The sequence below is a fragment of the Pseudomonas sp. TWP3-2 genome (assembly GCF_049897765.1).
Classification (GTDB): domain Bacteria; phylum Pseudomonadota; class Gammaproteobacteria; order Pseudomonadales; family Pseudomonadaceae; genus Aquipseudomonas.
Genome location: NZ_JAFCWW010000007.1, coordinates 173,015 through 285,733, shown reverse-complemented (window position 1 = coordinate 285,733; position 112,719 = coordinate 173,015). Strand labels below are relative to the sequence as shown.

Here is a 112,719-nt window from a genome sequence, read left to right as displayed (position 1 = left end):
TTTGCGGCGTTGCTGGCGGTGATCGAGCAGCAGCAAAGCGTGGCTTTGATCATCGTGCCGCTGATCGGGCGCGCAGCGTTGCTCGGATTATTCCTGACCACGCCGTACGTGCGCGCCGGTGGATTGGGGCAGGCGCTGGCGGATCATCTGCCGCGCAAGGCGGGTTGGCGGGTGCTTGCGGCAAGTGCGTTGGGTTGCGTGTTGCTGGCTGGATTCAGCGGATTTATTGCGTTGCTGGTGGCGCTCGCAGGGTTTGTCTGGTTGCGGCACCTGATGGTGCGGCGCTTGGGCGGAACCACCGGTGATACCGCTGGCGCTCTGTTGGAATTGCTCGAGATGGCAGTCCTCGTCGGACTGGCATTATTTTGATGTGTAACTTGATTTAACAGACTCGCGGGTATATACACGCATCATGCTTCCTTCTCAGTGTTTGTGCACTAACCTGCGTCGCGCCGCTCGTGGCGTCAGCAGGCATTACGACGGCGCCCTCGACGGCTTCGGGATCAACGTTGCCCAGTATTCTCTGTTGTGCAACTTGCAGCGGCTGGACCAACCGAGCATCTCCGAGCTGGCCGAAGCGATGGGCCTGGATCGCAGCACCCTCGGGCGCAATCTGCGGGTGCTGGAAGGCGAGGGCCTGGTAGCGCTGGCCGAGGGCGAAGACATGCGTAACCGCATCGTCAAGCTCACCGAAATCGGTGCACATCGCTTGGCAGCGGCCCTGCCGGCCTGGGAAGCGGCGCAGCAGCGATTGATCGATAAACTGGGCGCCGAGAAGCGTGAAACCTTGCTGAGACTGCTGGACGAACTGGCGTAACGCCGGTTTTGCCGACCTAAGCGGGTATATACCTGTGACTGGAGAATAATAATGAGTTCAATGTGGCGTACGTGCGGTTGGGTGTTGCTCGGGAGTGCGCTGATTCTGGCGTTGTCATTGGGCGTGCGCCATGGTTTCGGTCTGTTTCTGTCGCCGATGAGCGCCGAGTTCGGCTAGGGGCGCGGTGTGTTTGCCTTCGCCATCGCCCTGCAGAATTTGATTTGGGGTCTGGCGCAGCCGTTCACCGGGGCACTCGCCGACCGTTTTGGCGCGGCAAAAGTGGTGCTGGTCGGCGGCGTGCTCTACGCCCTCGGACTGGTCTTCATGGGCTTGTCTGATTCGGCGGTGACGCTGTCGCTGAGTGCCGGATTGTTGATCGGCCTCGGCCTGTCCGGGACTTCGTTCTCGGTGATTCTTGGTGTAGTTGGTCGCGCCGTGCCGCCAGAGAAACGCAGCATGGGCATGGGTATCGCCAGTGCCGCCGGCTCCTTCGGCCAGTTCGCCATGCTCCCCGGCACGCTCGGGCTGATCAGCTGGCTCGGCTGGTCGGCGGCATTGCTGGTGCTGGGTTTGCTAGTGGCGCTGATCGTGCCGTTGGTGAGCATGCTCAAGGACAAGCCGCTGCCGGTGCTCGGCCACGAACAAACCCTGTCCGAAGCGTTGCGCGAAGCCTGCTCGCACTCCGGTTTCTGGCTGCTGGCGTTCGGTTTTTTTGTCTGCGGTTTTCAAGTGGTGTTCATTGGTGTGCATCTGCCGGCATATCTGGTCGATCAGCATTTGCCGGCGACGGTTGGCACCACGGTGCTGGCGTTGATCGGGCTGTTCAACATCTTCGGCACCTACACCGCCGGCTGGCTCGGCGGGCGTATGTCCAAGCCGCGTCTGCTCACCGGGTTGTACTTGCTGCGGGCGGTGGTGATCGGCTTGTTCCTTTGGTTGCCGGTGACGACGATCACGGCGTATGCGTTCGGCATGGCTATGGGCTTCCTCTGGCTGTCGACCGTGCCGCTGACCAACGGCACCGTGGCGACCTTGTTTGGCGTGCGCAACCTGTCCATGCTCGGTGGCATCGTGTTCCTGTTCCATCAGCTCGGCTCGTTCCTCGGCGGCTGGCTGGGCGGGGTGGTGTATGACCGAACCGGGAGTTATGACTTGATCTGGCAAGTGGCGATTCTCTTGAGCCTGTTGGCGGCCGCGCTGAACTGGCCGGTGCGCGAGCGTCCGGTGGCGCGCCTGCAAACCCGGGCGAACGCTGCATGAATCGTTACTGGCCGCAGATCCTCGTTACTGCACTCGGCGCCGCATTGCTCGCGCTGGTGTGGTGGGGCTGGCATCAGGGGGGACTGGCGCTGATGCAACTGGGCATGAGCATTTGCTAGAAAGCCGCTTGCTAGCAGGCGGCGAGCGCGAGTAACGTCGAAGCCTGACGACTTAGAAGGATGCCCGACATGCTCAAGCGCTGGTGTGCTGTTCCTGCGTTGCTGATAGCGTTGACCGGACTGGCCCAGGCGGCGGACTGCCCGGAGGTGTTACAGGGTTCGCTGCCCAAGTTGCGCGCCAAGGAATCGATTGATCTGTGCCGACAATACGCCGACAAGCCGCTGGTGGTGATCAACACTGCCAGCTTCTGCGGTTTCGCCCCGCAGTTCGAAGGTCTGGAGGCGCTGAATCAGCGCTACAAGGCGCAAGGTCTGGAAATGCTCGGCGTCCCCTCGAATGACTTCAAGCAAGAGTCCAAGGACAGCGCAGAGACCGCCAAGGTTTGTTACGCCAACTATGGCGTAACGTTCAACATGACCGAGCCGCAGAAAGTCCGTGGTGACGACGCCACGCATATGTTCCAGGTGCTGGCCGCGCAGAGCAGCGCGCCGAAGTGGAATTTCTACAAGTACGTGATTGATCGTCAGGGCAAGGTCATTGCCAACTTCTCCAGCCTGACCAAACCGGATGATCCGGAATTCATCGCCGCCATCGAGAAAGCCATCGCCTCGAAACCGTTGAAACCCTGATCGACGCCCACGAAAAAGCCCCGCCTCTGTAAGGAGCGCGGGGCTTTTTGGTGGGCGAGGGGTCAGCCTCGCCGTACAGCATCAGAAGCGGTAAGTTGCGCCGACACCGAAGCCGTTTGCCGAGTTTTCATACTGGGAATTGTAAGTCTGGCCGCGTGCGTTCTCGTTGCGGATGTTGACCTTCTCTTCCTTCAGGTACGAATACGCGACGTCGATGGTCAGGTCTTCGGTCGGGCTCCAGCCGGCACCGAGGCTGAAAATCGTGCGGTCGCCGGTAGGAATACGCGGCGAACGGTCGACGTTGTTGGTCGGCGACTGGTCGAAGGTCAGACCGGTACGCAGTACCCATTCCTTGTTCAACTGATACGAAGTACCGATGGCGTAAGCCCAGGAGTCGTGCCAGTTCTGGTCTTCGGTGATTTCGCCGAACTGGCCAGCCAGTGCAGGTTGTACGCCGGAGTTCTTGACGGTGATTTCCTTCAGCTGGCTCCAGCGGGTGAAAGTCGTACCGGCGTAAACGTTCCACTGATCGTTGATCGCCTGGGTAACCGACAGATCCACCGATTCAGGCGTGGTGATCTTCAGCGAAGCGTCGTATTTCTGGCTGGAGCTGAGTCCGGCCAAGGCCAAGGCACCGTAGTTGACCTTGGTGTTGCCTTCGAGTTTGTAGTCGACTTTCGAATGGTAAGTCAGACCCACGCGAGTGCTGTCGGTAGCTTGTACCAGCACGCCGATGTTGTAGCCCAGAGCGGTGTCGTCACCCTTGATCTTGACTTTGCCGTCCGGCAGGGCCTGGGTGATCGAGAGGTTGGATTCCAGCGCACCATCGATGCGGTTGATGGTCGGACCGAAACCGATCGACACCTTGTCGTTAAAGGCGTAGCTGATCGTCGGCTGCATGGTGATGACTTGTACTTCGGACTTGCTGCCGAAGTAGCGGCCGGCGAAGCCGTTTTCGTAATCGGTAATCAGACCAAACGGGACGTATACGCCAAAACCGAATGCCCAGTGATCATCGATCGGCTTGACGTAGTAGCCCATAGGTACGGAGGTGAAGGGCACCATATCGCCTTTGTTGCTCCCGCCATTCGGGCTGGAGCTACCGTCGCTGATATCGGTCGAAGCGTCGAGGAACGCAACACCGCCAGTCACTTGTTCGCGCTTGATGCGCGACATGCCGGCAGGGTTGCCATAAACAGTACTTGCGTCGTCGGCAGAAGAAGATCGCCCGGCGTACCCAGTCCCCATCCCGCTGATGCTGTGTTCGTTGATGGCAAAGCCAGCGGCGAAAATCTGCGTGGATGCCACGGTAACGGCAAGGCTAAGGGTGGTTTTGAGCATTACTTTTTTCATTATTAGAACTCCTGGTGATCACCGGGGCGGAAATTACCAAGATTTTCGCCTCAGCGCTATAGTCCGTATGGCTTGAGTTAGAGCGGTTTTGTAGGACAATCCGACCAAATTCGCGACCTGTTGCAGGATCTTGCGAAACTGGTGGGTCAGCAAGCGACCTGATTCATGGATGAAACACAGGTTTGCCAGGCAGAGGTGAAATCGCGCAGGCGACCTTGCGGCTGAAAAGTCTGGCGCCAGATGCGCGCCATGCCCAGCAGATCGTCGGAGTCGGGGAGGATGGGGTTCTGTTCTTCTACCAGCAGCCAGGCAATGGCAGTGGCGTAACGCAGATTGACGGTCAGTTCCAGATGCGGGCCGCTGAGAAACGCATGCTGGCTGGCGAGGCCGCGCACCATGCTGGCGCGCTCCGGATCCAGCGCCAGGTAGTGATCCCACAGCGCCTGATGCCGGTGTTCGGCAATTCGGTACAGGCCGTGGCCACGGCGGTCATGCAGTGCGGAACCAAGGGCAGACTGACTGGCAGCGATACCCAGCAGCAGGGCTTCGGCAGTTGCGCAGTGGCGTCCCAGATAAATCAGCGTAGGACGAATCACATAACGGCACAGTTCGCTGGCAGCGATACCCATAAAACCCTCGAAACACGAAGTGGGCGGCGATGCCTGAGGTGGGGCTTGGCAGCGGTGGATCGAGTCAGGCTCGCCGGAAGCGGATTACGCCGCTTGAGTTGAAGTGTAGTGTCATATTCGCGACGTAAAGGTCTGTTTTTACAATATTTCCAGCGAGCAGTTATAACCGTTATATCGGTTGGTGCTTAGCCGGAAACCGGGAAAAGTGAAATATCAGGCAATAAAAAGCCCCGCGTTTTAAGCGAGGCTTTGCTTTTTCAGCCGTTTCGTCGTCTCAGGCAACCAGTGCCTGGCGAGTACGGTCAATGATAGCCTGCAGCGGTTCGGCGCTGGAGTACTGGTCGGGATACAGACGCTCGCTGTGGCGGGCGATCCCGTGTTCATTGACCAGGGTGAAGCTGAAGCAGCCTTTGCGAGCGGCCATGATCAGGCAGTTCATTGGAGCAAAAGCGTTGGTTAGGGTGCGAATGGCATCCTGAGTATGGATTTGAGTCGACATAGTTATTAGGTGTTCCTACAAATGACACGGATAAGAACCGTGCAGCGTTAAAACGTTCCAGTGACGTTGACCACCATTGGTCGAACGAAGAACCCGACTGGAACAAAGCAGCCAGTTTGAAGCGCTGATAAATTGGCGCGCTTGGGCTGGCAGGTAGGTACTTAGGAGGGCAGGCAACACATCAAGGGCAAAGGTTCTGGGCCCGGGGTGAAGATCCTGATCAATTTGCAGGTTGGTTCGGTCAGAGTAAATGTTCTTCGCAACACCCTTTGCATTCATTTCAAAGGCTGTGTCGGCGCAAGATTTACCTGGAAACCATCGAGGGGTCGATCCTGTTTTGTCGGTGAAGGCTTCTGTTGAGAAGGTTGACCGCGAGGAGTTGTTCGACCGGAATTGACTTTCAGCTTGGTACTAACGCCGCGGATAGTAATGGAACCCTTCGAAGAGAGCAACCCACAATATGAAAATAGATTGACTGAGTTGGCGTGCGTTGCTAGTGAATGCCCAAAAACGTGCATCCATATAGCCGCGAAACAGGTACTTGTGCACATTAGTTGCGCACGCGGTAACGGCGCTGTCATATCAATCCTGACTCAGGTAGCTGCCTGCACCGAAAGTTTAAGTCAATGAAAAACATCGGTTTTTTTAACTGGTGAAAAAATCGTCAGTTTGACTGCGAGGCCCATTCCACAAGGCTTTGCGAGAGTTCAAAGCGGGTTGTCCACTGACTTATCCACAGCTTCTGTGGATTGTCCCGAGCGCTTGCTCTAGCACGGGCGTGCCGGGTTTTTTCGACTTTACCTGTGCGAAAAAAAGAGTAGAGTGGCGCGCCTTCCGATCTGCCCTACAGTGCTTTATGAAGTTTCGCTCAACGCCAGAAGCTGTTACCTCACAGACCCCGCGTGTTACCGCTCCCAAGCGATTTTCCGTTCGCGTGGCCGAATGGCTGCTGGACAGCCCGTGCCTGAGTGACAATCAGAATGCCAAGCACCTCGCCGGCCGCCTGCTCAAACAGCCTGCGCGCGACGGCGTGGTGGTTGCGCAAAGCCGTCTGGGTCAATTGATGTGCCGTGAGTGCGGCAACGCCCGCGATCGCCGGATTGGCCAGGACCTGCTGCGCCAGGCCGCCCGCGCTGGTGACCGTCGCGCACAACAGGAACTCGGTCTGATCGCAGACTGAGCTGTCCAAGACCTGACGCTTTGGTTAACCTTCAGGCTTTATTTGATCGGCGAGAATGACTATGGCGATGGACTTGACCAGCATCCTGCTCGGTCTGGCGGGCGCAGCGCTGCCGCTACTTGCGCTAGCCTGGCAACTGCAACGCCGCGCCAGCACCAGTCAGGCTGATGTCGCGCTGCTCGAAGAGCGACTGGCCATGGCGCAAATGGCTCAGGACGGACTCAACGCGCAGCTTGAAGCCAGTCGCGATGAAATCGCCGACCTCGCTCAGGCCAACGCCGCCAAACAAGCTGATCTCGCCGCGGTGCGCCGCGAAGTCGAGTTGCTGCAAATCGAACGCGACGACGCCCGTGATGCGTCCCACGCGTGGAATCTGGAGCGCGCCAACAAAGAAGCCGAGCTGCGCCGTCTCGACGCCCAGGCCGCTTCGCTGAACGCCGAGTTGCGCGAGCAGCAGGAAAGCCACCAGCAACGCCTCGACGACCTGCAAGGCTCGCGTGATGAACTGCGCGCACAGTTCGCAGAACTGGCCGGCAAGATCTTCGATGAGCGCGAACAGCGGTTCGCCGAAACCAGCCAGAAGAGCCTCGGCCAGTTGCTCGATCCGCTCAAAGAACGCATCCAGTCCTTCGAGAAACGCGTCGAAGAAAGTTATCAGGCAGAAGCTCGCGAGCGTTTCTCGCTGGCCAAGGAGCTTGAGCGTCTGCAACAGCTCAACCTACGCCTGAGCGACGAAGCCACCAACCTGACCCGCGCCCTCAAAGGCCAGAAAACCCAAGGCAATTGGGGCGAGCTGATTCTCGAGCGCGTGCTCGAACACGCTGGCCTGGAGAAGGGCCGCGAGTATCAGACGCAGGTCAATCTCAAAGGTCCGGACGGCGAGCGCTTTCAGCCGGACGTGATTATCTATCTGCCGGGCGACAAGCAAGTGGTGGTCGACTCCAAGGTCAGCCTCACCGCGTATCAGCAATACGTCGCAGCGGACGACGACGCCATCGGCCAGATCGCCATCAAGCAGCACGTCGTGTCGCTGCGCAATCACGTCAAAGGCCTGGCCGGCAAGGATTACAAACGTCTCGACGGGTTGCACAGTCTCGATTTCGTCTTGCTGTTCGTACCGATCGAAGCGGCGTTTTCTGCCGCGTTGCAGGCTGAGCCGACGCTGTTTCAGGAAGCCTTTGATCGCAATATCGTGATCGTCAGCCCGACCACATTGCTCGCAACCTTGCGCGTGATCGACAGCCTGTGGAAACAGGAACGCCAGAGCCAGAACGCCCGCGAAATTGCCGAGCGCGCCGGTTGGCTGTACGACAAGTTCGTGTTGTTTATCCAGGATCTGGACGAGGTCGGCAATCGCTTGCAGCAACTCGATAAAGCCTACAGTTCGGCGCGCAACAAGCTGACCGAAGGGCGCGGCAATCTGGTCAGTCGCAGCGAACAGCTGAAATTGTTGGGCGCGCGGGCGAGTAAAAGTCTGCCGGCGGAGCTGCTGGAGCGGGCGATGACTGATGTTGATGGGTTGGTCGAGTTGCCTGAATAAATTCAAAAGCATCGCTGGCAAGCCAGCTCCCACAGGTTATCTGTCGGTCACAAAATCTGTGATCACTGAAAACCCTGTGGGAGCGGGCTTGCCCGCGATGGCGTCACTAGCCTCACTGCGAGGCTTAGCCAATTCTCTCTATAGCGGTAAATACCGGCTCAACAACGCCCGCAACGCCGCCGGTTTCACCGGTTTGGGCAAATAATCCAGCCCCGCCGCATGCACCCGCGCCACGGTTTCCGGATGGCCGTCAGCACTGATTACCACCCCCGGCACCGGCTCACCGAGAGTAGTGCGCAGCCACGCCATCAGCTCAGTGCCGGTCTCCCCGTGATCAAGGTGATAGTCCACCAGCGCCAGTTGCGGGCGCACCCCATCGGCCAGCAGCGCCGCGCATTCTTCGCGATTGCGCGCCGTCCACACCTGACAGCCCCAGCGCGTCAGCAGGCTGTTCATACCGATCAGAATGCTGTCTTCATTGTCGATGCACAGCACCCGCGCGCCGCTGTGCAACTTGCCGTTGATCTCGAGCGCAACGCTCGGCTGCGCAATCTGCGTGCGGGCCAGCGGCACGCGCACGCTGAACACGCTGCCGCGCCCCGGCCATGAGCGCACGCGCAATGTATGGCCGAGCACCCGGCACAAGCCGTCGGCAATCGCCAAGCCCAGTCCCAAGCCTTTCTCGGCGCGAGTCTGATGGCTGTCGAGACGTTTGAACTCTTCGAAGATCACTTGCTGTTTATCTTCCGGAATCCCCGGCCCGCGGTCCCATACTTCCAGACAGATTTCACCGTTGCGCCGGCGCACACCCAGCAAAATCGGGCCTTTGGCGTAGCGGAAAGCATTGGTCAGGAAGTTCTGCAAGATGCGCCGCAGCAGCTTGATATCGCTGTCGATGCGCAACTGGCTGCCGCGTACGCGGAAGCTCAAGCCCTGTTCCTGCGCCAGCGCCTTGAATTCGGCACCGAGAATGTCGAACAACTCGTTGATCGCGAACGGCTTGCGATCCGGGTTGATCCTGCCGTTTTCCAGGCGCGAAATATCCAGCAGATCGCTGATCAGATCCTCCGCCGAACGCAGCGAGCTATCCAGATGGCGCACCAGTTTCTGCGCCTCGCTGCTCAAGTCGTCGTCCTGATGCGAAAGGGCGGCTGAGAACAATCGCGCGGCATTCAGCGGCTGCATCAAGTCATGGCTGACCGCCGCCAGAAACCGGGTTTTCGATTGGTTGGCCGCTTCGGCGGTGCCCTTGGCTTCGGTCAACGCGACGTTGAGTTGCGACAGCTCCTGCGTGCGTTCGCTCACCCGTTGTTCAAGCCCTTCATTGGCCTCGGTCAGCGCCTGTTCGGCTTCGCGGAACGCGGTGATGTCGGTGAAACTCATGACGAAACCGCCGCCGGGCATCGGGTTACCGATCAGCTCGATCACCCGGCCGTTGGGGAACAAACGTTCCGAGGTGTGCGCACGGCCCTGACGCATCCAGTGCAGACGTCGCGCGACGTGCACTTCCGCTTCGCCGGGGCCGCACAAACCGCGTTCGGCGTTGTAGCGAATGATGTCGGCAATCGGTCGGCCAACACTGATCAAACCGTCCGGATAGTTGAACAGCTCCAGATAACGCCGGTTCCACGCCACCAGCTTCAGCGACTGGTCGACCACGCTGATGCCTTGGGTAATGTTTTCGATGGCGCCTTGCAGCAACGCGCGGTTGAACTGCAGCACTTCCGAGGCTTCGTCAGCGATGCGGACTACGTCCTCCAGCTGCATTTCCCGACCTTCGATGGCGGCTTTTACTACCGCACGCGTCGAAGAAGCGCCGAGCACACCAGCCAGCAAACGTTCGGTGTGCGCGATCCATTCGTCGTCGGCGTTCTGGTTCGGGTTGAAGCCTTTACCCTGGCGGTAAGCGAAGCGGATGAAGCTCTGCCGCGCGCGTTCTTCACCGACAAAGCGTGCTGCCAGTTGCAGCAAATCGTCGATCTGCACCGCGAGCATCGAACGCGCGCTTGGTCGGGCGCTGATTTCCTGGCCAATGAAGCGTCCTGCCTGCCAGTGCTCCGACACCCGCGTGCGCGACAGCACCGAAACCCAGGCGAACAAGGTGAAGTTGCCGGCCAGGGACAGCACCACGCCTTGCGTCAGCGGGGTGATCGGCAGGTTCAACGGGTTGCTGTGCAGCCATGCGAGGCCGGGGAAACTTTCCAGCGGCAAGCCGAGACTGCGCGCGGCAATCGGCAGAACCAGCGTGTAAAACCAGAGGAATGTGCCCGCCGCGAGCCCGGCAAACACCCCGCGCCGGTTGGCCTGTTTCCAGTACAGCGCGCCGAGCATCGCTGGCGCCAGTTGCGTGACCGCCGCGAAGGCAATCTGGCCGATGGTTGCCAGACTTGCAGTGGAGCCGAGCAAGCGGTAACTGACGTAAGCCAGCAGCAGAATCACCACGATGCTCACGCGCCGCACCGACAGCATCCACTGGCGGAACACTTCAAACGGGCGCTCGGCGTTGTTCCGGCGCAGTAGCCACGGCAACAGCATGTCGTTGGAAACCATGGTCGACAGCGCCACGCTGGCCACAATGACCATGCCGGTCGCCGCCGAGGCTCCACCGATAAATGCGAGCATCGCCAGCGCCGGATGCGCCTGGGCCAGCGGCAGACTGATCACGAAGGAGTCCGGCAGCACCGAGCTTGGCAGCAGCATCTGACCGGCCAGAGCGATCGGGACTACAAACAGCGCGGCCAAAGCCAGGTACGCCGGAAACACCCATTTCGCCAGACGCAAATCCTGCGGGTCGATGTTCTCCACCACCGTGACGTGGAATTGTCGCGGCAGGCAGATGATCGCCATCATCGCCACGCCGGTTTGCACCACCATCGACGGCCAGTTGATGGTTTCTTTCCAGTATTCCTCAAGACGCGGCGCGAGCTTCGCCTGACTGAACAGGTCATCGAAACCGTCGTACAAACCGTAAGTGACGAACGCACCCACGGCGAGAAACGCAAATAGCTTGACCAGCGACTCGAACGCAATCGCCAGCACCATGCCCCGGTGGTGTTCGGTGGCGTCGAGGTTGCGCGTACCGAAGACGATGGTGAACAGCGCCAGCACCAGCGACACAATCAGCGCCGTATCTTGAGCGCGGGTGCCCATGGCATCGGCGCCGGCACCGATCAGCAGGTTAACGCCGAGGACGATGCCCTTGAGTTGCAAAGCGATGTAGGGCAGGACGCCGACCAGACAGATCAACGCGACCACCACCGCCAGCGATTGCGATTTGCCGTAACGCGCGGCGATGAAGTCGGCGATGGAGGTGATGTTTTCCTGTTTGCTGATCATCACCATTTTTTGCAGCACCCAAGGTGCTCCAAGCAGCAGCAAAATCGGCCCGAGGTAGATCGGCAGGAATGACCACAGTTGTTCGGCGGCCTGACCGACCGCACCGAAGAAGGTCCAGCTTGTGCAGTAGACCGCCAGCGACAGGCTATACACCCACGCGCGCACTCGTGGCGGCAGCGGTGTGCTGCGCCGGTCGCCGTAGAAGGCGATGGCGAACATGATGGCCATATAGGCCAGGGCGACGGCGGCGATCAGCCCGGTGGACAGCGACATGCAACACTCCCGACAGAAGACTCCCGGGACTCCCGCCCGGGCGGACAGTCTCGCACGAGCGCTGCGGATAGTCAGTGTCGACCAAGGTCGAGGCGTGGCGGGGTGTCGCAGGTAAAGATCGGCGGGTTTCGTTGCCTTGCTGCTCAGCCTGCGTGCGCAAGCGATAAAAGTCAGCAGCGCGCCATAAACGCCAAGAATTCAGTTAGCCTTGGCCAGCCATTTTCCCCACGGAGCGCCCCGATGAAGATCATCCGCAGTAAATCCTTCACCGCCGAGCGCGCCTGGGGCGCGCTGGATATCGCCAACATGAACGGCATCCCCACGCGCCTGCACTGGACCGATCAGCCGTACAAATGGCACGTCAATGACGGCGAAGAAGTGTTCGTGGTGCTTGATGGCCAAGTGCAGATGCGCTATCGCGAAAACGGCGAGGAGCAGCAAACTCTGCTCGAGGTCGGCGACATCTTTTATGCGTCGGTCGGCACTGAACATGTCGCTCACCCGCAGGGTGCGGCGCGGATCCTCGTAATTGAATCCGAGGGCAGCGTTTGACTGCTTATTGGTAAAACAGATAACAGTCAGAGAAATTACCCGTTATATAGATATTCGATTCGGTTCTACCATGAACTCAACCTCACTCGAGGACAGGAGTTCATGATGATTTGCCCCAACGCCAACAAGCCCGGTCTCAAACCGCTCAGCCAACTTCAGCACCCGCGTGAAGTGATCCGCCAATTCACCCCGAACTGGTTCGCCGCAACCATGGGCACCGGGGTGCTGGCCTTGGCGCTGGCGCAATTGCCGGTGGCCATTCCCGGTATGCACGCCTTCGCCGAAGGTCTGTGGATGTTCAACATTCTGTTGTTCGCCCTGTTTACCGTGGCCTACGCCGCGCGCTGGATCCTGTTCTTCGACGAGGCGCGCCGAATCTTTGGCCACTCCACCGTTTCGATGTTCTTCGGCACCATTCCCATGGGCCTGGCGACCATCATCAACGGTTTTCTGTTGTTCGGTTTGCCGCGTTGGGGTGACGGAGTGATTCAACTGGCGGAAGTGCTGTGGTGGCTGGACGTGGCGCTGTCGCTGGCCTGCGGCGTGTTGATTCCGTACATGATGTTTACCCGCCAGGAACACAGCATTGATCAGATGACTGCGGTCTGGTTGCTGCCAGTGGTGGCGGCGGAAGTCGCGGCGGCCAGCGGTGGCTTGCTCGCGCCGCATTTGGCGGATGCGCATTCGCAACTGGTGGTGCTGGTGACCAGCTACGTGCTTTGGGCATTTTCCCTACCGGTGGCGTTCAGCATTCTGACAATCCTGCTGCTGCGCATGGCACTGCACAAACTGCCGCATGAAAACATGGCCGCTTCGAGCTGGCTGGCACTTGGCCCGATCGGCACCGGCGCTCTGGGCATGTTGCTGCTCGGTGCCGATGCGCCGGCGATCTTTGCCGCGAATGGTCTGCCAGGCATCGGTGAAATCGCCTCGGGTCTCGGCTTGGTGGCCGGTATCACTGTGTGGGGTTTTGGCCTGTGGTGGATGTTGATTGCGCTGCTGATCACCGTGCGCTACCTGCGCGACGGCATCCCGTTCAACCTCGGCTGGTGGGGTTTTACCTTTCCGTTGGGCGTGTATTCGCTGGCGACCCTGAAGCTGGCGAGCACCTTGAACCTGACGTTCTTTAGCGTTTTCGGTACTGCGCTGGTGACGTTGCTGGCGGTAATGTGGCTGATCGTCGGCAAGCGCACGCTGCAGGGCGCATGGCGCGGTGAGCTGTTTGTTTCACCGTGCATTGCAGGTTTGAAGAAATAACCGGCAAAGATTAGGTAATGTGTGGCCTGAGTCTCGGTTGGAGATTCCAATAACAAACATCAGGCCACTCGCTACCACCATCAGGGACACACGGAAGATGAGTCACCCCTCACAGTTCAACCTGCTGCGCACCCGGCGCTTCCTGCCATTTTTCATCACGCAATCGCTTGGCGCGTTTAACGACAACGTGTTCAAGCAATCGCTGATCCTCGCCATTCTCTATCGGCTGACCATCGAAGGTGATCGCTCGATCTGGGTCAACCTGTGCGCGCTGCTGTTTATCCTGCCGTTCTTTCTGTTCTCGGCACTGGCCGGGCAATTCGGGGAAAAATTTGCCAAGGACGCGCTGATCCGGGTCATCAAGCTCGCGGAAATCGCCATCATGGCTGTGGGCGCGGTCGGCTTTCTGTTCGATCACCTGTCGCTGATGCTGGTGGCGCTATTCGCCATGGGCACTCACTCGGCACTGTTCGGGCCGGTGAAGTATTCGATCCTGCCGCAGGCGTTGCGTGAAGACGAGCTGGTTGGCGGCAACGGCCTGGTGGAGATGGGCACGTTTCTGGCGATCCTCGCCGGCACCATCGGTGCCGGGGTGATGATGTCGTCAGCCAATTACGCGCCGCTGGTTTCCGGCGCGATTGTCGGCATCGCGCTGTTGGGTTATCTGGCCAGTCGCAGCATTCCGCGTGCAGCGGCTGCGTCACCGGAAATGCGCCTGAACTGGAATATTTTCAGCCAGTCGTGGGCCACGCTGAAACTGGGCCTGGGTCAGACCCCGGCGGTGTCGCGTTCGATCGTCGGCAACTCGTGGTTCTGGTTTGTCGGGGCGATTTATCTGACGCAGATCCCGGCTTACGCGAAGGAGTGGATGCACGGCGACGAAACCGTGGTCACGCTGATTCTCACGGTGTTTTCAGTCGGTATCGCGCTCGGCTCGATGCTCTGCGAGAAACTTTCCGGGCGCAAAGTCGAGATTGGTCTGGTGCCCTTCGGCTCGTTCGGTCTGACCGTGTTTGGCCTGTTGCTCTGGTGGCATTCCGGCGGAATTCCCGACAGCGTCACCGGCCATAGCTGGGTTGAAGTGCTGACGTTCGGCCACACTTGGGCGGTGCTGTTCGACATCCTCGGCCTCGGCATTTTCGGCGGTTTTTACATCGTGCCGCTGTACGCGTTGATCCAGTCGCGCACCGCCGAGAAGGAGCGGGCGCGGGTGATTGCCGCCAACAACATTCTCAACGCACTGTTTATGGTGGTTTCGGCCATCGTTTCCATCGTGTTGTTGAGCGTGGTCGAACTGTCGATCCCGCAGCTGTTTCTGGTGGTCTCGCTGCTCAATATTGGCGTCAATGCCTACATCTTCAGCATCGTGCCCGAGTTCAGCATGCGCTTCATGATCTGGCTGCTGAGCCATTCCATGTACCGCGTCGAGCATCGCAATCTTGACGCAATCCCCGATGAAGGCGCGGCGTTGCTGGTGTGCAACCACGTATCGTTCGTCGATGCCTTGCTGATTGGCGGCGCAGTGCGTCGGCCGATTCGCTTTGTCATGTACTACAAGATCTACAACTTGCCGGTGCTGAACTTTATCTTTCGCACGGCAGGGACAATTCCTATCGCCGGACGCCAGGAAGACATTCAGATCTACGAAAAGGCCTTCAGCCGGATTGCGCAATATCTGAAGGACGGCGAGCTGGTGTGCATCTTCCCCGAAGGCAAATTGACCGCCGATGGCGAGATCAACGAGTTCAAGGGCGGGCTGACGCGGATTCTCGAAGAGACACCGGTGCCGGTGATTCCGCTGGCATTGCAGGGGTTGTGGGGGAGCTTCTTCAGTCGCGATCCGAACAAAGGCGTGTTTCGCCGATTGTGGTCGCGGGTGACGTTGGTGGCGGGTTCGTCGGTAGCTGTGGAAGCGGCGGAGCCGGTGAAGTTGCAGGCGCTGGTGAGTGAATTGCGCGGCACAGTCAGATAGTTGTTGGCTGTGCGGGCGCCATCGCGGGCAAGCCCGGCTCCCACAGGTTTCTCGGGCGTGCACAGGATTTTTGTGCACTGTAGATCCCTGTGGGAGCTGGCTTGCCAGCGATGGCGCCAGTGGCCTAAGCGCTGACCTTAAGCCCGATCAACCCAGTGATAATCAACGCCACACTGGCCAACCGAATCAACGCCATTGATTCACCAAACAGAATGATCCCGGCAATCACCGTGCCCACGGCGCCGACCCCGGTCCAGATCGCATAAGCAGTGCCCAGCGGCAATTCCTTCATCGCCAGACCCAGCAAGCCAAGGCTGACAGCCATGGCTGCAATGGTCAGCGCGGTGGGAAGTGGACGGCTGAAACCATCGGTGTACTTCAGGCCGACGGCCCAGCCGACTTCGAACAGGCCGGCGAAAAACAGAATGATCCAGGACATGAGAGACCTCCATCGATTGACGGGGTCGTCCCCGGATAAAACTCGATTGAGCCGCGAGGTCGTCCCCGCGTGCGCAATAGAGTGCCCGGCATTAATCAGCGGATCAACCCGCCATGTCAGTCCGCGCCAGCGTCTCGCGGTCTTGTTTTTCGCTCATGCGCCGGAAATACGTCGAAAGCAGCGCACCGGAAATGTTGTGCCACACACTGAACAACGCGCTCGGCACCGCCGCCAGCGGCGAGAAGTGCGCACTGGCCAGTGCGGCGCCCAGCCCCGAGTTCTGCATGCCGACTTCCAGCGCCAGCGACTTGCGCTGAGCCAATGGCAAACCGAACAGGCGCCCGGTGAAGTAGCCCAGCAGATAACCGAAGCTGTTGTGCAGCATGACCACGGCCATGATCAACAGCCCGGACTCGGCAATCTTCGCTTGGCTCGCGGCAACCACCGCCGCGACGATGATCACGATGCTGATCACTGAAACCAGCGGCAACACTTCTACCGCGTGGCGTACCTTGTCGCCGAGCACGCGTTGCGCGACCACACCGAGGATGATCGGCAGCAACACCACTTGCAGAATCGACCAGAACAGCTCCATGAACGACACCGGCAACCATGCCGAAGCCAGCAGCCAGATCAACGCTGGCGTCAGCAGTGGGGCGAGGAGGGTGGTGACGGCGGCGATTGCCACCGACAACGCCAGATCGCCACGCGCCAGCCAGGTCATCACGTTGGACGAGGTGCCGCTCGGGCAGCAACCGACCAGAATCACGCCGACGGCGATTTCCGGTGGCAGCTGAAAGATCTGGCAGAGCAACCACGCCATGCCCGGCATGATCACGAAATGCGCGACCACGCCCAAAGCCACGCGCCAGGGTTGGCGAGCGACGGCGGCGAAGTCTTCAAGTTTGAGGGTCAGGCCCATGCCGAACATCACCAGCCCGAGCAGGGGCACGATGGCGCCTTTCAGGCCGAGGAACCACGCCGGTTGCAGGAACGCGAGCACAGCGAAAATCAGAACCCAGTAAGCGAAGGTATTGCCGACAAAACGACTCAGTGCAGCCAGTGCGCGCATGGCCTGATCCTTATTTTTAGTGACACCAGAAAACATTGTGGGAGCTGCGGCGCGACGATTCGACTTGCCAGCGATGGCGGCGTGTCAGACGCCATTTGAGCCATCTGTAACACCGCTATCGCTGGCAAGTCGAATCGTCGCACCGCAGCTCCCACACTAGATCCGGTTCCTTCATTGGGAGCCGGTAAACGTTAGATCCCTTGCGGAGTCTCTTCCCCACCCAACGCTTCAACCAGCGCCGGCAGGAAATCGCCGAAGGTCAGCATCATCAGGGTGAAACTGGCGTCGAGCTGGCCGAGGGCTTCTTCGCCGCCGTCCTGTTCCGCCTGATCCTGCAACAGGTCTTCAAACTTCAAGCGCTTCACGGTCATCTTGTCGTCGAGCATGAACGACAGCTTGTCTTGCCACGCCAGCGACAACTGCGTCACCACTTTACCGGTGCTCAAGTGCAGCTGGATTTCTTCGCTGGTCAGGTCCTGACGCTTGCAGCGCACGATCCCGCCGTCTTCGTGGGTGTCGCGCAGTTCGCACTCGTCCAGCACAAAGAAATCGTCGGCGGCTTTTTGAGTGGTGACCCATTCGGTCATGGTCGCGGTAGGCGACATTTTCACCGTCAGCGGGCGCACGGGCAGGGTGCCAATCACTTCGCGCAGGGTCGAGAGCAGGTCTTCGGCGCGTTTCGGGCTGGCCGAGTTGACCAGGATCAGACCCTGTTTCGGTGCGATGGCGGCGAAGGACGACGAGCGACGGATAAACGCGCGCGGCAGGAACGCCTGGATGATTTCATCCTTGATCTGATCGCGTTCCTTTTTATAGACCTTGCGCATTTGCTCGGCTTCGATCTCTTCGACCTTTTCCTTGACCGCATCGCGTACAACGCTGCCCGGCAGAATGCGTTCTTCCTTACGCGCAGAGATCAGCAGGAAGTCACCGCTGACGTGCACCAGTGGAGCATCTTCGCCCTTGCCGAATGGCGCGACGAAACCGTAGGTGGTCAACTCCTGGCTTGCACATGGACGCGCCAGTTTGGTGGCCAGTGCAGTTTCCAGCGCCTCGGCATCGACAGGCAGGTCTTGGGTCAGGCGATAGATAAGCAGGTTTTTGAACCACATGGGGTGAGTCTCTCCTTTATACAAAGGGGGGCATTATTGTCTTCGCCGTGGCATAGGCCAACCCTTCTCTAAGCCTTTGGAAGGCCTGAGAAAATTATTTAAAAAAGTGCTTGCCAGAGGTGGGGTCGCTCCGTAGAATGCGCGCCACACCGAAGCGAAGGGTGATTAGCTCAGCTGGGAGAGCGTCTGCCTTACAAGCAGAATGTCGGCGGTTCGATCCCGTCATCACCCACCATTCGTTCAAGTGTTTAGCGCAGCGGTAGTTCAGTCGGTTAGAATACCGGCCTGTCACGCCGGGGGTCGCGGGTTCGAGTCCCGTCCGCTGCGCCATATTCGGTAACCTGGATCGCTGAACGCCAGGTCACCACGGAAAAGCCCGCTTAGGCGGGCTTTTTTCTGCCTCAAGTTTGTACCTTGTTCCAGCGGGACGTGTGGTTTCACCGGTTTTCGGATTTATTTGAAAAAATATTCAATTAAATCAACACATTACGAAAACTTGTGGCATAATGCGCCCCGTAACGAAGCGAAGGGTGATTAGCTCAGCTGGGAGAGCGTCTGCCTTACAAGCAGAATGTCGGCGGTTCGATCCCGTCATCACCCACCATTCGTTTCAAGCGTTTTGCGCAGCGGTAGTTCAGTCGGTTAGAATACCGGCCTGTCACGCCGGGGGTCGCGGGTTCGAGTCCCGTCCGCTGCGCCATATTCGGTTATCTGGACCCACTGAACGCCAGATCACCACAGAAAGCCCGCCTAGTGCGGGCTTTCTGCTGTCTGGGGTTTGGCTCTTGTCCCGCGTTTATTGCTCCGCGTTGCGACTGTGGCGGTAATCGCTCACTGCTTCGTACACAGCCTTGCGCAGACGGTTGATCCCGCCAATCGGCCGATGCGCGTCAATCCCGAACCATGGATTGAAGGAGAGGTTGTCGCATTGCAGATTCAGTGCCGGGGTATCGAAATCCTGCGCGGGCAGGGTGATCCTTGCCACGGTCTCGAACGGTGAATCCTGCTCGCGCCATTCGATGCTGGTGTCTTCGATCGGCATGAACTTGTGCGCATCCTGACGCTGGATCTGCAACACAAAGCAGGCCGGCACGCGGTCGGTAGACAACTGCTGATTCAACGCGCTGCGCAGGAAATTCGGCAGATCCTGATTCTGCTTGGGCAAGGCGTAGGCAGGGCAGTTGTCTGGATCCGGCATCACCCGAAACTTGGCATTGGCCTCACCGAATTTGTAGGGCGAAACCGAAAAATACGTGGTCTGCGTCGGACTGTCCGGTGGTGCGGACAAAGTCTGTAGTGCGATGAGTAGATGTCTGACCTGCCAGCTACGCGGATCCCACCCCGGAAAAAACGCCATCACCTTTTTTCCGTCAGCCTGCGCCGCCACATTCTGACGATATTCGGCGACATCGCTGACAAAGAAGTTCGGGTGGCTGAACATCACGAAATCCTGCTCCTGCCTGTCCTGACGATTACCGAGCAGTTGTTTGCCCGGCACATCGAGCAGTTTGATCGCCATGCCCCGCGCGTCGCGCATGCTGTCGAATTGCGGATAAGCGTTGCCATTGGACAGGCGCAGAGTCGCTTGCCAGATTTTCCCCGGCTCACTGAACACGCCTTGGCGCAGTCCTTCACTCAGTTGCGGCAGAACGCGTACCTCGGCTTTGACGCAGCCGTGGGCCTTGGCATGCGCATCGCGCAAGTAACGCGTGCTTTCGCGGTGTTGATCGACGATGCGCACGGCGGTCTGGATCACGTCCTGAGTCATGGCCGCTTCGCCATCAGGGATCTGCTCCACCGCGGAAACCGGGCCACGTTGTTGCCAGGCGAACCAGGCTGCCCCCACTGCCCAGCCGAGCACCCCGACGCTGAGCAAAGTGAGCAGGGTTTTGCCCAGCAAGCGCCCTAACCACAACCACAAGCGCGCCAGCATCGAAGGTCTGTCAGGTGATGTATTCATGATCATGGCAATTGCGCCTCCAGCGGGCCGCCCAGTACTTTCAGGTATTCGAGCAGCGCCCAGCGCTCTTCAGGTTGCAACAGGCGGCCGATGACGCCGTTGCCACGTTGGCCGGCGCGGAATTCGTGGCCACTGTTGCGGTTGCCGGTAACGCGCGTGTCGAACAGAAAACCGTTGGTGAAGGCTTCGGTGCGATAGCCCAGATGCCGCGGGTCGTATTCGAACGTGCCTTTATAGAATGTGGTGGCGCGCTCATCCTGCGGCGACAGCAACTGATAGAGGCTCGGCACCGAACCGTTGTGCAGAAAAGGTGGGGTGGCCCAGACTCCGGCCAGCGGACGCGCCTTGTAAGCGACTTTTTCGCGCACGCCGATGGGCAGGCCGAAACCATCGAGTCGGGGTTTCTCGGCGGCTGTGATGCCTGCCTCGCGATAGGCGCGTTGTTCGACGAATGCGGTGACGTAGGCCAAGCCTTTGGCCACCGACAATTGGCTCAGATCCAGCGGCTCTGTCGGTTCGGGATGCAGTTTCACATCCATCTGTTCCAGTTCTTGCAGATCCCATTGCAATGCCGTCAGGTCGAAGCGGTGATTGGCGATATTGTTGGCCGCGCCCGGGTCGGTGCCGATGACGTCGACGGGCAACATGTGCAGATGCTGCACCCAGCGCTGGCCTTCCAGCGTTTTGCGCGGGACGTGGCAGCCGGCGCAATTTTCCGCAAATAACGTGCGGCCCTTGGTCGCCAACGGCTTGTCGACCGCGCCCAGAAGTTCTTCAGGCCAGGCGGGCGCTTGCAGTTTTTGCAGGGTCTCTTCGATCTTGTGCAGATCGCGCACACGCACGCTGGACGGGTAGCGCTGCTCGCCTTGCAGCGGCTGGCCATTGGTGTCGAAGAAATTAAGCGTGGCGCCCACGCCGAGCGCCTCGCCGATGTTGCGCGCCATCGGTTGCTGCGCCGAACCGTTCCATTGCACCCAGTCGAATGTCCACATGTCCCACAGTTGCGGATAATCCACCGGCGCATTGGCCACGCGGTAGTTGGCGGGAGAGATCGCGTCGCCGAAAGTCGCATTGGCAATGCGCCCGAACGCATCGGCGCGGCCCGGGCCTTCCTCTGTCGGGTAGAGGCCGCGATGGGTGTCGTTCCACGCGACTTTGAGGAAGGTGCTCAGCGAATCTTTGAAGTCTTGGCGCAGTTGTTCGTGGCGATCATCGTAATTTTCGCCGAGAACGTTGCGGGCGAAGCGTTCGAATTTCCATGGGTTGTAGTAAGTCGAGGCAAGACTGGCGACCAGTGCCTGTCCGAAACTGCCACCGCGCAATGTAGGAACGCTGGAGGGCAGCACGTGCTGAGCCGAGCCGCCGTCGATGCGCAGCGCTTGCCCGTTGAAACGCAATTCTCCGGTGTGGCAAGCGGCACAAGTTATGTCGAGATATTGCTCCGGGCTGCCGGGATTCTGATGGCGGGCGAATCCCACGGGCAGATTTGCGGGGTTGTCGCGTGTGGCTTTCTGTTGTGGATCAAGCAGAAATCCGAAGCGCGCCAGGTACTCGGGGGCGGCAAAGCGCTGTTGTGAGAACGGCAATTCAAGCGCCTGGAACCATTCGTAGCGCAGGCCTTTGACCTGCGTGCCTTGCGGCGTGAAGTAGTAGGTCTGACGCTCCTCGTCAGTCCATTGCTTGAGGTAATGCACCTGTTGCGCGGGCGTATACAAGGGCAGTTTCGGGTTGGCGACGTAATACAGCACCACCGCCAGGACCAGTCCCAGCAGCACAATGATCAGCATCAGCACGCGGAATAAGAGGCGCAAGTTAAACATCCTTGTCGATTTGTTGCGCTGTTATGCCTGAGCGATGTGAGGTGAGGCAAGTGGCCATTACGACAACTGTGGGATGAACTGGCCTCAACCGTTGTCGGGGCGAGATGACAGAAGCTTCATCGAGGCTCGCGCCCAATGCGTTTTAATCCCTGAACTAATCGTGAGTTTCCTGCTCTCATGCCGGTAGCCATTGGTCGTGGCGGCCTGATAAGCTCGCGGCTTTACTCGATTGCCCTTTCGGCGCATGAACAAGGAAATAGCATGAAACAGCATCGGTTGGCGGCGGCGGTAGCCCTGGTTAGCCTGGTCCTCGCGGGTTGTGATTCGCAGACTAGCGCAGAGCTGAAAACCCCGGCGCAGAAAGCTTCCTACGGTATCGGCCTGAACATGGGCAAAAGCCTGGCTCAGGAAGGCATGGATGACCTGGACTCCAAAGCAGTAGCCCAGGGCATCGAAGATGCCGTCGGCAAGAAAGAACAGAAGCTGAAAGACGAAGAACTGGTTGAAGCTTTCGCCGCGCTGCAAAAGCGTGCTGAAGAGCGTATGGCCAAAATGAGCGAAGAGTCGGCCTCGGCTGGCAAGAAATTCCTCGAAGAAAACGGCAAGAAAGCCGGCGTGACCACCACCGCTTCCGGTCTGCAGTACGAAGTGGTCAAAAAAGCCGATGGCGCTCAGCCTAAGCCGACCGACGTAGTGACTGTTCACTACACCGGCAAGCTGACCAACGGCACCGTATTCGACAGCTCTGTCGAGCGCGGCAGCCCGATCGATCTGCCAGTTAGCGGCGTGATTCCGGGTTGGGTCGAAGGCCTGCAATTGATGCACGTTGGCGAGAAGTACAAGCTGTACATCCCGAGCGATCTGGCTTACGGCGCACAATCGCCAAGCCCGGCAATCCCGGCCAATTCGGTTCTGGTTTTCGACCTGGAACTGCTGGCCATCAAGGATCCAGCCAAAGAAGACGCCGCTGCCAAGTAAGTAGCGTCGGATTTGAAAACAACGCCTCGCACATGCGGGGCGTTGTTGCATCTGCGCTTCGGTGAAGGTAAACAGACCGAACCGATGCCGGTCATGGCAGTCCTAGACTGTATGGCTGCCCGCGCTAGTCGTCCTGAGCCGCCAAGTCAATGAAATATTGGGCTTTTTTATGTGAGTAAAAAACGCCCGATCTGAGCGCAGCCCTTATAAAACGGGGCTTGTAGCGTTGAAATGCAGCTCTGTTCACAAGGTTATCCACAATTTGTGTGGATAACATTTCAACGGGAGGAATAAATGAAGACTCCGTGGAATTTCGCCCGATTCTTGCCGCTGGCGGGTCGACTGCTGGCCCGTGGACGTTTGCCGACGCTATTGTTCGCCGTCGCCAGCAAAGGTGCCGCGCAAGGCAACCGCCTCGGAAAGTTGAAAGACGATCTGCGTCTGCTTCAGGCGCTGTGTCTGGCGTACTGGCGCGGCGAGTACCGCGCGATCAGCGGCAAAGCGATTGTCTCGGTGGTCGCCGGCCTGATGTACTTCCTCAGTCCGGTGGATGCGATCCCGGATTTCATTCCGGTGTTCGGCATGCTCGATGACATCGCCGTGCTCGCCTGGCTGATGAAAACCCTCGACGACGAACTCAATGCGTTCCGCTTGTGGCGCAATCGGCAGAAGCCCGAGAAGCTCAGAATCGTCGAGCGCCTGCCCGATACGCCCGAGCAACTTCAGCTTCAGGGGCCGAAAAAATCCTGAATAGCGACAGCCTCATCTCCATATAGATTGCCCCCACGACCTTGGCCGCTGTTAGGATTACACTTCTAGGGAAAAGTGCCGACTCGCTAAGTGTTGTTGTCCTACGGGGTAGTCATGGATATTCAGATAATTGCACGCGATGGCGAGCCCGAATACGCGGTTCTGCCTTGGGCTCAGTATCAGGCTCTACTCAAAGCTGCAGGCATTAACGAAGCACCGTCGCGTCCGGCTCCCACGCCCGTCGCGGCCACCTCGGACCCGGTTCTTCCGGGTATCGATCAACTCCGCAATTTGCGCGAAGGGAAGGGCATCGCCATCGAGGCGCTCGCCCGCACGGTAGGCATCAGCCCGTCTTATCTGGCCATGATCGAAAGTGGTGAGCGTCTGCCCGACGCCGCGATTCGCCGCAGCCTGGCCTGGGAATTGACGGTGCCAGGCTGGAGGGATGAATCGTGAGCGTACGCATCAGCCGTCAACATTGGGACGGATTACTCGGAGAGCTGGACCAGGCGCGCCGGCAGCGCCATCTCTTGACTTACCGGGCGCTGCTCGAACGGCTGCAACTGCCGACGCCGGCCATGCAGACCCTGACCGCTGCACTTGAGCACCTGGCCGCGCTGGATGCCAAAGCCGAACAGCCATTGCGCAGTTCGCTGGTGATCAGCCAGGGCGCGAGCCGCCTGCCGCGCACCGGTTTCTTCGAATGTGTCGAACGCCTGGGACGTTTCTCCGGGCCGTCTGACGGCGTCGCCGCTGCTTCGTGGCACGCTTCGGAAGTGGTGCGGGTGTTCGAATACGAGTACCCGGAATCGGCGGAGGCCTGAGTGTTCTTACGACTCAAGGCGCAGGCCAGTTACTGGCTGGCGCGCAGGCTGTTTCACTGGTCGTGGTTCGTCCGTCAGCCGCGTGGCTGGCGCTGGCTTGAGGGCCAGTTCGCGCGGATGGCCAATCTCGGTGATGTCGGTGCGCAGAGCTTCTATGGGCACATCCTGACTTTTCGCGGTGTCGGTCTGGGCGCACGCGAAGAGGGCGTGCGACTGCTGCGCCTGGCCGCGCTGGCTGGCGATGGCAAAGCAGCTTATCAGGTGGGTGTGATCAGCCTCGCCGGTACGCCGAGCAAGGCACCCGATCCTGCCGAAGCGCAGCGTTGGTGGGGGATGGCGGCCAAGGCCGGGCATCCGCTGGCCGAGCTTAAATTGAAGGAATTGGCTGGGCGGGATCTTCCGTAGTCGGCGATTCCGGTTCAATCAAGGAGCGGGGCGAGAGGGAAACCTTTCGCCCCTTTTTTGTGCCCGCATTTTGCGCTGCATGCCATTTGAAGACTTCTCCTACAACCTTCACCTACTTGCCTGACTTATTTTCTGACTGATCCCGCGCAAAGTCCCCTCGCCTAATTTTCTGTGCGAGGGAACGCTCATGTTTGACCCGGTTTTGTTTTCCACTGCGCAACATCGTGCGCGCTGATGGACGCCGTCATCCGCATCGAGCAGGAACTCGACAGCTTTCCCGACACCCTCGGTCTGTACCGCGAACAGCTCAAGCACTGGTTCAGTCGCTCGGCGGACAAGCTTAGCCACGCGACCGACATGCCCTCGCTGATGGGCATGGAGCGGATCATTCGCTTTGGTGATCGCAGCACTGCCGTTGCTATTGGCGATAACCAGTTTTCCTCCAGCGTCATCCAGTGCCCCGAGGCCGGGGTGATGGAGATCGAGAGCAAGTTCGAATCGGTCTACGACATCCCGCTGGGCGGCATCGTGGTTGATGTGGTGGCGGTGGAGGGTGGGGAACTTGCTTCAGTCACGCTCGATGTCGAGGGTAAGGGTTCATTTCGCGGTGTGGCGGGCAAGTTCTATCGGGTGTTGGTGCACAGCGATGTCAGCCCCGATCAAGTTGATCAACTCTTCAAATCCTACGATGGCCTGACGCTGCAGCTCGATAGCTGGCTGCGCAGTGAGTGGCAGGGCTACAAGCCGCAGTGGTCGAAGCAAGTAGCGACGGCAGCAGGTAACGGCATGCTGGCCGGGAGTTGGGCGGCGATCGAGGGGGTGTGGGACAGCATCGGATTGTTGTCGGAGATTCTTCAGGATCCTGGCAAGTTTGCTCAGCGGTTGGGTAGCGGTGCTGCACAGTTGGCCGATCTGGCAAAAACCGCGCCTGACGTGATGGAAAAACTCCAGTTGCTGGTCAGCGATGAAGCCGCGTTGTGCCTGTTGTTGCGCACCGCCAGCCTTTGGCTGGAGATGCTGCCACCCAGTGAAGTCGCGGGGAAAACCGCTGAAGCGGTGTCGATGGTGGTGGTGCAACTGCTGATCGACGTGCTGATTGGCGTGGTGCTGACCTTTGTTGGCGCGGGGGTCGCCTATCTGGCGTTGCGCCTGGTGGATCGCGGCGCGCAATTGCTGGCGGCGGTGACGCGTCTGGTCAAGGCGATGTTTGGCATCGTCAATACCTTCATCGGCTATGTAGACCAGTACAAGTCAGTGGCTGCCCGAGGCATTGCAGCCGGGGTGAGGAAGGGCCGAATGCAATTGCGCTGGGATGCCAAGCGTAACGCGGCTCTAAAGAAAGACGAGCATCACGACGACAGTCCTGATCAGGCGAAAAATCCTAACGGTGATAGCGCTGATTGCGCGGCGTCGACCTGCACCAACGGTTGTCCGGTGTCGATGGTCACTGGCGAGGAATTGCTGACGCTGACCGATGGTTCGCTCGATGGATTGCTGCCGTTCGAGTTCACCCGCTTGTATCGCAACAGCGCTGCCGAAATCGACGTCGGCCTGGGCTTTGGCTGGAGCCATTCGCTGGCGCATCGGCTGGAGATCGAGGGCGACGGGGTTGTCTGGGTCGATCACGAGAACCGGCGCACGCGCTTTCCGTTGCCGAGTGTCGCGCGGCCGGCGATTCACAACAGTCTGTCGCGGGCAGCGATTTTTCTCGGGGATGAACCGGAGGAGCTGATTGTTGCGCCGGCCGGGGAAACGGCGCGGTTTTATCACTTTCGCAATGGGCGGCTGACGGCGGTCAGTGATGCCTACGACAACCGCTTGCTGGTGTCGCGTGATCGTCAGGATCGTATTCAGCGGCTGGATAACGGTGCGGGGCGTTCTCTGTTTCTGCGCTATGACCGCACGCATCTGGTGGCGGTGGATTATCAGGTATTGCGCGAGGCGGTCTGGCGCAGTCAGCAGACCCTCGTCAGCTACCGCTACGACGCCCGCCAGCGGCTGATCGAAGCGACCAACGCGGTCGGCGACAGCGAGCGTTACGACTACGACGATCAGCACGTCATCCTCCAGCGGCAACTCAGCGGTGGGGCGAGTTTCTTCTGGGCGTGGGAACGATCCGGCAAAGCGGCACGTTGCGTCAGGCATTGGGCGTCGTTTTCGCAGATGGACACGCGGTATGTCTGGGACGATGCCGGCAGTGTCACGGTGCACTACGTCGATGGCACCGAGGAAACCTACGTCCATGACGACCGTGCGCGGCTGGTGTGCAAGGTCGCGGCGGATGGTGGTGAGCAGCTCAAGGCTTACGATTTTCAGGGTCGGTTGATTGCCGAGCAGGATGCGTTGGGCGCGGTCACCGAGTACCGCTATGACGATGCCGGACGCCTGATTGCGCTGATTCCACCGGAAGATGCGCCCACGTCCTACGAGTATCGCCACGGTTTCCTGCACACCCGTTCGCGGGGTGAGGCGGTCTGGACTTACCGGCGCAATGCTCAGGGCGATGTGACCGAGTTGGTCGATCCTGACGGGCATGTCACGCATTACCACTACGACCCGCAAGGTCGGTTGCTGTCGATCCGTTATCCGGACACCAGCCGCCATGTGCTGGTGTGGAACGAGCTTGGACAGTTGCTTCAGGAGACGTTGCCGGACGGCGGCGTACGCCAGTTTTCCTACGACGCTTTGGGGCGGCGGATTACCACCCGCGACGAACACGGCGCGCTTACTCGGCAGACTTGGGACGCCGTCGGCCGACTGCTGCAGACGATCGCTCCGACCGGTGCCAGCCGCGCCTACAGCTACAGCGCCTACAACCAGATCACCGCTGAACGCGATGAACTGGGTCGCATCACCCGCTACGAGTACGACGACGATCTGCACCTGGTCAGCCGCCGGATCAATCCGGACGGCACGCAGGTGCAGTATCGCTACGATCATGCGCAGCTGCTGCTCACACAGATCGAGAACGAGTCCGGTGAAAAGTATCTTCTGGACTACACGCCGACCGGATTGATCCGACAGGAAACCGGTTTCGACGGCAGGCGCACGGCTTACGTCTACGACCGCAACGGGCACCTGCTGGAGAAAACCGAGTTTGGCGATGACGGTTCGACGCTGGTCACCGCTTACGAGCGCGATGCTGCGGGGCGCCTGCTGGTCAAGACCCTGCCCGACGGGGCCAAGGTTGAATACCGCTACGACCGCCTCGGTCGCCTGACCGGCGTCGACGACGGTCAAAAGCATCCGCTGGAATTTGCCTACGACGCTCAGGACCGGCTGATCACCGAGCACCAGGGCTGGGGCACCCTGCGTTACGCCTACGACAGTTGCGGCCAGCTCAAACGCCTGCGCCTGCCGGACAACAGCAAGCTCGATTACCTGTATGCCAAGGGTGGCGCACTCACCGCGATCAACCTCAACGGCGCGCAGCTGACTCGCCACGTCTATCAGTCCGGTCGCGAACAACAACGCCAGCAAGGTCTGCTGCTCAGCGAATATACCTACGACGAACAGGGCCGCTTGCAGGCGCACGCCGTAGGTCATCAGCGCAGTTCAGTGTATCGCCGCGATTATGCCTACAGCGCCAACGGCAATCTGGAGCAGATCGCCGACACCCGCCACGGCCAGCGCAACTACCAGTACGACAACCTCGATCGCCTGATCCGGGTGTGCCACACCCGCGACCATCTGCCGGAAAGCTACGCTCACGACCCGGCCGGCAACCTGCTGATGCAGGATCGTCCGGGACCGAGCAGCGTCAAGGGCAACCGCCTGCTGGCCCAGGGCGACCGCCACTACGACTACGACGCCTTCGGCAACCTGATCCGCGAACGCCGCGGCCTCGCGCAACAACTGATCACCGAATACCGCTACGACAGCCAGCACCGCCTGATCGGCCTGACCCGCCCCGACGGAACAACCGCCAGTTATCGCTACGACGCCTTCGGCCGGCGCATCAGCAAAACCGTCGACGGCCAGACCACCGAATTTTTCTGGCAAGGCGACCACCTCGTCGCCGAAAGCAGCAAAACCCAGCATCGCAGCTTCATCTACGAACCCGGCACCTTCCGCCCGCTCGCGATGCTCGACGGCAAAGGCCCAAAACGCGCCTGCCCGTTCTACTACCAACTCGACCACCTGGGCACGCCGCAGGAACTCACCGACTACAGCGGCGAGATCGCCTGGTCGGCGCAGTACGCCGCGTACGGCAAAACCACCTCGGTGGAACTGGCGGGAGAAGACTACCTCGACCAGCCGCTACGGTTTCAGGGACAGTATTTCGATGAAGAAAGCGGCCTGCACTACAACCGCCATCGGTATTACGATCCGGACGTTGGACGCTATCTGACGCCGGATCCGGTGAAACTGGCGGGTGGGCTGAACCAGTACCAGTACGTGCCGAATCCGACGGGGTGGGTGGATCCGTTGGGGCTGAGTTCCAACTGCCCGCCGCCGAATAAGCCGGGTTGTACGGTGCCGGGGGATGTAAGTGGCACCAAAGTGGAGGAAGGTGAGCCGGAACTTCCGGCACCTGAGCTTAGTGCAAAGGAGATTGCAAAGGCTGAGCTGAACAGATTGAACGATAGTCAGAAAATGCATATGGTTGGTAAGCATGGCCCTGAGCTGCCAGATGAAAAATTTAAACAAAGGTCCATTGATGGAACGGATCCGATTACGGGTCAACAAAGAAGAGGTCGAAATGCTGGTGTAGGTAATCCGAGCTCAAGATTTTACAGTTGGGAAATAATGCTTGAAGCCTATGTTCTCGCAACAACCAGGGTTGAGCGCGGGCTTCCTCGCTATACCGGACAAGACAGTCAGGGCGCCAAGGTCGTAAAGATGAGGCTTCCTGAATCTGGGGAAGGTTACAAGCCCAATAGAAGGGACAAAGAAAATCCTAGATTAGTTTCCAATATGGGAGGGTTCGAAATGAAGTTCGATCCTGTTACAGACGTGCCATTTACTCTTTATCCGACTGAGTGATTTTTATGTTCATTGATCCTGAAACGTGTAAGCCATACCTACCGAGTCCCGCATATTTTTTGTGTTGTTTTGATGTTTATGATCGTGAGGAAACCCTAGGGGAGGAGCTTGAAAAATATAATCCAAATAATGCGGCAGATAGAGAGGCGCTTATTTTAAAGTACTGCATGCCTATGAAGCGCTCTTGTCGGCAAAAATTCTTACTTATAGAGTGTTTGAAATTTGCGTTGCAAGACGAGGGTTACAATTTTGAAAAACTTTTCCAATATGATCCTGAGGCTTATTCCTCATTCCCGGATGGTTGGGATGTAATGGTCGATTCAAGAGCTTTTTTTGAAGATATATATCGACTAGCTACGATTGAGTGGGCGGCGGATCTTAAGCAGGGTAGTTTGGAACACCAAACTACGTGGTAGCGGTATTAGAATCAGAACCTAGAGCGACTTTACTGATCCCTTCGCAATCAAGGCCGTTCCCACAGGGATTTATGTCGTTTGGGCATCAGCGCTGGCCGATTAGTTGTGGAGAAAGAAGGCGGGACGCGGTAAGGCTATCAATCACATGCACGCTATACCCCGGAATATTCTTCGCATGATGCTTCGCCTGCGAAGCCATTTCCGCCAACAAACTCGCATCCAGTTCCGCGCAAGCCTCGGGATGCAAATGCACCACCCCAATCGACAGTGAAAGCAACGGAAATTCCTGCCGCACCCCCTGGCGGTTCGGCGCAACAAAGCACCCAGCTTCAAGGTGTTCGGGCCGGTAAAACCGTCGGCATTGACTTTGAAAGTCGTCGAGCAGTTGGTTGAGACGTTTACGCCAGTCTTCGGGCCCGAGGACAAGCAGGAAGTCATCGCCGCCGATGTGGCCGACAAAATCGCGGGAAGGGTCGACGCGTTCATTCAAACATTGCGCCAAGCACAACAAAACTTCATCCCCACGCCCATATCCATAAATATCGTTAAAGGGTTTGAAACTATCAATATCCACGTAACAGATGATCGACTCGCGACCCTGTTGCAGTAACCGCGTCAGGCATTGCTGAATTGGCACGTTACCCGGCAGCAGCGTCAGTGGATTGGCATACCGCGCCTGTTGGATTTTCAGTTCGGTAATCAGTTTTAGCACGTCGATCACGCGGCCCAGTCCGAGGTAGCCGCCGTTGAGGGTGATGATGAAGTCTTCTTCGATGCGTTGCCGGGCGCGGCTGGTGATCAAGCGACTGACTTGTTGCAACGACTGGCTCATTTCCACGGCGAGGAAGTCGTCGTTCATCAGGCGGCTGATCGGTTTGCGCGCGAACAGGTCGGTGGCGAACGGCTTGAGCAGTACATCCGAAAGTGAATGGCGATGGACGATGCCGCACGGTTGGCCTTGTTCGTCGAGCACTGCCAGCGAGTTGAGGTTGGCCTGGCGGCGGAAGGCTTCGAGGACGGTGGCGGTCGGGGTGTCGCGGCCAACGGCGGGTTGTTCGTTGAGCAGGGCGCTGAGGTCGCTGCCTTCGTCGGTGAGAGCAACGCTAGTGCTTTCATGTTTGGGCATCAGGGCACGGGCATCGCGCGGTGGGTGTTCCTGAGGGCGGCCGAGCAGGTAGCCTTGCACCAGGTCGACACCCATTTCGGTCAGCACGGCGAGTTCTTCTGGCAGCTCGATGCCTTCCGCGATGACTTGCGCCCGTGAGGCTTTGGCGATCTGCAGGATCGAGCCGACGAATTCGCGTTTGAGCGCATCCTGATGGATGCCGTCGATGAAGTGCCGGTCGATCTTCACGTAATCCGGGCGCAGTTCCGACCATAGGCGCAGGCTGGAATATCCGGCGCCGAGATCATCCAGCGCGATGGAGAAACCCATAGCCCGATAGTGATGCAGCGCAGTTTGCAGCAACTGGAAATCGTCGGTTGGCGTTTGCTCGGTCAACTCGATTACCACCTGACTCGGCGGAATGCCAAAGTCCTGCAGCAGTTGCAGCGTGCGCCCTGGCTGATGCGCGGCTTCGAGCAAGGATTCGGGGGAGACGTTGAGAAACAGCTTGCCCGGCAGTTGCTGTTCGTTGAAGCGTCGGCAAGCGCTCTGGCGGCAGGCAATTTCCAGTTCACTGAGCCGCCCGGCCTGTCGCGCCACGGCGAACAACGCGATCGGCGAGTGCAAAGGACTGTTGGAAGGGCCGCGAGTCAGCGCTTCGTAACCAAGAATGCGTCGCTCGGAGAGGCAGATGATCGGCTGAAACAGACTGTGCAAGCCGCTTTGAGTCAGGATCGAGCTCAAGGCACTCAGTTGTTCAGTCGTGGTCATGGCAATCTCGGGCGATAAAAAAAGGACTGGGAGCGCTCTTGTGCAGAGTTGCTCCCAGTCCTTCATTGCACGACAGATTGATGACTGTTTGATGACGATCCGTGGTTCGCCAGCACTAAATTGCCATCACCTTACTTCTTGGCCACCTGATTGCTCAGTTTCAAGTAATCCAGCAGAACGCGTCCAGTCTCGCTCAGGTAGGCGTCGTCTTCTGGTTTGACCTTGTCCTGCTCGGCTGCCGCCAAGGCATCCTCGTCTTCTTTCTTCAGCTCTTTGAGCGGTTCTTCGCCTTTGGCCTTGCGACGGAGGTTCTCCATCGTCAGTTGTTTGGCGTCGATGTCGGCGTGCTGGGCACGACGGTCGGCTTCATTGAGGCTGACGGTTTTTTCTTCCATCAGTTTCTGGGCCAAGGCCAGCTTGTCGCGGATGAACACGAACTCCGCGTCTTTGCCCGAACGCACATCGTGTTCGGACTTGAGCTGCGCAATGTACGGTTTGAACGGGTCAACCGCTGGCTTGATCGCCGCTTTGATGGTGTCCCACGGCATGGCTTCAGGCAGTGCGCTTTCACCGATTTCCTTGGTGTCGATGATCGACGGGTAATCGATGTCCGGCAGTACGCCCTGATGCTGGGTGCTCTGACCGGAAACCCGGTAGAACTTGGCCAGAGTCAGTTTCAGCTCGCCATGGTTCAGCGGCTGAATGGTCTGCACGGTGCCTTTACCAAAGGTCTGGCCACCGATGATCAGCGCGCGGTGGTAGTCCTGCATGGCGCCGGCAAAAATCTCCGAAGCCGAGGCGGACAGGCGGTTGACCAGCAACGCCATCGGGCCTTTGTAGAACGCGCCCGGGTTTTCATCTTCGAGCACATCGACGCGGCCGTCGGCATTACGCACGAGCACGGTCGGGCCTTTATCGATGAACAGACTGGTCAGCTCGGTGGCCTCTTGCAGGGAACCGCCGCCGTTGTTGCGCAGGTCGATGACCACGCCGTCGACTTTCTCTTTCTGCAGCTCGGTCAGCAGCTTCTTGACGTCGCGCGTGGTGCTCTTGTAGTCCGGATCGCCAGCACGGAACGCCTTGAAGTCGAGGTAGAAGGCTGGAATCTCGATCACGCCGAGTTTGTAGTCCTTGCCGTCCTGTTTCAGGTTCAGCACGGATTTCTTCACGGCCTGGTCTTCAAGCTTCACCGCTTCGCGAGTGATCGGCACGATCTTGGTGGTCTGGTCGTTCGGCGCATTGCTCGCCGGGATGACTTCCAGACGCACGATGGTGCCTTTCGGACCACGGATCAGTTTGACCACTTCGTCCAGACGCCAGCCGACCACGTCGACCATCTCCTTGTTGCCTTGGGCTACGCCGATGATCTTGTCTGCCGGGGCAACCTGCTTGGTCTTGTCGGCCGGGCCTGCCGGTACCAGACGCACGACTTTCACTTGATCGTTGTCGCTCTGCAACACGGCGCCAATGCCCTCTAGGGACAGGCTCATGTTGATGTCGAAGTTTTCCGCGTTATCCGGCGACAGATAGTTGGTGTGCGGATCGTAGGACATGGCGAAGGTATTGATGTACGCCTGGAAGATGTCTTCCGGACGGGTTTGATCCAGACGCGACAATTGATTTTTGTAGCGCTTGGTCAGGGTTTCCTGGATCTGCTTCGGCTCTTTGCCGGCGATCTTCATCCGCAGCACTTCGTCCTTGACGCGTTTGCGCCACAGGTCGTCGAGTTCAGCGGTGGATTTGAGCCAAGGGGCGTCCTTGCGATCGATCAGCAAGGTCTCCTTGGTGGTGAAGTCCATTTTGTCGACGCCTTTGTTCAGCTCTGCAAGGGCGAAGTCCAGACGCGCTTTGACGCGGTCCAGGTAGCGCTTGTAGATGGTGAACCCGGCGTTGAGGTCGCCGCTTTTGAGGAAGTCGTCGAACTGGGTCTTCCACTTGTCGAATTCGGCGATATCGCTGGCCATGAAATAGCTGCGCGACGGATCCAGCAGCTTGATGTAGCTGTCGTAGATGATCACCGAGCGCGCATCGTCGAGCGGCGGCTTGCTGTAGTGGTGACGCTTGAGCAACTCGACGACATTCAGACTGGCGATCACTTCATCGCGATCAGGCTGCAATTTGTCCCAGCTGTTGGCTGCGAATGTATTGCCCGACATCGGCAACAGGCCGATACCGAGAATAAGAGCGAGGGCGGTGCTTGGGAGCAAATGCTTCATGCTGATTCGACGCGGGGACAATTGATAACGCATATTAGGCCGTCTTTGAAGTCGCCGGTACCTCCACGCTCTGCACGAAAACAAGTGTTCAGCTTTCGTTCAGACCCCGGGGCCGGTCGCATAATGCAAAAAGCCCGACGCTACAGCTACGGGCTCAGTCCAGACTCACTATGGAGGCACTGTGAAGGCATTGCAAGGCGTTGAAGGTCAAGTGACATGGGATGAAGAGCCGAGTCCTACGTGCGATGTAGGACAAGTTCGCATTCGGGTGGCGGCAGCCGGCCTCAATCGCGCCGATTTATTACAGAAGGCCGGGCTTTATCCGCCTCCGCCTGGGGCCAGCAAGGTGCTCGGTCTTGAGTGTTCAGGGGTAATCATCGAGGTCGGAGCAGGGTCCTCCTGGCAGGTAGGCGATCGGGTTTGCGCCTTGCTGGCCGGGGGCGGCATGGCCGAAGAAGTGGTCGTCGACGGACGGCACGTGCTGCCGGTCCCGGATGGCGTTTCGTTGATCGAAGCTGCCGCGTTGCCCGAGGTGTATGCCACCGTCTGGCTGAATGTGTTTCAACTCGCTGCGCTCAAACCGGGTGAGAAAGTTCTCTTGCATGCCGGAGCCAGTGGAATCGGTTCAGCCGCCATCCAGCTGTGCAAGGCGTTCGGCAACCCGTGCTGGGTCAGCGTTGGTTCGACTGAGCGTTTGGCGTACTGCGAAACGTTGGGCGCGCAGGGCGGGGTGTTGCGGACCGACGATCTGGAAAGCCTGCGGGATTTGGGGCCGTTCGATGTGATTCTGGATCCGGTCGGCGGCAACTATTCGGCGCTTAACCTCAAGCTGCTGGCGCAGGATGGCCGCTGGGTACTCATCGGTTTGATGGGAGGCCGTGAGGCCAAGCTCGATCTGGCGCAAGTATTGGCCAAGCGCGTGCAGTTGCTCGGTTCGACGTTGCGCAGTCGTGACGATCAGTTCAAGGCAGATCTGCTCAGTGATCTCGGCCAGCATGTGTGGCCGTTGTTTGCCGAGGGGCGGTTGAAGCCACAATTGGCCAAGGCGTTCCCGGTCAAGGATGCCGAGGCGGCATTTGCCGAGTTGGCGAGCAATAAGGTGGCGGGCAAGTTGGTGTTGGTGATTGACGAAAGCCTGAGCTAACAAACAAAAGCCTGTGGGAGACTGCTCCCACAGGCTTTTTGCTTACTTCCAGAGATGGATTGGCCAGCCGGATTGTTCGGCGTGCTCGAGCAGCACCGGATCCGGATTGACCACATGCGGGAAATCCACCTTCAGCAGCAGCGGCAAGTCGTTGCGTGAGTCGGAATAAAAACTCGCGCCCTCCAGATTCTCTTCCTCGGCGTCCAGCCATTCCAGCAATCGGGTGATCTTGCCTTCGCGGTAGGTCAGCGTCCCGACGGTGTGGCCGCTGTACACGCCGTGCGCGATTTCCAGTTCGATCCCCAGCACTTCATCAATGCCCAGTCGTTCGGCGATCGGTTTGACCAGGTGCGTACCCGACGCCGAGATCACCAGAACACGGTCGCCGGCCTTGCGGTGGGCGGCGATGGTTTTGGTCGCGTCGCTGTAGATGATCGGTTCGATGAAGTCTTCCACCCACGGCCCGACCAGATGTGCGACTTCTTCCGGGGGGCGCCCGATCAGTGGCTCAAGGCTGAACTCCATGTAGTCCTCCATGCGCAGCTGCCCTTTGCCGTAGGCGTCCATCAGCTCGTTGTTCCTGCGCATGAACGACTCGGGATCAACCCAGCCCAAGCGCCCCATCTGCTCGCTCCAGAGAGTGGCGCAGTCGCCGTGGATCAGGGTGTCGTCCAGATCAAAAATTGCCAGAGCCATCAGTGCAGTTCCCTCTTGAGTATCAGCAAAGTCATCAGGCTACCTCACACAGGGCCGTCGGATCGATGGAAAGTGCCAGACGCTGACCGTCGGGGTGCAGGTCCGCCGCCGAGCGGTTGAGCACATCCACCACCAGTTCCACGCCGCGCGCCTCGACCCGATAACGAATCACGTTGCCCAACAGGCTGTGGCTGCGGATCTGTGCATCGAGTTCGCCGTTCAGGCTCAGCTCGATGGCTTCCGGGCGAATCGCGATGCGATGGCTGATCGGCCGCTGCAACAGCTTCGACGCACTGTCGGCGTCCAGCAGGTTGTAGTTGCCGATGAATCCGGCGGCGAATGCGTCCACCGGCGCGGTGTAAAGGGTTTCCGCGTCGCCGCTCTGTACGATTTTTCCCTGATTCATCAGGAAAATTCGATCAGACATGGTCAGGGCTTCTTCCTGATCGTGTGTGACGAAAATCGTCGTCAGGCCGAGTTCGCGCTGGATCTGACGGATCTGTTCGCGCAGGTGTTTGCGAATTCGCGCATCAAGGGCCGAAAGCGGTTCATCCAGCAACAACAAGCGCGGACGCGTCACCAGCGAGCGGGCGAGGGCCACGCGCTGGCATTGACCGCCGGACAACTGATGCGGATAACGGCTGGCGAAGTCGTTGAGTTCAACCAGTTTCAACACTTCGGCGACACGCTTGTGGCTGTCGTCGGCGTTGACTTTCTGCATGCGCAAACCGAACGCGACGTTCTGCTCGACGGTCATGTTGGGGAACAGCGCGTAACTTTGAAACACCATGCCGATCCCGCGTTTCTGCGGGGTCAGCGGAACGATGTCGACGCCATCGAGCAGGATATGGCCGCCATCCACTGGCGTCAGCCCGGCAATGCAACGCAGCAACGTAGATTTACCGCAACCCGAAGGGCCGAGCAGGGTGACGAACTCGCCTTTATGGATTTCGCAGTTGATGTCGCTGAACACCGTGGTGCCCGCGTAGTTTTTCTGAAGGTGTTGGACGCTGACATAGCTCATTCGCTTTTGTCCTTGTTCAAGATGTTGGCGACCCAGGTCAGGACCAGCACGAAAAAGAAATAGGAAATCACCAGCGCACTGGTGAAGTGGCCGCTGCTGTTGCGCATGTTGTTGAGGTAGACCTGCAAGGTCTCGTAGCGGGTGCCGACCAGAATGTTGGCGAACACGAACTCACCGAACAGGAACGAAAACGACAGCAGCAACGCGACCATCAAGCCTTTGCGCAGATTTGGCAGCACCACCAGATATGCCGCTTGAAAGGTGCTGGCGCCGAGCAGTTGGGCGGCGTCCATCAGGTCACGCAGGTTGATGGCTTGCAGGTTGTTGGTGATCGCCCGGTACATGAACGGCAGCGCCACGGTGAAGTAGCAACCGATCAGAATCCACGGCGTGCCGACCATCGCCATCGGCCCCGAGCCATAGAGCTGCAACAGCCCGACTGACGACACCACCGGCGGCACCGCGAACGGCAACAGGATCAGGATGTTCATCAGCGCATCAAGCTTAGGAAAGTGGTAATGCACCACGAACAGCAGCGGCAGAATCAGCACCACCGACAGGATCAGCGCACCCACGCACACCAGCAACGACTGGCCGAAGGCGTGCAGAAAGCGCGGATCGCTCCACAGCTGGATGTACCACTTGAAGGTAAAACCGCTGGGCAGAATGGTCGCCGACCAACTGCTGGCGATCGAATAGATCAGCGTGCCCACCAGCGGCAGCAGCAGGATGGCGAATAGCAGGTAGACCACGACGCGGTGGTAGACGCCGGCCGGGCCGGATTCAGCGCGAGACATGGTAGCTCCTCTTCAGCAGCAGTTGATGCACGACGGTGACCACGGTCATCAGCGCCACCAGCACCACGGCCAGCGCACTGGCCATGTTTGGGTCGAGGGAAATGTCACCGGAAACCATTGCCGCAATACGGATCGGCAGCACGTTGAAGTTGCCGGTGGTCAGCGCGTACACCGTGGCGTAAGCACCGAGGGCATTGGCCAGCAGGATCACGAAAGTACCGAGCAGTGCTGGGGTCAGCACCGGCAAACCGATATGCCGCCAGAACTGCCAGCCATTGGCGCCGAGCAGGGCGGCGGATTCGCGCCAGTCTTCACGCAGTGCATCGAACGCCGGATAGAGCAGCAACACGCCGAGCGGAATCTGGAAGTAGGTGTAGAGAATGATCAGCCCGGTTTTCGAGTACAGGTTGAAGTCCTGAATGATCCCTGCCTGCTTGAGCATGATGGTGAAGCTGCCATTGAAACCAAGTAGGATGATGAAGGCGAAGGCCAAAGGCACGCCGGCGAAGTTGCTGGTCATGTTGGCAAAAGCGTTGACGAAATTGCGCAGTCTCGAGTCGACCCGGCGCAAGGAATACGCACCAAGCACCGCGATGAGAATGCCGAATACGCTCGACCAGAAACTGATTTCGAGGCTGTACTGGATCGCCTGCAGATAGAACTTCGAATTGAAGATCTTGCTAAAATTGGCCACGCCCCAGCCGAATTCTTCCGATTGCAGGCTGTTGATCATCACCCACACCAGCGGGGCGATTTCGAAGACGATGAAGAACAGAGCGAAGGGCACCAGGCACAGGGCCGCCAGCCATTTACCGCGAATCATCGAGTTCACTTCAGCAGCTCCCGGCACACAGGTTTGTCATGGGGTACGCCGAGCAGTTCGCAGATCGTGCCGCAGATTTCGGTCTGCTTCGGAGCTGCATCCGGATTGAGGCTGAAGGCATCGCCGAATACGAACAGCGGCACCTGACGCTCTTCCGGCAGCAGGCCGTTGTGCGAGCGGTCGTTGTTCATGCCGTGGTCGGCGGTCACTAGCACCTGATAACCGATGTCGAGCCAGCTTTGCAGGTAGTCCGCAAGGATGATGTCGGCGCTGCGCGCACTGTTGCGGTACTGCGAAGAATCGAGGCCGTGCTTGTGCCCGGCGTCGTCAATGTTCATCGGATGGATCAGCAGGAAATTTGGCGCATGGCGCAGACGCAGACTTTCCGCATCGGCGAACAGGTGCGAATCCGGGTAGTGATCGTTCCAGTAGAAATGACCGTGTTGAATCGGCAGTGACGGGTCATCGGTATGACGATCCCGAGCGACCACGAACGGCGAACGGTTGTACAGCTCGCTGACCCAGTGATAGGCAGCAGCGGCGGTTTTCAGTCCGGCATCCGTGGCGTAGTGATAGATGCTGCGCTGGTTGGACAGGCGCGAGACATTGTTGTGGACGATGCCGCTGTCGATGGGCGGCACGCCGGTGAGGATACATTCGTAAAGCGGTCGGGACAGCGCCGGCAGTTCGCACTCCAGTTGGTAGAGCGCTGCGCGACCTGCACCGACGTAAGCCTGCAGATGCCCCATGGCGTGACGCGCGACCTCGTAGTTGAGGCCATCGAGCACGACCAGGATGACGTTGTGCTTCATAGGGGCGAAAACTCCGCGAAACAATAAACCGGAAAACTCGAAATCGACACGGACCCTGTGGGAGCTGGCTTGCCAGCGAAGGCGGTACGCCATTCAACGCATGTGTTGAATGTGAAATCGCCATCGCGGGCAAGCCCGCTCCCACAGGGTTTTGTGTCAGACCCAATGTGGATCTACAGGATTACTTCATCTCTACGATGACTTCTTCGTTCCACTTCTGCGGCAGGGCCTTGGAAGTTTTTTCCCACGCATCGGCGTCTTTGATCGGCGTGACCTTTTTGTACTGCTCGTTCGGCAGCAGCTTGGCTTTCACGTCTTCCGGCAGTTGCAGATGCTCCGCGCGGATCGGACGCGCGTTGCCGCGAGCGAGGTTGGTCTGGCCGGCGTCGCTGAAGATGTATTCGCGGGTCAGCTTGGCGGCGTTAGGGTTCTTCGCGTATTTGTTGATGATGGTGGTGTAGCCGGAAATCACCGAACCATCGGACGGAATCAGCACTACGTAATCATCCGGATTGGCCATCTTGGCCTTGTAGCTCAGACCGTTGAAATCCCAGACCACGCCGACTTCGATCTCGCCTTTTTCCATGGTGGCGATGGTCGGGTTAGCCATCGACAGACGACCTTGTTTGGCGATATCTGCGAACAGCAGCAAGGCCGGCTGGATGTTTTTCTCGTCGCCACCGTTGGCCAATGCTGCGGCCAGAACGCCGTTGGCAGCTTGCGCGGCGGTGCTCACGTCACCGATCGAGACTTTGTATTTGCCGCCCTTGAGGTCAGCCCATTTGGTCGGTACTTCGGAACCGTGCAGCAGCTTCTTGTTGACGATGAATGCGATGGTGCCGGTGTAGGCCAGTGCCCAGTTGCCGTCGGTGTCCTTGGCCCAGGCTGGAATCTGCTCCCAGGTGCTTGGCTTGTACGGTTGCACTACGCCTTGCTTGACCGCAATCGGGCCGAAGGCTGCGCCAACGTCGCCGATGTCGGCGGAGGCGTTGTCTTTTTCTGCGGCGAACTTGGCGATTTCCTGGGCCGAGCTCATGTCGGTGTCGATGTGTTTCAGACCGTACTTTTTGGCCAGGTCTTCCCAGGTGCCTTTCCAGTTGGCCCAGTCATCGGGCATGCCGACGCTGTTGACGGCGCCTTCCGCTTTCGCAGCGGCTTCGAGGGTCTTGAGATCGGTGTCGGCCGCCATGGCGGCGGTGCACATTGCGATGGTCGAGCCTAACAGTGATGCCAGGAAAAGCTGTTTCATTCCGAAGCTCCTTGGGTCGTGTTCAACGCTGCGATTGCGGTTGTTGGTCTAGGTCAGCAATACCTGAGCCAATCTAAGGTGGCTGGATGACAATTTGATGTCGGTCATCGTCAGGCGAGTCTGTTATTTGCCCGCAATTGGCGGGTGCCCGGTAAGCGTAGACCATGCTCGAAGCCCCAGCGGGCAAGGGACTTGGCCGATGTATTGCAAGTCATGAGGACGACCGTTGGGTGGTTTTGTCATCTCTCGGTCATCTGCACTGCCTAGGCTTGCAACACAATCCGAACGGCTTGACGGCCGGTCTGTTTTGCCCCGAAACAGTGCTGGTCTAGTCCAGATAGGTAACGTTGATGCGCGATGAGGCAACCAAAGCGGTGACAGCCATTGGCCAGATTCTCCAGGAGCAACTGGACCACGGTCTGTTGGCGGCGGGCAGCAAGTTGCCGGCCGAGCGCAAGCTCAGCGAGTTGTTCGGCACGACGCGGATTACTGTGCGCGAGGCGTTGTTGCAGCTTGAGGCGCAGGGTCAGATTTATCGCGAGGAGCGCCGGGGCTGGTTTGTGTCGCCACCGCGTCTGGCTTACAACTTGATGCAGCGCAGTCACTTTCACGCGATGGTCAGTGCGCAGGGGCGGGTGCCTTCGACTGAGGTGATTTCGGCACGGCTGCTACCGGCATCGGCGGCGGTGTGTGCTTGGTTGCAGTTGCCGGCGTTGTCGAGCGTGATTCAGATTTGCCGGTCGCGGCGGATTGATGGGCGGCTGGTGTTGTATGTGGAGCATTATTTGAATCCGCAGTTTTTTCCGGGGATTCTGCAGTTTGATTTGAATCAGTCGATTACCGAGTTGTATGCGCGGCATTACGATTTGCACTATGGGCGGGTGCGTTTCGAGATTGTGCCGACGGCGTTGTCGGTGGATGCGGCGGCGGCTTTACGGGTTTCGGTGGGGAGTCCGGGGTTGCGGATTGCTCGGGTTAATTATGATCAGCATGAGCGGCTTATTGACTGTGATTTGGAGTTTTGGCGGCATGATGCGATTCATGTTGGGGTTGATGTTGTTTGATTGGTTTGGGTGAATATCCGTTGCTGCGGTGATGGCTGTTTATGGTTTCGCCCTTACGGCGAGGCACTTTTTCCAGACGCCGAAAAAGTACCCAAAAAGGCTTTACCCTGGCGTTCGGCCCGCTCGCTGGGGCTCGGGGTTCCTTCCTTCCGGGATGCATCCGGGGGCATCGCCTCCGGTTTGCTGCGCTGCACCTCCTCTCGATGTGTTCGACTGCGTCGAACGGCGCTGCGCGCCCACCCCCGGATGCATCCCTCCACTCAGCCTGCCGATGGGCGCTTGAGATCAAGAGCTGCAGCCGAGCTAACGCTCATCCTGTTGAGTGGTTAGGGGCGGAGCGGGGCGGCGGTGGTTTTACTCTTTGGTTTGGGTGCCGCCGGCAGTGATGACTTGGATGCTCATTCTTGGTGTGGCCAGATCCAGGCCTGCCTCATCCAGATGCCTTTTCAACGACAAATTAAACGCCCGCGATACTTCCCACTGTTTGATCGGCGCGGTCTTGAACCGTGCCCGCAAAATCGCGCTGCCGGATTCGAAACTTTCCACACCCTGTATCTCCAGTGGTGACCAGATGTTGCGCCGTTGCAGTGGATCGGTGCGCATCTTCTGGCCGACGTCGCGCATCAGTTTGATCGCGTCGTCGATTTCCATGTTGTAGGGCACGGCGACGCGGAAGATGGCGTAGCCGAATTCGCGTGAGTAGTTTTTGATGCTTTTGATTTCGCTGAACGGGATGGTGTGGACGATGCCGTCGATGTCGCGCAGGCGGACGGTGCGGATGGTCAGGCCTTCGACGGTGCCGAGGTGGCCGCCGACGTCGACGTAGTCGTCGATGGCCAGGGAGTCTTCGATGATGATGAACAGGCCGGTGATCAGGTCGGCGACCAGTGACTGGGCGCCGAAGCCGATGGCCAGGCCGATGACGCCGGCACCGGCCAGCAGTGGGGTGACGTTCATGCCCATGTTTGCCAGGGCGACGATCAGCGCGATGATGAAGATCGCCACGAACAGGACGTTGCGGATCAGCGGCATCATCGTTTGTGCGCGAGCGTTGGCCAGGCCTTTGCGTGAGCGGGTTAGGGCGTGGTGTACGGCGGTGTCGCTGAGGATCCAGATCAGCCACGCGAAGATCAGTGTGCCGATCAGGCCGAACAGTTTGACGCTGACGTCATGCCCTTCGCCCTCGGTGAAGCCGATCAGCGACATGCCCCAGACGCGCAGGCCGAGTTCGATGAACGCCAGCCACACCAGCAGATGCGCGAGGGTGTAGAAGAAGCTTTTCAGGCGTTCAGAGTACAGCGCGTGGCGTTTGACGCCGCGTTGCGGTTTGAGTGAATGGCGGCGCACGAGGCCGTTGATCACCATGCACAGCACCAGCAAAACCGTGCAGATCAGCGATTGGCGCAGGGCGGTGCTGGTGTCGCCGGCGGAGACGAAGGTCGCAAACAGTGAGATGCCGACCAGCACCAGTGCCGGGATGTACCAGAAGGTGCCGAGGATATCGATGGTGTCGCTGAGGGCGCGGCGCGTCAGGCGCCGTGACAGTGGCTGGTTGCGGATCAGGTGCGCGATCGGGCGGCGGAAGCGCAGGATGAACAGCCCGGTCGAGAGTGCCGCGAGGACATTGGCGATGGTCGCGGCGGTGTGCGCCAGGTGCACGCCGAGGCCTTCTACCAGGCGCGGGTCGCTGAGGGCTTCACCGAAGGCGGCGAAGCTGCCGATCAGCCATAACGGACGGAACGCCTGGTGGCGCAGGATGTACAGCGCCTTGTGCCGGTGCGGGCCGTCGAGGACGGAGAAGGCGATCACGCAGATTGCCGAGAAGCAAGTGCCGACCACCAAGGCATACGCCAGCACCATCGCCAGGCTTTTGCCCAAGGACGAAGGCAGCGCGTAGCTCATGTACACGGTGATGACCAGCGCGATCAGCCACGGCCCGAGTTTGCGCAGGGCGAAGCGCAGCATATCGAGGGCTTTGGGGTGTTGCGGCAGTTCTTCGGTCAGGCCGAAGCGCATGCGTACGCGGTGCCCGAGCCAGATCAGCGCGGCGGCGAGCAGGCTCCAGACTGCGAGAATCACCGCGAAGGCGAAGATGATCGGCAGCCATTCGCTGGCCGGCAGCATCAAGCCTTTGAATTCGGCTTTCGCCAGATCGAACTCGGCTGACCAGCGATTGAGCGGGCTGTCGGCGCCGGAAAACTGCTTTTCGAAACTGGCGAGGGTGCCGCCGATCAGGCCCAGTACGCCTTCTTTCGGGGTGGCCTGGGCTTTCTTGGTCGTGTCACGGAGTTTTTTCAGATCGGTGAGCAGCTTGGCGCGTTGCTGGTCATTTTCCAGCGACTTGATCACTTCATCGAGTGACTGGCCGAGTGGCACCTGCGCTTCCGGTTGCGCCTTGCTGGAGCTGCCGAGAATTCCCGGCAGGCCGACCGCGTGGGCGGGCGCCAACGGCAGCAGCGTCATCAGGCAGATAAGAAATACAGAGGGCAGAGCAAACAGACGAGCGAACACTAGGCGGTCAACCTCGCAAGGGGCGGATCGGGCGAGTGTACGAGGCTGTCCGGGTCATTGCGAGCCGCGGCGGGTTATTCGTTCAGTTTGGCGAGGATCTTGTAGACCACGGTGGCGAGGATCAACAGCATGCCGATCCACATGGCGAACACGCCGGCGTTTTTGTCGCGGAAGTTGAAACCGACCGCCAGCAGAATCATTCCGCAGAGGATCGGAATCAGCATGGCGTGGAAGGAAGACATCGAGATCATTGGCGACAGCCTTGTCGAAAGGGATGATTTAAGTCTAGGTGGAATTTCAGAGTGCGGTGCTGATGTGTATCACAGCACGACCCGATCTCGTGGCGAGGGAGCTTGCTCCCGCTCGATTGCGCAGCAATCGCAAACCAGGCAATCGCGGTTCGATTGAGAAACCGCGTTGGCAGATTTTGGGGCTGCTTCGCTGCCCAGCGGGAGCAAGCTCCCTCGCCACAAAGTTGACAGCAATTACTACGGCAACTCGCGGCAAGCGTAGAACGCACTCAGCACTTTGATCAGATGTGCCAGGTCATGGCTGCCGCACAGTTCGCGGATCGAGTGCATGGCGAAGGTCGGCAGGCCGATATCCACGGTGCGCACGCCCAGGTGACTGGCGGTGATCGGGCCGATGGTCGAGCCGCAGCCCATGTCGCTGCGCACCACGAAGCTTTGCACCGGTACTTCTTCGGCCATGCACAGATGGCGGAAGAAACCGGCGGTTTCGCTGTTGGTGGCGTAGCGCTGGTTGCTGTTGACCTTGATCACCGGGCCGGCGTTGAGTTTCGGGCCATGGTTGGCGTCGTGCTTTTCCGCGTAGTTCGGATGCACGCCGTGGGCGTTGTCGGCCGAGACCAGCAGCGATTTCTGAATGGTGCGGACGAACTCGTCACCTTCCGGCAGCAGACGGCGCAGGGTCTGTTCGAGCATCGGGCCATCGGCGCCGCACGCCGAGCAGGAGCCGACTTCTTCGTGGTCATTGGCGACCAGCACGCAGGTTTCTTCGGTGTCGGCGGTGAGCAAGGCTTGCAGGCCGGCGTAGCACGACAGCAAATTATCGAGGCGCGCGCCGGCTATGAAATCGCCGTTCAGGCCGATGACCGCAGCGCTTTGCGTGTCGTAGAAACTCAGCTCGTAATCCAGCACCACGTCGGCATTCAGGCCGTGTTCGCGCGCCAGTTGATCGGTGAGTACCGCGCGGAAATCCACGCGCTCGTCACCGGCAAATTGCGCGAGGATCGGCGGCAGTTCGGTCTGCGCGTTGATCGCCCAGCCCATGTTGGCTTCACGATTGAGGTGAATGGCCAAGTTGGGAATGATCGCAATCGGTGCCTTGAAATCGATCAGCTGACTTTCGACCTTACCGTCGCGCCGGAAGGTCACGCGGCCGGCCAGCGACAGGTCGCGGTCGAACCATGGGGCGAGCAGTGCGCCGCCGTAGACTTCCACGCCTAGCTGCCAGAAGCCCTGACGTTGCAGTTCCGGTTGCGGCTTGACGCGCAGGCATGGGCTGTCGGTATGCGCGCCGACCAGGCGGATGCCGTCATGCAGCGGCGAGTTGCGGCCCATTTTTATCGCGACAATCGAGGAGTCATTGCGGGTGACGTAATAGCGGCCGTTGGCCTCGGTGTTCCATGGCTCGCGCTCGTTGAGGCGCATGTAACCGGCGGCCTCCAGACGTTGCACAAGGCTGGCGGTGGCGTGGAACGGGGTAGGGGAGGCCTTGAGGAAGTCGATCAGGCCTTGGTTCAACTCTTCGCGCATAAGAAGCTCCAGACAGCGATGGGCGGGAGTTTAACGCATCGGCCGGAGCTTGGGACATTGTGCAGAGTCAGAACGGCGCCGGGCACTCGAAGCGCAGGCGTTCACCGCTTTGCGGGTGAGTAAAGCTGAGCATGCTCGCGTGTAGGCACAGGCGCGGCCAGGCTGCGAGGGCTTGTTCGTGGGCGTAGAGACCGTCACCCAGCAGCGGATGACCAATCGACAGCATGTGTACGCGCAATTGGTGCGAGCGCCCGGTGATCGGCGTCAGCTCGACGCGGCACCAGTCACCGCAACGTTCCAGCACACGCCAGAAAGTCAGGGCATTTTTGCCGAATTCGTGATCGACCACATGCCGGGGTTTGGTCGGAGGATCGTAGCGCAGTGGCAAGTCGATGCTGCCGCTGTCGAGTTCCGGCTGGCCCCACGCCAGAGCGGTGTAGGCCTTTTCGGTTTCACGGTCGTGAAACTGGCGCGACAATTCGCGATGGGTGTCAGGGTCGCGCGCCAGCAGAATGATGCCGGAAGTTTCCCAGTCCAGACGATGCACGATGCGTGCTTCCGGGTAGCCGTTTTCTTGCAGGCGGGTGATCAGGCAGTCCTTGTTGTCATCGGCCCGGCCGGGCACGGAGAGCAACAGGGTCGGTTTGTTCACCACCAATACGGCGGCGTCCTGATAAATGATGTGGACGTTGGACAACGGCATTAAAACAGCCTCGTAACAAATGCCAACGGCGGCTCAGGGCCATTCCGTTGAGGGAATGGCTCTGAGCCGCCGTCGTTCCTGCTCGATCGACTCAGCGATCTGGCAGGGTGATATTGAGTTCCAGAATCGAGCAGCTGCCCTGGTTTTCCAGAGCAACGTGCACGTCATCGGACCCGATATTGACGTACTTGCGAATGACTTCCACCAGTTCCTTCTGCAAGGCTGGCAGGTAATCCGGGGTACTGCGCTGGCCGCGTTCGTGCGCCACGATGATCTGCAGACGCTCTTTCGCTACCGATGCGGTACTTGGCTTCTTGTTAGCACGAAAGAAGTCAAAAATGTTCATTACCGACCTCCAAACAGGCGCTCGAAGAAGCCCTTCTTAGTGACGTCGAGGAAACGATGCTCAACGGTTTTGCCCAGCAGGCGATCAACCGCATCGCTGTACGCCTGACCGGCGTCGCTCTGGTCATCGAGAATCACCGGCACGCCGGAGTTGGAAGCCTTGAGGACTGCCTGGGATTCCGGGATGACGCCCAGCAGGGTCACCGCTAGAATCTCTTTGACGTCTTCGACCCCAAGCATTTCGCCGTCGCTTACACGCTGCGGGTTGTAGCGGGTCAGCAGCAGGTGTTCCTTGATCGGGTCTTCGCCTTTTTCGGCGCGGCGCGATTTGCTCGCCAGCAGGCCGAGCATGCGGTCCGAATCGCGTACCGAGGACACTTCCGGGTTGGTCACGACGATCGCTTCATCAGCGAAGTACATGGCCAGGTGAGCGCCTTTCTCGATGCCCGCCGGGGAGTCGCAGACCACGAACTCGAATTGTTCCTTGAGCTCCATCAGGACTTTTTCCACGCCTTCCTGAGTCAGCGCGTCTTTGTCGCGGGTCTGACTGGCGGCCAGCACATAGAGGTTTTCCAGGCGCTTGTCTTTGATCAGCGCCTGTTGCAGGTTGGCTTCGCCGTTGACCACGTTGACGAAGTCATACACCACGCGACGCTCGCAACCCATGATCAGGTCGAGGTTACGCAGGCCCACGTCGAAGTCGACGATAACTGTTTTGTGACCGCGCAGAGCGAGGCCGGTACCGATAGCGGCGCTGGTGGTGGTCTTACCCACACCACCCTTGCCGGATGTAACCACGAGAATCTTGGCCAAGGTGTTTCACCCCTAAGGAAGAAGGACTTTCTAGCCCTTGAAAAACATCTCTTGAAAACTACTGCAGTCGGACAGCCTTGGCTGGAATTTGGCTTTAGGCCTTTTTCCTACTTCGTTTGAGCCGTTTTCGCTACGTTTTAGAGATGCTTGGAAAATGCGGCAGTATCCGTTAAAGCCGAATGATGTTCAACACGTCGCCCGACAGGCTGACCTGTACGGCCGAACCCCACATCGGATCACGACGCAGGTCTTCGGAGACCTTGTAATGGCCGGCGATGGAGATCAGTTCAGCGCTCAATTGCTGACAGAAAATCCGTGCCTTGGTGTCACCCTTGACCCCGGCCAGTGCGCGACCGCGCATCGGGCCGTATACATGGATGTTGCCATCGGCAAGAAGTTCCGCCCCCGGGCTGACCGAAGACACCACCACCAAATCGCCACCCTGGGCATATATCTGTTGGCCACCACGTACTGGCGTGGTGATGACGCGGGTCGCTTTGATCGTCGGCTCGGGCGGTTTTTCCGGCTTTTTCTTCACCTCCGGCTCAGGCGTTTCCAGCGGTCGCTCACGAGCGCCGGATGGCGGCAGCACCGGGATGTCGATGGCGATGGCGGCGGCGATGTCTTCGATGCGGCTGGCGCGGATTGCCAGCGTGCGCAGGCCGTGCTGGCGGCATACGCGCATCAGGCCCGGCAGATCGACCGCGCCTTCACCCGGCGGCAGTTTGTCGAGGGCCAGCACCAGCGGCGCATTGCTGAAGAAGTTCGGCGCTTGCGCGACTTTGGCGGCCAATTGCCGATCGAGGCTGTCGAGGTCGTTGCGGGTCAGCTCCAGCACCGTAATGGCGAGCATGCTGCCCTTCAACTGAAAGACGGAAACTTGGTCTGGCGGTGCGGTTTGGCTCATGTCGGCATACAACGGCTTGTCACGGAAAGTGCCGAGACTTATAACGAGAACGCCGGCCAGCCGCAAGCCGGGTCGAACGATGTAGAATGCGCGGCCACTGCATTTACGGAAGCTTTAATGGATCGCCCGCGTTTTCGAACAGCATTTCTTGCTCCACGCTTCTGGCCGCTCTGGTGCGGCCTTGGGCTGTTGTGGCTGATCGTGCAGTTGCCGTATCCGGCATTACTGACGATCGGTCGTGCCTTGGGCGCGTTGATGTATCGCTTTGCCGGCGACCGACGGCGCATCGCCAAGCGCAATCTCGAATTGTGCTTCCCGGAAAAATCCGCCGCCGAGCGTAAACGTCTGCTCAAGGAGAATTTCGCGTCCACCGGTATCGCGTTCTTCGAAATGGCCATGAGCTGGTGGTGGTCGCGTGAGCGTCTGGCCAAACTGGCGCATGTCGAAGGGCTGGAGCATCTGCAAAACGCTCAGCGCGAAGGCAAGGGCGTGATTCTGATGGCGGTGCATTTCACCACGCTGGAAATCGGCGCGGCGCTGCTCGGTCAGCAGCACACCATCGACGGCATGTACCGCGAACACAAAAACCCGTTGTTCGACTTCGTCCAGCGCCAGGGCCGCGAGCGGCACAATCTGGATTCGCTGGCGGTGGAGCGCGACGACGTGCGCGGCATGCTCAAGTTGCTGCGCAGCGGCCGGGCGATCTGGTACGCACCGGATCAGGACTACGGCGCCAAGCAAAGCATCTTCGTCCCGCTGTTCGGCATTCAAGCGGCGACCGTCACCGCCACGAGTAAATTTGCGCGGCTGGGCAAAGCGCTGGTGGTGCCGTTCACCCAGGAGCGTCTGGCCGATGGCAGCGGTTACCGTCTGGTGATCCATCCGCCACTGGAAGGTTTCCCCGGCGAGAGCGAAGAGGCTGATTGCCTGCGCATCAACCAATGGGTCGAAGGCGTGCTGCGTGATTGCCCCGAGCAATACCTGTGGGCACATCGCCGCTTCAAGAGCCGTCCACCGGGCGAGCCGAAGCTGTACGCCAAACGCCGTTGATTGAACATTTCCTATAAGCACCATGGAGCGTTGCGATGAGCCCGACTGAACCGGTCACAGGTTTGATTCTTTCCGGCGGCGGGGCTCGGGCGGCGTATCAGGTGGGGGTGTTGGCGGCGATTGCCGAGTTGTTGCCGCTGGGCGCGGACAATCCCTTTCCGGTGATTGTGGGCACCTCGGCCGGGGCGATCAACGCGGTGAGTCTGGCCAGCGGCGCCACGGATTTTCGCGCCGCCATCGAACGCCTGACCTTGTTCTGGCAAGGCTTTCGCAGCCATCGCGTGCTGCGCAGCGACTGGCCCGGCGTGATCCGTCAGGCCAGTCGCTTTGTCAGCCACAGCCTGCTCGGCATTGGCCGGCAGTTGCCGGTGGCGCTGCTCAACAGCTCGCCGCTGCGCGATCTGCTCCACGACAAACTGCACATGCCCGGCATTGCCGAATCGATCGCGCAAAAGCAATTGCGCGCGGTAGCAGTGACCGCGTTCGGCTACGAGTCGGGTCAGGCCGTGACGTTTTATCAGGGCGGCGGGACGATTGATGCGTGGCTGCGTCATCGACGGATTGGCGTGCCGACGCAGTTGTCGGTTGAGCACTTGCTGGCGAGTTCGGCGATTCCGCTGTTGTTTGCGCCGGTGAAGATAGGCGAGGAATATTTCGGTGACGGTGCAGTGCGGCAGTCGGCGCCGATCAGTCCGGCGCTGCATCTGGGCGCGACTCGGGTGTTGGTGGTGGGCGTCAGCGGCAACCCGCGCGGTGTCGATCCGCAGCCGGTGCAACGCAACTACACCGGTCAGCAACCGACGCTGGCACAGATTGGCGGGCACATGCTCAACAGCACGTTCATCGACAGCCTGGAGAGCGATATCGAGCTGCTGCAGCGTCTGAATCAGTTCAGCCATCTGATGCCTGACGGCACTCCGACCCGCGCGCTGGGTGTGGCGCCGGTGGAAGTGCTGGTGATTTCGCCGAGTCAGCCGATTGATGAAATCGCCGCACGCCATCGCCAGGAATTACCGGCGGCGCTGCGCTTGTTTTTGCGCGGGCCGGGGGCGACCAAGACCAGTGGGGCAGGGGTATTGAGTTATCTGTTGTTCGAGGCGGGGTATTGCAGCGAATTGATTGATCTGGGGCGACGCGATGCGTTGGCCAAGCGCGAAGCACTGTGCCGGTTTTTGGGGATTAGGCAGGCTTGAAATTTGCGGTGCGACAATCGCTGGCAAGCCAGCTCCCACAGGGTTTTGTGTTGTTCACAAACTCAATGTGGGAGCTAGCCTGCTAGCGATGCTTTTTACAATCAGAAGTGGAACTTCACCAGGAAGCTTGTGGTGCTCTGATTGGTCTTGAACGCGCCGGTGTCGTCGATCCCGTACTTGTCTTTCCAGTAGTCGTATTCAACACCGACATACAACTGCTTCTCGCCGAAACTCAGCGCCTTGCCCAAGTCGTATTTGACCTGCGGGTTGAAGTGCAGGTTGGCGTGGTAGTCACCCTTGGAGTTGGAATCGTTGTCGACGACCCAGTCCATGAACCCGTCGATCAGGATGTTCGAATTGCCCACCGGGATGGTGTAAGACCAGGCCGGAGTGATCTGCCAGACGTTGTCACCGGCGCGCGGGCCTTCGGTGTGACGCTGGTAGAAGTTCAGCTGGAAGTAGTCGAAACCAGGAATCGCCAGGTCGAAGCCCGGACCGATCAGATAGGACTCGGTGTCGCCTTCGCCGAACTCGTAAGTCATCGCCAGCAGGACGTCTTTGATCGGACCGAATTCGATCTTCTGATCGAGCACCTTGCCCAGCGAGATGCGCGGGCTGAACTCGCCGTAGTAAGTGTTCGGGCCGTTGCTGAAGTCCTTGCCACCGTTGTAGAAGATCTTGTCGAGGAAGAAGAAGTTATCCCCATACTTCCAGCCATCGGCGTGCTCGAAGGTCACGGTTTGCTGAATGCGCGGGTTGACTTGAAAGTCCTTGCCATAGAGGTAGGTCAGGCTGTTGTTCTGCCATTGCAGCAGGCCCTCGGCCATGGCCTGACCCCCGGCCAGCATCGATCCCGCCAACATCAGGCTGGTGCACATACGTTTCATTCGGTTGCTCCCAAAGTAGGTGTTCCACGTTTATTTTTTTTAGATCGGCGCTCTGGTGTGGCGCCTTTTTTCGTTGCTGCAAAAATCATCCAACCGGTCAGCTTCTTTGCTGTTAGCAAGAGCTGCGCCAAGGCTTTTCGAAAAACAAAAAAACGCCCATCGGCGGCTCGAAAACCGTCGATTGTGCGTGATTCGGGTAGGCCTTGTTACTGACCCAAGCCTGGATAAGTTGGCTTTTCGGTCAGGAATTAAATCCGGGCTTTTTTTTAGACCGAATTCGGATGGCGGCGGAGAATACTGACTCCTTGACCAGGTCTCAAGTGCCCCGCAACAGAGCACCGATGACAGGTGTGGGGCACGGTTGCGGGTCATGTTAGAAGTGCACCTTTACCAGCAGGCTGGCGGTGTTCTGATTGGTGTCGAGGTTGGGGCTGCTTTCGATGCCGTATTTGTTTTTCCAATAGCTGTATTCAGTGCCGACATACACCTGTTTCTGACCCCAGCCGAGCGCTTTGCCCAGGTCATACTTGATCTGCGGATTGATGTGCAGGTTGGCGTGATAAGTGCCGCGTGAGTTCTGGTCGTTATCCACCACCCAATCCAGGTAACCGTCGATCAACAGGTCGGAGTTGCCCACGGGAATGCTGTAAGACCAGGCGGGCGAGATTTGCCAGACACCGTCACCGGGACGCGGGCCTTCGGTCTGGCGGCGGAAGATGTTCAGAGTGACGTAGTTGAAGCCCGGCACGTTCAAGTCGAAACCCGGGCCAATCAAGTAGGCCTCGCTTTCGCCTTCGCCATATTCGTACGTCATCGCCAGCAGCACGTCTTTGATCGGGCCGAATTCGAGTTTCTTATCGAAAATCTTGCCGAACGAGAAACGCGGGGTGAATTCGCCGTAGAAGGTGTGCGGGCCTTTGTTGCGGTCCTCCTGGCCGTTGTAGAAGATCTTGTCGACGAACAGAAAGTTGTCGCCGTACTTCCATTTGTCGGCGTGTTCGAACGTCACCGTCTGCTGAATCGACGGGTTGATCGCGAAGTTCTTGCCGTACAAATAGCTGAGGCTGTTGGTCTGCCAGAGCAATAAATCGCCGGCCATGGCCTGGGTTGCGGCGAGCAAACCGCCGCTCAATAGCAAACTCGATTGCGTGCGAATCATCTGTTGCTCCCTCTTGTTTTTATTTTTGAGGCACAGCTGTGGAGAGGGGGCCAGCCGTGGCAGGCCCCTTGGGTGAATACTCGGATCAATGCGGGTGGGCGTGACAGTCGTTGATGGCCGCGCGTTCGGCGCCGCCGAGGATGTTGAACAGCAGGTTCAGCGTCAGCGCGCTGAGGGTGGCCATGGCGATGCCACTGTGGGTGATCGGGCTCATCCACAATGGCAGATGGGCGAAGAATTCCGGACGTACCACCGGGATCAGGCCCATGCCGATGCTCACGGCCACCAGCAGTTGGTTGCGGCGGTCGCCGATGTCGGCTTCTTGCAGAATCTTGATCCCGGTCGCGGCGACCATGCCGAACATCGCAATCGCTGCGCCGCCCAGTACTGCCGGCGGAATCGACGCCACCAGAAACGCGGCTTTCGGCAGCAGACTCAAGACGATCAACAAACCGCCGGCAACGATGGTCACCGAACGGCAACGCACGCCGGTCATCTGCACCAGGCCGATGTTCTGCGCGAAAGACGAGTGAGTGAAGGTGTTGAAGAACCCGGCGACGAACGAAGCGCCGGCATCGCACAGCAAGCCGCGCCGCAACATGCGTGGGCAGACTTCCTGACCGGTGATCTTGCCCAGCGCCAGAAACATCCCGGTCGACTCGACGAAGATGATCACCACCACCAGACACATCGACAGGATTGGCGCGAGTTCGAATTTCGGCATGCCGAAATGCAGCGGCGTGACGAACTGCACCCACGGCGCGTTGGCCATGCCGCTCAGATCAACCATGCCGATCGCGCCGCACAATACGTAGCCGAAGCACATGCCGATCAACACCGAAATGTTGACCCAGAAGCCACGCATGAAGCGGTGAACCAGCAGGATAGTGCCCAACACCAGGGTGGCGATGGCCAGATAAATCGGTGAGCCGAACTCTGCAGCGGCGGCACCGCCACCGGCCCAGTTCACGGCAACGGGGAACAGCGACAAACCGATCGAGGTGATAACCGTGCCAGTCACCAGCGGCGGGAAGAAACGCACAACCCTGGACATGAACGGCGCGATGATCATGCCGAAGAACCCGGCGGCGATGGTCGCCCCGAAGATCCCTTGCAGACCGATACCCGGCATGCCGGCCATGGCGACCATGCTGCCGACCGCAGCAAAACTGGCGCCCATCATCACCGGCATGCGAATCCCCATCGGACCGATGCCCATCGATTGCACGATGGTGGCGATGCCGGCGACCAGCAGGTCGGCGTTGATCAGGAAGGCGATTTCTTCACGACTCAGGCCAGCGGCCTGTCCGATGATCAACGGCACCGCGATGGCACCGCCGTACATCAGCAGAACATGTTGCAAACCGACCAGGATCAGTTGCAAAAGGGGCAATCGCTGAATGGCGGGTGCGTCGGGGATGCGCGCTTTGGACAGCTCGGACATGCAACACCTCGGATCTTTTTATTCTTGTGATTGAACAGCTGCCGGGTGGCTCACAGCTGTTTCTTTGCATCGGGTTTTGTGGCGAGGGAGCTTGCTCCCGCTGGACTGCGCAGCAGTCCTTGCTCTTCAGGCAAAGAGCGGGGCCGCTTCGCAACCCAGCGGGAGCAAGCTCCCTCGCCACAAAAGCCTGCTTTTACACAGGCTTTCGTGTTGCTTAGTTGGTCTGGGCTCCCTGCACAATCCACGCACCGATCAGCTCACGTTCCTGCTGGGTCATCTGTGTGATGTTGCCCAGTGGCATGATCTGCGTGGTGACAGCTTGTGCCTGAATCCGCGCGGCGTTCTGGCGGATCTGGTCAGGGGTGTCGAGCATCACGCCGGCTGGCGCAGCGCTGAACAACGGGCTGGTCGGTTTGGCCGAATGGCAGACCGTGCAGCGTTCCTGAATCACCGTGTGCACCTTGTCGAACCCCGGGCCGGCGTTCGACGCTTGTGCCGGTGCAGCGGCCGGCGCTGCAGCAGCAGGTTGCGCCGCTACAGCCGGTTTCAGGCCACCGCCCACTGCGGTTTCCGGCAATGGCTGGTATTCGATTTTCGCTGGCGCCTTGGCCACTTCCGGAGCCGTTGCCATCGGCGTCGGACCGGTCACGTAGGCCAGAGTGATCATGCCCACCGCTGCCACTGGCAGGGTCCAGGCAAACTTGTGGCTGTCGTGGCGGGTGTTGAAGTAGTGACGCACCAACACCGCCAACACGGCGATCCCGGCCAGGATCAACCAGTTGTACTGGCTGCCATAAGTGCTCGGGAAGTGGTTGCTGATCATGATGAACAGCACCGGCAGGGTGAAGTAGTTGTTGTGCCGCGAACGCAGCAAGCCTTTGGCCGGCAGGGCCGGATCCGGCGTGCGGTTCTCGGCAATCGCCGCTACCAACGCACGTTGCGCAGGCATGATGATGCGGAACACGTTACCGACCATGATGGTGCCGATGATCGCGCCGACGTGCAGGTACGCACCCCGACCGCTGAACACCTTGCTGAAGCCGTAAGCGGCGCCAATGATCAGCACGAACAGAATGAAACCCAGCAGAGCAGGGCGCTTGCCCAGAGCTGAGTCACAGAGGAAGGAGTAGATGAACCAGCCGATGAACAGCGAGCCGATACCGATGGCCACGCCTTCAGGGCCGCTCAGAGAACTGCCGGGAGCCAGCAGGTAGAGCGTCGGATTGGAGTAGAACACCACGCACAGCAGCGCGATCCCCGACAACCAGGTGAAATAGGCTTCCCATTTGAACCAGTGCAGGTTGTCCGGCATGGTCGGTGGGGCCAGTTTGTATTTTTCCAGGTGGTAGATACCGCCACCGTGGATCGCCCACAGATCACCGGCCAGACCGGTTTTCGGGTTGACGCGGTTGAGGTTGTTCTCCAGCCAGACGAAATAGAACGACGCGCCGATCCAGGCCACGCCAGTAATCATGTGCACCCAGCGCACGCTCAGGTTCAGCCATTCAAACAGATGTGCTTCCACAGTCTTTACCTCTCGCCTGTCACTCTGTTGTCGAGTGATCAGACCTTCTCTTATTGGTGGGGGGCGAGGATCAAACGCTCATCCTCTTTGAAAAAATGCTCATCGCAGTTATTGCCTGTGCCACTGCGATCAACCACCAGGAAGTCATCCCGCTTTTCGATCGTCAGCACCGGATGGTGCCAAACGCCGCGATGGTAATTGATGCCCTGCCTGCCGTTGGTGACGAAGGCGCGGACCAAGCCTGATACAGGTGCATCGCCAACTGGCGCGACCACGATCAGAAAGGGGTTGCCGAGCAGCGGAATGAAAGCCTGGCTGCCCAGCGGATGTCGTTCCAGCATGCAAACGGTCAGCGGCATGTCCTGCGCGTCGGCGCGGAAAATGCTGATGATCGCGTTGTCCTCAGGCTTAGCGGTTTCGACCGTCGCCAGTTTGTGGAAGCGCATGGTCGAACCGTTGTTGATCATGAAGTGATCGCTGCCGTCGGTTTCGATCACGTCACCGAAAGGGGCGAAGGCTTCTTTGCTCAGCGGTTCAATCGTCAATGTGCGCATGCTGTTCTTCTTATCCGGATTCTGTGTTGTTGATTCTGTTTTTGTGGCGAGGGAGCTTGCTCCCGCTGGACTGCGCAGCAGGCCCAAGTTTTTGGGGCCGCTTCGCGACCCAGCGGGAGCAAGCTCCCTCGCCACAGGGGTTCAACCTTATTTAGCGACCTTGCCCAAAACGCGCAGGCGACTTACACCACCATCCGGGAACACGTTGAGGCGGATGTGGGTGATCGGGCCCAGTGCCTTGATCTGCTCGGCGAAGGTGTGTTCGGCGTGCATTTCCAGTTTCTGCGCCGGCAACAGCTCGCGCCAGAACAGCGACTGGGTTTCGATCTGGCTGTCGGTGCCGCCCTTGACGAACGCGCCCTGGATCGAGCAGGTATCCGGGTAGTTGCCCTTGAAGTGCAGGGTGTCGACGATGATTTTTTCGATCTCGCCCGGATGACCGAGCGCGACGATGACCCAGTCATTGCCCGGGGTGCGACGACGTGCGGTTTCCCAGCCGTCGCCCATGTTGATGCCACGACCCGGATTGAGGATGTTGCTCATGCGGCCGAAGTGTTCGTCGGAGCAGGCGAGGGCGCGGCCACCATTCAGGGCTGCTGCCAGATCGACTTGCTCGTTGTCACCGACTGCCGACCAGTCACGATGCGGCACACCGTACACGCGCAGACGGGCGACGCCGCCGTCCGGGTAGATGTTGAAGCGCAGGTGGCTGAACGCCTGGTCGTTGCTGATTTCGTGGTAGTGGTGGCTGTTGCCCTGCAGCTCGACGGCCGACAGCACTTCAGTCCACTGGGTGTTGGCGTCCGGCTCACCGGAGGCCAGGAAGCACGCTTCCAGCGAGGCCGACGGCGGATAGTTGCCGGTGAAGAATGAAGTGTCGATGTCCACGCCTTTGATCGAACCCGGAACGCCCAGGCGGATCACTGCGCTGTCGTAGCCTTCGAAGCGCTTGCGGCGCGACTCCCAGCCGTCCATCCACTTGCCGTTGTCATCGAACACGCCCTCCTTCCATACGGCCGGGGTCGGTTGGAACAGACGATTGGCGTCTGCGAACCAGTCATCGGTGACCGAGATGATTTTGGTGCCCAGACGGGCGTCGGCCAGGTTGACGAACTTCTCGAAAGGTACGGCGTAAGCTTTCATTCTTCTTGTCTGCCTTTAAATAAGTGGCTTGGGATGCTTGCGAGACCCTGGGTGCTTTCCGCGTCTAAGACACTCGGGTCAGGCTCGCTAAAGAGTCAGTAATCGGAACAGGGCAATCTTGTTGATCTCCGCCAGCGCGCACTTGAACTCGGTGTCTTGCGGGTTGTGAATACGCGTTTCGAACGCCGCGAGGATCTGATGCCGGTTGCTGCCTTTTACCGCCATGATGAAGGGAAACTTGAACTTGGCTTTGTAGGCGTCGTTCAGCTCGGTGAAGCGCGAAAACTCTTCGGCCGTGCATTGGTGGATACCGGCGCCAGCCTGTTCATTGGTGCTGGCTTCGGTCAACTGGCCCTGAACGGCAGCTTTGCCGGCCAGGTCCGGGTGAGCGTTGATCAAAGCCAACTGGCTGGCGTGATCGGCGCTCAACAGGATGTCGCTCATGCGCTGGTGCAGGGTTTCGATCTCGTCGATCGAGGCGTCCTGACCCAGGTCGTAGGCCTTCTCGGCCACCCATGGCGAATGTTCGTAGATGTCGGCGAAGGCGCTGACGAAGGCGTCGCGGCTCAGGGTCGACGGTTGCAGAGTTTGAAAGCGGCTCATTGGGCGGCCTCTTGGTACGGGTGGGTTGCGTGCCAGTGACGTGCGATGTCGACGCGACGGCTGAACCACACCTGCTCATGACTTTTGGCGTATTCGATAAAGCGTTTCAGCGAAGCGATGCGTCCCGGACGGCCGATCAAGCGGCAGTGCAGACCAATCGACAGCATCTTCGGCGCTTCGGCACCTTCGGCGTACAGCACGTCGAATGCGTCTTTGAGGTATTCGAAGAAATCGTCGCCCTTGTTGAAACCCTGGACCTGGGTGAAGCGCATGTCGTTGGTGTCCAGCGTGTACGGGATCACCAGGTGCGGCTTGCCGGTCGGGTTGTTCGGTTCCCAGTAGGGCAGGTCGTCGTCGTAGGTGTCGCAGTCGTAAAGGAACCCACCTTCTTCCATCACCAGCTTACGCGTGTGCGGGCCGGTGCGGCCGGTGTACCAGCCGAGCGGGCGTTCGCCGGTGAGCTCGGTGAGGATGCGGATCGCTTCGAGCATGTGCTCGCGTTCCTGGGCCTCGTCCATGTACTGGTAGTCGATCCAGCGATAGCCGTGGCTGCAGATCTCGTGACCGGCATCGACCATGGCGCGGATCACATCCGGATGACGCTGCGCGGCCATGGCCACGGCGAAGATGGTCAGCGGAATGTCGAATTCCTTGAACAGTTTGAGAATCCGCCACACGCCGGCACGGCTGCCATACTCGTAAAGCGATTCCATGCTCATGTTGCGCACGCCTTGCAGAGGCTGGGCCGCGACCATTTCCGAGAGGAAGGCTTCCGATTCTTTATCGCCATGCAGGATGTTGCGTTCGCCACCTTCCTCATAGTTGAGCACGAAGGACAGGGCGATCCGGGCATTGCCCGGCCAGTGTGGGTGAGGAGGGTTACTGCCGTAACCGATCAGGTCGCGTGGGTAGTCAGCGCTCACTGCATGCTTCCTTCTTATTCGTGACGACGTGTTGAATGTCGGTGTAGGTGACGACCTGGCGTCACAGTGATGGGCTGATTGTATACAACTTTATTCGCACTTTGTAAGTCTGAATTTTCGCATTTTTCACCGGCTGTCATCTTTTGCTGCTATTGACGCTAACCTGCAAGAAACCTGCCTGACCAGTCAGCTAATGGCTACAAGGTTCAATGCACGCATGGTGTGTGGGCAGATCCCCGGAAAATCGGTGGATGGCGGGGGTGGAAGGAAAAATGTCGTTTTTATTGTGTACAATTTTTTTGGAAAGTGTCTTAATCAGTCGCTCGCCGCAGCTTTTCGTGCTCCGAAACGGTGCGGTCTCCTTTTCAACTGACTTCGGGAGGCGCGAAGTCTGACTGCTCCACGCAGGCAGGCGCGCAGAATCAATGGGACGTTTGACAACACACGTTTTGGACGCTGCACACGGTTGCCCGGGCAGCTCGATCAAGGTCGAGCTGTACCGCGTTGAAGGTTCGCAACTGGAATTGGTCGCCAGTGCGGTCACCAACAGCGATGGTCGGGTCGATGCGCCGTTGCTGCAAGGCGACGCGTACCGCACCGGGGTCTATCAGGTGCAGTTCCACGCCGGCGATTACTACCGCGCCCGTGGCGTGCAACTGCCGGAACCGGCATTCCTCGATGTGGTGGTGCTGCGCTTCGGCATCTCTGCCGAACAGGAGCACTACCACGTCCCGCTGCTGATTTCGCCTTACAGCTATTCCACGTATCGGGGCAGCTGACCCCCAAGCAGCTGCCCCCACCGGGAAGCGACTGCGCATAGAGCTTCTTTGGTCTTTAGCCCGCCCACACTGCGGGCTTTTTTTCGTCGGTCAAAAAGCTCGCGCGGTGTGCGCGAGCCTGGTCAGCTGGAGACGGTTATCAGAGCCTCGAGTGGCCGTCGCGAATGATAAAGACTGTGTCCGGGGCAGAGGCCAGCAACTGCGAGCCGCCCCGCAGCCAGATCAGTCTGTTGGCGGCGTGCGCGTCCACCACGACCTGTGCTGCCCGTGTGCCCACCTGGATATGCAGGCGCAGGCTGGCACTGTTCGGGTCGGCATTCAGCGTCTGGTTGATTTTTCGACCGCGGATGCGATGCAGGCTGAGGAAATACACGTAATCGTGCCCGGTTCGCTGAAACACCAACGCCGGATAGGCATTGGACATGCTCGGGTCGAATACGGTGTAGCCGTTGCGGGTCAGGAGCGTTGCCATGAAACGCTTCAGGTCCACGGCGGTCTGGGTTGCCTGCGCATACTGCCATTCCTGTCGGAACAGCTGCGGATTGAAATCCAGTCGTTGCAGCGCACCGTTCGCCGACGCACTCGGTAATTCAGTGATCCGCACGGTGCCGCCACCCGTGGACGGCAAGATCGGCAGCATCAACAGCGGGTCAGCCAGTTGCGGTCGCGGATGGTTGTTGCCGACCTTCCAGTCATTGAACGTCTGGCGCAGCAGGGTCAAGCCTGAACCAGTGGCGATGCTGGAGCCGTTCGCCAGCACAAACTGGTGAAACGCTACATTCTCCAGCGATGCCGCCGACAGCTCTGGAAAGTAGCTGGCGACGTATTCGGTCATGGGGCTCTGGAACGGCAATGTCGGGTCGACGACCCAGTGATAGGTCGGCGGAACCTGAATTGCAGCCCGCGGTTGTTCGAGCGGATTGGTCCTCAGCGTCTGATCCAGCAGATCGAAGTCGTAAACCATGTGCATCGGGTTTTTGATGTAGACGATCGGATCATTCACCGCACCGCGTGGTACGACCTTGTACTGAATGCCATCGACGCGGATGTCATCCGCTGAAGCATGTTGGCTGTCAATTCCCCAGCCCTTCCACGGGTCACGCAGTGCAGCATGGGGATCATCCGGCACACGTTGGCGAGTTACGACCAGTTCGGAGTGGCCAGCCTGGTCAGTCGGTCGAACCGGGCGCCAGTGATTGGTGCCTTCAACCCGTTCAAGCAACGGACCGGACGCCAGCAATTCATTCGATAACCTGGCGCGAAATTGATTCTGTGCGTCGCTGCCGATCAACACGGTTCCGCCATCGACAAGGTCTGCGTAGAGGTAACGGCCCGCCAGGCGAAACCCGGATTGCGCATCGGCAAGTGGCAAGCGGTTGACCAGCACCGGCGGCAGAAAATAGCTGCCAATAGGCCGGTCGGGGGGCGTCTGGCGGATTTGCGTATCGGCCGGCAGGTCGATGATTTCCACGGTCGAGTCAGGCAAGTCCGGCTGCCGTGGCACTTGTCCGGTCGGGTGACCGAATGCCGACTCGATGGCGGGCAATCCTGTGCTGAAGCGTGTTCCGGGCACAACGTCCGGTGCCGTGTCACGCACTGCAGGGGTATTGTCTGTTGAAGAGGGTTTGGGTCTTATAGGGCGTTTGGGGCTCATTGACGTCAGCCTTCTCGAAGTACGAACAGGGAAGGGGTTTGCGAATTCAGTGGATCAATCCCGCCAACCAGATAGATGACGTTGTCCTGCGCCAGCAGTGCGCTCAGCCTTTGGCGTCCCGCGTCATCGAGTTGCATCAGCGCCGCCGAATTGTTCAATTCGGAACCCGGTTTGGTATAGCGACGGATGAAGGCTGCGGATATCGTCGGCAGTTTCATGGCAAACAGGACGCTAAGTCCCGGTCGGTAAAAGACCAGAGCGTTTTCCAGCAGTGAGTGATTCGGTGGACTAACGGTGTATCCACTTTTTTCCAGCACGCTCTTGAACAGCTTTTGCAGATTCGCATTGCGCGGTGTTGCGGAATATTCACGCCATTGGTCAGGGAATTTCGCCGAATCAAAATCGATTCGTTGCAGGTTCGCAGCAGACGCCGAGGGCAATTCGATTTTTCCGCCGAAGGTTCCATCATTCAGGGTTGGCTGTATTGGCAACAGCATCAACGGGTCGGCGAGACTGCGCCGGGGCGCCGGAATGGCTCGGTTTTCCCAGTGGCGCAGGGTCTGACCGAGAACCTGCAAACCTTCACCATTAATCACTTCAGCGCCGCGGGATTGGTAGAACAGGGTTTTGGCCACGGCTCTGGAGGACTGCCCGGACAAATACTCGAAAGACTCGGCGACCGATCGCGTCAGTGATCTTTCGAACGGCAGACGAGTGTCCGCAACTGCCCAGCGGTTATCCGCGCTTCGGGTGGCCCAACGCGGCTGCAGCGCTGGTTCGTCTACAAGCATCTGCTCGAATGCGTCAAATCGCTCGGGGTTGAAATGTGGGTGCTTGATGCAGACAACCGGCGTATTGGAGCGAACGATCTGCGACACGATCGGATAATGCAGCCCGTCGATCTCCACCGATTGCCCGGACGTCGGCCGGGTCGATTGACCCCAGTTGCGCCACTGGCGGCTGGACAGATCAAGTACTCCAGAAAGTGTCTCGGCCTGAGCGCTTTGATCATCCTCCACACGCGCACGCTTGCTGGGGCCGGCCACGGAATCTGCTTCATCTGCCGCCGGTCGACGCGTTGCGCCCGGTTGCAGTTTTTGCCACAGGTGCGTTTCGCGAATCCGTTCAACCCGATAACCGGAGGGGACCAACTCGTTGGCGGAGGTCAGCTGATAGTGCCCGTCCGGATTTTTCGACACCATGGCGGTACCTTCGCGCATATCCACGTAGATTCGGTCTCGCCCGTCATAACGGATACCTTCCGGGGAATCGGTGGCGGGCGTCAGTCTGATGGCCAGGTGTGCGGGAAGAAATGTCGGTGTTGTGGGGCGGGCGGACAGGTTCAGTGCGTCAGGCGCAGTGCTCGATTCGCCTGGCTGATGTCGCGTCAGCATCTCGCTGACTTCGACTGCGGGCTGTCGAGTGCCGCCCTCGGTTTCGGGCGGGCGCTGCGAGGAAGGCCCGGCAAAAGGCAAATCGCCGGCTTGCGAGTGCAAGCCTGGGCGCAGGATATGGATGTCATCGCCGCTGACCCGCGCAGTTTCCGTTGCGGGTCTGGGGGGCGATGAATGGGCAGCAGGAATCTGCTTGGGTGGCTTGGCCATTTGAAGTGCTCCGCTATCGATCATTCAGTTGTGTAAAGCCTGGAATCTGGTGGTGGCTTAAGGGGGCTGAATGATCGTCAAGCCGGGCGTCTGGCGTGTGGTACATATATCAATCGGCGTAAGCAACTGATGCAAAGCGTGTCCAGCGCCGCCGTCACGTGAAGTGCGATTGTCCGGACAGCAGCCAGGCCAGGTTCTTCGCCCTGGACAATTTTGCGGCGTAATCAAGCGACAGATCGCCCATGAGTTTCACGCAGTGCTCACGCAAGGTTTTCATGGCTTGCTCGCCAAGGGGAGGAGCGTAACCGAGGCCAATCTTCGCGACTTCCTCGAACAGCTTCAGTTGGTGAGTGCAGTGATGGGTGGTCTGCAGATCTTCTGCGGTAATGCTGCGGGACGTGTCCGTATCCAGTATCCAGCGGCGCTGCGTCAGGTGATAAGACAATGCGCCGCTACTGCCATCCTTCATGGCAATGTTACGCACGGGTATCTGCGTCATCGTCATCGGGTCGAGTTCGGCGGGCAGGGTGGCTGTCAGGCCGCTGGCAGGTACATGGAAGCGGGCGTCGAGCGCTTCGATGTACACCGCGTCGAAAATCAGGTCGACAGCGTAGACGATACCTTTGGCCGTGATCACTCGCACCTGATCAACGAGGTCTGCAGGATTTTTGTACTGCGGTAAGTGAATGACAGTTTGCCCGATCAGCAATTGGCCGTCGGCGAGTTTGATTTCGACGTTGCCGAGGGCTGTAGCGTCAAATTCCCAGGTCGAGGCATAGGCCAATTGTTTGCTCGCGCCGGCCAGTGCATCCGGCGTCGCGATGCGTAACGACATCCCCGAGCCAAGATGAACCAGATACTTTGATCCTTCACCGGTCAGGGACTCGACGGCGGTCGGTGCAGTGGCCGGGTTGAGTTTGACGCACTTCTCGCGGTTACCCAGCGCATGCGCTTCGTTGTCCAGTGGTTGCAGGTATTGATGGGTGCCGGCTCTGGGTGATAGCGGCAACCGGACAGTGCTGTTCCATTGCAAGGGGCCACTGATTTCAAAGTGACTGTTAACGAACACGTTGTCGGCTGCATCGGGCAAGGTGAGACGGTAAGAGACTCCGTCGTTCATGATCAAGATGAACGGGTGATTTATTTCCAGTACGGGCCTGGTAAGTCGCCCATTGATCTTCGTATGCCCGGCCATACGTGACGCTGCCAGATTTTTTAGCGTGATCTGCTTCTCTCCGAAATGCAGATTCATATCGCATTGTTTGTACATGATGTGATTTGCGCTGGTTGCGTGTATCAGGTCAGCGTTGTAATAAGCCTCAGCGTGAGTCAGTTCATTGCTGGCGTAGTCGAGGTGCAGCGTGGTGGCGAAATGTTTGTTGTATTCGTTTGCCTTGAAGACGGTCAGAAGATTGTTGCGTGAAACCCAGTAGCTGGAACTTTTGTTGTGAGGAACGATGCACTCTGATGCGTAGATAATCACCGGTAAGTGGCGGGTGCCCTGCTGAATGATGACCACCGGTACATCAGTGGGCTGCGGGGTATCGATGCTGGGTGGCAACTCGGGCACCAGGTTAAAACCATCTTTGGTGATGAATGAAAGTTTGGCATTGAGCAGCAAGCGTTGGTCTTGAACTTGTTTGTAGACGTTCTTGATCCTGACAATTTTTTTGCTGATGTCGTCGATTTCAAATCGCGAAGTAATCACCAGTTCGGTCTTTTCTACCTGCCAGCTTTCGATCAGATCCGATCGCCAGTCGAGTGCAATGATGCTCTCGTCCAGCGCGTCCTCAATGATCGACACCATCCCCGGGATATAGGCGATAGCGAAAGCATCCTTGCCGGCTCCACCGCGAGCCGAACTGTAGCTGCCGAGCAAGTAGACCTGGTCATCGCCGGCACCGGCATCGATGTCATCACGGCCGCGCGACTTGATGATGTTCGGGCCATCGTTACCGATAACTTCATTGGTGGCGCCGGCCAGGGTTTCGACGTTTTCAATACTGCGCAGGGTGCTGTGCGGTTTATAGGCCTGTTCTTTGCGAGTTGGCGGCTTGACCAATACCGACATCTCGCCTTTTTCGAGATTGATCCTGAAGCCGTAACGTTCTTCGTTGGTTTCAGGGAAGTGGCCCGCCAGCTTCAGAGTGTCGCTGCCCGGGCCTCCTTTCAATTCGGAAATCGACGCTTCGTGAGCGCCGCTCTGCAACAGGGCGGCGGCGCCTTCATAGATGAACTCATCATCTTTTCTGCCGCCGCTCAGGTGTTTTTTGCCGGCGGCGTAGTAATAGCTGTTGGGTTTGTTCTTCACGCCCTGAATGGTGTCGTGACCGCCGCCGATGAACCACAACACGCCTTTGTAATCTGCTGCCGTCCCCAATACAGCGCCGGGCGTGTCCGCGGTGACGCCGTCGCGCGCATCTATGGTGTCGGCGTCGTCGTTGATCCGCGCACGTTTGACGGTTCTGTACTGCGGGTTTTCTGGCGTCCAGTCGTAGGTCGCAACCTGGATCGGCTGTAGATCGACATGGAAACTGCCATTGATGATGGCTTCGGTCTGTTCTTTCAGATCCCCGTCCAGCAACTTTCTGGCCGTGGCTTGCAGTTGTTGCGAATGTTGTGCGGTGGCTTTGGCAATCGCGTGGCGATCTTCGATCGTTTCATCCGGGCTGATACCCCAGAACGCAAACCAGCCGGTGCGCAGGCGTTCGTCGGTCGTCAGGGTGATGTAGTCGTCAATGTCATCGACCACATTGATGGCGGCCCAGACCCGCGACCCTGCCACCAGCAACAAACCGGCGATCAGACCAATCGGACCTGCGAAGGAAAAACCGGCCAGTGCCGCCGCCCCGAGCAGCACGGTCATGGTTGCGCTGGCGACACTCAAGCCAGCATTGACGTAGTGATTGATGGCTTCTTTGCCCGTTGCCTTGGCTGCAGCGTTGAAACCGTCTACGGCGGAAATGATGTCGAACGGTAACGTCAAGGCGCCGCCAATCAAACCGCCGCTGCGACCCAACTTCAAGGCGAAGCTGGTTTTGGCAAATCCCTGATAAGCGCTCTGGCTGGCTTTGATCATTTGCGTGGCTTTGCGCGCGACCGCCAGATCAATCGCTATCGAGGCAACATCTGCGGTGAACGCGGAGCTGTTGAATACGATGCCATACGCATCCTTGTTCCTGAGCGCATCTTGCAGGCCGCGTAGCCCGCTATAGATACCGAATGCCTGAAGTCCGATGCCGGTGCCGGCCATCGTGCGACTGGATGAACGCTTGATCCAGTGCGGCAGAGGCTCGGCAAGGTGTGCATGGCGGATGTTGAGCTTGTGCGCCGAGTTCAGCAGTTGTTTCAGTTTGGCCTGATATATGCTTGGATCAACCTCGGTGTTCAGGCTGGTGTGCAACATCGCCGGGGCGTTCAACGGCCGTCGGCTGGCAATTTCAAAGAGCAGGGCCGGCAGCAAATAATCATCCGCGCCCGATGTTTGTTTCATGCGCGCTTCTATGGCTGCAGGATCAAATTGCAGAGCATTGATGAACGTCTTTTTCGGTGTACGGAAGAATGTGTTATTGCCATTCAATGGTTGCCCATCGACGGTGGCGCCCAATGCGTCCAGAGCCGAACGGGTAATCGAATATTCGCCGATATGCAATGGACCAAATAGCTGGTCGACGGTTTTCAGTTGCGCTCTTTTATGTTTGTTTTCGAGCGAGGGCTGAACAGATTCAAGTTCATCGAAATCAATTGTCGAAGCCGAGCGTTGATTCGAGACAAGTTCCACGTCTGTAACGAGTACCGTGTCTTTTTCTATCGAAGCATCAAGTATCAGAGTTGCCATTTGAACGTCCTTGTCCTGGAATTGATGTTGCGCTGCGGCGCCATCTTAGGGGGACGTTTCAAATGAAGTACATCGACGGGGTGTTGCGGTGTGTTGCGTTTATCTTCAACTACCAAGGTCGCGGGATAGTTGGCTGCCATCTTCGATGTACAACTTGGATATCGAGGATGGCAGTATCAAATCAGAACACTATGTTTCAATGCCCGCTGAGCAGTGAAGCGGCACCGGCACCGCCGAACAATCCGGCACTGATCCGGTTAAACCAACTCTGGCCCTTGCCGCTGCGCAAATACCGCGCCGCACCATGGGCGCCCAATCCGTAGGTCAACTTGCACAGCAGATCCAGCACCGTCCAGGTCGCAATCATCACCAGCAGTTGTGGCAGAAACGGTTGTTCGGCACTGAGGAACTGCGGCAGAAACGCGGCAAAAAACAGAATGTCCTTGGGATTACTCGCCCCCAGCACGAACGCCCGGCTGAACAACGCGCGAAAACGCGGCACCGGCGCCGCTTGAGGTACTTCGGCGCCGACCGATGGCTGGCGCGATTGCTGCCAGCTCTGCCAGGCGAGGTAGAACAGGTAGATCGCGCCGACGATTTTCAGCGCGCTGAACAACTGTTCGGAAGCCAGCAGCAGGGCGCCCAACCCGAGTGCCGAAGCGCTGAGCAGGCAGATCGAAGCGAACACGCCACCAAGAAACGCCGGGTAGGAACGGCGCAACCCGTAATTCAGACTGTTGCTGATCATCAGCAACGACAGTGGCCCTGGAATGAGGATCACCACCAGCGCAGCGCCGCTGAACAGCAGCCAGGTTTCCAGACTCATCACTTTGCTCCTTTTTTGTTGTAATCAAGAATGTGCAAAAGCCCCACCCGCAAGGGTGAGGCTGATGTAAAGCGTGAAACGCGTGCGGTTTACAAGAAGATGAACTTGGCGATGAAGATCGCGCAGAGCACCCACAGGCTGACCGAAATTTCCTTGTACTTGCCAGTGCCGGCCTTCAGCGCCACATAGGTGATGAAGCCCAGCGCGATGCCGTCGGCGACCGAAAAGGTCAGCGGCATCATGATCGCAGTGACGATGGCCGGAATGCTGTCGGTGGCCTCGTCCCATTCGATGTGGGCCATGCCGCCCATCATCAGCATTGCAACGTAAATCAGTGCACCGGCGGTGGCGTAAGCCGGAATCATGCCGGCCAGCGGTGCGAAAAACATTGCCGCTATAAATAGCACACCCACTGTGACTGCGGTAAGACCAGTCCGACCACCCGCAGCGACACCCGCAGCACTTTCCACGTAGCTGGTGACTGGCGGAACACCGACCACAGCGCCGAATACGCTGGAGGCACTGTCGGCTTTCATGGCGCGCGAGAGGTTTTCGATGCGCCCGTCAGCGTTGACCAGATTGGCGCGCTGAGCCACGCCCATCAGGGTGCCGGCGGTGTCGAACATGTGTACAAAAAGGAAGGCGAGGACCACGCTGATCATGCTGACGTTGAACACGCCCGCGACATTCATCGCCATCCAAGTCGGCGCGAGGCTCGGCGGGGCCGACATGATTCCTTCGTAATGCACCAATCCCAGGCCCCAACCGGCGAGGGTCACGGTGATGATGCTGATGAGGATCGCGCCGAATACTCGGTGATAGCTGAGGATCGCGATCATCAGGAAGCAGATCGCAGCGAGCAGCGGGCCGGGCTCGCGCAGGGAGCCGAGTTTGATCAGGGTCGCCGGGCTATCGACGACGATGCCCGCAGTTTTCAGCCCGATCAGGCCAAGGAACAGGCCAACACCCGCCCCCATCGCATAGCGCAGGCTGACCGGAATACTGTTGAGCAGCCATTCGCGAATCCGCGAGAACGTCAGGATCATGAACAACACACCGGAAACGAATACCGCACCGAGCGCGGTTTCCCAGTTGTAGCCCATGGTCCCGACCACGGTGTAAGTGAAGAACGCGTTGAGGCCCATGCCTGGCGCCAAGCCCACTGGCCAGTTGGCATACAGGCCCATCAGCAGGCAGCCCAGCGCGGCGGCGATGCAGGTAGCGACGAAGGCTGCACCGTGATCGATCCCGGCATCGGCCATGATGTTCGGGTTGACGAAGATGATGTAGGCCATGGTGATGAAGGTTGTCAGACCGGCGATCAGCTCGGTCTTCACCGTGGTGCCATGCAAGGTGAGTTTGAAGATGCGCTCAAGCAAGCCATTGCGTAACGGCGGCGAGAGATCCAGCGGCGATGCTTCGGATTTGCGGCTTTCCACAGCGAGTACTCCTCAAGAGTTTTATTGTTATTTCCAGGGCCGGACCCATGAGGGGTGGCAGCGGCCCTTTGAGGCATACGCGAATTTGTTGACCGCTTGGTCAGGAACTCGCACGCTGTGGATTATGCTTTTGTGTACAAATAAAGCAAATATTGTTTTATGTTTTGTCGACGAAAGTTTTGTCGATAGGGATATATGCGCAGGACTCGAGTGTCTGGCAGCGGTGGTGCGTCAGGCGCAGGCCGCCAAAGCGGCCTGAAAACGAATAAACCGGCCATTGGGGCCGGTTTATTTTTGTCTGGATAGTGTGTTGTTTCAGCGGGCCTCATCGCTGGCAAGCCAGCTCCCACAGTGATCTGTGGCGTTCACAAAAGCTGTGGGAGCTGGCTTGCCAGCGATAGGGCCATCAGCAACACAGAACACCATCAGACCGCGGCAAACCGCGTGTTCAGATAATCGATGATCGCGTTGGATTCATACAGCCAGGTGGTCTGGCCGTTCTCTTCGATGCGCAGGCAAGGGACTTTGATCTTGCCGCCCTGTTCCAGCAAGGTCTGGCGATCCAGTTCATTGTTCTTCGCGTCCTTGAGCGCCACCGGCACATTCAGGCGACGCAGGCTGCGACGGGTTTTCACGCAGAACGGGCAGGCGTGGAACTGATACAGGGTCAGGTCCTTGGCCGCGGCGTCTACTTGGGCTTGAGCAGCGGCGGGGCGTTGCTTCTTGCCCGGACGGGTCAGGAAGTCAACGAAGATAATCAGTTGGCCGAGGCCGACACGAAGCGCTTTGACGAACACGTTACAAGCCTCACAGGGACATTGAAGAAGGCGCGCAGCTTACCCGATTTTTCACGGACGAAAAAAAACCGGCGATCAACGCCGGTTTTTTCGGTCACGCATTACTTGATCAGGCTGAGAAACTCGCTGCGGGTCGCCGCGTTCTCGCGAAACTCGCCGAGCATCACCGAAGTGATCATCGACGAATTCTGCTTCTCCACACCGCGCATCATCATGCACATGTGCTTGGCCTCGATCACCACGGCAACGCCCAGCGCGCCGGTGACTTGCTGCACCGCATCGGCGATCTGGCGGCTGAGGTTTTCCTGGATCTGCAGACGGCGGGCGTACATGTCGACGATCCGCGCGACCTTCGACAGGCCCAGCACCTTGCCGCTCGGGATGTACGCAACGTGCGCCTTGCCGATGAACGGCAGCAGGTGGTGCTCGCACAACGAGTACAACTCGATGTCCTTGACCAGCACCATTTCGCTGTTATCAGAGCTGAACAGGGCACCGTTGGTGACCTCTTCCAGAGTCTGTTCATAACCGCGGCAGAGGTACTGCATGGCTTTGGCGGCACGCTTTGGCGTGTCGAGCAGGCCCTCGCGGGAAACGTCCTCGCCCAATTGGCCGAGAATCGCGGTGTAATTCTGTTCCAGGGACATGAAACTACCTGTGGGGATTTTCGCAAAGGGCAAGGGTACGGTGGCGGACACAACCCTGCAAGTTCGATGTAACGACGTTATTCGTCGCGGCCTTCCATCATCGTGCGTTTGAGCATCACGTAAACCGCCCCGGCGCCACCATGTTTAGCCTGGCACGAGGTAAAGCCGAGTACTTGTGCGTGCTGACGCAGCCAAGTGTTGACGTGGCTTTTGATCATCGGCCGCTTGCCGTCCAGGCGCACAGCCTTGCCGTGGGTGACGCGCACGCAGCGGATTTCGAATTTGGTTGCTTCGGCGAGGAAGGCCCAGAGGGTTTCGCGGGCCTTTTCTACGCTCATGCCATGCAGGTCGAGGCTGCCTTCGAACGGAATCTGGCCGATCTTGAGCTTGCGCATCTGGCTTTCCTGCACCCCGTCGCGCGCCCACATCAACTCGTCTTCCGGGCCGACGTCGATGACGAACTGATCGGACAAGCCGTCAATGATCGTGCTGTCGGTGCGCACGGTGGCCGACTGGCGCAGCTTGGCGATCTGGGCGCGGTCGGTCTTCGGTTTGCCGGTGTCGGCGCGATCGTGTTTGATCGGCTTGACGCCGCGCAGCTCGTTTTTGAACAGGGAAAAATCGTCGTCTTGCATGTCAGCCTCCGCGAAGGGCGGCCAGTTTACCCAAGTAGACACAAAACGGCCCGGCAAAAAGCCAGGCCGTTATTCAATCGTGTTTTTTCATCAGGTGTGGCGACATGTTCAGTTCGCGCGATTGCCGTGCGCGACGCCGGCAGCGACGCCAAAGCGCCACGCCGAAATACAGGAACAACAGGCCGACCGCGAGAATGATCGCCGAACCCATCGGTGTTGCGTTCAAGTCGCCAAGCGCAGGCGGGCGCCCCAGCAGGCTGGCGGCACCGGCCATCGCCAGCAGCACGCCGAACGTCGCCAGAATGGCAGCAATCGCCGCGCCAAATCGAAAACGCCAGTTGCTTTGGCCTTTGGGCCGCAAGCGGCGTGCGTCAAATCCATCGGATAACTTCATTCCGACCTTCCTCAATGGGTATCGGCCCTTCGACCGGGAGTTGACCGGGTTGTTCCTGAGGCTAAGACAATTGCGCCAAATGCGAGGCTTTTGCGGATGAGCGGCGGTTTTGCCCGCTCACCGAAGATTGGATCAGACCAGATCCTGAGTCAGCGCGAGCGTGGCGAAGTTGTCCGCCATGATCGCCATTTCCGCTTCCTGAACCTGTTCGGCACTGAGCACGCGGCCCTTGAATGGCAAGTCGCGGGTAGCGCAGGCGTCTTCAACCAGGGTGCAGCGGAAACCCAGGTTCTTCGCCGCGCGCACGGTGGTGCTGACGCTGGAATGGCTCATGAAGCCGCAGACGATCAGGTCCAGTGATCCAAGATTCTGCAGGCGCTCCAGCAATGCGGTGCCATGGAACGCGCTCGGCAGCAGTTTATCGATGATCGCTTCATCGCCCTGAGGCTCGAGGCCGGGGATGAATTCGCCACGTTCGCCCTGCGGATCGAACAGACCGCCGACAGTGCCGAGGTGGCGCACATGCACGATTGGCCGGCCGGCGGCGCGGGCCGCAGCGACAACCTGTTTGATGTTCGCGACCGCCGCGTCCATGCCGTTCAGGGCCAGCGGGCCGCTGAGATATTCTTTCTGGGCATCGATGATGACCACGGTGGCATGGCTCAACGTGGCCGCTGCGTAACCGCGACCGCTGAGTTGAAACATCGTTTTTGGAACGGACATTCTGGGGCTCCTTGGGGTGGGGCTTTTGCGACATTCTCCTCTGGCTGAGCGGTTCTGTGAATCGCTACCATCGTAGGCACCGTCGTTGTTGGCCTGCAGCCTTGTCAAGTTACACGTTCTGTTCAATAGCTGATGGAAAAAATCGAAGAGTCCTACGGTCGCGCAGGTTTTTTCCTGCGTCGTCGTGGCGCGTTTTGGCTGGTAGAATCGCCAGTCGTTTTTTCTGGAGTTCTGCCCCGTGATCACTTCCCGACTTCGTACCCTGCGCGACCACATCCGTTGGGCCGTCAGCCGCTTCCATGGGGAGGATCTGTTTTTCGGCCATGGGACCGACAATGCCTGGGACGAAGCCCGGCAACTGGTGCTGGGCGCGTTGCACCTGCCATGGGAAATTGCCGACAGCTACCTCGATTGCGCACTGGAAGAGGACGAACTGGTCAATCTGCAACGCATGCTCAAGCGTCGTATCGAAGAGCGCATTCCGACGGCTTATTTGCTGGGCGAGGCGTGGTTCTGCGGTATGTCGTTCATCGTCGATGAGCGCGTGTTGATTCCGCGTTCGCCAATCGGCGAGCTGCTCGAAAACCGTTTTGCGCCGTGGATTGGTGAGGAACCTGCGCGGATTCTCGACCTGTGCACCGGCTCCGGGTGCATCGGTATTGCCTGCGCCTACGAGTTCCAGAATGCCGAAGTGGTGTTGGCCGATCTGTCATTCGAAGCGCTGGAAGTGGCCAATCAGAACATCGAGCGTCACGGCGTCGATGAGCGTGTGTACACGGTGCAGGGCGATGGTTTCGATGGTTTGCCCGGTCAGCGTTTCGACCTGATCGTGTCGAACCCGCCCTACGTCGATGCGGAAGATTTCGCCGACATGCCGGACGAATATCAACACGAACCGGAACTGGGTCTGGCCTGTGGTGATGACGGTCTGAACCTGGTGCGCCGGATGCTCGCCGAAGCGGCGGATCATCTGACCGAGAAGGGTTTGCTGATCGTCGAGGTGGGCAACAGCCAAGTGCACGTCGATGCGCTGTACCCGGAAGTGGATTTTGCCTGGCTGGAATTCCAGCGCGGCGGGCATGGTGTGTTCATGTTGACGGCGGAACAGTGCCGCAATCATCAGGCGCTGTTTGCTTCGCGCGTCTGAATCGCAATTAAGACGCCGCAGTTCTTGTGGCGAGGGAGCTTGCTCCCGCTGGTCTGCGAAGCAGACCCTTAACTTGGCACCACGGTTTTTCCGATACACCGAGTGCTCAGGTTTTGCGGTCGCTTCGCAACCGAGCGGGAGCAAGCTCCCTCGCCACAGATCAGCGCTGATTCAAGATTTTCAACGGTGTGTAGCAATCCAGATCAACAACCCCGCCTGAAACACCGAAAACGCCACCAGACACGTAATCGTAAAACGCAAACCCGCGTCTTCACGCTTGAACTTGCTGACCTTGTCTTCCTGCACTTTCAGCTTTACTTCCTGCTCGGCCAGATTCTGCTCGGCCTGTTGCAGCATCTGCGCCGCTTCGAGAATCTCGACGATCTGCAGCTTTTCGCTGTTCCAGTCGCCCACTAAATCCCCGACCTGCGCCTCTTTGACGCTGCCCTTCAAATGCTGCGCATCGGCATACGCCACGTCAAAACCATGCACGCGCAGAAAGTGATCGCGACGCAGGCGGGTGTCTTCGTTGAGCGCGTCCTTGTTGTTCAAGTCCACGCCGTCGACGGTGTAGGCGGGCCAGCGTTTCTTGGCCCAAGTGATGCCCTGAGCGGCCATGAAACGGCCGATGCCACGGTTCAGCGGTTCGATCTGCAAGCCGCTGTCCGGACCGAAATGCACGCGTTTGGTCTTGTGATCGACCCACACATCCAGAAGATTCTGCTCCTTGCGCACGCGCTGGCCGGGCAGTTTGATCGCCATGCGCATCAGGCTTTGTTCTTTGCTGTTGCGCTCGGCGTAGCCGAATTCGACGAAACGCAGCGGCCGTCCGCCGGTGTTGCGGTCGGTCTTCAGCGGCGCCAGACGGAGCATCTTGTGGTGCTCGACATGAACGTCCGCCCACGGCAGCTCGACCGCTGGCGGCGCGTCTTTTTCAGCGGTGGTGTCGGGTGAAGTCTGGGTATCAGTCATAACGGCGAGATCCTGTCCAAGCCCTGCTTGTCGCCAGCCGGTACGCTGGCGACAAAGGCTTATCGGCCGTTTTCTGCAGGACTGGAGGGGAAACCGTGCTTAACGGGTGCGAATTCCGTCAATAAAGTCGAGGATCTGTGAACCCAGTTCCGCTGCCAGTGGCAGATTCGGGTCTTTATAGGAGGCCAATTGCCGCTTCAGATCATTGGGCACGATGCGCAAGACGTGATTCATGCCTTCGATCAGCGCCAGCTTGGCGTCCGGTTTGGCGACTTTGAGCAGTTTCGCGTCATCGACCTGCACCTGAATGTCGTTGCTGCCCTGCACGATCAGCGCCGGCATTTTCAGTTGGGCGAAGGCTGCCGCCGGATCCTGACGGAACAGCGAGATCAGATACGGCTGCACGCTCGGGCGGAAAATCACCTGCAATTGTGCGGGCACGTTGTCGTCAGTGCGCCCGGCCTTGAGGCTGTCGAGCAATTCGTTGCTACGCAGCATCAGTGGCGGCGGCAGGCGCTGCGACAATTGCTGACGGATCACTTGATCAACCGGCCGCGCGCTGCCGGACAAAGAAATGACTGCCGCTGCATCGACTTTCGGCGCGGCGAGGCTGGCAATCAACGCGCCTTCGCTGTGGCCGAGCACGATTAACGGTCCGAAACGCGGATCAGCCTTGAGCTTCTGGCCCCAGGCGACGGCGTCCGCCACATAAGCCTCGATGCTCAGATTGCGCTCGTCCGGGGTCACCGCCAGGCTCGCTGCCACGCCGCGCTTGTCGAAACGCACGCTGGCAATGTTGTGTTTGGCCAGCACCCAGGCCAGCCGTTTGAGGCTGTCGTTGCGTCCGCCGTCCGGATTATTTCCGTCGCGATCGGTAGGACCCGAGCCAGACAGAATCAGGACAACCGGCACAGGCGTGTCGGACTTCGGCAACAACAGCGAGCCGAAAAGTTCGCCGCCATCGGTAGGCAAAGTGATAGGTCGTTGCAGGACAGTCGCCTGAACAAAGCCGGTAAACAGGGTAAGACTCAAGATCAAAACTCGCAGCATCATCACGCCATCATTCGCCAAGGTGCCGGTTGGACTCACCAACACCGCTAAGGTTCGAGGATGAACTACTCGGTTAGCCTGCGTATACTGGCGCGCATCAAGAATCAGGTTTGATTTCACGGAGCGTCCTGCATGTCCGGCAATACCTATGGCAAGTTGTTCACTGTCACCACCGCGGGCGAGAGCCATGGTCCGGCGTTGGTCGCCATTGTCGACGGCTGCCCGCCGGGCCTGGAGATTTCCCTCGAAGACCTGCAGCGCGACCTCGATCGCCGCAAGCCGGGCACCAGTCGCCACACCACCCAGCGTCAGGAAGCCGACGAGGTCGAAATTCTCTCCGGCGTGTTCGAGGGGCGCACCACCGGTTGCTCGATTGGCCTGCTGATCCGCAACACCGACCAGAAGTCCAAGGACTACTCGGCGATCAAGGATCTGTTCCGTCCGGCCCACGCCGACTACACCTACCACCACAAATACGGCGAGCGCGATTATCGCGGCGGCGGTCGCAGCTCGGCGCGCGAAACTGCCATGCGCGTAGCGGCCGGGGCGATTGCCAAGAAGTATCTGGCCAGCCAGGGCATCGTCATTCGTGGCTACATGAGCCAGCTCGGCCCGATTGAAATCCCGTTCAAGACGTGGGACTCGGTGGAGGACAACGCGTTCTTCAGCCCGGACCCGGACAAAGTGCCGGAGCTGGAAGCCTACATGGACCAGTTGCGCCGCGATCAGGACTCGGTCGGAGCCAAGATCACCGTGGTTGCCGAGGGCGTGATGCCGGGTCTTGGCGAGCCGATTTTCGATCGCCTCGACGCTGAACTGGCCCACGCGCTGATGAGCATCAACGCAGTTAAAGGCGTGGAAATCGGTGCCGGTTTCGCCTGCGTTGCCCAGCGTGGAACCGAGCATCGCGATGAAATGACCCCGGAAGGTTTCCTCAGCAACAACGCTGGCGGCATTCTCGGCGGCATCTCGTCCGGTCAGCCAATCGTTGCGCATCTGGCGCTGAAGCCAACATCGAGCATCACTACGCCGGGCCGTTCGATCGACGTCCACGGCAACCCGGTGGATGTGATCACCAAAGGCCGTCACGACCCGTGCGTCGGCATCCGCGCCACACCGATTGCCGAAGCGATGATGGCCATCGTGTTGATGGATCACCTGCTGCGTCACCGTGGCCAGAATGCCGATGTGCGCGTGAGCACCCCGGTGCTGGGTCAGCTTTAATGGCTGACCCGCAAGCCACCGCAGTCTGACCGGCGTGGCGGCGCTCCCGTACTGGCGGCTGTCCAGTTTTTATCTGTTCTATTTCGCCTTGCTCGGTTCGACAGCGCCGTTTCTGGCGCTGTACTTCGATCACCTCGGCTTTAGCCCCGCGCGCATTGGCGAGCTGGTGGCGATCCCGATGCTGATGCGCTGCGTGGCGCCGAACATCTGGGGCTGGCTCGGCGACTACACCGGCAAACGCCTGGCCATCGTGCGCTTCGGCGCGGTGTGTACGCTGCTGACGTTCTCGCTGATCTTCGTCAGCAAAAGCTACGCGTGGCTGGCGATGGTCATGGCGCTGCACGCGTTCTTCTGGCACGCAGTATTGCCGCAGTTCGAAGTCATCACGCTCGCGCATTTACAGGGCCAGACCTCGCGCTACAGCCAGATTCGGCTGTGGGGTTCGATCGGTTTCATCATCACCGTGGTCGCGCTCGGTCGCTTGTTCGAATGGCTGAGCCTGGATATCTACCCGGCGGCGCTGGTGCTGATCATGGCCGGCATTGTTCTCAGCAGTTTGTGGGTGCCCAACGCGCAACCGGTGCAGGGCGATCGACCGACCGGTGATGGCTTTCTCAAGCAATTGCGCACTCCCGGCGTACTGGCGTTTTATGGCTGCGTTGCGCTGATGCAAATGAGCCACGGGCCGTATTACACATTTCTGACTTTGCACCTGGAAAAACTTGGCTACACGCGGGGCGTGATCGGCATGCTCTGGGCGGTCGGCGTGGTCGCAGAAGTGCTGATGTTCATGGCCATGAGCCGGATTCTTGCGCGCTTCTCGGTACGTCGGGTGTTGATGGCGAGTTTTCTGCTGGCAGCATTGCGCTGGTTGCTGCTAGGTTCGTTCGCCGAATTCCTCTGGGTATTGCTGTTCGCTCAGGTGTTGCACGCGGCCACGTTCGGCAGCTTTCACGCGGCTGCCATCCAGTTCGTGCAACGTAGTTTCGGCGCGCGCCAGCAAGGGCAGGGCCAAGCGTTGTACGCGGCGCTGGCCGGTACCGGCGGCGCGCTCGGCGCGTTGTACTCCGGCTACAGCTGGAATGCCCTCGGCGCGACATTGACCTTTAGTATTGCCAGTCTCGCAGCGCTCGCCGCTGCCGTTATCATTGCTACCCGAATGCAAGAGGACAGGCCATGAGCCTTACGCGTGAACAGCTCGCTCAGCAAATCGTCGACGCCGGGCGTTTTCTTTATGGTCGCGGCTGGTCGCCAGCCACCAGCAGCAACTATTCGACGCGCCTGTCGCCGAGCGAAGCGCTGCTGACGGTGTCTGGCAAACACAAAGGTCAGTTGGGCCTGGATGACGTGCTCGCTACCGATATGTCCGGCAACAGTCTCGAACCGGGCAAAAAGCCGTCTGCCGAAACCCTGCTGCACACCCAGCTCTATAACTGGCGCGCGGAGATCGGTGCGGTGCTGCACACGCATTCGGTGAATGCCACGGTGCTGTCGCGCCTGACTCCGGAAGATTTCATCGAGTTTGAAGACTACGAACTGCAAAAAGCCTTCAGCGGCATCTCGACCCACGAATCGCGGGTGCGCGTGCCGATCTTTGATAACGATCAGGACATTGCGCGCCTCGCCGCCAAGGTGCAGCCTTGGCTCGACGCCCATCCGGATTGCGTCGGTTACCTGATTCGCGGCCACGGCCTCTACACCTGGGGCGCAGGCATGAACGATGCGCTACGGCAGATCGAGGCCTTTGAATTCTTGTTTGAATGCGAGTTGAAAACCCGCAGCGTGTTGAACCGTTAACGGCAGACTTGCACCCAAGTCGCCAACCGCCTGATGCAGCGCTACGCCCGACCGGTGACCACAAACCGGACGGCGCGGCCGTTACCGAGGAATCGCCCATGAGCAGCCTGTCCGTTTATCACATCTCCAGTCCTGAAGTGCCGAACAAGGTGCTGACCCATCTCGAAGACATCGCCTCGACGCTCGCCGAGCAGGGCGTGCGCTTTGACCGCTGGCAAGCCGCGGCGAAGATTCAGCCTGGCGCCAGTCAGGAAGAAGTGATCAGCGCTTACAAAGAACAGATCGATAAACTGATGACCGAACGCGGTTACATCACCGTCGATGTCATCAGCCTGAACAGCGATCACCCGCAAAAAGCCGAACTGCGCGCCAAGTTCCTCGAAGAACACCAGCACGGCGAAGACGAAGTACGATTTTTCGTCGCCGGGCGTGGCCTGTTTACCTTGCACATCGACGATTACGTGTACGCCGTGCTCTGCGAGAAGAACGATCTGATCTCGGTTCCGGCCGGCACGAAGCACTGGTTCGACATGGGCGAGCATCCGCACTTCGTGGCGATCCGTCTGTTTAACAACCCGGATGGCTGGGTTGCCAAATTCACCGGCGAAGATATCGCCGGCCGTTTCCCGCGTCTGGAGGACTGAGTAGATGTCGATCAAAGTCATTCTCACCGATATCGAAGGCACCACCAGCGCAGTAAGTTTTGTGTTCGATGTGCTGTTTCCGTATGCGGCCAAACACCTGCCGGACTTTGTGCGCCACAACGCCGAGCGTGCCGGTGTCGCCGAGCAATTGGACGCCGTGCGCCGTGACAGCAATGAGCCGCAGGCCGACGTTGAACGTGTCGTTGAAATCTTGCTGAGCTGGATCGCCGAAGATCGCAAAGCCACGCCGCTCAAGGCATTGCAAGGCATGGTCTGGGAGCAGGGTTATCAGGCCGGGCAGTTGCAGGGGCATGTTTACCCGGACGCTGTTGAAGCGTTAAAGCGCTGGCATCAGGCCGGTTATCAACTGTTTGTGTATTCGTCCGGCTCGATCCAGGCGCAGAAGCTGATTTTCGGCTGCTCGGAAGCGGGCGATCTGACGCCGCTGTTCAGCGGTTACTTCGACACCACATCCGGGCCGAAGCGCGAGGCGCAGTCTTACAGCAACATCCAGCGAGCGATTGGCGTTGAAGCGCAGGAGATTCTGTTTCTGTCGGATATCGTCGAAGAGCTGGATGCCGCTCAGTCAGCGGGTATGCAGACCTGCGGTCTGGCCCGTGAAGGCGGGGAGTTGGCAGGGCATGTGACGGTCGATAGCTTCACCGGGATCGAACCGGAAGCTTTCTAGTCCCACAGGGTTTAGCACTGCGCACAAAAAACAGGCCGTGAAGCGAAAACTTCACGGCCTGTTTGTTTACAGCGAATTGATTACAGCGAGTGATAAGTCGGCAGGGCAAAACGCTGCTGGCTTTGCAGCATGGCAATTTGCGGCAGCTCGCTGGCTTGTTCAGCCAAGTCACGACGAATCGCGCTGATCGCCCAAGACAGTTGGTCGCCGGCATGCAACTGCTGATAAGTCAGGGCACGTTTAAACGTCTTGCCGTCGGCGCTGCGCAGGGTCAACAGAATCCCGCCATCAGGACGTGGCGCAGTGGTGACGTCGAAGTTGGAGAACAGCGAGGTAAATTTTTCTTGAATCAGGCTCATGTTTTTCAGCTCCGTATGCACTTGAATGGCAAGCATGCATAGAGAGTTGCAGTGATTGTGCCAGCACCGATATTTTTAAAAACCTATATAAATCAACAAGTTAAAAATCAGTTAATTTCTAAAGCTCGTGCAATCTGCATGAATGGCCATCGTGCATCCTGCATTTTGCGTGATCGACCCCCAATTAACGGAACCAAACCGCACCCTCGCGATCTCCCACTCGCTAAAGCGCCTGGCGGATACAAAACATTGCAAAAACCGCATGTACAGCCCGAGAAGCGCTGACGTACTTTCAGCCTCAACCTTCGCTCGCAAGTGCCGGTTGCCTCACTCGATTGCCCGACAATAAAAATCCGATCTGCACGCCAAGGTCGAACGGGAGCTGCCATGCGTCACGCGCCAAACGACACGATTACCTGGGGCATGATGCTCCGCAAACTGCCGACCATCGCCCGAGCCATCCCGCGGCTGGTCAAAGGCATGAAGGCGGCCAACGTCAAGGATCCGACCCAAACCTGTGGCTTGGGTTTCACCTTCGAGCAAGCGACCCTGCGCAATCCCGACGGCCCTGCGTTGTTGGCCGGTGATGTGCTGCTGAGTTACGCACAGGTCAACCAGTGGGCCAATCGCATCGCGCATTACCTGATCGGGCAGGGCGTCAGCAAAGGTGATGTGGTGGCGGTGTTCATCGAGAACCGTCCGGAATTACTGGTGGCGATTCTGGCGCTGGCCAAGGTTGGTGCGGTCAGCGCGCTGCTGAACACCTCGCAGATCCGCGATACGTTGATTCACAGCGTGAACCTGGTAGCTCCGGTGGCCATCGTGGTCGGCGAAGAATTGCTGCCGACCTTCGCGGCGGTGCGCGAGCAAGTATCGATCGCCCCCGCGCGCACCTGGTTCGTTGCCGATCAGGACACCTTCAGCCATCCAGGCACCGCGCCTGAGGGCTACGTCAATCTGATCAGCGCCAGTGCCGATGCATGCAGTGACAACCCGGCCAGCAGCCGGCAGATTTTTTTCGACGATCCTTGTTTCTACATCTACACCTCCGGCACCACAGGGCTGCCCAAGGCCGGCGTGTTCAAGCACGGCCGCTGGATGCGCAGCTCGGCAAGCTTCGGCATGATCGCCCTGAACATGCGCCCGGACGATGTCGTCTACTGCACTTTGCCGCTGTATCACGCCACTGGCTTGTGCGTTTGCTGGGGTTCGGCGATCAGCGGCGCCTCGGGCTTCGCAATCCGCCGCAAGTTCAGCGCCAGCCAGTTCTGGAGCGATGTGCGGCGTTACCGGGCGACCACCATCGGCTACGTCGGCGAATTGTGTCGCTATCTGGTCGATCAACCGGCCAGCGCCGATGACAATCGCCACGACGTGCGCAAGATGATCGGCAACGGCTTGCGTCCCGGTGCCTGGGCCGAGTTCAAGACGCGGTTTGCCGTTGAACACATTTGCGAGTTGTATGCGGCCAGCGACGGCAACATCGGCTTCACCAACATCCTCAATTTCGACAACACCATCGGCTTCTCCTTGATGGCGTGGGAATTGGTGGCCTACGACCATGAAACCGGTGAGCCGACGCGCGGCGGCAATGGCTTCATGCGCAAGGTCGGCAAGGGCGAGCAGGGCTTGTTGCTGGCGCGGATCGACGACAAGGCGCCGCTCGACGGCTACACCGACCCGCAGAAAACCGCCAAAGTCGTTTTGCACGACGTGTTTAGCCGTGGCGACCGTTTCTTCAACACCGGCGATCTGCTGCGCAACATTGGTTTCGGCCATGCGCAGTTTGTCGATCGTCTCGGCGACACTTACCGCTGGAAGGGTGAAAACGTCTCGACCACTGAAGTCGAAAACCTGCTGCTGCAACATCCGAATATCTGCGAAGCCGTGGCCTATGGCGTGGAAATCCACAACACCAACGGCCGCGCTGGTATGGCCGCGATCACACCGACCGAATCCCTGGCGACGCTGGATTTCGCCGAATTGCTGGCGTTCGCCCGGCAACGTATGCCGGCCTATGCGGTGCCGCTATTTCTGCGGGTGAAGGTGAAAATGGAAACCACCGGCACCTTCAAATACCAGAAAACCCGCCTGAAAAACCAAGGCTTCGACCCGGCGCTGGTCAGCGACGATCCGGTTTATGCGTGGTTGCCGGGGAGCGAAACGTACGTGCAGGTCACCGATCAGGTCATGGCAGAAATCCGCGCGGGCAAATACCGTTATTGAAATTGGCTATGCGCGCGCATGAAAAAAAGTGGGTGACAGCTTCTGTCGCGCTCGGGAAACTGTCTGCTTTCCGATTGACCGAAAGTGGAGTGACCCATGTCCGAGCAAAGCCGCCAGATGACCCCTGAAGAAGCTGCTGAATTCACCGAGCAGGTATTCGACAAGGCGCGCGCCGGTGACGCAGAGATGCTTGATCGCCTGATCACCGCCGGTCTGCCGGTGAATCTGAGCAACAGCAAGGGCGACACTTTGTTGATGCTCGCCGCTTATTACGGGCATCTGGACGCGGTGCAAGTGCTGCTTAAACACCACGCTGACCCGGAACAACGCAATGGCAGCGGCCAAAGCCCGATTGCCGGTGCGGCGTTCAAAGGAGACCTGCCGGTGGTCAAGGCGCTGGTGGAAGGTGGTGCGCAAATCGAAGGTTCTTCGTTCGACGGCCGTACCGCGCTGATGATGGCGGCGATGTTCAACCGCGTTGAAATCGTCGACTACCTGATCAGCCAAGGCGCCGACCCAAAAGCCAAGGATGCCAATGGCATTACCGCGCTCGACGCGGCCAAGACCATGGGCGCGGTCGATACTACGGCGCAGTTGCAAAAGCTGCTGGGCTGACGCCTTCGGGCTGGAACCGACTGTGGCGAAGTCGAGAATGCGCTATCCTTCGCGCCCGCAAAATCTCCCTTCGTCACAGGATCCGCCCACATGAAAGCCGCACTCGTCGAACTCATCAGCAAAATCAGCTCCGGCTGCATGGGCGAGGACGAGATACTGAAGGTCGCCGACGAAGCAGCGCAGGCCTATGCCGATGCCGACGCTTTCCTGACCGCCAACCCCGACATCAATTACGACGATGACTTCCCGATTCCATTGGGCGAGTGGGTGGTGGTCGGCAGTCTGCCGGAGACCGTGCTGTTCCAGGCCGACACTTACGTTGATCTGTTCGCGCAGATCGTCGCGTCGTTCGGCCCGGGCGTCGAGTTCAACATCAAACCTAAACAACTGGCCAAGACCGAAGCGCTGACCGCACTCAATCGTATCCAGGTGCAGATGAGCAGCCTGAACAAGGAAAACGGCGGTTACACACTGATCAACTTCAGCCAGTTGCTCGACGACGAGCTGCAAATGGTGTTGGTGCACGGCAACGACGTGCCACGCGTGCTGGAACTGTGCGCCGAAGTCGGCATCGCCGCCGCGCCGTCGCTGGAAGCCTTGAAGATCGCAATTCACGTCTGAACGCAATAAAAGGGAACCCTCGTCAGGCCCGTCTATCCTAAAGGTGCTTGCCACTCACAACGGAGCGACACCATGGGTTCCACGTTCAATGGCCTGATCGGCCTGATTATTCTCGCCCTCGACATCTGGGCCATCATCAACGTGCTGAAAAGCGGCGCCTCGACGGGTATGAAAATCGTCTGGGTGTTGCTGATCATCCTGCTGCCGGTGTTGGGCCTGATCATCTGGGCAATTGCCGGGCCACGCGGGAATGTGCGGATCTGACGCCTTTCCCGGGCTCAATGCAAACAATGTGGGAGCTGGCAGGCCAGCTCCCACATTGGAAAGCATTAGCCCGATGAACTGAGGTTCGACCTGTCATGTTCGGCAACGTAGAATGCGCGCCTTTCCCGGGCAATTGTCCCCACGATCGGCGCCCGCGCATTCATCGGAGCACTTCACCATGACCGACATCAAGACCAGCGAATACCTGGAAACCCTCTACGAAGGCTACGGCCAGCGTTTTCGCATGGAAAAACTGCTGCACGAAGTGCGCACCGAGCACCAGCACCTGGTGATCTTCCAGAACCCGCGCATGGGCCGGGTGATGGCGCTGGACGGTGTGATCCAGACCACTGAAGCCGACGAATTCATCTACCACGAAATGCTCACTCACGTGCCAATCCTCGCCCACGGCGCGGCCAAACGCGTGCTGATCATCGGCGGCGGTGACGGCGGCATGCTGCGCGAAGTGACCAAGCACGGCGGTGTCGAGCACATCACCATGGTCGAGATCGACGGCACCGTAGTTGATATGTGCAAAGAGTTCCTGCCGAACCACTCCAAAGGCGCCTACGACGATCCACGTTTGAACCTGGTAATCGATGACGGCATGCGCTTCGTTGCGACCACCACCGAAAAATTCGACGTGATCATTTCCGACTCCACCGACCCGATCGGCCCGGGCGAAGTGCTGTTCTCGGAAAACTTCTATCAGGCCTGCCACCGTTGCCTGAACGAGGGCGGCATTCTCGTGACCCAAAATGGCACGCCGTTCATGCAGATCGAAGAAGTCAAAACCACCGCTGGCCGCCTGCGCAGCCTGTTCCCGGACTGGCACTTCTATCAGGCTGCCGTGCCGACCTACATCGGCGGCTCGATGACTTTCGCCTGGGGTTCGACCAACCCGGCCTACCGCAAGCTGAGCCGCGAAACCCTGCAACAGCGCTTCATCGGCAGCGGCATCGTCACCCGTTACTACAACCCGGAAATCCACATCGGCGCCTTCGCCTTGCCACAGTACGTACTGCAAGCAGTCAACAAACCAAGCAACGACTAGACAAATCCCGGGATTCCTGTGGCGAGGGAGCTTGCTCCCGCTTGAGTGCGCAGCACTCACAAAATCTGCGATGGACGTCAGATTTTGGGGGCCGCTTCGCAGCCCGGCGGGAGCAAGCTCCCTCGCCACAAAAGCCTGGCCTCAACTTGGATGATGTTTTTTTCATCACCGCTTGCTGTAAACCTTTTGAACGATCATTCCTGACAAAAGTCGAGATAGAGGTAAGCCCATTTGCGGGTTTGATCTAGGAGGCTCCGATGTCCAAGTGGAAAGTCACTTTCGTGGATGATCATGGTGAAGTAGTCGACGAGGTCTTCGAGTGCGAAGAGTGCCCGGATCACGAGCACGCCGCCAAACTCATCAAGGAACGGTTCCTGCCTGTCGCCGCCGAACTGGATCTGAACGATCTGGAAGGCCGCACCACCGATGCCGGCGTCAAAAGTCTCAAGACCCAGAACAGCATTGAAATCCGCAGCATTACTCCCGTCTGAAATCTTTTTGTCACTTCAATCACCAGGCCTTGGCAGCGGCTCTATCTTGGGGCTACTCTGCAGGCGAGATCAGCGATGAATCGCTAAGGTCTGGTCTTCTCAGCTACATGCTTGTGTCCCGTTGGCAATCTGTTGCCGTCGTACTTTGGCCGTCAGGCCGCTGCAGGGAATACGGAAAGTCTATCCATCAAATGTGAGGGGGACGATTCATGAGCACAGCCTATCAAGAAGACATCAGCAGCAGCGTGCTGCGCCGAATGAAGGAAGGCGGTTTCGATTTCTCCAGGTTTCATCCGATCGAGTTCTACGCACTGTTTCCGGACGAGGAGAGCGCGCGTACAGCCGCCGATCAGTTTTGCGGTGAATCCATCAATGCACAGATCAGCGCGCGTGATGACGGCGCATGGTGTCTGGAGTTGAGCAAAGTGATGTACGCCACCTATGGCGGCATTGGCGATTTCGAGCAGTACCTTGGCGCCGTCGTTGAACCGCTTGGCGGTATCATCGAAGGCTGGGGCGTAAAGCAGGAGGTGCGAAATCGGCATCGTCTGCATTGATCCCGCAACATCGACACTGAATAACGGCTGACCTTTGGGTCGGCCGTTTTTGTTTTCGGCGGCAGGAAATCTCTCGCGGAAAAACGCTGAAACAACAGTCGCCGGGCAGTGAAATCAACTCTGACTATGCTGGTGACAGGCGATTGCACTGCGTCGCAATGAAGCGGGGGCTGACGAGTTGGGGCATTTGTCGCACAGGAATGGTGCGGCGGTTGCAGCGTGAATATCCAACCGATTGAAATCAAAGCGTTTCTGCCGATGGCACGGGCCTTGCGAAGGCTCGTAGGTCCGGGTGACAAGGAGTACGGCATGATCCGCACCTATTTTGATGAGATGTACGATGCCGGCGGCGTGGTTCGCCCGCATTATCGGGAGTTCGCCCGTTGGCTGGCCGAGACCCCTGACGAACTGTTGGCCCAGCGGCGACGCGAGGCTGATCTGTTGTTCCATCGCGCCGGAATTACCTTCACGCTGTACGGCGATGATCAGGGCACCGAGCGCCTGATTCCGTTCGATACGATTCCGCGCAGCATCCCCGCCAGCGAGTGGCGGATCGTCGAGCGCGGCTGTATTCAGCGCGTCAAGGCGCTGAACATGTTCCTCGCCGACCTGTATCACGAGCAGCGCATCATCAAGGCCGGCATCATCCCGGCCGAACAGGTGCTGGCCAACGAGCAATATCAGTTGGCGATGCAAGGGCTGGATCTGCACCGCGATATCTACTCGCACATTTCCGGCGTCGATCTGGTGCGCGACGGCGACGGCACGTATTACGTGCTTGAAGACAATCTGCGCACCCCGAGCGGCGTGAGCTACATGCTCGAAGACCGCAAGATGATGATGCGTCTGTTCCCCGAACTGTTCGCCGCGCAACGCATCGCGCCCATCGATCACTACCCGAACCTGCTGCTCGACACTTTGAAAAGCTCCAGCCCGATCGATAACCCGAGCGTGGTGGTGCTGACCCCTGGACGCTTCAACAGCGCGTTTTTCGAGCACGCCTTCCTCGCTCGGGAAATGGGCGTCGAACTGGTCGAAGGCGCGGATCTGTTCGTGCGCGACGACAAGGTTTTCATGCGCACCACCGACGGCCCGAAAGCCGTGGACGTGATCTATCGCCGGCTCGACGACGCATTCCTCGATCCGCTGGCGTTCAATCCGGATTCGATGCTGGGTGTGCCGGGGCTGCTGTCGTCTTATCGCTCGGGCAACGTGGTGCTGGCCAACGCGATTGGCACCGGTGTCGCGGACGACAAGTCGGTGTATCCGTTTGTCACCGACATGATTCGTTTCTATCTCGACGAAGAACCGATCCTGAAAAACGTGCCGACCTGGCAATGCCGCAACCCGTCTGAGCTTTCCCATGTGCTGGCCAATCTCCCGGATCTGGTCGTCAAGGAAACCCAGGGTTCCGGTGGTTACGGGATGTTGGTCGGGCCGGCCTCGACCAAGGCGGAAATCGACGCCTTTCGTGAGCGGATCAAGGCCAAGCCTCACGCGTACATCGCGCAACCGACGCTGTCGCTGTCGACCTGTCCGACCTTTGTCGAAAACGGTATTGCGCCACGCCATATCGACTTGCGTCCGTTTGTATTGTCCGGTCGCGAAACCCGTGTGGTGCCCGGCGGTTTGACCCGCGTCGCATTGCGCGAAGGCTCTCTGGTGGTGAATTCCTCCCAGGGTGGCGGAACCAAGGACACCTGGGTGGTCGAGGATTGAAGGAAGCCTGTCATGTTAAGTAGAACTGCCTCGGATCTGTATTGGATGTCGCGTTACCTGGAGCGGGCGGAAAATCTCGCGCGGATGCTCGACATCAGTTATTCACTGTCGCTGATGCCGCAGGACGGCCGTGGCGACGGCCTGCACGAACTCGCCATGCCGCTGCTGATCACCGGCACGCTGGAGGATTATCTGGAGCGCCACGGCGAGTTGCACGCCGAACGCCTGCTGCATTTCTTCGCGCTGGATGCGGCCAACCCGGCCAGCATTTACAGCTGCCTCGGCTCGGCGCGGGCCAGTGCGCATGCGGTGCGCGGCCGTATAACTGCCGACATGTGGGAGAACATCAACGCCACCTGGCTGGAGATTCGCGGGATCGCCGAACAGGGCCTCAGCCGTTATGGCATGAGCCGCTTCTGTGAATGGATCAAGGAGCGCTCGCACCTGTTTCGTGGCGCGTCCTACGGCACGATCATGCGCAACGATGCATTTCGCTTCATTCGTCTGGGGACGTTTATCGAGCGCGCGGACAACACGCTGCGCCTGCTCGACGCGCGTTATGAAATGGCTGGCGATCAGGCCGAAGCGGTCAGCGATGGCACCGCGCACGCCTACTACCAATGGAGCGCGTTGTTGCGCGCCTTGTCGTCATTCGAGGCTTATACCGAGATCTACCGCGACGCACCCGGCGCCCGGCACGTCGCCGAACTGCTGCTGTTGCGCGCTGACGTACCGCGTTCGCTGCGCGCCTGCACCGAAGAAATCGATCAGATCCTCGCGCAACTGCCGGGCGCCAATGGCCGCCCCGCACAACGGCTGGCGGCCGAAATGGACGCACGCCTGCGCTACACCGGCATCAACGAAATCCTCGAAGAAGGCCTGCACGCCTGGCTCACCGAATTCATCCCGCTGGTGCGCCAGTTGGGCAACGCCATTCACAGTTCCTACCTGGAGGCTGCATGAGACTTTCCATAAGCCACGAGACCACCTATCACTATGAAGATAAGGTGCGGGCGAGCATCCAGTACCTGCGACTGACACCCCACGACAGCGAGCGCCAGCACGTGCTGAGCTGGCAACTCGACCTGCCGCGCCCGGTGCGCGCGCAGCTCGATCCGTTCGGCAACATCCTGCATGTACTGACCATGGACGAGCCGCACGAAGCGATCATCATTGGTGCTCGTGGCCAGGTCGATATCGATGAGTTGCGCGAAGCCGAGCATGAGAGCCAGTCGGCGCTGCCGTTTTTGCGTTTCACTCGGCTGACCGAAGCTGACGAAGCCCTGCGCGGATTTGCGCAAAAATCCTGCAAACAACGCCGCGACCGTACTGCGCTGATCGACTTGATGCATGGTTTGAACCAGCACATGACTTACACGCCGGGCTCAACCGAAGTCGATACCAGCGCCTCGGAAGCATTCGCCGGGCGTGCCGGGGTTTGTCAGGATCACACCCACGCGTTTCTTGCCTGCGCGCGCAGCCTCGGGATTCCGTCGCGCTATGTGTCGGGCTATCTGTACAGCGAAGATTGCGAGCACCTGGCCAGCCACGCTTGGGCCGAGGCCTGGCTGGATGACGCGTGGTACAGCTTTGACGTGACCAACCAACTGGCACGGCCGGAGCGGCACCTGAAACTGGCGGTGGGTCTGGATTATCTCGACGCCTGCCCGGTACGCGGCATGCGTCGAGGCGGCGGGTGTGAGCAGATGCATGCGAAGGTGTTCGTGTCGCCGACGCCGGTGATCTCGGTGCAACAACAATAGATCCGGGATACCGCATCGCTGGCAAGCCAGCTCCCACAGGATTACCGCTGATTCAAAATCGGCGCATACCCTGTGGGAGCTGGCTTGCCAGCGATGAGGCCGGTAATCACACCCTAAGGCTTATGGCTTGGCTTTGCGCCCGGCCATGTGCTGCAAATATCCCACCAGTAACTGCAAATCTCCGTCAGGCAACACCTGCGCGGAAAACCCCGGCATCTTTGCCTGTGGCCACTGACGCAAACTCTGCGGATCGCGAATGTAGCGCTTGAGAAAATCCGCCCCGAAATATTCGGTCGGGTTGTACGGAATGTTCAGATCCGGCCCAAATTGCGCATCCCCTGCGCCATTCAAGCGATGGCAGGCCAGACAATTTTTCTGGAACAACGCAAAGCCCTGATTCACCGGGTCATCAGCCTTCAACGCGGGATCCGGCAGCAGGGCAGGGAAGCGCTCGGCCACCGGCGCCATGCGCTTGATGCTCGCCACTTCGAACGGCCACTGCTCCGGGCTGATATTGCCGGCCTGCGGATCGGTCCACACCAGATAGAACGGTCCGGCGCTGTGCTTGCCTTCCGACAGCGGCGGCCACGGATCGGCCGGATCTTCGATCGCCAGCCAGGCTCGCGCACCTTGCGTATTGAGCAACGGTGCGGCGGTTATCTCCGCAGCAAAACCGTCCAGTGCGACAGCTTGCAGATGATCTTGCGGTTTGATTCCGGTCAGCAGGCTGGCCAAAGGCACGGCGCGATAAGTCATGTCCTTCTTGTAGGACACGTCATTTTTGATGGTGAGGGTTTGTACCTGAGGATGCTTGAGCAACTCCTCGGTCTGCCAGGTGCGGTTGGTTGCGCCCAGCTCCAGATTCAGCTGTGCGGCAGACAAGGGCATGCTCAGCAGCATGGTCCCAAACACAATGAGCGCTTTCAAATGATCGTCGTCGATGTCGTGGAAGTGCACGAAGGTTGGCACAGCCACGCTGGCCCGGGTAGCGGACCAGGCACATTTTCGGTGGCGATAAAATACCTGCCGCTGGAATCAGCCGATGACCTTGGTCAGATTCGGCAAAATCAACAACAGCGTCGTGGCGAAAAGAATGAGGCCTGCTTGACGAACTTTCGGTTGCTTGAACATGGCTTGACCGCCTTTTTTGTTATTTCCTGATACTTGCCTGCATATCCGTGACGGCAAGTGCTGCACTTCCTGTTTAGTGCGCCTGCCTCGGCAAAACCCGACGACAACGGCGCACATCTTCACCTTAGAGCCCACGTCACACTTGGCTTAGATCCATTTCGTATGGATCTCAAGCACAAAGCGATTAAAAACACATGAGGCCCATTGCCAGCTTCTTTGTCGCCCTTTTGCTAGACCGCTCGCTGACCTGAACCGGTTCACCAAACGGCGGATGACCGTCCGTCTGAGCGTGCGCGTCAACGTCATTGAGCGCTGTGGTCATTGAATCCGCGACGTGCAAAGCCAAGAGTGGCAGCAAGTATTTCACTCACCGCACAGGTTCGAGGCCGTCATGACCCAAGCTTTGATATTCGACGCGTTACGCACTCCCCGTGGCAGAGGCAAGGCCGATGGCGCCCTGCACAGCGTCAAACCGGTCGATCTGGTGGCCGGGTTGCTGACGGCGTTGCAGGCGCGCACGGCGCTGGACACCAGCCAGGTCGATGACGTGGTGCTCGGTTGCGTTACGCCGATTGGCGATCAAGGCTCGGACATCGCCAAAACCGCTGTGCAAGTGGCCGATTGGGACGTCAGCGTTGCTGGAGTGCAGATCAATCGTTTCTGCGCTTCGGGGCTTGAGGCGGTGAACCTTGGCGCGATGAAAGTGCGCTCCGGGTTTGAGGACCTGGTGGTGGTCGGCGGCGTCGAATCGATGTCGCGCGTACCGATGGGCAGCGACGGTGGGGCGTGGGCTCTGGATCCGGCGACCAACCTGCACGGGCATTTCACCCCGCAGGGCGTGGGCGCCGACCTGATCGCCACCATTGAAGGCTTCAGTCGGCAGGACGTCGATGCCTACGCGCTGTACTCGCAACAGAAAGCTGCGCGCGCCCGCGCGGACGGCTCGTTCAACAAGTCGCTGGTGCCGGTGCAGGATCAGAACGGCATCATCCTGCTCGATCACGATGAGTTCATCCGCGCTGAATCGACCCTCGAAGGCTTGGGCAAGCTCAAACCGAGTTTCGAAATGATCGGCCAGATGGGCTTCGATGCCACCGCATTGCGGGTTTATAGCCATATCGAGCGGATCAACCACGTGCACACACCGGGTAACAGTTCCGGGATCGTCGACGGCGCGGCGCTGATGCTGATCGGCTCTGAAACCAAGGGCCGCGCGCTCGGTTTGCAGCCACGGGCGCGGATCGTCGCCACGGCGGTGACCAGTACCGATCCGACCATCATGCTCACCGGCCCGGCGCCGGCCACGCGCAAGGCGCTGGCGAAAGCCGGGTTACGCGTTGAGGACATCGACCTGTTCGAGGTCAACGAGGCGTTCGCTTCGGTGGTGTTGAAATTCATCAAGGACATGGCGGTCGACCCGGACAAGGTCAACGTCAATGGCGGCTCGATTGCCATGGGCCACCCGCTGGGCGCCACCGGTTGCGCGATCCTCGGCACCTTGCTCGATGAACTGGAAGCGCGGCGCTTGCGCTACGGCCTGGCGACGCTGTGTGTCGGCGGCGGCATGGGCATTGCCACCATCATCGAACGCCTCTGAGCCCTTAAGGAAAACTGTCATGACCCAAGCCATTCGTTACGAAAAAGGCCAGGACGGCATCGTGGTGCTGACCATCGACATGCCGGGCCAGAGCGCCAACACCATGAACGCGGTGTACCGCGAGGCCATGGCCGAATGCGTTGCTCGCCTGGTGGCGGAGAAGGATGCGATTGCCGGTGTGATCATCACCTCGGCCAAGAAAACTTTCTTCGCCGGCGGCGACCTCAATGAGTTGATCAAAGTCGGCAAGCCTGAAGCCAAAGCCTTCTATGACATGGTGCTGACCCTTAAGGCCCAGTTGCGCAGTCTGGAAACCCTCGGTAAACCGGTGGTTGCGGCAATCAACGGTGCGGCGCTCGGTGGCGGCTTGGAAATCTGTCTGGCCTGCCACTATCGGATCGCACTGGACAACGCCTCGGTGCAACTCGGCTTGCCGGAGGTCACCCTCGGCTTGCTGCCGGGCGGCGGCGGGGTGGTGCGGATGGTGCGCATGCTCGGCATCGAAAAATCTCTGCCTTATCTGCTCGAAGGTAAGAAAGTACGCCCGCAGCAGGCGTTGCAGGCCGGTCTGATCGATGAACTGGCGGCGGATCGTGATGAGCTGCTGGCCAAGTCGCGGGCATGGATTCTGGCCAATCCTGCGGCGGTACAACGCTGGGATGTGAAGGGTTACCAGATTCCCGGCGGTACTCCTTCGAATCCGAAAGTCGCGCAGATGCTGGCAATCGCGCCGTCGATCCTGCGCGCGAAAACCCAGGGCACGTTGCCGGCGCCGGAGAAAATTCTCTGCGCGGCAGTGGAGGGCGCGCAGGTGGATTTCGATACCGCGCATCTGATCGAAACCCGTTACTTCACCGAGTTGACCACCGGGCAGATTTCGAAAAACCTGATCGGCACCTTCTGGTTTCAACTGAACGAGATCAACGCTGGCGGCTCGCGTCCGCAAGGTATTGCGCCTTACGTGACGCAGCGCGTGGGCGTGCTCGGCGCCGGGATGATGGGCGCGGGGATTGCCTTCGTCAGCGCTTCGGCCGGCATTGATGTAGTGCTCAAAGACGTCAATATTGCTGCTGCAGAGAAGGGCAAGGCGCATTCGGCGGCGTTGCTCGACAAAAAAGTCGCTCGCGGCCAGTTGAATGCCGAACAACGTGAAGCGGTGCTGGCGCGGATTCAGGTCACTGAAAGCGATGCCGATCTGGCGGGCTGCGATCTGATCATTGAAGCGGTGTTTGAAGATCGTCAACTCAAGGCCAAGGTCTCGGCGGCCGCGCAACAGGTTGTCGGTGCCGACGCTGTAATCGCTTCCAATACCTCGACCTTGCCGATCACCGGTCTGGCGGCTGCCGTACCGGATCAGAGCAAATTCATCGGTCTGCACTTCTTCAGTCCGGTGGAAAAAATGCCGCTGGTGGAAATCATCAAGGGCGCGCAAACCAGCGACGAAACCCTGGCGCGTGGCTTCGATTTCGTCCTGCAGATCAAGAAGACGCCGATTGTGGTCAACGACAGTCGCGGCTTCTTTACCTCGAGGGTGTTCGGCACCTTTACCAACGAAGGCATCGCCATGCTCGGCGAAGGCGTCAGCGCGCCGATGATCGAGACCGAAGCGCGCAAGGCCGGCATGCCGGTCGGGCCTCTGGCAATCTCCGACGAAGTTTCCCTCAGCCTGATGAGCCATATCCGTCAGCAAACGGCCAAAGACCTGCAAGCAGAAGGGAAACCTCTGATTGAGCACCCGGCCTTCGCCGTGATTGACTTGCTGCTCAACGAATACAAGCGGCCGGGCAAAGCCGCAGGAGGCGGCTTCTATGAGTACCCGGCCGGTGGCCAGAAGCATTTGTGGTCCGAGCTGAAAGCCCGTTTCGAAAAGGCTGACGGGCAGATTTCACCGAAGGACGTGCGTGATCGACTGCTGTTCGTGCAAGCCATCGAAACCGTGCGCTGTGTGGAGGAGGGCGTGTTGACCTCGACCGCGGATGCCAACGTCGGCTCGATCTTCGGCATCGGTTTCGCCGCATGGACTGGCGGTGCGTTGCAGTTCATCAATCAGTACGGGGTGAAGGATTTCGTCGCGCGCGCGCAGTATCTGGCCGAGCAGTACGGTGAACGCTTCGCCCCGCCGGCGCTGTTGCTGGAAAAAGCCGCCACAGGCGAACTGTTCTGACGGGATGAACTGTGCAGTTCGGGGCTTGCCTTGCCGGGTGGTTTCAAGGCAGGCTCTGGGGTGTGCATTATTGCCATCACGTGTCAGGAATTTTTTATGTCGCTACGCATCTGCATTCTGGAAACCGACATCCTGCGTCCGGAACTGATCGATCAATATCAGGGCTACGGGCAGATGTTCCAGCGCCTGTTCTCGCAGCAACCGATTGCCGCCGAGTTCACCGTGTACAACGTGATGCAGGGCGAGTATCCGAGCGATGATCTGACCTTCGATGCGTATCTGGTCACCGGCAGCAAGGCCGATTCGTTCGGCACTGATCCATGGATTCAAACGCTCAAGGAATACTTGCTGACCCGCTATGAGCGTGGCGACAAGCTGCTCGGCGTGTGCTTCGGCCACCAATTGCTGGCGCTGCTGCTGGGTGGCAAAAGCGAGCGCGCGACCAAGGGTTGGGGCGTTGGTATCCACAACTACAAACTGGCAGCCAAGGCGCCGTGGATGAGTCCGGTGCAGGAAGAGCTGACGCTGTTGATCAGTCATCAGGATCAGGTGACGGCGTTACCGGAGAACGCCACGGTGATTGCTTCCAGCGATTTCTGCCCGTTTGCGGCGTACCACATCAACGATCAGGTGTTGTGCTTCCAGGGCCATCCGGAATTTATTCACGACTACTCACGGGCGCTGCTGGATCTGCGTCAGGAAGCGTTGGGTGAACAGGTTTATTCGAAGGGCGTGGCCAGCCTTGAGCATCAGCATCATGGCGCCACGGTGGCGGAGTGGATGATGCGTTTTGTAGCGCACAAGCCCGAGAGTGTTTAACGCTCAGAGCATCGCTAGCAGCTAGCTCCCACAGTGGATCTGCGTTTTACACAGGCGCCTGTGCGAGCCAGCCTGCTGGCGATTCTTACAACCACCCCGACTTTTTGAAACTCGCCCACAAACTCACGCATCCCACCGTAATAAACCCCAATACACCGAAGTATCCGTAATGCCAGCTCAGCTCCGGCATGTTCTGGAAATTCATCCCGTAGATCCCGGCCACCGCCGTCGGAAATGCCAGAATCGCCGCCCACGCCGCAAACTTGCGCTGCACCACGCTTTGCCGTGAAGCCTCGAGCAGTACGCCGATTTCGATGGTCTGGCTGGCAATGTCGGCCAGCGTGGTCAGGTCTTCCATCTGCCGTGTGACGTGGATCTGCACATCGCGGAAGTAGGGGCGCATGTTCTTGTCGATAAACGGGAAGCTGAGTTTTTGCAGCTCCTCACCGATCTCGACCATCGGCGCTGCATAGCGTCTGAGGCGCAACACATCCCGACGCAAGCCGTGGAGTTTTTGAATGTCGTATTCATTCAGGGCGCTGCACAGCACGTTGCGCTCCAGCTCATCGATCTCGGCATGGATCGCTTCGCCGACCGGTTGATAGTTCTCGATGACAAAATCCAGCAGCGCGTAGAGTACGAAATCTTCCCCATGCTCCAGCAACAGCGGCCGCGCCTCACAGCGTTGGCGGACCAGCGCGTAGGACGCCGAGTGGCCGTTACGCGCAGTAATGATGTAGCCCTTGCCGGCGAAAATATGGGTTTCGATGAACTGCAACACACCGTTCTCGCGCACCGGCGAATAGGTGACGATAAACAAAGCGTCGCCAAAAGTTTCGAGCTTCGGCCGACTGTGTTTCTCCAAAGCATCTTCGATTGCCAGTTCGTGCAGATTGAACTGGCGTTGCAGATTGGCCAGTTCCTGAGCGTCCGGCTCTTCCAGACCGATCCACACAAAGTGCCCGGTTTTCGCAGCCCAGGCTGCGCCCTCATCGAGGGAAATATTGGTGACTTTCTTACCGGCGCTGTAAACCGCAGCAGCAACAACTCGACCCATGGTGGTGGTTCACTTCTTATTGGCAGATGGCAGGGGAACACGGCTTCAGCTTAGCCGTGTCGATGCTTGAGAGTCAGTGAAATCTGCGCAGTTCACCCGGCAAAAGAAAACCCGCACAAAGCGGGTTTGGTTTTTTCATGCAGCTTGCAACTGCCGGTCCATCGCGGCGATGCATTCACGCATCTGCTCGCGGCACTTTTCGATGAGCATGGGCATATCGTCCATGGTCAATCCCGCTGTGGGAATTGCCGGCAGCGAGCGTATGAGAATTTCCCCGCTGCGCCAGCGGTTCAGGCGCATGTGCTTGACGTAGCTGCTGACGCAGACAGGAACGATCGGCACGCCGGCAGCAATCGCCATCTGAAACGCGCCTTTCTTGAACGGCAGCAGATCTTCACCCAAATTGCGCGTGCCTTCCGGGAACACCCAGATCGAGGTGTCTTCGTGCTGCAAGGTGTGGGTAGTGGTGAGCATCGACTGGCGCGCCTTCTGCGCGTTGCCACGATCGATCAACACATTGCCGGCCAGCCAGAACAACTGCCCGAACAACGGCACCCACTTCAGGCTTTTCTTGCCGATGCACACGGTCCGGCGCGGCACCACGTTGCCGAACACGAACAGATCGTAGTTGGACTGGTGGTTGGCGATGATCACGCAGCTGTCAGGCTTGTTCATCAGCGGCGCGACATCCGTCTTCACCCGCAGACGCAAAATGTACATGGCGGGCAGTGCGTAGAGACGGGCGCACAAACGGCTGTTGTCCGGATTGAATGGTCGGCAAATTCCGAGGAGCACCCCGAGCACACCCGCCAGAATAAAGTGCAGGCCCATCAACAACATACGAAACACAAACAGCATTCTCAGGCCCCACCGGCGCAAAAGGTGGCGCAGTGTACGGATGTGCACTGTTTTCGGCAATTGCTGCTATAGAGTCTGGAGATAGGCGATGTTTAAGCGCATGTTTCCGACTTGAGCGTCAGACGCGTCGTAGAGCTGTTGCGGAGTTTTAAACCGGGCGCGTAAGAAAAAGCCCGACACGACGTTCGGGCTTTTCTTGATCGGCTTTTACTTGGCTCAGCCGAGGTGTTCCTGATCCTGGATGATCGCGTTGTCCAGCGCTTCCAGAAGGGCTTTGCGCACCTTGAGCTTGGTGTTTTTGTGCGCGGTCATGTTGATCTTCTTCAACTGACGCGCTGCGGCCAAAGCGGCGCCTTGCAGCTCCTCGGCAGACACCACCTTGTCGAGAAAACCGGCATCCACTGCGCTCTGCGGATCAAACATCTCGCCATTGATTACCGAGCGGTGGAACGCCGAGCGGCGCAGACGATCACGCGCCAGCTCGATGCCAGCGTGGTGCATCGTCATACCGATCTGCACTTCGTTCAGACCAATGCTGAACGGGCCATCGACACCGATGCGGTAGTCGGCTGACAACAAAATGAACGCACCCTTGGCCACAGCGTGCCCAGGGCAAGCGACGATCACCGGAAACGGGTGCGACAGCAAGCGACGGGCGAGCGTAGAGCCGGCAGTCACCAGCGCAACAGCTTCTTTAGGGCCAGTGGTCATCACCTTCAGGTCATAGCCGCCGGACAGAATTCCCGGCTGACCGGTAATGATCACGATGGCACGATCAGTCACCGCCTGATCCAGCGCCGCGTTGAACGCTGCAATCACGTCCGGCGAAATGGCATTGACCTTGCCGTTGCTCAAGGTCAGGGTCGCGATACCGTCTTCGAGATGGTAGGCAATCAGGTCGCTCATGACGCTATTCCTTATAAGAAAGATGAGCAGACGTTACCCACCACCGCAGGTCAGGTAAAGCGCCGTGACTGACCCGCCAGTCACCGTTTCGCGCTTCGCGCCGCACCGCTGAGGTATCGCCTTCTATATAGAAGCGTTGCGCCCACCGAAGAATGGCCGGTTTGCCATGGGCCGAATCTCGGCAAAACAGCTAAATCTCTTAAGCGCATGAAAATTCTGAAAAAAAGTTTGCCATCGCAAAAGCTTTCGACTACATTAGCGCGCCTCGACAGACGCAATGCGAATGACGAGAAACGGTGAAGTGTCCGAGTGGCTTAAGGAGCACGCCTGGAAAGTGTGTATACAGGAAACTGTATCGAGAGTTCGAATCTCTCCTTCACCGCCATATTCTGTAAACACAAACCCCTGATTTTCCTAGAGAAAGTCGGGGGTTTGTGGTTTTTTGCGTCCCGAAAATGGCCATATGGGACTGAGATGGGACTGGTGCACTGTTTTGGTGCGAAAAGTGGTGTGCAGCGAACGCGCCTTTGGTGATGATTCGATTCCTGTGAACTACGATCTACAGAACCCTCGCTCAAGGACGAACCCATGCCAAATAATTCTGACTCCAACGTCGCTACCGCTGATGCTTTGACATTGCTCCTGCACAACCAGCATGCGTTGGCCGCGGCTATAGAAGAGGTCACGAAATGGCTTTCTGAGCACGGTGGGGATACTGCCGCCGATAACGCAGTCGGAGCCATGGAGACCATAGACAGAAATGCTAAAGCGATCACAGCTGCGATTATGCGGCTACGTGAATCTTAAGGATTCGGCATGGGGGGCTGCGATCGGCGAGAAGCAGCTGGTGGTTGGTAGGCTGACACGGTTATCTGAAGTGTGTCTGAAAATCTTGAAATGGACAAATCAGTTCAGATATCCATTCCGGCCTCCCGATGCAAGAGCTCTGATCATCTCCAGTGAATACACGTTGTCCATACCAGCGCTCCATAAAAGTGGCGACAGTCGCTCATCATCAGTGAAAATCAGATGGGTCGAGGCCAGCTCTATGAGCTTGGAATCGGTTAAGCCGTATTCTGAAAAGTACCGATGACTCAAATCATCATCAAGGTCTGAATTTATCTCCTTGAATGTACCGAACAATGCTCTAGCGATTTCAAAAGCTTTTTCCTGAGCGTAGCTATGTAGATCTAATAAATTGGATACTTCTGCAGCAATATACTTTGTAGTGTGTCCTTCGCCAAATATTTTTATGGCTTTCAGAAGTAAGTGATAGTCATCTACAGAAAATTTTTTTAGCCGTTTAGAGCTGGAAATAAACTTTCCATCCTCAATGCTTCCTATAATTAATAGCAGCATAAGGTTTGTATCTATTATGATGTCTCTTTTACAGTTCGGTATCGATTTTTTTCTGGGTTTTGGCATTGTTATTGGCCTTTGTACCGCTTAAATCCTTTGAGCGCGCCGTCTCTTGCAGATACTAAAAATGTCTTAAATTCCTTCCGCTTACCTAAAACCGAAGCTAGTTCAAAAAGGGGCGTCTTGGCACGAGCTCCAAGCGCGGAGTGAGGCGAGCGCTCAATGTCGTAGCTAAAGGTAACTTCATACCTCTGGTTATCATCTGAAATTACAATCTCCTCAAGAGTTAGATTGCTTGCTCCGGTCACAAAATTGTCGAACTCATTACGAGCAACCGCTTCCGCTTCTTTGAAATCAATCATGATGTCTCCTTATTAAAGACTTTTCTATGTCGTCGAAATGTCGACTTGGTTTTCGAAGCACTATAGTCCCAAGACTTGATAATCGCTATCTCTGGTTAGGCGCTTAGAGTCGTGGAGCAGCCCTTTCACAGCGGCTGCCGCACACATTACGGAGTCAACATCAGCGTGTCCATTGTCCGCTGTTGGTCGATGGCGCTCTTCGGACACCGATACATTGAATTCCAGCCTATGTTCAATCGGCCCCCACACCTAAGCCAGGCGCGGGCGCCTTTTTGTGGGGGCACGGAAACCACGACCGCCGGGACTGGTCTGCCATCCTTCGACGGCCTGGTCGACGCTCACTTGGCTGTGTACTTGGGCCAGCCTAATAGCGTCGGGGTGCTTTGCCGAAAGCGTGGGCCTCAGCGAATTTCGTGTGGAACTGTAGCCGGGGCCAGCTTCAACGCCAGTTGCAACATGCCCACCACATCCGGTCCGTCCTCGTTAATCCATGTCCCGTAATGCTGACGGATCATGTTGCCGTTGGTGTGGCCCATCTGCTCGGCGATCCAGTCGATCGAGGCCACACCGGTGGTCAGCAACTGACTGGCGTAGGTGTGCCGGCACTGGCCAGGTCCGCGATAACGAACGCCAGCTGCGAGTAGATGAGCCTTGAAGAACCGGTCCCGCACCACGAAGTCGTTGGCGTGCGGCAGGCCGCTTTTGGTATTCAGGAAAACGAAGTGCAGTTTGTGCTGGCGGACCGTCTTGTTGTCCCGCTCCACAATCTCAACGGTTTCCGCTTTCCTGTTCCGGTTCAACGCATCGATTTTGCGCAGTGCCTCCCACGCCGGTGCCAGCAGGCGGACCCGAACAGATCGCCACCGACCTCAAGCACGCCCGTCATAACTTGCGTCACGTCGATCTGCGCGCCGTGCTGGCTGAGGTCAGCGAGCAGACCGGTCTGCGATTTCGTGTTCCGGATCGGCCTTACGCCAGTGTGAAGACGCCGTATTTCTACAACCTCGCCGCCGGCTACCAAGCCATGGATAGTCTGGCCCGTGTATTCAGCATTCCCGACTTCACCTGGCACCAGCTGGGCAACGGCGAAGTGTTCGCCGGCAGTTGGGCCGACAGCTTCTTTGGCGTCCGGGCGCCGCTGCAAATCCCCACGGAGCTGTTCGACGGCTACCAGGGCAACCAGAGCGCGATGGTCGCGGCCCTTCCCGGGTTGCGACCAGGCGCAACGATCAACACCGGCGAGCGCATCACCTGCGTGGCGCTCGCCAATGACCAGATGGCCATCCGATGGAAGACGCAATTCGCCGCGCAGTAGAGCGCCAATTCCCCGAACTCACCGGTGGCTATCATCTACCGCGCTTCGCCCAAGTCACCGCCGTGGCCGATGCGCCGACGGACGGCGGAATCTGTGACGACTTCCGTCCGCGCTATGCCGTGGACATTGTTGTACTCGGCCCGGACGACGAGCCGGATCCTGCCATGCCGCCACTGACTGGCGTTCCGTTGCCGCTGCCTACCGGTGGCGAGGAAATGGGTATCTATGCCTTTCCGGAGGAGGGTACGCGGGTGGTGGTGTGCTTCGCCTACGGGATGCCGAACAAGCCCTACATTCAATCGATCTTGCCGCACGGGCTGAGCATGCCGAAGGTGCCTAAAGGTGATCAGGTGTGGCAGCACAGCGATGCTGCCCAGCAGCGCGTGGACGCCGACGGAAACTGGCTGCGTCAGACCGATGGCAAGATCCGCGATCAGGCGATCGAGCGAGAGGTTGAAGCCCTGGACAACCGGGAGCAGTTCCAGAGCCACACGCAGACGATTGATGATCACTCGACCGAGACGGTGGGTGGTGTAAAAAAGATCGAGGCGCTGGGCGCGTTGAAGTTGCTATCCGGTGGGTCCGCAAGCGTTGCGGCGGTGGATGATCTGCACCAGGCGACTGGGCGGGACTTGAATGTGGTGGTGGGGCAAAAGCACAACGCCACGGTGGGCGGCAATATGCAGGAGCGGATTGAGGGGTTGCGAAAGAGTGTGGCGGTTGTAAGTCAGCAGCTAGTTGCCCCTAAAACTTGGCTGGGATCCGAGCAGGTGAATATATTGCAGATTTTATGTGATCTAATTACCTTGGTACAGCAGATGAATATTCAACTGGCAAGCCATACACATGGTGCTACACCGGTGCCAGAGAATGCCGCTGTATTCGAGGATGGGGCTAAGTTAGCCTTGTTGATGAGTGAAAGTATGGAGCTGATCACCCTGTAAATTGAGTGCTCACATGAATTGAAAAGGCCCGCTATAAGCGGGCCTTGAAAGTTAGTCCCTTAAATAGCAGAAGGACTGCGGTGCGGCGCCGCTGGGAACATATTCTTTCAGGTTTTGCGGCGTTTCATATCGTCGCACTGCACCAACCTTAATAGCGTGTGCAAGTTCTCTACCATTAAAATACTCGTTGAAGAATTTTTTAGTGATTCCGGAAAACTTGCTTGTAAGGCTCCAAATTTCTTTGGGATTGTCAGAGAGAACTTCATCAAAGTCGAACTCGCCAATAACTTTTCCTACTGGCATCGTTGCGTAAATAACGACGGTTTTTACTTCGGAGTTTCTAAATATAGATTTCCGAAATTCAAAACGCTTTTCTCCCTGTAGTATCTTTTCCGCATACTCAGGCTTAATTGATAACAATACCTTCATCTATTTGGCCTGCTCGTATGATGGAATCAAACTGATTCTGTGTTAGCGGCATGAAGCCCCAGTAATCATTAGGATTGAGCCCGTATTGCTCAATCATTTCTCCGCGGGTCACACGACGCTTGAGTGCCGCATTATACGTAAACCGGAACACATGAGGGAAGTTTTTTCTTGCCCAGAACTGGCTAAGCTCTGCATCACTGAAAACACTGTATGGCTGGCAATATGCCATAAATTCGTCTCGTGAGACGAAAGAGTGGATGGAGCGGTATTCCTCCACGACACCTACTGAAGTGGCTACGGATCGGTAATGGGCTGGGGCCGCGTCGTCAGTCGTACGGTAGATAAGAAGGATATCCCCAGGCTTCAGAGCTTCTAAACCTCGCATTGCCGCTAAATATACTTTGTGGATACTATTTGTGTGGGATATGTCCTCGATGATTCGAGCGTTTTCGTTTTTTAAAATAGAATCAGGTAAAAGGCGCGTATGCCAAACTGGTTTTAGGGATAATAAATACCGATTTGTACCTACATTATTTATATGTGGGTACGAGCTGAGCAGGTTTCCTTGCAGTTGGTTTAATTTCTTCACGAGGACAAGCTCAGTGCCGTTTTTGGAATGTTTTTCCGCAGCTTGCAAAAAACCATATTTCTGAAATAAGCCGACTAAAACATCATGATGAGGGAAGACGGTCACGTAAATTTCTTCCACACCATTGTGCATGGCATGATCAAATATTTTTTTGAGAAAGCGCTCGCCGAGTTTTGTTCCTCGGGCATTAATCTTCATCGTGCCGACTTTTATACGTTTTTTTGCGGGAAGCGCAGGGACCACGTCTGCTACGACGCCTTCTTCTGTTTTAAGATAGAGAAACCCGTTGATGCTACCTGCGGTGTCTTCAAATACGTATGCAGAGTCTTCTGATTTGCGTGCAAACCAATCTGAAAACTCTTCATAGTCATTAATTAACGACGTAAAAAAAGCATCTTTTAGATTGATGTTCTTAAATTGTTTTTGGTTAAGTTCCATTAGTAATTATTCCTATTTGTTAGCTTTAAAATACTATTTGTGCAGTCTATGAAAGTTTCAGTGGAGGGGCTGTTTAATAAGAAGAATGGTATTCCTATGGTCAATGATGCTTTTAAAGCAGCCATCCGTTCCGCATGCATAAATTCTTTCAGGTTGCCCGCAGAGTGGTTTTGGTCGCGATCGGCAAGTCGCTGAGCGACCACTTGGACGTCAGATTCAATTAGAATAATCGCTGAAAGCCCAAGACTCTCAAAGGTTTCTAGTGAAACATCTTCGAGACCTTTAGATGTTTTTAATACGAAGTGTCCATCAAGGATGAGAGTCGCCTCGTCCTCCAGAATCCGCTTAACTCCAGCTGCAAGCGCCTGTTGATTACCACTGATATCTGCTACGAGCTTGTCGGTTCCCCAAGACTGGGAGCTTCGTTCTTCTCGTATGATTTGGCTCGCGCTCGAATGCCTCAAATCTGTCGCAGCTGTCAGCGCTTGGCATAGGAACGTTTTCCCTACGCCATGGATGCCCGCTATAAATATGACCATTGCTAACCTCCCTATTAGTGCTGGCAGTACGCCAGTCATTCAGGGAGCTGTCAATTAGTCGATGGTCACCTGTAGCTACAAAACACCGATCGCCAAACAAAATCTTACAGAAAAGCACTTATCCCCCTCCCGCCGGCGGGGTTCACGACAGTTTTTTTTGCAAATCCTCATGTCGTGTAAAGGATCCTGTAAGCCAGCCTAGCTGTGGGGTGTCACAAGCACTTAGCCATTTCATCTTTTGCAAAGTTATGCAACGAAACGCAACGTCGCTGCACGGGCGCAGTTGGAGAGGGTGTCTAAGAAATAGAGCTGAAGTGCCCGTTTTCATTGAGCGAAAACAAGAAAAACAATGGTTTTGAGGGATTTTAAGAAATGCGCACAGTCATTTCTGGAGAGTTTTTAGCTCACTGGCGCTTGGGGCTACGGCCTAAATTCCGTGTCTGCGAAGATAGCGAGAAATCTTTGCGGCAACGAGATCCGACGAATCAAAGCCTGCTCGTACTTGGTTGTATACGAGTTGAGTGACGGGGTGATGTGGACGAACATCGCCAGCTGAAATTTGGGCTTCCAGCCTTGGCACCCTTAAGACAGTCGCGCCCCGATAAACAACCCAGCTGTCTTGGGTGACAAACGGATGGCATCCGGGCTGTAGTACGCAAGCGGGATCAAAAAAAGAATTTGGCTTAACCGATGAGATGTTGACAACCAATACACTCATATCGCCGGCTTCACCGCAGTAAACTGGGTCGTTCATGACGACATGGAGGTGGGGAACGGGGCCGGTCAAAATGAACAGCGTTCCTTGCTGGAAGACGTTCCCTGGCATCAACTCATCTCAGAAAGTTTTTGACCCAATCTTCTGCGTGCGTCTAGCGCAGCACTTTTGCCCCGGGCTAACTCCTCCGAAGCGCCTAAAGCTTGGAAAGTCATCGCAGCATCAATCGGTAACCGCGATGCTCCTGGATCGACCCACTCAGGGAGCGTGTGGGTATAGTTGACGATTTCCCAACGCTTCATCCGCCCAAAGCGTGCATACACCTCGTCAAGAATCGCCAGATCGGCGCGCGACAACTCATCAAGCTCCTCCCACGCAAAATCTCGATTGAGTCGAACCTGATTGTCATCAACAGGACTGACGAGATCACTCCAAACGTCGTCCCGCACAACACCACGGAGCAAATTCAAAGTGTTGGAAAGGATTGGCCCATTCTTCATGCTGTAATGAGCATCGTCAGACATCGGAGCGTCGTAACGCTCCATGCTGAGCCGATCAGCCAAATACATCAGCTTGATCAGCTTCAGATGGGACATCGGTCCCTCACGGCGGGCCAAAAAGAAAGCCGCCATGTGGGCTACTTTTTGTACGCTGAATATCACGGTATCACCTCTCTTCTGCCATCCATTGGCATGTCTTTCGGTGGCGGATTATCGCCTTGGTCATTATTTAGTCAAGTTGGACTAGGTGAAGACTCAGTTTTTCAGACGAAGGGCAAGATCCATGCTTGCCCCCGCCTCAACACCCTCTGACGATGGGTATAGCACAGGTATTCGCCTTTTTCGCTTGCCATGGCATTCCCCCCCTCAGCAGGTAAAGGCGAGCCAGACCATAAAGCCCTTGTCGACGCTGGAATTTCCGTCCAACGTCCGTCCGATTTAGGAAGATTTCAATTGCTGCACATATACACAGAAGTATTGGAAAATCATTGGTTTATCGGGGACTGCTCAATGACTGCAGCACCCTAACTCGGGCTCATAATCCTTTGGTCCACGGTTCAAGTCCGTTGCTCGACCAGCATTGTTGACCCTGTCATGAAAAGATGAGCGCGGATTACTGATGCGCGCGCGGTGGAATACATCGAACACCTCACGCATCGTGCTCCTGGGTAAAGCATCTTCTCTTGGCATTGGTACTGGCTCCATATGAAAGAAACCAGATAGCAGCGAGAGTGCTCCAGATTGGACCCGAAAGCGGTTGCTTGGGATTTGCCGTATGGATATTTTCAAACGTGGGCTGGGAAAAAGGTAATTTTGGTAAGCGAGGTATAGAAATGGGCTACAGCCCTTGTGGTGCCTGGCTTTCAGTCATTACCTCAAGAGGTAATTTTAGGTAAGAGTTAGGGTAATAATTTCTCAAGTGCCCAATTTTACTGGGTTTAAGGGCTATCAGGGATTACTCATAGTAAAGGTAATTTTCTAACTTCATACTTACCAAATTATTACCTTTAAGGAATTCTCTCAACGCCACGATTTTCAAGGCTTCCAGAGGTTGGCTCACGCTGTATTACCAAAATTACCTTTTTCCCATGGGTCAACATGAAACGTCGAAATGGCTTTCGCGACCCTGTTCTGCAACCTGGTGCGCAAAACCCATGGGACTGACATGGGACTGAGATTAAAAATCTCGCTCCTCTGCAGCCCTTATAAACCGGGGGGGTGTGCTCAAAAAAGCGCAAACGGGTAGTTTCGAATCTCTCCTTCACCGCCATATTCTGTAAACACAAACCCCTGATTTTCCTAGAGAAAGTCGGGAGTTTGTGGTTTTTGGCGTCTGGAAAAGGGCGATATGGGCCTAGTAGGTAGTGTTGTATACCTAAGCAAACCCGTCCGTATCCAGAGCGAAGTCAGCGTCTTCGCTAAGCATTGAAGCTTGGTGCGGCAAGTGTGAAGCCTGAGAAGCGAATGTCTAAAAGCCATGCCTGCTGCACAGCAGCAATAAGCGTACTTCCTTACACGACTCACGGATTCCCCTGACAGCATCGCCCCGACTCCTCCCGATATCTTGTAGCCGTGCCATACGGACGGTGAACTTTGTTCTACAAAAAAATCGCTTCCCCGAATCAGGTAGCGGTGTTCTTTGTATTGGACGCTCGAGGGCAACGGGTCCCGAGTGCGTTTTGAATTGAACGGAGTGGTGGCAACCTTTCATCGGCCTCACCCAGACAAAGAAGCGAAGCCCTACCAAGTGCGTGACGCTCGGGCTTTCCTTGAGCAAGCAGGAGTCATCCCGTGAACGTAATGAATTACAACGGCTATGCCGCGCGAATTGAATACAGCGATGAAGACGGCCTTTTCGTCGGCCACATCGCAGGTATCAAAGATATCGTTGGGTTTCACGGCGAGTCAGTTGCTGAGCTGCGAAAAGCCTTCCAGGAGGCAGTTACGGATTACCTCGAAACCTGCGCCAAGCTCGGGCGCTCTCCTCAAAAACCCTATTCGGGCAATCTCAGCCTGCGCTTGGCGCCGGCGCTCCACGCGACAGTTGCTGTGAAGGCGCAGTTGGCGCAAAAAAGCATTAATCAATGGGTGGCTGATGTACTTGATCGAGAGGTGCATGCCTGAATAATCGCCAGTTCGCAGAGTGCTACCCGTCAACCACTTAGCTTTTCAAGCAAGTGGTTTACTATCGCCAACTTTTCAACTGCACAAGGATTGCCGCTCAAATGATCACCACTACAACCCACACCATTGAAGGCCGGCAGATCACCGCTTACCTCGACATCGTCAGTGCCGAGTCGGTGCAAGGCGTCAACGTGATCCGTGACCTGTTCGCCGGGATGCGCGATTTTTTCGGTGGGCGTTCGCAGACGCTGGAGCGTGCGCTTAAAGAAGCGCGTATTCAGGCTACGGATGAAATCAAGGAGCGTGCGCAGGCGTTGAACGCGGACGCGGTTGTCGGGCTGGATTTCGAGATCAGCATGCCGGCAGGCAAGAGCGGGATGGTTGTGGTGTTCGCTACCGGTACCGCAGTGAAGTTACGCTGATGCGCCCTCACCGAGCAGAGGTTTGTGATTGGTAGATTTCGATATTGCCATGTTTAAGTTGTTTGTAGGCTGTGTAGGGCAAGACCAGGGTGTCGGTCAGGCCGGAGAGCATGATGTCGAGCACAACCAGGCTCGCCGTCGGGGTGCCTTTCCAGCTTTTTTGCGGCAACTCCGGCGCATGCATGATGCAGAAGTCGTAACCCACCCCGCTGTATACCCGCGAAATCGAGTCACAGTACGTGTGGCGTTTTCTTAGATCATTGCCTGCCACCGAGTCGTCCTGCAACACGCTGCTGAGCGTGCCGCAGCCTGTTAGCGCGACTGTCATGAGTATCAAGCCAAGACTTTTCGGGGTGATTGCCGTTGTCATGTTCGCGTTCCTTCGCGGGTGATGGTGTGTCACGCGGAAGTTAGGCTAGCTGAAAGAGGCCGTTGTTCCAGCGAACGGGCTGGTCGGCTTGTTTTTACCTAGGCCATTCGTCGGTCGCCAGGCAATCTGAACAACAGGTCCAGGAATGACCGACTAGTCTCAAAATTCTTGAAGGTTGATATTTTTCCAGGCAAATACGCTTGCCGGTATCGATCCGATCTTATGAAGGGGCGAAAAATGACTAATCCGTACATCGAACACGACGCGGGTGAATTTTCCGTTAACAACTGCGTGCATTGTGGTCAGACCGAGTACCACGCCGGGTTTGGCGAGGATCCTGCTCAGAATGACAAGATCAAATCGGCAGTGCCCAAGGCGCAGAAAGCCAAGTTTTTGCCCAGAGTGTCGGCGCGATCCAGAAAATGAATCATCGGCACCACGCCCCGTCATAGCACGGGGTTTTTTGTGTCTGGCGCCGGGCGCGGACATTTCCTACAGATGAGTGCGACTTGTTCGATTGTTTTCACAAACTTTTCACAGCCGTCGATCTAAGGTGAAGCCATCCGTTAGAAAGCAAGTCTCCAGCCCGTCTCCCCAGCGGGCTTTTTTTTGTCCGCGATAAAACCTTTTGCATAATCGCTGTCCAATCGGCGCCTGGTGCACGGTATTCCTGGACTTTGTCTGGACTTTGCCGCCGTAACGGCATTCAATCCCCGCCCTTTGCTCATCCCTATTGTTGAGGTTTTCGTCATGCGTTTAACACTGCCTGCTCTGGTTCTTGGCCTTCTGGTCGCTCAAGGCGCGATGGCTGCCGGCGACGGCACGGCTGCAGTTGGTGGTGGTCTGGGTGGCGCGCTGGGTAACGTGCTCGGCCAGAAAATGGGTGGCAGCACGGGTGGCGCGATTGGTGCCGGTGTAGCAGGCGCGGCCGGCAGCGCAATGGCGGCGCGCAAAGGCAGCCGGACGAAAGCGGCTATTGGCGGCGGTGTCGGCGCGGCGGGCGGTTCGGTGATTGGTAACAGCCTCGGCGGCCGTACCGGCGCGACCATTGGTGCTGGCCTGGGTGGTGCAGCCGGTGGTGCGGTCGGTAGCAATTTGTCGAAAGGCCACAAGCGTCATTAATCGAAATCGCGTACGAAAATGTCCGGCCTGATGTCTTTTTTTCATCGCTGAACGTTTGTCGAATAAACAGCTCTAATGGCACATAGCCCACTGCGTGGGCATACCGTCCCGGTTCGGGAACTGTGAGGTTCAAATGCGTTTGACACTATCTGCACTGTTTTTCGGATTGTTTGTGGCTCAAGGCGCCATGGCCGCTGGCGATGGCACAGCCGCTGTCGGAGGCGGGCTAGGCGGTGCACTTGGAAACGTGATTGGCGGACAGCTCGGCGGCAGCACAGGCGCAGCGGTTGGCGCAGGTGTCGGCGGCGCGGCGGGTAGCGCAGTTGGCGCACGCAAAGGCAGCCGCACTGAGGCGGCGATTGGCGGCGGTTTGGGTTCGGCCGGTGGATCGGTGATTGGTAACAGCATTGGCGGCTCGACCGGCTCGACTATCGGCGCAGGTCTTGGCGGCGCTGCGGGTGGCGCTGTGGGCAGTAACCTCGGCAACGACGACGGCAAATCCCACTCTGGCAGCGGCCATAAGCACAAGCACAAGAACAAACACAAGAATCGGCATGACTGATTAGTTTTCGAAGCTCTGGAAACCCGGCGTGATGCCGGGTTTTTTGCATCTGCGATTCGCAGATCGGAACGTTTGGCCGCGGGGACTTTCGAACTTTATACATTCCCGAACAATGCGAGGCATGCCATGAACGCAGAGACTGAAGGCAAGGAAGAGAAGGGCCCGAGCGGAGTGCCGTTTATCAAAGACCCGGAGAAGCGCGAGCTGAATGATCCGGGGAACGAAGATCCGGGGTCGCTGATGGATGATGCGACGGTGCCGTTGAATGATTCTGATGAGGCGGATATGGAGTATGACGAGGATGAGGATGAGCAGTGATTGGTGAGTGGGAGTATTGAGCAAGGTACAGGCACCATCCTTAAGACTTCAGGGCCTGTATTCCAGGCCCTTTGAGAGGAACGGCGTGACTAAACACACCTCTCGCCCTCTATCTCGCGGAGAAAAGAAACATCGATTCTATGTGCGGTGATTTGGATGTATTGCTTGTTTAAGTATGGGTAGTCGTAGTGAATGTCTTGATCACCAAATTCAATTGCCGACCTTAAAATACCATCGTCCAGAAAACCAAAAATATTGCAGGAGAGGCCTTTACCTAGCACCTCTATTTGCTTTTTTTCATTTTCGACAGGCATCACCATAAGCTCATCGGGTAGGACCATTTCGAACTCGGTTTCATAAGATTTTCCGACTTCAATTAATATTGGGCAGTAGTTTACGAAGCATTTTATAGAAGCGTCTCCAACTTGCAGGATGGCGATATCATCTTCGTCGCCGCCGGTTTCAATGATCACCGCTTTGTATTTTCTAGTCATAAATTGGTCTCACTGTTTTGTCCTGTGCACTGCCGTTAATTGTTCGCCAGAATTCTTTTCCGCTTTTTGTGTGAAGCGTAGTAATTTCACCGTTGTTGTTAGTGCCGACAAAGGCAAATTTTGCCTCTCCTCTACGATTGTTTCCCATTAGCTGAAAATACCCTGTTCGAATTTGCTCCTTGTAAAGGTACTCAATGCGAGACCCTTGATTCACCACGTCTTGTGCTATGAGCAAATATTCTTCTTTGCTCATGGCCCTAAACTCTGCACCATGTTTTTCATAATGCTCTTCAAGCTTTTTGTCACTACCAAACTGCTTATGTGGTGATTTCAGCTTAGGAGTCTGCGGCTCACCTTCATCAACAACGGAGCCGCCAACATCACCGGGTGCCACGCAACCCGGTTTATCTGGCGGAGGGCAATCGGAACTCAGCCCCAACGGATCCACCCACCCCGTCGGATTCGGCACGTACTGGTACTGATTCAGCCCCCCAGCCAACTTCACCGGATCCGGCGTCAGATACCGCCCAACCTCCGGATCGTAATACCGATGCCGGTTGTAGTGCAGGCCACTTTCTTCATCGAAGTACTGCCCCTGAAACCGCAGCGGCTGGTCGAGGTAGTCCTCGCCGGCCAGTTCCACCGAGGTGGTTTTGCCGTACGCGGCGTACTGCGCCGACCAGGCGATCTCGCCGCTGTAGTCGGTGAGTTCCTGCGGCGTGCCGAGGTGGTCGAGTTGGTAGTAGAACGGGCAGGCGCGTTTTGGGCCTTTGCCGTCGAGCATCGCGAGCGGGGGGAAGGTGCCGGGTTCGTAGATGAAGCTGCGGTGTTGTTCTTTGCTGCTTTCGGCGACGAGGTGGTCGCCTTGCCAGAAGAATTCGGTGGTCTGGCCGTCGACGGTTTTGCTGATGCGCCGGCCGAAGGCGTCGTAGCGGTAGCTGGCGGTTGTTCCGTCGGGGCGGGTCAGGCCGATCAGGCGATGCTGGCTGTCGTAGCGGTATTCGGTGATCAGTTGTTGCGCGAGGCCACGGCGTTCGCGGATCAGGTTGCCGAAGGCGTCGTAGTCGTAGTGGCGGTCGCCTTGGGCCAGCAGGCGGTTGCCCTTGACGCTGCTCGGTCCCGGACGGTCCTGCATCAGCAGGTTGCCGGCCGGGTCGTGAGCGTAGCTTTCGGGGAGATGGTCGCGGGTGTGGCACACTCGGATCAGGCGGTCGAGGGCGTCGTACTGATAGTTGCGTTGACCGTGGCGGGTGTCGGCGATCTGCTCCAGATTGCCGTTGGGGCTGTAGGCATAATCGCGGCGATACACCGAACTGCGTTGATGGCCTACGGCGTGAGCCTGCAAACGGCCTTGCTCGTCGTAGGCATATTCGCTGAGCAGCAGGCCTTGCTGGCGTTGTTGTTCACGACCGGACTGATAGACGTGGCGAGTGAGCTGCGCGCCGTTGAGGTGGATCGCAGTCAGCGCGCCACCCTTGGCGTACAGGTAGTCGAGTTTGCTGTTGTCGGGCAGGCGCAGGCGTTTGAGCTGGCCGCAGGCGTCGTAGGCGTAACGCAGGGTGCCCCAGCCCTGGTGTTCGCTGATCAGCCGGTCCTGAGTGTCGTAGGCAAATTCCAGCGGGTGCCGCTGGCCATCGTCG

General features: G+C 58.2%; 108 protein-coding genes, 5 tRNA genes and 3 pseudogenes (2 of these 116 only partly in view). 57 read left to right on the top strand and 59 right to left on the bottom strand.

Translation table 11 applies throughout. The features are described from left to right. The 5 genes and pseudogenes from ACP7EE_RS13705 to ACP7EE_RS13685 form a co-directional block, all read left to right on the top strand. Nucleotides 1-369, top strand: partial view of an adenosylcobinamide-GDP ribazoletransferase gene (locus ACP7EE_RS13705; RefSeq protein ID WP_426234900.1) — the 3' portion only. Its footprint begins 363 nt before the window's first position; only the last 369 of its 732 coding nucleotides appear in the window; its start codon lies beyond the left edge, outside the window; it ends in the stop codon at nt 367-369. A gap of 43 nt (nt 370-412) precedes the next feature. Continuing rightward, nucleotides 413-817 carry a MarR family winged helix-turn-helix transcriptional regulator gene (locus ACP7EE_RS13700; RefSeq protein WP_420648072.1) on the top strand — a complete coding sequence of 135 codons (405 nt, stop codon included), beginning with the start codon at nt 413-415 and terminating at the stop codon, nt 815-817. Nucleotides 818-868: 51 nt separating this feature from the next. Next, nucleotides 869-2,077 (top strand): annotated as a pseudogene (locus ACP7EE_RS13695) (MFS transporter). Further along, on the top strand, nt 2,074-2,196 hold the full coding sequence (locus ACP7EE_RS13690; protein WP_420648074.1) for a hypothetical protein: 123 nt from the start codon (nt 2,074-2,076) through the stop codon (nt 2,194-2,196). The pseudogene ACP7EE_RS13695 and the gene ACP7EE_RS13690 overlap by 4 nt, the downstream one beginning before the upstream one ends. A 69-nt stretch (nt 2,197-2,265) precedes the next feature. Further along, nucleotides 2,266-2,826: a glutathione peroxidase gene (locus ACP7EE_RS13685; RefSeq protein ID WP_426234899.1), complete on the top strand. Its 561-nt coding sequence runs from the start codon at nt 2,266-2,268 to the stop codon at nt 2,824-2,826. A gap of 81 nt (nt 2,827-2,907) precedes the next feature. Here the strand turns inward: ACP7EE_RS13685 and ACP7EE_RS13680 are convergent, their stop codons facing one another. The 3 genes from ACP7EE_RS13680 to ACP7EE_RS13670 all read right to left on the bottom strand — a co-directional run bounded on the left by ACP7EE_RS13680 (nt 2,908) and on the right by ACP7EE_RS13670 (nt 5,307). Beyond that, on the bottom strand, nt 2,908-4,179 hold the full coding sequence (locus ACP7EE_RS13680; protein WP_420648076.1) for an OmpP1/FadL family transporter: 1,272 nt from the start codon (nt 4,177-4,179) through the stop codon (nt 2,908-2,910). Between the two features lie 146 nt (nt 4,180-4,325). Beyond that, nucleotides 4,326-4,808, bottom strand: a complete 483-nt coding sequence (locus ACP7EE_RS13675; protein ID WP_426234898.1) for a hypothetical protein — start codon at nt 4,806-4,808, stop codon at nt 4,326-4,328. Nucleotides 4,809-5,082: 274 nt separating this feature from the next. Next, nucleotides 5,083-5,307, bottom strand: a complete 225-nt coding sequence (locus ACP7EE_RS13670) for a hypothetical protein (RefSeq protein ID WP_420648078.1) — start codon at nt 5,305-5,307, stop codon at nt 5,083-5,085. A gap of 856 nt (nt 5,308-6,163) precedes the next feature. On the opposite strand from ACP7EE_RS13670, the gene ACP7EE_RS13665 reads away from it, so the two are divergent. Both ACP7EE_RS13665 and rmuC read left to right on the top strand, forming a co-directional pair. Then, nucleotides 6,164-6,487 (top strand): sel1 repeat family protein, encoded by a 324-nt coding sequence (locus ACP7EE_RS13665; RefSeq protein WP_426206409.1) that lies wholly within the window; start codon nt 6,164-6,166, stop codon nt 6,485-6,487. A 175-nt stretch (nt 6,488-6,662) separates the two neighbouring features. Further along, nucleotides 6,663-8,027: a DNA recombination protein RmuC gene (gene rmuC, locus ACP7EE_RS13660; protein WP_426234911.1), complete on the top strand. Its 1,365-nt coding sequence runs from the start codon at nt 6,663-6,665 to the stop codon at nt 8,025-8,027. A 138-nt stretch (nt 8,028-8,165) separates the two neighbouring features. Here rmuC and ACP7EE_RS13655 read toward each other — a convergent pair whose 3' ends face one another. Continuing rightward, nucleotides 8,166-11,636 (bottom strand): hybrid sensor histidine kinase/response regulator, encoded by a 3,471-nt coding sequence (locus ACP7EE_RS13655; protein ID WP_426206408.1) that lies wholly within the window; start codon nt 11,634-11,636, stop codon nt 8,166-8,168. A 240-nt stretch (nt 11,637-11,876) separates the two neighbouring features. Between ACP7EE_RS13655 and ACP7EE_RS13650 the strand changes: the two genes are divergently transcribed. The 3 genes from ACP7EE_RS13650 to ACP7EE_RS13640 all read left to right on the top strand — a co-directional run bounded on the left by ACP7EE_RS13650 (nt 11,877) and on the right by ACP7EE_RS13640 (nt 15,417). Next, nucleotides 11,877-12,188, top strand: a complete 312-nt coding sequence (locus ACP7EE_RS13650; RefSeq protein ID WP_426234897.1) for a cupin domain-containing protein — start codon at nt 11,877-11,879, stop codon at nt 12,186-12,188. A gap of 105 nt (nt 12,189-12,293) precedes the next feature. Beyond that, on the top strand, nt 12,294-13,445 hold the full coding sequence (locus ACP7EE_RS13645) for a TDT family transporter (RefSeq protein ID WP_426234896.1): 1,152 nt from the start codon (nt 12,294-12,296) through the stop codon (nt 13,443-13,445). 97 nt (nt 13,446-13,542) lie between these two features. Further along, on the top strand, nt 13,543-15,417 hold the full coding sequence (locus ACP7EE_RS13640) for an MFS transporter (protein WP_426234895.1): 1,875 nt from the start codon (nt 13,543-13,545) through the stop codon (nt 15,415-15,417). 124 nt (nt 15,418-15,541) lie between these two features. Here the strand turns inward: ACP7EE_RS13640 and sugE are convergent, their stop codons facing one another. The 3 genes from sugE to rdgC form a co-directional block, all read right to left on the bottom strand. Continuing rightward, nucleotides 15,542-15,856, bottom strand: coding sequence for a quaternary ammonium compound efflux SMR transporter SugE (sugE, locus tag ACP7EE_RS13635; protein ID WP_042558337.1), 315 nt, complete (start codon nt 15,854-15,856; stop codon nt 15,542-15,544). A gap of 103 nt (nt 15,857-15,959) precedes the next feature. Continuing rightward, complete coding sequence (locus tag ACP7EE_RS13630) at nt 15,960-16,928, bottom strand: bile acid:sodium symporter family protein (protein WP_426234894.1); 969 nt, start codon at nt 16,926-16,928, stop codon at nt 15,960-15,962. Nucleotides 16,929-17,119: 191 nt separating this feature from the next. Further along, on the bottom strand, nt 17,120-18,040 hold the full coding sequence (gene rdgC / locus ACP7EE_RS13625) for a recombination-associated protein RdgC (protein ID WP_426234893.1): 921 nt from the start codon (nt 18,038-18,040) through the stop codon (nt 17,120-17,122). A gap of 159 nt (nt 18,041-18,199) precedes the next feature. On the opposite strand from rdgC, the gene ACP7EE_RS13620 reads away from it, so the two are divergent. From ACP7EE_RS13620 to ACP7EE_RS13605, 4 genes are all read left to right on the top strand, one after another. Continuing rightward, nucleotides 18,200-18,275: transfer RNA gene (locus ACP7EE_RS13620), tRNA-Val, on the top strand. A gap of 18 nt (nt 18,276-18,293) precedes the next feature. Then, nucleotides 18,294-18,370, top strand: a tRNA-Asp gene (locus ACP7EE_RS13615). A gap of 198 nt (nt 18,371-18,568) precedes the next feature. Beyond that, nucleotides 18,569-18,644 (top strand) — tRNA-Val (locus ACP7EE_RS13610). Nucleotides 18,645-18,663: 19 nt separating this feature from the next. After that, nucleotides 18,664-18,740, top strand: a tRNA-Asp gene (locus ACP7EE_RS13605). A gap of 96 nt (nt 18,741-18,836) precedes the next feature. On the opposite strand, the gene ACP7EE_RS13600 is transcribed toward ACP7EE_RS13605, so the two are convergent. Together ACP7EE_RS13600 and ACP7EE_RS13595 are read right to left on the bottom strand one after the other, a co-directional pair. Then, entirely contained in the window at nt 18,837-19,973 is a 1,137-nt protein-coding gene (locus ACP7EE_RS13600) for a catalase family protein (protein ID WP_426234910.1), read from the bottom strand. A gap of 29 nt (nt 19,974-20,002) precedes the next feature. Then, nucleotides 20,003-21,811 (bottom strand): di-heme-cytochrome C peroxidase, encoded by a 1,809-nt coding sequence (locus ACP7EE_RS13595; RefSeq protein WP_426234892.1) that lies wholly within the window; start codon nt 21,809-21,811, stop codon nt 20,003-20,005. A 270-nt stretch (nt 21,812-22,081) separates the two neighbouring features. Between ACP7EE_RS13595 and ACP7EE_RS13590 the strand changes: the two genes are divergently transcribed. The 7 genes from ACP7EE_RS13590 (at nt 22,082) to ACP7EE_RS13560 (ending at nt 30,179) form a co-directional block, all read left to right on the top strand. Further along, a complete protein-coding gene (locus ACP7EE_RS13590) occupies nt 22,082-22,798 on the top strand; it encodes an FKBP-type peptidyl-prolyl cis-trans isomerase (RefSeq protein WP_420648089.1) in 717 nt (238 codons plus the stop codon). 294 nt (nt 22,799-23,092) lie between these two features. Next, complete coding sequence (locus ACP7EE_RS13585; RefSeq protein WP_420648090.1) at nt 23,093-23,548, top strand: YkvA family protein; 456 nt, start codon at nt 23,093-23,095, stop codon at nt 23,546-23,548. 114 nt (nt 23,549-23,662) lie between these two features. Further along, a complete protein-coding gene (locus ACP7EE_RS13580; RefSeq protein WP_420648091.1) occupies nt 23,663-24,004 on the top strand; it encodes a helix-turn-helix domain-containing protein in 342 nt (113 codons plus the stop codon). After that, complete coding sequence (locus tag ACP7EE_RS13575; RefSeq protein WP_003223109.1) at nt 24,001-24,372, top strand: hypothetical protein; 372 nt, start codon at nt 24,001-24,003, stop codon at nt 24,370-24,372. The genes ACP7EE_RS13580 and ACP7EE_RS13575 overlap by 4 nt, the downstream gene beginning before the upstream one ends. Further along, entirely contained in the window at nt 24,373-24,777 is a 405-nt protein-coding gene (locus ACP7EE_RS13570; protein WP_426206404.1) for a sel1 repeat family protein, read from the top strand. A 234-nt stretch (nt 24,778-25,011) separates the two neighbouring features. Next, nucleotides 25,012-29,763 (top strand): RHS repeat-associated core domain-containing protein, encoded by a 4,752-nt coding sequence (locus ACP7EE_RS13565; RefSeq protein ID WP_426234891.1) that lies wholly within the window; start codon nt 25,012-25,014, stop codon nt 29,761-29,763. 5 nt (nt 29,764-29,768) lie between these two features. Continuing rightward, the gene (locus ACP7EE_RS13560; protein ID WP_426234890.1) at nt 29,769-30,179 is read left to right on the top strand and encodes a hypothetical protein; all 411 of its coding nucleotides are present in this window, start codon (nt 29,769-29,771) and stop codon (nt 30,177-30,179) included. Nucleotides 30,180-30,264: 85 nt separating this feature from the next. Here ACP7EE_RS13560 and ACP7EE_RS13555 read toward each other — a convergent pair whose 3' ends face one another. Both ACP7EE_RS13555 and ACP7EE_RS13550 read right to left on the bottom strand, forming a co-directional pair. Next, nucleotides 30,265-32,055 (bottom strand): bifunctional diguanylate cyclase/phosphodiesterase, encoded by a 1,791-nt coding sequence (locus tag ACP7EE_RS13555; protein WP_426234889.1) that lies wholly within the window; start codon nt 32,053-32,055, stop codon nt 30,265-30,267. A gap of 131 nt (nt 32,056-32,186) precedes the next feature. After that, nucleotides 32,187-34,271 (bottom strand): carboxy terminal-processing peptidase, encoded by a 2,085-nt coding sequence (locus ACP7EE_RS13550; protein WP_426234888.1) that lies wholly within the window; start codon nt 34,269-34,271, stop codon nt 32,187-32,189. A gap of 181 nt (nt 34,272-34,452) precedes the next feature. Between ACP7EE_RS13550 and ACP7EE_RS13545 the strand changes: the two genes are divergently transcribed. Beyond that, on the top strand, nt 34,453-35,415 hold the full coding sequence (locus ACP7EE_RS13545; RefSeq protein ID WP_420650346.1) for a zinc-binding dehydrogenase: 963 nt from the start codon (nt 34,453-34,455) through the stop codon (nt 35,413-35,415). 42 nt (nt 35,416-35,457) lie between these two features. Here the strand turns inward: ACP7EE_RS13545 and ACP7EE_RS13540 are convergent, their stop codons facing one another. From ACP7EE_RS13540 to ACP7EE_RS13515, 6 genes are all read right to left on the bottom strand, one after another. Further along, on the bottom strand, nt 35,458-36,111 hold the full coding sequence (locus tag ACP7EE_RS13540; protein ID WP_426234887.1) for an HAD family hydrolase: 654 nt from the start codon (nt 36,109-36,111) through the stop codon (nt 35,458-35,460). 34 nt (nt 36,112-36,145) lie between these two features. Further along, nucleotides 36,146-37,135, bottom strand: coding sequence for an ABC transporter ATP-binding protein (locus ACP7EE_RS13535; RefSeq protein ID WP_426234886.1), 990 nt, complete (start codon nt 37,133-37,135; stop codon nt 36,146-36,148). Next, nucleotides 37,132-37,932, bottom strand: coding sequence for an ABC transporter permease (locus tag ACP7EE_RS13530; protein ID WP_426206397.1), 801 nt, complete (start codon nt 37,930-37,932; stop codon nt 37,132-37,134). The genes ACP7EE_RS13535 and ACP7EE_RS13530 overlap by 4 nt, the downstream gene beginning before the upstream one ends. Continuing rightward, nucleotides 37,919-38,755: an ABC transporter permease gene (locus tag ACP7EE_RS13525; protein ID WP_426234909.1), complete on the bottom strand. Its 837-nt coding sequence runs from the start codon at nt 38,753-38,755 to the stop codon at nt 37,919-37,921. Before ACP7EE_RS13525 ends, ACP7EE_RS13530 begins: the two co-directional genes overlap by 14 nt. Nucleotides 38,756-38,760: 5 nt before the next feature. Further along, nucleotides 38,761-39,567 (bottom strand): alkaline phosphatase family protein, encoded by an 807-nt coding sequence (locus ACP7EE_RS13520; RefSeq protein ID WP_426234885.1) that lies wholly within the window; start codon nt 39,565-39,567, stop codon nt 38,761-38,763. A 181-nt stretch (nt 39,568-39,748) separates the two neighbouring features. After that, the gene (locus tag ACP7EE_RS13515) at nt 39,749-40,816 is read right to left on the bottom strand and encodes an ABC transporter substrate-binding protein (RefSeq protein ID WP_420650351.1); all 1,068 of its coding nucleotides are present in this window, start codon (nt 40,814-40,816) and stop codon (nt 39,749-39,751) included. A gap of 350 nt (nt 40,817-41,166) precedes the next feature. On the opposite strand from ACP7EE_RS13515, the gene ACP7EE_RS13510 reads away from it, so the two are divergent. After that, nucleotides 41,167-41,880: a UTRA domain-containing protein gene (locus tag ACP7EE_RS13510; protein WP_420650352.1), complete on the top strand. Its 714-nt coding sequence runs from the start codon at nt 41,167-41,169 to the stop codon at nt 41,878-41,880. A gap of 354 nt (nt 41,881-42,234) precedes the next feature. Here ACP7EE_RS13510 and ACP7EE_RS13505 read toward each other — a convergent pair whose 3' ends face one another. From ACP7EE_RS13505 to minC, 7 genes are all read right to left on the bottom strand, one after another. Then, on the bottom strand, nt 42,235-44,391 hold the full coding sequence (locus tag ACP7EE_RS13505; RefSeq protein WP_426234884.1) for a mechanosensitive ion channel domain-containing protein: 2,157 nt from the start codon (nt 44,389-44,391) through the stop codon (nt 42,235-42,237). Between the two features lie 74 nt (nt 44,392-44,465). Beyond that, nucleotides 44,466-44,642, bottom strand: a complete 177-nt coding sequence (locus tag ACP7EE_RS13500; RefSeq protein WP_420650354.1) for a hypothetical protein — start codon at nt 44,640-44,642, stop codon at nt 44,466-44,468. Between the two features lie 237 nt (nt 44,643-44,879). Then, entirely contained in the window at nt 44,880-46,169 is a 1,290-nt protein-coding gene (locus ACP7EE_RS13495; protein WP_426234883.1) for a M18 family aminopeptidase, read from the bottom strand. Nucleotides 46,170-46,236: 67 nt separating this feature from the next. Beyond that, nucleotides 46,237-46,872, bottom strand: coding sequence for an RluA family pseudouridine synthase (locus tag ACP7EE_RS13490; protein ID WP_426234882.1), 636 nt, complete (start codon nt 46,870-46,872; stop codon nt 46,237-46,239). Between the two features lie 91 nt (nt 46,873-46,963). After that, nucleotides 46,964-47,218 (bottom strand): cell division topological specificity factor MinE, encoded by a 255-nt coding sequence (gene minE / locus ACP7EE_RS13485; protein ID WP_007944431.1) that lies wholly within the window; start codon nt 47,216-47,218, stop codon nt 46,964-46,966. Then, on the bottom strand, nt 47,218-48,030 hold the full coding sequence (minD, locus tag ACP7EE_RS13480; RefSeq protein WP_259501137.1) for a septum site-determining protein MinD: 813 nt from the start codon (nt 48,028-48,030) through the stop codon (nt 47,218-47,220). The genes minE and minD overlap by 1 nt, the downstream gene beginning before the upstream one ends. A gap of 169 nt (nt 48,031-48,199) precedes the next feature. After that, a complete protein-coding gene (minC, locus tag ACP7EE_RS13475; RefSeq protein ID WP_426234881.1) occupies nt 48,200-48,937 on the bottom strand; it encodes a septum site-determining protein MinC in 738 nt (245 codons plus the stop codon). A 117-nt stretch (nt 48,938-49,054) separates the two neighbouring features. Here minC and ACP7EE_RS13470 point away from each other — a divergent pair, with 117 nt between their 5' ends. Both ACP7EE_RS13470 and ACP7EE_RS13465 read left to right on the top strand, forming a co-directional pair. Further along, complete coding sequence (locus ACP7EE_RS13470; RefSeq protein ID WP_420650358.1) at nt 49,055-49,987, top strand: lipid A biosynthesis lauroyl acyltransferase; 933 nt, start codon at nt 49,055-49,057, stop codon at nt 49,985-49,987. Nucleotides 49,988-50,022: 35 nt separating this feature from the next. Further along, nucleotides 50,023-51,180 carry a patatin-like phospholipase family protein gene (locus tag ACP7EE_RS13465; RefSeq protein ID WP_426234880.1) on the top strand — a complete coding sequence of 386 codons (1,158 nt, stop codon included), beginning with the start codon at nt 50,023-50,025 and terminating at the stop codon, nt 51,178-51,180. 101 nt (nt 51,181-51,281) lie between these two features. Here ACP7EE_RS13465 and ACP7EE_RS13460 read toward each other — a convergent pair whose 3' ends face one another. The 8 genes from ACP7EE_RS13460 to puuE form a co-directional block, all read right to left on the bottom strand. Continuing rightward, nucleotides 51,282-52,067, bottom strand: coding sequence for an outer membrane protein OmpK (locus tag ACP7EE_RS13460; protein WP_420650360.1), 786 nt, complete (start codon nt 52,065-52,067; stop codon nt 51,282-51,284). 373 nt (nt 52,068-52,440) lie between these two features. After that, on the bottom strand, nt 52,441-53,226 hold the full coding sequence (locus ACP7EE_RS13455) for an outer membrane protein OmpK (RefSeq protein ID WP_426234879.1): 786 nt from the start codon (nt 53,224-53,226) through the stop codon (nt 52,441-52,443). A gap of 85 nt (nt 53,227-53,311) precedes the next feature. Further along, a complete protein-coding gene (locus ACP7EE_RS13450) occupies nt 53,312-54,670 on the bottom strand; it encodes a nucleobase:cation symporter-2 family protein (protein WP_426234878.1) in 1,359 nt (452 codons plus the stop codon). 214 nt (nt 54,671-54,884) lie between these two features. Further along, entirely contained in the window at nt 54,885-56,195 is a 1,311-nt protein-coding gene (locus ACP7EE_RS13445; RefSeq protein WP_426234877.1) for a urate hydroxylase PuuD, read from the bottom strand. A 50-nt stretch (nt 56,196-56,245) separates the two neighbouring features. Beyond that, nucleotides 56,246-56,749 carry an ureidoglycolate lyase gene (locus tag ACP7EE_RS13440; RefSeq protein ID WP_426206419.1) on the bottom strand — a complete coding sequence of 168 codons (504 nt, stop codon included), beginning with the start codon at nt 56,747-56,749 and terminating at the stop codon, nt 56,246-56,248. A gap of 147 nt (nt 56,750-56,896) precedes the next feature. Continuing rightward, on the bottom strand, nt 56,897-57,892 hold the full coding sequence (alc, locus tag ACP7EE_RS13435) for an allantoicase (RefSeq protein ID WP_426234876.1): 996 nt from the start codon (nt 57,890-57,892) through the stop codon (nt 56,897-56,899). A gap of 87 nt (nt 57,893-57,979) precedes the next feature. Next, a complete protein-coding gene (gene uraD, locus ACP7EE_RS13430) occupies nt 57,980-58,495 on the bottom strand; it encodes a 2-oxo-4-hydroxy-4-carboxy-5-ureidoimidazoline decarboxylase (RefSeq protein ID WP_426234875.1) in 516 nt (171 codons plus the stop codon). Then, nucleotides 58,492-59,418, bottom strand: a complete 927-nt coding sequence (gene puuE / locus ACP7EE_RS13425) for an allantoinase PuuE (RefSeq protein ID WP_420650366.1) — start codon at nt 59,416-59,418, stop codon at nt 58,492-58,494. The genes uraD and puuE overlap by 4 nt, the downstream gene beginning before the upstream one ends. A gap of 425 nt (nt 59,419-59,843) precedes the next feature. On the opposite strand from puuE, the gene uraH reads away from it, so the two are divergent. Continuing rightward, nucleotides 59,844-60,197, top strand: coding sequence for a hydroxyisourate hydrolase (gene uraH, locus ACP7EE_RS13420; protein ID WP_420650367.1), 354 nt, complete (start codon nt 59,844-59,846; stop codon nt 60,195-60,197). Nucleotides 60,198-60,336: 139 nt separating this feature from the next. On the opposite strand, the gene ACP7EE_RS13415 is transcribed toward uraH, so the two are convergent. The 10 genes from ACP7EE_RS13415 to ACP7EE_RS13370 all read right to left on the bottom strand — a co-directional run bounded on the left by ACP7EE_RS13415 (nt 60,337) and on the right by ACP7EE_RS13370 (nt 72,754). Further along, nucleotides 60,337-61,770, bottom strand: a complete 1,434-nt coding sequence (locus ACP7EE_RS13415) for a hypothetical protein (protein ID WP_426234874.1) — start codon at nt 61,768-61,770, stop codon at nt 60,337-60,339. An 86-nt stretch (nt 61,771-61,856) separates the two neighbouring features. Further along, on the bottom strand, nt 61,857-63,455 hold the full coding sequence (locus tag ACP7EE_RS13410; protein ID WP_426234873.1) for a hypothetical protein: 1,599 nt from the start codon (nt 63,453-63,455) through the stop codon (nt 61,857-61,859). A 154-nt stretch (nt 63,456-63,609) separates the two neighbouring features. Then, entirely contained in the window at nt 63,610-66,948 is a 3,339-nt protein-coding gene (locus tag ACP7EE_RS13405; protein WP_426234872.1) for a calcium-binding protein, read from the bottom strand. 541 nt (nt 66,949-67,489) lie between these two features. After that, nucleotides 67,490-68,119 (bottom strand): LysE family translocator, encoded by a 630-nt coding sequence (locus ACP7EE_RS13400; protein ID WP_426234871.1) that lies wholly within the window; start codon nt 68,117-68,119, stop codon nt 67,490-67,492. A gap of 89 nt (nt 68,120-68,208) precedes the next feature. Then, entirely contained in the window at nt 68,209-69,558 is a 1,350-nt protein-coding gene (locus tag ACP7EE_RS13395) for an NCS2 family permease (RefSeq protein ID WP_420650372.1), read from the bottom strand. Nucleotides 69,559-69,983: 425 nt separating this feature from the next. Beyond that, nucleotides 69,984-70,355 (bottom strand): glutathione S-transferase N-terminal domain-containing protein, encoded by a 372-nt coding sequence (locus tag ACP7EE_RS13390; RefSeq protein WP_426206380.1) that lies wholly within the window; start codon nt 70,353-70,355, stop codon nt 69,984-69,986. Nucleotides 70,356-70,456: 101 nt separating this feature from the next. Then, a complete protein-coding gene (gene folE, locus ACP7EE_RS13385; RefSeq protein WP_003204506.1) occupies nt 70,457-71,002 on the bottom strand; it encodes a GTP cyclohydrolase I FolE in 546 nt (181 codons plus the stop codon). 77 nt (nt 71,003-71,079) lie between these two features. Next, on the bottom strand, nt 71,080-71,637 hold the full coding sequence (locus tag ACP7EE_RS13380) for a Smr/MutS family protein (RefSeq protein ID WP_426206379.1): 558 nt from the start codon (nt 71,635-71,637) through the stop codon (nt 71,080-71,082). A gap of 73 nt (nt 71,638-71,710) precedes the next feature. Further along, a complete protein-coding gene (locus ACP7EE_RS13375) occupies nt 71,711-72,031 on the bottom strand; it encodes a hypothetical protein (RefSeq protein ID WP_007914024.1) in 321 nt (106 codons plus the stop codon). A gap of 132 nt (nt 72,032-72,163) precedes the next feature. Beyond that, nucleotides 72,164-72,754 carry a cysteine hydrolase family protein gene (locus ACP7EE_RS13370; protein ID WP_426234870.1) on the bottom strand — a complete coding sequence of 197 codons (591 nt, stop codon included), beginning with the start codon at nt 72,752-72,754 and terminating at the stop codon, nt 72,164-72,166. 238 nt (nt 72,755-72,992) lie between these two features. On the opposite strand from ACP7EE_RS13370, the gene prmB reads away from it, so the two are divergent. Continuing rightward, nucleotides 72,993-73,901, top strand: coding sequence for a 50S ribosomal protein L3 N(5)-glutamine methyltransferase (prmB, locus tag ACP7EE_RS13365; protein WP_426234869.1), 909 nt, complete (start codon nt 72,993-72,995; stop codon nt 73,899-73,901). Nucleotides 73,902-74,081: 180 nt separating this feature from the next. On the opposite strand, the gene ACP7EE_RS13360 is transcribed toward prmB, so the two are convergent. Together ACP7EE_RS13360 and ACP7EE_RS13355 are read right to left on the bottom strand one after the other, a co-directional pair. Continuing rightward, nucleotides 74,082-74,873, bottom strand: a complete 792-nt coding sequence (locus tag ACP7EE_RS13360) for a hypothetical protein (protein WP_426234868.1) — start codon at nt 74,871-74,873, stop codon at nt 74,082-74,084. A gap of 99 nt (nt 74,874-74,972) precedes the next feature. Next, a complete protein-coding gene (locus ACP7EE_RS13355) occupies nt 74,973-75,926 on the bottom strand; it encodes an alpha/beta hydrolase (RefSeq protein ID WP_426234867.1) in 954 nt (317 codons plus the stop codon). A 129-nt stretch (nt 75,927-76,055) separates the two neighbouring features. On the opposite strand from ACP7EE_RS13355, the gene aroC reads away from it, so the two are divergent. The 5 genes from aroC to mtnC all read left to right on the top strand — a co-directional run bounded on the left by aroC (nt 76,056) and on the right by mtnC (nt 80,276). Further along, entirely contained in the window at nt 76,056-77,147 is a 1,092-nt protein-coding gene (gene aroC / locus ACP7EE_RS13350) for a chorismate synthase (RefSeq protein ID WP_426234866.1), read from the top strand. A 34-nt stretch (nt 77,148-77,181) separates the two neighbouring features. Further along, nucleotides 77,182-78,327, top strand: coding sequence for an MFS transporter (locus ACP7EE_RS13345; protein WP_420650425.1), 1,146 nt, complete (start codon nt 77,182-77,184; stop codon nt 78,325-78,327). Further along, nucleotides 78,324-78,944, top strand: coding sequence for a methylthioribulose 1-phosphate dehydratase (locus ACP7EE_RS13340; protein WP_426234865.1), 621 nt, complete (start codon nt 78,324-78,326; stop codon nt 78,942-78,944). The genes ACP7EE_RS13345 and ACP7EE_RS13340 overlap by 4 nt, the downstream gene beginning before the upstream one ends. Before the next feature lie 98 nt (nt 78,945-79,042). After that, nucleotides 79,043-79,588 (top strand): 1,2-dihydroxy-3-keto-5-methylthiopentene dioxygenase, encoded by a 546-nt coding sequence (locus ACP7EE_RS13335; protein ID WP_426234864.1) that lies wholly within the window; start codon nt 79,043-79,045, stop codon nt 79,586-79,588. A gap of 4 nt (nt 79,589-79,592) precedes the next feature. Further along, a complete protein-coding gene (mtnC, locus tag ACP7EE_RS13330; protein WP_426234863.1) occupies nt 79,593-80,276 on the top strand; it encodes an acireductone synthase in 684 nt (227 codons plus the stop codon). 80 nt (nt 80,277-80,356) lie between these two features. Here mtnC and ACP7EE_RS13325 read toward each other — a convergent pair whose 3' ends face one another. After that, entirely contained in the window at nt 80,357-80,635 is a 279-nt protein-coding gene (locus ACP7EE_RS13325; protein ID WP_420650429.1) for a DUF3509 domain-containing protein, read from the bottom strand. Between the two features lie 387 nt (nt 80,636-81,022). Between ACP7EE_RS13325 and ACP7EE_RS13320 the strand changes: the two genes are divergently transcribed. From ACP7EE_RS13320 to ACP7EE_RS13275, 10 genes are all read left to right on the top strand, one after another. Beyond that, on the top strand, nt 81,023-82,861 hold the full coding sequence (locus ACP7EE_RS13320; protein WP_426234862.1) for a long-chain-acyl-CoA synthetase: 1,839 nt from the start codon (nt 81,023-81,025) through the stop codon (nt 82,859-82,861). A 96-nt stretch (nt 82,862-82,957) separates the two neighbouring features. After that, nucleotides 82,958-83,476, top strand: a complete 519-nt coding sequence (locus ACP7EE_RS13315) for an ankyrin repeat domain-containing protein (RefSeq protein ID WP_426206369.1) — start codon at nt 82,958-82,960, stop codon at nt 83,474-83,476. A gap of 90 nt (nt 83,477-83,566) precedes the next feature. Next, nucleotides 83,567-84,097 carry a hypothetical protein gene (locus ACP7EE_RS13310; RefSeq protein WP_426234861.1) on the top strand — a complete coding sequence of 177 codons (531 nt, stop codon included), beginning with the start codon at nt 83,567-83,569 and terminating at the stop codon, nt 84,095-84,097. 72 nt (nt 84,098-84,169) lie between these two features. Further along, nucleotides 84,170-84,361: a PLDc N-terminal domain-containing protein gene (locus tag ACP7EE_RS13305; RefSeq protein WP_016773784.1), complete on the top strand. Its 192-nt coding sequence runs from the start codon at nt 84,170-84,172 to the stop codon at nt 84,359-84,361. A gap of 178 nt (nt 84,362-84,539) precedes the next feature. Continuing rightward, the gene (gene speE / locus ACP7EE_RS13300; RefSeq protein ID WP_426234860.1) at nt 84,540-85,415 is read left to right on the top strand and encodes a polyamine aminopropyltransferase; all 876 of its coding nucleotides are present in this window, start codon (nt 84,540-84,542) and stop codon (nt 85,413-85,415) included. Between the two features lie 257 nt (nt 85,416-85,672). Continuing rightward, nucleotides 85,673-85,906, top strand: coding sequence for a hypothetical protein (locus tag ACP7EE_RS13295; protein ID WP_420650434.1), 234 nt, complete (start codon nt 85,673-85,675; stop codon nt 85,904-85,906). Between the two features lie 209 nt (nt 85,907-86,115). Then, nucleotides 86,116-86,463, top strand: a complete 348-nt coding sequence (locus tag ACP7EE_RS13290) for a ribonuclease E inhibitor RraB (protein ID WP_420650435.1) — start codon at nt 86,116-86,118, stop codon at nt 86,461-86,463. Between the two features lie 309 nt (nt 86,464-86,772). Next, the gene (locus tag ACP7EE_RS13285) at nt 86,773-88,182 is read left to right on the top strand and encodes a circularly permuted type 2 ATP-grasp protein (RefSeq protein ID WP_426234859.1); all 1,410 of its coding nucleotides are present in this window, start codon (nt 86,773-86,775) and stop codon (nt 88,180-88,182) included. A gap of 12 nt (nt 88,183-88,194) precedes the next feature. Further along, entirely contained in the window at nt 88,195-89,145 is a 951-nt protein-coding gene (locus ACP7EE_RS13280; protein ID WP_426234858.1) for an alpha-E domain-containing protein, read from the top strand. Further along, nucleotides 89,142-89,945, top strand: coding sequence for a transglutaminase family protein (locus tag ACP7EE_RS13275; protein WP_426234857.1), 804 nt, complete (start codon nt 89,142-89,144; stop codon nt 89,943-89,945). The genes ACP7EE_RS13280 and ACP7EE_RS13275 overlap by 4 nt, the downstream gene beginning before the upstream one ends. A 120-nt stretch (nt 89,946-90,065) precedes the next feature. On the opposite strand, the gene ACP7EE_RS13270 is transcribed toward ACP7EE_RS13275, so the two are convergent. Continuing rightward, on the bottom strand, nt 90,066-90,887 hold the full coding sequence (locus tag ACP7EE_RS13270; RefSeq protein WP_426234908.1) for a c-type cytochrome: 822 nt from the start codon (nt 90,885-90,887) through the stop codon (nt 90,066-90,068). Between ACP7EE_RS13270 and ACP7EE_RS13265 the strand changes: the two genes are divergently transcribed. The 4 genes from ACP7EE_RS13265 to ACP7EE_RS13250 all read left to right on the top strand — a co-directional run bounded on the left by ACP7EE_RS13265 (nt 90,873) and on the right by ACP7EE_RS13250 (nt 95,656). Beyond that, nucleotides 90,873-91,106, top strand: coding sequence for a hypothetical protein (locus ACP7EE_RS13265; RefSeq protein WP_426234912.1), 234 nt, complete (start codon nt 90,873-90,875; stop codon nt 91,104-91,106). The genes ACP7EE_RS13270 and ACP7EE_RS13265 overlap by 15 nt on opposite strands. A gap of 361 nt (nt 91,107-91,467) precedes the next feature. After that, nucleotides 91,468-92,673: an acetyl-CoA C-acetyltransferase gene (locus tag ACP7EE_RS13260; RefSeq protein WP_426234856.1), complete on the top strand. Its 1,206-nt coding sequence runs from the start codon at nt 91,468-91,470 to the stop codon at nt 92,671-92,673. Nucleotides 92,674-92,692: 19 nt separating this feature from the next. Further along, complete coding sequence (locus tag ACP7EE_RS13255; RefSeq protein ID WP_426234855.1) at nt 92,693-94,837, top strand: 3-hydroxyacyl-CoA dehydrogenase NAD-binding domain-containing protein; 2,145 nt, start codon at nt 92,693-92,695, stop codon at nt 94,835-94,837. Nucleotides 94,838-94,933: 96 nt separating this feature from the next. Then, nucleotides 94,934-95,656 (top strand): amidotransferase, encoded by a 723-nt coding sequence (locus ACP7EE_RS13250; RefSeq protein WP_426206362.1) that lies wholly within the window; start codon nt 94,934-94,936, stop codon nt 95,654-95,656. 85 nt (nt 95,657-95,741) lie between these two features. Here the strand turns inward: ACP7EE_RS13250 and ACP7EE_RS13245 are convergent, their stop codons facing one another. From ACP7EE_RS13245 to ACP7EE_RS13235, 3 genes are all read right to left on the bottom strand, one after another. Next, nucleotides 95,742-96,713, bottom strand: coding sequence for a magnesium and cobalt transport protein CorA (locus tag ACP7EE_RS13245; protein ID WP_420650441.1), 972 nt, complete (start codon nt 96,711-96,713; stop codon nt 95,742-95,744). Nucleotides 96,714-96,848: 135 nt separating this feature from the next. Beyond that, nucleotides 96,849-97,571 (bottom strand): 1-acylglycerol-3-phosphate O-acyltransferase, encoded by a 723-nt coding sequence (locus tag ACP7EE_RS13240; RefSeq protein WP_426234854.1) that lies wholly within the window; start codon nt 97,569-97,571, stop codon nt 96,849-96,851. 216 nt (nt 97,572-97,787) lie between these two features. Next, nucleotides 97,788-98,477: a crotonase/enoyl-CoA hydratase family protein gene (locus tag ACP7EE_RS13235; protein WP_420650443.1), complete on the bottom strand. Its 690-nt coding sequence runs from the start codon at nt 98,475-98,477 to the stop codon at nt 97,788-97,790. Nucleotides 98,478-98,772: 295 nt separating this feature from the next. On the opposite strand from ACP7EE_RS13235, the gene ACP7EE_RS13230 reads away from it, so the two are divergent. Next, nucleotides 98,773-98,862 (top strand) — tRNA-Ser (locus tag ACP7EE_RS13230). A gap of 203 nt (nt 98,863-99,065) precedes the next feature. Then, entirely contained in the window at nt 99,066-99,284 is a 219-nt protein-coding gene (locus ACP7EE_RS13225; protein ID WP_426234853.1) for a hypothetical protein, read from the top strand. Between the two features lie 99 nt (nt 99,285-99,383). Here ACP7EE_RS13225 and ACP7EE_RS13220 read toward each other — a convergent pair whose 3' ends face one another. The 3 genes and pseudogenes from ACP7EE_RS13220 to ACP7EE_RS13210 form a co-directional block, all read right to left on the bottom strand. Next, nucleotides 99,384-99,836: a hypothetical protein gene (locus tag ACP7EE_RS13220; RefSeq protein WP_426234852.1), complete on the bottom strand. Its 453-nt coding sequence runs from the start codon at nt 99,834-99,836 to the stop codon at nt 99,384-99,386. Nucleotides 99,837-99,904: 68 nt separating this feature from the next. After that, nucleotides 99,905-100,198: a hypothetical protein gene (locus tag ACP7EE_RS13215; RefSeq protein ID WP_426234851.1), complete on the bottom strand. Its 294-nt coding sequence runs from the start codon at nt 100,196-100,198 to the stop codon at nt 99,905-99,907. Nucleotides 100,199-100,599: 401 nt separating this feature from the next. Further along, nucleotides 100,600-101,049: pseudogene (locus ACP7EE_RS13210) on the bottom strand (site-specific integrase); the annotation flags it as partial. A gap of 35 nt (nt 101,050-101,084) precedes the next feature. Between ACP7EE_RS13210 and ACP7EE_RS13205 the strand changes: the two are divergent. Both ACP7EE_RS13205 and ACP7EE_RS13200 read left to right on the top strand, forming a co-directional pair. Then, nucleotides 101,085-101,513 (top strand): annotated as a pseudogene (locus ACP7EE_RS13205) (hypothetical protein); the annotation flags it as partial. Beyond that, entirely contained in the window at nt 101,486-102,457 is a 972-nt protein-coding gene (locus ACP7EE_RS13200) for a hypothetical protein (RefSeq protein WP_426234850.1), read from the top strand. The pseudogene ACP7EE_RS13205 and the gene ACP7EE_RS13200, both read left to right, overlap by 28 nt. 51 nt (nt 102,458-102,508) lie before the next feature. Here ACP7EE_RS13200 and ACP7EE_RS13195 read toward each other — a convergent pair whose 3' ends face one another. The 4 genes from ACP7EE_RS13195 to ACP7EE_RS13180 form a co-directional block, all read right to left on the bottom strand. Continuing rightward, complete coding sequence (locus tag ACP7EE_RS13195) at nt 102,509-102,886, bottom strand: ASCH domain-containing protein (RefSeq protein ID WP_426234849.1); 378 nt, start codon at nt 102,884-102,886, stop codon at nt 102,509-102,511. Further along, nucleotides 102,864-103,913: a GNAT family N-acetyltransferase gene (locus ACP7EE_RS13190; RefSeq protein WP_426234848.1), complete on the bottom strand. Its 1,050-nt coding sequence runs from the start codon at nt 103,911-103,913 to the stop codon at nt 102,864-102,866. The genes ACP7EE_RS13195 and ACP7EE_RS13190 overlap by 23 nt, the downstream gene beginning before the upstream one ends. After that, nucleotides 103,913-104,452 carry an ATP-binding protein gene (locus tag ACP7EE_RS13185; protein WP_426234847.1) on the bottom strand — a complete coding sequence of 180 codons (540 nt, stop codon included), beginning with the start codon at nt 104,450-104,452 and terminating at the stop codon, nt 103,913-103,915. Before ACP7EE_RS13185 ends, ACP7EE_RS13190 begins: the two co-directional genes overlap by 1 nt. Before the next feature lie 825 nt (nt 104,453-105,277). Next, nucleotides 105,278-105,829 carry a Panacea domain-containing protein gene (locus ACP7EE_RS13180; protein WP_426234846.1) on the bottom strand — a complete coding sequence of 184 codons (552 nt, stop codon included), beginning with the start codon at nt 105,827-105,829 and terminating at the stop codon, nt 105,278-105,280. A gap of 1,477 nt (nt 105,830-107,306) precedes the next feature. Here ACP7EE_RS13180 and ACP7EE_RS13175 point away from each other — a divergent pair. The 3 genes from ACP7EE_RS13175 to ACP7EE_RS13165 all read left to right on the top strand — a co-directional run bounded on the left by ACP7EE_RS13175 (nt 107,307) and on the right by ACP7EE_RS13165 (nt 108,213). Further along, a complete protein-coding gene (locus ACP7EE_RS13175; protein WP_426234845.1) occupies nt 107,307-107,462 on the top strand; it encodes a type II toxin-antitoxin system HicA family toxin in 156 nt (51 codons plus the stop codon). Beyond that, the gene (locus ACP7EE_RS13170) at nt 107,459-107,791 is read left to right on the top strand and encodes a type II toxin-antitoxin system HicB family antitoxin (RefSeq protein ID WP_426234844.1); all 333 of its coding nucleotides are present in this window, start codon (nt 107,459-107,461) and stop codon (nt 107,789-107,791) included. The genes ACP7EE_RS13175 and ACP7EE_RS13170 overlap by 4 nt, the downstream gene beginning before the upstream one ends. A gap of 101 nt (nt 107,792-107,892) precedes the next feature. After that, nucleotides 107,893-108,213, top strand: coding sequence for a YbjQ family protein (locus ACP7EE_RS13165; protein ID WP_426234843.1), 321 nt, complete (start codon nt 107,893-107,895; stop codon nt 108,211-108,213). A 7-nt stretch (nt 108,214-108,220) separates the two neighbouring features. Here ACP7EE_RS13165 and ACP7EE_RS13160 read toward each other — a convergent pair whose 3' ends face one another. Continuing rightward, nucleotides 108,221-108,583 carry a YceK/YidQ family lipoprotein gene (locus tag ACP7EE_RS13160; protein ID WP_426234842.1) on the bottom strand — a complete coding sequence of 121 codons (363 nt, stop codon included), beginning with the start codon at nt 108,581-108,583 and terminating at the stop codon, nt 108,221-108,223. A 237-nt stretch (nt 108,584-108,820) separates the two neighbouring features. Between ACP7EE_RS13160 and ACP7EE_RS13155 the strand changes: the two genes are divergently transcribed. The 4 genes from ACP7EE_RS13155 to ACP7EE_RS13140 all read left to right on the top strand — a co-directional run bounded on the left by ACP7EE_RS13155 (nt 108,821) and on the right by ACP7EE_RS13140 (nt 110,585). Then, on the top strand, nt 108,821-109,009 hold the full coding sequence (locus tag ACP7EE_RS13155; protein WP_426234841.1) for a hypothetical protein: 189 nt from the start codon (nt 108,821-108,823) through the stop codon (nt 109,007-109,009). A gap of 324 nt (nt 109,010-109,333) precedes the next feature. Then, complete coding sequence (locus ACP7EE_RS13150; RefSeq protein ID WP_420650449.1) at nt 109,334-109,705, top strand: glycine zipper domain-containing protein; 372 nt, start codon at nt 109,334-109,336, stop codon at nt 109,703-109,705. A gap of 133 nt (nt 109,706-109,838) precedes the next feature. Then, entirely contained in the window at nt 109,839-110,267 is a 429-nt protein-coding gene (locus ACP7EE_RS13145) for a glycine zipper domain-containing protein (RefSeq protein WP_420651505.1), read from the top strand. A gap of 126 nt (nt 110,268-110,393) precedes the next feature. Then, the gene (locus ACP7EE_RS13140; protein ID WP_426234840.1) at nt 110,394-110,585 is read left to right on the top strand and encodes a hypothetical protein; all 192 of its coding nucleotides are present in this window, start codon (nt 110,394-110,396) and stop codon (nt 110,583-110,585) included. Between the two features lie 89 nt (nt 110,586-110,674). Here ACP7EE_RS13140 and ACP7EE_RS13135 read toward each other — a convergent pair whose 3' ends face one another. Beyond that, entirely contained in the window at nt 110,675-111,079 is a 405-nt protein-coding gene (locus tag ACP7EE_RS13135; protein ID WP_426234839.1) for a hypothetical protein, read from the bottom strand. Then, nucleotides 111,072-112,719 carry the 3' end of an RHS repeat-associated core domain-containing protein gene (locus ACP7EE_RS13130; protein WP_426234838.1) on the bottom strand. The gene runs 3,140 nt beyond the window's last position, so only the last 1,648 of its 4,788 coding nucleotides appear in the window; the start codon falls outside the window, past its right edge — the gene reads right to left on this strand; it ends in the stop codon at nt 111,072-111,074. The genes ACP7EE_RS13135 and ACP7EE_RS13130 overlap by 8 nt, the downstream gene beginning before the upstream one ends.

Coding starts and splice junctions, on each gene's coding strand:
- ACP7EE_RS13550 (WP_426234888.1), bottom strand. CDS start 34,271: ATGAAGCATTTGCTCCCAAGCACCGCCCTCGCTCTTATTCTCGGTATC.
- uraH (WP_420650367.1), top strand. CDS start 59,844: ATGGGACGTTTGACAACACACGTTTTGGACGCTGCACACGGTTGCCCG.
- ACP7EE_RS13245 (WP_420650441.1), bottom strand. CDS start 96,713: ATGGGTCGAGTTGTTGCTGCTGCGGTTTACAGCGCCGGTAAGAAAGTC.
- ACP7EE_RS13540 (WP_426234887.1), bottom strand. CDS start 36,111: ATGGCTCTGGCAATTTTTGATCTGGACGACACCCTGATCCACGGCGAC.
- ACP7EE_RS13360 (WP_426234868.1), bottom strand. CDS start 74,873: ATGACTGATACCCAGACTTCACCCGACACCACCGCTGAAAAAGACGCG.
- aroC (WP_426234866.1), top strand. CDS start 76,056: ATGTCCGGCAATACCTATGGCAAGTTGTTCACTGTCACCACCGCGGGC.
- ACP7EE_RS13465 (WP_426234880.1), top strand. CDS start 50,023: ATGAGCCCGACTGAACCGGTCACAGGTTTGATTCTTTCCGGCGGCGGG.
- ACP7EE_RS13650 (WP_426234897.1), top strand. CDS start 11,877: ATGAAGATCATCCGCAGTAAATCCTTCACCGCCGAGCGCGCCTGGGGC.
- ACP7EE_RS13535 (WP_426234886.1), bottom strand. CDS start 37,135: ATGAGCTATGTCAGCGTCCAACACCTTCAGAAAAACTACGCGGGCACC.
- ACP7EE_RS13510 (WP_420650352.1), top strand. CDS start 41,167: ATGCGCGATGAGGCAACCAAAGCGGTGACAGCCATTGGCCAGATTCTC.
- ACP7EE_RS13195 (WP_426234849.1), bottom strand. CDS start 102,886: ATGAAGGTATTGTTATCAATTAAGCCTGAGTATGCGGAAAAGATACTA.
- ACP7EE_RS13655 (WP_426206408.1), bottom strand. CDS start 11,636: ATGTCGCTGTCCACCGGGCTGATCGCCGCCGTCGCCCTGGCCTATATG.
- ACP7EE_RS13680 (WP_420648076.1), bottom strand. CDS start 4,179: ATGAAAAAAGTAATGCTCAAAACCACCCTTAGCCTTGCCGTTACCGTG.
- ACP7EE_RS13645 (WP_426234896.1), top strand. CDS start 12,294: ATGATTTGCCCCAACGCCAACAAGCCCGGTCTCAAACCGCTCAGCCAA.
- ACP7EE_RS13265 (WP_426234912.1), top strand. CDS start 90,873: ATGATCGTCGTCGATGTCGTGGAAGTGCACGAAGGTTGGCACAGCCAC.
- ACP7EE_RS13190 (WP_426234848.1), bottom strand. CDS start 103,913: ATGGAACTTAACCAAAAACAATTTAAGAACATCAATCTAAAAGATGCT.
- ACP7EE_RS13325 (WP_420650429.1), bottom strand. CDS start 80,635: ATGAGCCTGATTCAAGAAAAATTTACCTCGCTGTTCTCCAACTTCGAC.
- ACP7EE_RS13250 (WP_426206362.1), top strand. CDS start 94,934: ATGTCGCTACGCATCTGCATTCTGGAAACCGACATCCTGCGTCCGGAA.
- ACP7EE_RS13290 (WP_420650435.1), top strand. CDS start 86,116: ATGAGCACAGCCTATCAAGAAGACATCAGCAGCAGCGTGCTGCGCCGA.
- ACP7EE_RS13305 (WP_016773784.1), top strand. CDS start 84,170: ATGGGTTCCACGTTCAATGGCCTGATCGGCCTGATTATTCTCGCCCTC.
- ACP7EE_RS13700 (WP_420648072.1), top strand. CDS start 413: ATGCTTCCTTCTCAGTGTTTGTGCACTAACCTGCGTCGCGCCGCTCGT.
- ACP7EE_RS13260 (WP_426234856.1), top strand. CDS start 91,468: ATGACCCAAGCTTTGATATTCGACGCGTTACGCACTCCCCGTGGCAGA.
- ACP7EE_RS13670 (WP_420648078.1), bottom strand. CDS start 5,307: ATGTCGACTCAAATCCATACTCAGGATGCCATTCGCACCCTAACCAAC.
- ACP7EE_RS13160 (WP_426234842.1), bottom strand. CDS start 108,583: ATGACAACGGCAATCACCCCGAAAAGTCTTGGCTTGATACTCATGACA.
- ACP7EE_RS13470 (WP_420650358.1), top strand. CDS start 49,055: ATGGATCGCCCGCGTTTTCGAACAGCATTTCTTGCTCCACGCTTCTGG.
- ACP7EE_RS13335 (WP_426234864.1), top strand. CDS start 79,043: ATGAGCAGCCTGTCCGTTTATCACATCTCCAGTCCTGAAGTGCCGAAC.
- speE (WP_426234860.1), top strand. CDS start 84,540: ATGACCGACATCAAGACCAGCGAATACCTGGAAACCCTCTACGAAGGC.
- ACP7EE_RS13310 (WP_426234861.1), top strand. CDS start 83,567: ATGAAAGCCGCACTCGTCGAACTCATCAGCAAAATCAGCTCCGGCTGC.
- ACP7EE_RS13240 (WP_426234854.1), bottom strand. CDS start 97,571: ATGCTGTTTGTGTTTCGTATGTTGTTGATGGGCCTGCACTTTATTCTG.
- ACP7EE_RS13280 (WP_426234858.1), top strand. CDS start 88,195: ATGTTAAGTAGAACTGCCTCGGATCTGTATTGGATGTCGCGTTACCTG.
- ACP7EE_RS13530 (WP_426206397.1), bottom strand. CDS start 37,932: ATGTCTCGCGCTGAATCCGGCCCGGCCGGCGTCTACCACCGCGTCGTG.
- ACP7EE_RS13630 (WP_426234894.1), bottom strand. CDS start 16,928: ATGCGCGCACTGGCTGCACTGAGTCGTTTTGTCGGCAATACCTTCGCT.
- ACP7EE_RS13560 (WP_426234890.1), top strand. CDS start 29,769: ATGTTCATTGATCCTGAAACGTGTAAGCCATACCTACCGAGTCCCGCA.
- ACP7EE_RS13515 (WP_420650351.1), bottom strand. CDS start 40,816: ATGAAACAGCTTTTCCTGGCATCACTGTTAGGCTCGACCATCGCAATG.
- ACP7EE_RS13590 (WP_420648089.1), top strand. CDS start 22,082: ATGAAACAGCATCGGTTGGCGGCGGCGGTAGCCCTGGTTAGCCTGGTC.
- rdgC (WP_426234893.1), bottom strand. CDS start 18,040: ATGTGGTTCAAAAACCTGCTTATCTATCGCCTGACCCAAGACCTGCCT.
- ACP7EE_RS13340 (WP_426234865.1), top strand. CDS start 78,324: ATGAGCCTTACGCGTGAACAGCTCGCTCAGCAAATCGTCGACGCCGGG.
- uraD (WP_426234875.1), bottom strand. CDS start 58,495: ATGAGCCGCTTTCAAACTCTGCAACCGTCGACCCTGAGCCGCGACGCC.
- ACP7EE_RS13400 (WP_426234871.1), bottom strand. CDS start 68,119: ATGAGTCTGGAAACCTGGCTGCTGTTCAGCGGCGCTGCGCTGGTGGTG.
- ACP7EE_RS13135 (WP_426234839.1), bottom strand. CDS start 111,079: ATGACTAGAAAATACAAAGCGGTGATCATTGAAACCGGCGGCGACGAA.
- ACP7EE_RS13320 (WP_426234862.1), top strand. CDS start 81,023: ATGCGTCACGCGCCAAACGACACGATTACCTGGGGCATGATGCTCCGC.
- ACP7EE_RS13455 (WP_426234879.1), bottom strand. CDS start 53,226: ATGATTCGCACGCAATCGAGTTTGCTATTGAGCGGCGGTTTGCTCGCC.
- ACP7EE_RS13380 (WP_426206379.1), bottom strand. CDS start 71,637: ATGCAAGACGACGATTTTTCCCTGTTCAAAAACGAGCTGCGCGGCGTC.
- ACP7EE_RS13555 (WP_426234889.1), bottom strand. CDS start 32,055: ATGACCACGACTGAACAACTGAGTGCCTTGAGCTCGATCCTGACTCAA.
- ACP7EE_RS13495 (WP_426234883.1), bottom strand. CDS start 46,169: ATGCGCGAAGAGTTGAACCAAGGCCTGATCGACTTCCTCAAGGCCTCC.
- ACP7EE_RS13220 (WP_426234852.1), bottom strand. CDS start 99,836: ATGCTGCTATTAATTATAGGAAGCATTGAGGATGGAAAGTTTATTTCC.
- ACP7EE_RS13685 (WP_426234899.1), top strand. CDS start 2,266: ATGCTCAAGCGCTGGTGTGCTGTTCCTGCGTTGCTGATAGCGTTGACC.
- folE (WP_003204506.1), bottom strand. CDS start 71,002: ATGTCCCTGGAACAGAATTACACCGCGATTCTCGGCCAATTGGGCGAG.
- ACP7EE_RS13235 (WP_420650443.1), bottom strand. CDS start 98,477: ATGAGCGACCTGATTGCCTACCATCTCGAAGACGGTATCGCGACCCTG.
- ACP7EE_RS13315 (WP_426206369.1), top strand. CDS start 82,958: ATGTCCGAGCAAAGCCGCCAGATGACCCCTGAAGAAGCTGCTGAATTC.
- ACP7EE_RS13215 (WP_426234851.1), bottom strand. CDS start 100,198: ATGATTGATTTCAAAGAAGCGGAAGCGGTTGCTCGTAATGAGTTCGAC.
- ACP7EE_RS13145 (WP_420651505.1), top strand. CDS start 109,839: ATGCGTTTGACACTATCTGCACTGTTTTTCGGATTGTTTGTGGCTCAA.
- ACP7EE_RS13690 (WP_420648074.1), top strand. CDS start 2,074: ATGAATCGTTACTGGCCGCAGATCCTCGTTACTGCACTCGGCGCCGCA.
- mtnC (WP_426234863.1), top strand. CDS start 79,593: ATGTCGATCAAAGTCATTCTCACCGATATCGAAGGCACCACCAGCGCA.
- ACP7EE_RS13185 (WP_426234847.1), bottom strand. CDS start 104,452: ATGGTCATATTTATAGCGGGCATCCATGGCGTAGGGAAAACGTTCCTA.
- minC (WP_426234881.1), bottom strand. CDS start 48,937: ATGAGCCAAACCGCACCGCCAGACCAAGTTTCCGTCTTTCAGTTGAAG.
- ACP7EE_RS13585 (WP_420648090.1), top strand. CDS start 23,093: ATGAAGACTCCGTGGAATTTCGCCCGATTCTTGCCGCTGGCGGGTCGA.
- ACP7EE_RS13150 (WP_420650449.1), top strand. CDS start 109,334: ATGCGTTTAACACTGCCTGCTCTGGTTCTTGGCCTTCTGGTCGCTCAA.
- ACP7EE_RS13370 (WP_426234870.1), bottom strand. CDS start 72,754: ATGTCCGTTCCAAAAACGATGTTTCAACTCAGCGGTCGCGGTTACGCA.
- ACP7EE_RS13275 (WP_426234857.1), top strand. CDS start 89,142: ATGAGACTTTCCATAAGCCACGAGACCACCTATCACTATGAAGATAAG.
- ACP7EE_RS13600 (WP_426234910.1), bottom strand. CDS start 19,973: ATGCTGGCGCGCTTGTGGTTGTGGTTAGGGCGCTTGCTGGGCAAAACC.
- sugE (WP_042558337.1), bottom strand. CDS start 15,856: ATGTCCTGGATCATTCTGTTTTTCGCCGGCCTGTTCGAAGTCGGCTGG.
- ACP7EE_RS13375 (WP_007914024.1), bottom strand. CDS start 72,031: ATGAAGTTATCCGATGGATTTGACGCACGCCGCTTGCGGCCCAAAGGC.
- ACP7EE_RS13490 (WP_426234882.1), bottom strand. CDS start 46,872: ATGCCGTTGTCCAACGTCCACATCATTTATCAGGACGCCGCCGTATTG.
- alc (WP_426234876.1), bottom strand. CDS start 57,892: ATGAAAGCTTACGCCGTACCTTTCGAGAAGTTCGTCAACCTGGCCGAC.
- ACP7EE_RS13255 (WP_426234855.1), top strand. CDS start 92,693: ATGACCCAAGCCATTCGTTACGAAAAAGGCCAGGACGGCATCGTGGTG.
- ACP7EE_RS13580 (WP_420648091.1), top strand. CDS start 23,663: ATGGATATTCAGATAATTGCACGCGATGGCGAGCCCGAATACGCGGTT.
- ACP7EE_RS13165 (WP_426234843.1), top strand. CDS start 107,893: ATGATCACCACTACAACCCACACCATTGAAGGCCGGCAGATCACCGCT.
- ACP7EE_RS13525 (WP_426234909.1), bottom strand. CDS start 38,755: ATGATTCGCGGTAAATGGCTGGCGGCCCTGTGCCTGGTGCCCTTCGCT.
- ACP7EE_RS13140 (WP_426234840.1), top strand. CDS start 110,394: ATGAACGCAGAGACTGAAGGCAAGGAAGAGAAGGGCCCGAGCGGAGTG.
- ACP7EE_RS13155 (WP_426234841.1), top strand. CDS start 108,821: ATGACTAATCCGTACATCGAACACGACGCGGGTGAATTTTCCGTTAAC.
- ACP7EE_RS13665 (WP_426206409.1), top strand. CDS start 6,164: ATGAAGTTTCGCTCAACGCCAGAAGCTGTTACCTCACAGACCCCGCGT.
- ACP7EE_RS13500 (WP_420650354.1), bottom strand. CDS start 44,642: ATGATCTCGATGTCTTCCTTCCACGCCATGCTGATTCCGATCCTCTGC.
- ACP7EE_RS13440 (WP_426206419.1), bottom strand. CDS start 56,749: ATGCGCACATTGACGATTGAACCGCTGAGCAAAGAAGCCTTCGCCCCT.
- ACP7EE_RS13640 (WP_426234895.1), top strand. CDS start 13,543: ATGAGTCACCCCTCACAGTTCAACCTGCTGCGCACCCGGCGCTTCCTG.
- ACP7EE_RS13520 (WP_426234885.1), bottom strand. CDS start 39,567: ATGAAGCACAACGTCATCCTGGTCGTGCTCGATGGCCTCAACTACGAG.
- ACP7EE_RS13450 (WP_426234878.1), bottom strand. CDS start 54,670: ATGTCCGAGCTGTCCAAAGCGCGCATCCCCGACGCACCCGCCATTCAG.
- ACP7EE_RS13225 (WP_426234853.1), top strand. CDS start 99,066: ATGCCAAATAATTCTGACTCCAACGTCGCTACCGCTGATGCTTTGACA.
- ACP7EE_RS13405 (WP_426234872.1), bottom strand. CDS start 66,948: ATGAAACAAACATCGGGCGCGGATGATTATTTGCTGCCGGCCCTGCTC.
- ACP7EE_RS13200 (WP_426234850.1), top strand. CDS start 101,486: ATGGAAGACGCAATTCGCCGCGCAGTAGAGCGCCAATTCCCCGAACTC.
- ACP7EE_RS13355 (WP_426234867.1), bottom strand. CDS start 75,926: ATGATGCTGCGAGTTTTGATCTTGAGTCTTACCCTGTTTACCGGCTTT.
- ACP7EE_RS13285 (WP_426234859.1), top strand. CDS start 86,773: ATGATCCGCACCTATTTTGATGAGATGTACGATGCCGGCGGCGTGGTT.
- ACP7EE_RS13675 (WP_426234898.1), bottom strand. CDS start 4,808: ATGGGTATCGCTGCCAGCGAACTGTGCCGTTATGTGATTCGTCCTACG.
- ACP7EE_RS13460 (WP_420650360.1), bottom strand. CDS start 52,067: ATGAAACGTATGTGCACCAGCCTGATGTTGGCGGGATCGATGCTGGCC.
- minE (WP_007944431.1), bottom strand. CDS start 47,218: ATGAACATTTTTGACTTCTTTCGTGCTAACAAGAAGCCAAGTACCGCA.
- ACP7EE_RS13295 (WP_420650434.1), top strand. CDS start 85,673: ATGTCCAAGTGGAAAGTCACTTTCGTGGATGATCATGGTGAAGTAGTC.
- ACP7EE_RS13410 (WP_426234873.1), bottom strand. CDS start 63,455: ATGGCCAAGCCACCCAAGCAGATTCCTGCTGCCCATTCATCGCCCCCC.
- ACP7EE_RS13565 (WP_426234891.1), top strand. CDS start 25,012: ATGGACGCCGTCATCCGCATCGAGCAGGAACTCGACAGCTTTCCCGAC.